At 44.2% G+C, this 115,343-nt stretch carries 105 protein-coding genes, 1 pseudogene, 1 riboswitch and 1 other annotated feature (2 of these 108 cut by a window edge); of the genes and pseudogenes, 86 read left to right on the plus strand and 20 right to left on the minus strand.

The genetic code is table 11. The features are described from left to right. The 3 genes from IGI96_RS09260 to spx all read left to right on the plus strand — a co-directional run. Nucleotides 1-832, plus strand: partial view of a peptidoglycan DD-metalloendopeptidase family protein gene (locus tag IGI96_RS09260; protein ID WP_260668196.1) — the 3' portion only. It extends 632 nt beyond the left edge of the window; only the last 832 of its 1,464 coding nucleotides appear in the window; its start codon lies off the left edge, out of view; it ends in the stop codon at nt 830-832. Nucleotides 833-1,118: 286 nt separating this feature from the next. Further along, on the plus strand, nt 1,119-1,520 hold the full coding sequence (locus IGI96_RS09265; RefSeq protein WP_005227156.1) for an Asp23/Gls24 family envelope stress response protein: 402 nt from the start codon (nt 1,119-1,121) through the stop codon (nt 1,518-1,520). 50 nt (nt 1,521-1,570) lie between these two features. After that, nucleotides 1,571-2,020: a transcriptional regulator Spx gene (gene spx / locus IGI96_RS09270; protein WP_086338968.1), complete on the plus strand. Its 450-nt coding sequence runs from the start codon at nt 1,571-1,573 to the stop codon at nt 2,018-2,020. A gap of 147 nt (nt 2,021-2,167) precedes the next feature. Here spx and rpsD read toward each other — a convergent pair whose 3' ends face one another. Further along, entirely contained in the window at nt 2,168-2,779 is a 612-nt protein-coding gene (rpsD, locus tag IGI96_RS09275; RefSeq protein ID WP_005227158.1) for a 30S ribosomal protein S4, read from the minus strand. A gap of 367 nt (nt 2,780-3,146) precedes the next feature. On the opposite strand from rpsD, the gene IGI96_RS09280 reads away from it, so the two are divergent. The 24 genes from IGI96_RS09280 (at nt 3,147) to IGI96_RS09395 (ending at nt 29,534) form a co-directional block, all read left to right on the plus strand. Further along, the gene (locus tag IGI96_RS09280) at nt 3,147-3,944 is read left to right on the plus strand and encodes a formate/nitrite transporter family protein (protein WP_086338970.1); all 798 of its coding nucleotides are present in this window, start codon (nt 3,147-3,149) and stop codon (nt 3,942-3,944) included. Between the two features lie 217 nt (nt 3,945-4,161). Then, nucleotides 4,162-4,938, plus strand: coding sequence for a Cof-type HAD-IIB family hydrolase (locus tag IGI96_RS09285; protein WP_005227160.1), 777 nt, complete (start codon nt 4,162-4,164; stop codon nt 4,936-4,938). A 118-nt stretch (nt 4,939-5,056) separates the two neighbouring features. Next, nucleotides 5,057-5,479 (plus strand): methylglyoxal synthase, encoded by a 423-nt coding sequence (locus tag IGI96_RS09290; RefSeq protein WP_438785140.1) that lies wholly within the window; start codon nt 5,057-5,059, stop codon nt 5,477-5,479. A gap of 37 nt (nt 5,480-5,516) precedes the next feature. Next, complete coding sequence (gene pepT / locus IGI96_RS09295; RefSeq protein WP_005227162.1) at nt 5,517-6,752, plus strand: peptidase T; 1,236 nt, start codon at nt 5,517-5,519, stop codon at nt 6,750-6,752. Between the two features lie 150 nt (nt 6,753-6,902). Beyond that, entirely contained in the window at nt 6,903-7,700 is a 798-nt protein-coding gene (locus IGI96_RS09300; protein WP_010748642.1) for a TIGR00282 family metallophosphoesterase, read from the plus strand. A 7-nt stretch (nt 7,701-7,707) separates the two neighbouring features. Then, complete coding sequence (locus tag IGI96_RS09305; RefSeq protein WP_086338971.1) at nt 7,708-8,097, plus strand: YlbF family regulator; 390 nt, start codon at nt 7,708-7,710, stop codon at nt 8,095-8,097. Next, on the plus strand, nt 8,081-10,633 hold the full coding sequence (mutS, locus tag IGI96_RS09310) for a DNA mismatch repair protein MutS (protein ID WP_438785061.1): 2,553 nt from the start codon (nt 8,081-8,083) through the stop codon (nt 10,631-10,633). The genes IGI96_RS09305 and mutS overlap by 17 nt, the downstream gene beginning before the upstream one ends. Nucleotides 10,634-10,648: 15 nt before the next feature. Beyond that, entirely contained in the window at nt 10,649-12,757 is a 2,109-nt protein-coding gene (gene mutL, locus IGI96_RS09315; protein WP_086338973.1) for a DNA mismatch repair endonuclease MutL, read from the plus strand. Continuing rightward, nucleotides 12,754-13,314: a Maf family protein gene (locus IGI96_RS09320; protein ID WP_086338974.1), complete on the plus strand. Its 561-nt coding sequence runs from the start codon at nt 12,754-12,756 to the stop codon at nt 13,312-13,314. The genes mutL and IGI96_RS09320 overlap by 4 nt, the downstream gene beginning before the upstream one ends. 2 nt (nt 13,315-13,316) lie before the next feature. Beyond that, on the plus strand, nt 13,317-13,715 hold the full coding sequence (locus IGI96_RS09325) for a GFA family protein (protein ID WP_086338975.1): 399 nt from the start codon (nt 13,317-13,319) through the stop codon (nt 13,713-13,715). Nucleotides 13,716-13,803: 88 nt separating this feature from the next. Then, nucleotides 13,804-14,235: a peptide-methionine (R)-S-oxide reductase MsrB gene (gene msrB, locus IGI96_RS09330; RefSeq protein ID WP_008376288.1), complete on the plus strand. Its 432-nt coding sequence runs from the start codon at nt 13,804-13,806 to the stop codon at nt 14,233-14,235. A 181-nt stretch (nt 14,236-14,416) separates the two neighbouring features. After that, nucleotides 14,417-15,007 (plus strand): Holliday junction branch migration protein RuvA, encoded by a 591-nt coding sequence (gene ruvA / locus IGI96_RS09335; RefSeq protein ID WP_086338976.1) that lies wholly within the window; start codon nt 14,417-14,419, stop codon nt 15,005-15,007. 14 nt (nt 15,008-15,021) lie between these two features. Continuing rightward, nucleotides 15,022-16,023 (plus strand): Holliday junction branch migration DNA helicase RuvB, encoded by a 1,002-nt coding sequence (gene ruvB / locus IGI96_RS09340; protein WP_005227171.1) that lies wholly within the window; start codon nt 15,022-15,024, stop codon nt 16,021-16,023. 352 nt (nt 16,024-16,375) lie between these two features. Beyond that, nucleotides 16,376-17,287, plus strand: a complete 912-nt coding sequence (locus IGI96_RS09345) for an ABC transporter permease (protein WP_005232388.1) — start codon at nt 16,376-16,378, stop codon at nt 17,285-17,287. An 11-nt stretch (nt 17,288-17,298) separates the two neighbouring features. Next, complete coding sequence (locus tag IGI96_RS09350) at nt 17,299-18,180, plus strand: carbohydrate ABC transporter permease (RefSeq protein WP_005227173.1); 882 nt, start codon at nt 17,299-17,301, stop codon at nt 18,178-18,180. Nucleotides 18,181-18,194: 14 nt separating this feature from the next. Then, the gene (locus IGI96_RS09355) at nt 18,195-19,796 is read left to right on the plus strand and encodes a sugar ABC transporter substrate-binding protein (protein WP_005227174.1); all 1,602 of its coding nucleotides are present in this window, start codon (nt 18,195-18,197) and stop codon (nt 19,794-19,796) included. A 298-nt stretch (nt 19,797-20,094) separates the two neighbouring features. Continuing rightward, nucleotides 20,095-20,697: a DUF624 domain-containing protein gene (locus tag IGI96_RS09360; protein ID WP_086338977.1), complete on the plus strand. Its 603-nt coding sequence runs from the start codon at nt 20,095-20,097 to the stop codon at nt 20,695-20,697. After that, the gene (locus IGI96_RS09365) at nt 20,690-21,610 is read left to right on the plus strand and encodes an acetylxylan esterase (protein WP_016609538.1); all 921 of its coding nucleotides are present in this window, start codon (nt 20,690-20,692) and stop codon (nt 21,608-21,610) included. Before IGI96_RS09360 ends, IGI96_RS09365 begins: the two co-directional genes overlap by 8 nt. Further along, the gene (locus tag IGI96_RS09370) at nt 21,601-22,380 is read left to right on the plus strand and encodes an endonuclease/exonuclease/phosphatase family protein (protein WP_081357390.1); all 780 of its coding nucleotides are present in this window, start codon (nt 21,601-21,603) and stop codon (nt 22,378-22,380) included. The genes IGI96_RS09365 and IGI96_RS09370 overlap by 10 nt, the downstream gene beginning before the upstream one ends. 6 nt (nt 22,381-22,386) lie before the next feature. Next, nucleotides 22,387-24,537, plus strand: a complete 2,151-nt coding sequence (locus IGI96_RS09375; RefSeq protein WP_438785064.1) for a glycoside hydrolase family 3 N-terminal domain-containing protein — start codon at nt 22,387-22,389, stop codon at nt 24,535-24,537. Between the two features lie 15 nt (nt 24,538-24,552). After that, the gene (locus IGI96_RS09380) at nt 24,553-27,846 is read left to right on the plus strand and encodes a GH36-type glycosyl hydrolase domain-containing protein (protein WP_086338979.1); all 3,294 of its coding nucleotides are present in this window, start codon (nt 24,553-24,555) and stop codon (nt 27,844-27,846) included. A gap of 13 nt (nt 27,847-27,859) precedes the next feature. Beyond that, on the plus strand, nt 27,860-28,819 hold the full coding sequence (locus IGI96_RS09385; protein WP_015508838.1) for a LacI family DNA-binding transcriptional regulator: 960 nt from the start codon (nt 27,860-27,862) through the stop codon (nt 28,817-28,819). 34 nt (nt 28,820-28,853) lie between these two features. After that, on the plus strand, nt 28,854-29,018 hold the full coding sequence (locus IGI96_RS09390; RefSeq protein WP_164890381.1) for a hypothetical protein: 165 nt from the start codon (nt 28,854-28,856) through the stop codon (nt 29,016-29,018). Nucleotides 29,019-29,276: 258 nt separating this feature from the next. After that, nucleotides 29,277-29,534: a hypothetical protein gene (locus IGI96_RS09395; RefSeq protein WP_008376271.1), complete on the plus strand. Its 258-nt coding sequence runs from the start codon at nt 29,277-29,279 to the stop codon at nt 29,532-29,534. 24 nt (nt 29,535-29,558) lie between these two features. Here IGI96_RS09395 and IGI96_RS09400 read toward each other — a convergent pair whose 3' ends face one another. Then, complete coding sequence (locus IGI96_RS09400; protein ID WP_086338980.1) at nt 29,559-30,452, minus strand: hypothetical protein; 894 nt, start codon at nt 30,450-30,452, stop codon at nt 29,559-29,561. Nucleotides 30,453-30,916: 464 nt separating this feature from the next. Here IGI96_RS09400 and IGI96_RS09405 point away from each other — a divergent pair, with 464 nt between their 5' ends. The 15 genes from IGI96_RS09405 to IGI96_RS09475 all read left to right on the plus strand — a co-directional run bounded on the left by IGI96_RS09405 (nt 30,917) and on the right by IGI96_RS09475 (nt 47,002). Continuing rightward, entirely contained in the window at nt 30,917-31,306 is a 390-nt protein-coding gene (locus tag IGI96_RS09405; protein WP_086338981.1) for a hypothetical protein, read from the plus strand. 1,026 nt (nt 31,307-32,332) lie between these two features. Next, nucleotides 32,333-37,213 carry a hypothetical protein gene (locus tag IGI96_RS09410; protein WP_254907878.1) on the plus strand — a complete coding sequence of 1,627 codons (4,881 nt, stop codon included), beginning with the start codon at nt 32,333-32,335 and terminating at the stop codon, nt 37,211-37,213. 14 nt (nt 37,214-37,227) lie between these two features. Further along, nucleotides 37,228-37,596 carry an LPXTG cell wall anchor domain-containing protein gene (locus tag IGI96_RS09415; protein WP_010748658.1) on the plus strand — a complete coding sequence of 123 codons (369 nt, stop codon included), beginning with the start codon at nt 37,228-37,230 and terminating at the stop codon, nt 37,594-37,596. After that, the gene (locus IGI96_RS09420; RefSeq protein ID WP_016609549.1) at nt 37,529-38,242 is read left to right on the plus strand and encodes a WxL domain-containing protein; all 714 of its coding nucleotides are present in this window, start codon (nt 37,529-37,531) and stop codon (nt 38,240-38,242) included. The genes IGI96_RS09415 and IGI96_RS09420 overlap by 68 nt, the downstream gene beginning before the upstream one ends. A 45-nt stretch (nt 38,243-38,287) precedes the next feature. Next, nucleotides 38,288-39,088 carry a WxL domain-containing protein gene (locus IGI96_RS09425; RefSeq protein ID WP_086338983.1) on the plus strand — a complete coding sequence of 267 codons (801 nt, stop codon included), beginning with the start codon at nt 38,288-38,290 and terminating at the stop codon, nt 39,086-39,088. A gap of 11 nt (nt 39,089-39,099) precedes the next feature. After that, nucleotides 39,100-39,840, plus strand: coding sequence for a WxL domain-containing protein (locus IGI96_RS09430; protein ID WP_086338984.1), 741 nt, complete (start codon nt 39,100-39,102; stop codon nt 39,838-39,840). Nucleotides 39,841-39,907: 67 nt separating this feature from the next. Further along, nucleotides 39,908-40,990 (plus strand): DUF916 and DUF3324 domain-containing protein, encoded by a 1,083-nt coding sequence (locus IGI96_RS09435; RefSeq protein ID WP_016609552.1) that lies wholly within the window; start codon nt 39,908-39,910, stop codon nt 40,988-40,990. Further along, complete coding sequence (locus tag IGI96_RS09440; protein WP_086339160.1) at nt 40,980-41,780, plus strand: class A sortase; 801 nt, start codon at nt 40,980-40,982, stop codon at nt 41,778-41,780. Before IGI96_RS09435 ends, IGI96_RS09440 begins: the two co-directional genes overlap by 11 nt. Nucleotides 41,781-41,824: 44 nt before the next feature. Beyond that, a complete protein-coding gene (locus tag IGI96_RS09445) occupies nt 41,825-42,316 on the plus strand; it encodes a hypothetical protein (RefSeq protein ID WP_015508844.1) in 492 nt (163 codons plus the stop codon). Continuing rightward, entirely contained in the window at nt 42,294-43,754 is a 1,461-nt protein-coding gene (locus tag IGI96_RS09450; RefSeq protein ID WP_010748665.1) for a helix-turn-helix domain-containing protein, read from the plus strand. The genes IGI96_RS09445 and IGI96_RS09450 overlap by 23 nt, the downstream gene beginning before the upstream one ends. A 203-nt stretch (nt 43,755-43,957) precedes the next feature. Then, nucleotides 43,958-44,524, plus strand: coding sequence for a helix-turn-helix domain-containing protein (locus IGI96_RS09455; protein ID WP_015509615.1), 567 nt, complete (start codon nt 43,958-43,960; stop codon nt 44,522-44,524). Beyond that, a complete protein-coding gene (locus tag IGI96_RS09460) occupies nt 44,494-45,369 on the plus strand; it encodes an IS3 family transposase (protein ID WP_234976689.1) in 876 nt (291 codons plus the stop codon). The genes IGI96_RS09455 and IGI96_RS09460 overlap by 31 nt, the downstream gene beginning before the upstream one ends. A gap of 139 nt (nt 45,370-45,508) precedes the next feature. Beyond that, nucleotides 45,509-46,078 (plus strand): TetR/AcrR family transcriptional regulator, encoded by a 570-nt coding sequence (locus IGI96_RS09465; RefSeq protein WP_005227190.1) that lies wholly within the window; start codon nt 45,509-45,511, stop codon nt 46,076-46,078. Nucleotides 46,079-46,081: 3 nt separating this feature from the next. Further along, the gene (locus tag IGI96_RS09470; protein ID WP_074535364.1) at nt 46,082-46,540 is read left to right on the plus strand and encodes a low molecular weight protein-tyrosine-phosphatase; all 459 of its coding nucleotides are present in this window, start codon (nt 46,082-46,084) and stop codon (nt 46,538-46,540) included. A gap of 108 nt (nt 46,541-46,648) precedes the next feature. After that, a complete protein-coding gene (locus IGI96_RS09475; RefSeq protein ID WP_005227192.1) occupies nt 46,649-47,002 on the plus strand; it encodes a hypothetical protein in 354 nt (117 codons plus the stop codon). Between the two features lie 63 nt (nt 47,003-47,065). Here IGI96_RS09475 and IGI96_RS09480 read toward each other — a convergent pair whose 3' ends face one another. The 7 genes from IGI96_RS09480 to IGI96_RS09510 form a co-directional block, all read right to left on the minus strand. Beyond that, entirely contained in the window at nt 47,066-47,425 is a 360-nt protein-coding gene (locus IGI96_RS09480) for an iron chaperone (RefSeq protein ID WP_034868967.1), read from the minus strand. A gap of 360 nt (nt 47,426-47,785) precedes the next feature. Then, nucleotides 47,786-49,291, minus strand: a complete 1,506-nt coding sequence (locus IGI96_RS09485) for a helix-turn-helix domain-containing protein (protein WP_005227194.1) — start codon at nt 49,289-49,291, stop codon at nt 47,786-47,788. A 118-nt stretch (nt 49,292-49,409) separates the two neighbouring features. Further along, the gene (gene brnQ / locus IGI96_RS09490) at nt 49,410-50,762 is read right to left on the minus strand and encodes a branched-chain amino acid transport system II carrier protein (RefSeq protein WP_086338985.1); all 1,353 of its coding nucleotides are present in this window, start codon (nt 50,760-50,762) and stop codon (nt 49,410-49,412) included. 204 nt (nt 50,763-50,966) lie between these two features. Beyond that, nucleotides 50,967-51,701, minus strand: coding sequence for an amino acid ABC transporter ATP-binding protein (locus tag IGI96_RS09495; RefSeq protein WP_005227196.1), 735 nt, complete (start codon nt 51,699-51,701; stop codon nt 50,967-50,969). Nucleotides 51,702-51,712: 11 nt separating this feature from the next. Beyond that, nucleotides 51,713-53,302 carry an ABC transporter permease subunit gene (locus IGI96_RS09500; RefSeq protein WP_086338986.1) on the minus strand — a complete coding sequence of 530 codons (1,590 nt, stop codon included), beginning with the start codon at nt 53,300-53,302 and terminating at the stop codon, nt 51,713-51,715. A 115-nt stretch (nt 53,303-53,417) separates the two neighbouring features. Next, nucleotides 53,418-53,591, minus strand: a riboswitch (Lysine riboswitch). Between the two features lie 147 nt (nt 53,592-53,738). Continuing rightward, nucleotides 53,739-54,041 (minus strand): hypothetical protein, encoded by a 303-nt coding sequence (locus IGI96_RS09505; protein ID WP_005227198.1) that lies wholly within the window; start codon nt 54,039-54,041, stop codon nt 53,739-53,741. A gap of 509 nt (nt 54,042-54,550) precedes the next feature. Beyond that, nucleotides 54,551-55,780 carry an IS110 family transposase gene (locus IGI96_RS09510; protein WP_438785009.1) on the minus strand — a complete coding sequence of 410 codons (1,230 nt, stop codon included), beginning with the start codon at nt 55,778-55,780 and terminating at the stop codon, nt 54,551-54,553. A gap of 277 nt (nt 55,781-56,057) precedes the next feature. On the opposite strand from IGI96_RS09510, the gene IGI96_RS09515 reads away from it, so the two are divergent. Continuing rightward, nucleotides 56,058-56,921 carry an ABC transporter ATP-binding protein gene (locus tag IGI96_RS09515; protein ID WP_438785067.1) on the plus strand — a complete coding sequence of 288 codons (864 nt, stop codon included), beginning with the start codon at nt 56,058-56,060 and terminating at the stop codon, nt 56,919-56,921. Between the two features lies 1 nt (nt 56,922). After that, nucleotides 56,923-57,684, plus strand: a complete 762-nt coding sequence (locus IGI96_RS09520) for an ABC transporter permease (RefSeq protein WP_010748673.1) — start codon at nt 56,923-56,925, stop codon at nt 57,682-57,684. Nucleotides 57,685-57,759: 75 nt separating this feature from the next. On the opposite strand, the gene IGI96_RS09525 is transcribed toward IGI96_RS09520, so the two are convergent. Together IGI96_RS09525 and IGI96_RS09530 are read right to left on the minus strand one after the other, a co-directional pair. Further along, nucleotides 57,760-58,665 carry a sensor histidine kinase gene (locus IGI96_RS09525; protein ID WP_005227201.1) on the minus strand — a complete coding sequence of 302 codons (906 nt, stop codon included), beginning with the start codon at nt 58,663-58,665 and terminating at the stop codon, nt 57,760-57,762. A 14-nt stretch (nt 58,666-58,679) separates the two neighbouring features. Beyond that, entirely contained in the window at nt 58,680-59,348 is a 669-nt protein-coding gene (locus IGI96_RS09530) for a response regulator transcription factor (protein ID WP_086338988.1), read from the minus strand. A gap of 157 nt (nt 59,349-59,505) precedes the next feature. Between IGI96_RS09530 and IGI96_RS09535 the strand changes: the two genes are divergently transcribed. The 7 genes from IGI96_RS09535 to IGI96_RS09565 all read left to right on the plus strand — a co-directional run bounded on the left by IGI96_RS09535 (nt 59,506) and on the right by IGI96_RS09565 (nt 66,218). Then, entirely contained in the window at nt 59,506-60,198 is a 693-nt protein-coding gene (locus tag IGI96_RS09535) for an NAD-dependent protein deacylase (protein ID WP_086338989.1), read from the plus strand. A 13-nt stretch (nt 60,199-60,211) separates the two neighbouring features. Continuing rightward, nucleotides 60,212-61,060: a chorismate mutase gene (locus tag IGI96_RS09540; protein ID WP_438785069.1), complete on the plus strand. Its 849-nt coding sequence runs from the start codon at nt 60,212-60,214 to the stop codon at nt 61,058-61,060. Continuing rightward, nucleotides 61,057-61,581 carry a transcription repressor NadR gene (locus IGI96_RS09545; RefSeq protein ID WP_005227206.1) on the plus strand — a complete coding sequence of 175 codons (525 nt, stop codon included), beginning with the start codon at nt 61,057-61,059 and terminating at the stop codon, nt 61,579-61,581. The genes IGI96_RS09540 and IGI96_RS09545 overlap by 4 nt, the downstream gene beginning before the upstream one ends. 121 nt (nt 61,582-61,702) lie before the next feature. Continuing rightward, nucleotides 61,703-61,941, plus strand: a binding site (T-box leader). A 359-nt stretch (nt 61,942-62,300) separates the two neighbouring features. Beyond that, the gene (locus tag IGI96_RS09550) at nt 62,301-63,377 is read left to right on the plus strand and encodes a methionine ABC transporter ATP-binding protein (protein ID WP_086339049.1); all 1,077 of its coding nucleotides are present in this window, start codon (nt 62,301-62,303) and stop codon (nt 63,375-63,377) included. Beyond that, nucleotides 63,378-64,058: a methionine ABC transporter permease gene (locus IGI96_RS09555; protein WP_010748680.1), complete on the plus strand. Its 681-nt coding sequence runs from the start codon at nt 63,378-63,380 to the stop codon at nt 64,056-64,058. A 52-nt stretch (nt 64,059-64,110) separates the two neighbouring features. After that, nucleotides 64,111-64,950 (plus strand): MetQ/NlpA family ABC transporter substrate-binding protein, encoded by an 840-nt coding sequence (locus tag IGI96_RS09560; RefSeq protein ID WP_086339050.1) that lies wholly within the window; start codon nt 64,111-64,113, stop codon nt 64,948-64,950. A 59-nt stretch (nt 64,951-65,009) separates the two neighbouring features. Next, nucleotides 65,010-66,218, plus strand: a complete 1,209-nt coding sequence (locus IGI96_RS09565) for a M20 family metallopeptidase (protein ID WP_015508853.1) — start codon at nt 65,010-65,012, stop codon at nt 66,216-66,218. Between the two features lie 78 nt (nt 66,219-66,296). On the opposite strand, the gene def is transcribed toward IGI96_RS09565, so the two are convergent. Continuing rightward, on the minus strand, nt 66,297-66,860 hold the full coding sequence (gene def, locus IGI96_RS09570) for a peptide deformylase (RefSeq protein ID WP_005227211.1): 564 nt from the start codon (nt 66,858-66,860) through the stop codon (nt 66,297-66,299). Nucleotides 66,861-67,106: 246 nt separating this feature from the next. On the opposite strand from def, the gene IGI96_RS09575 reads away from it, so the two are divergent. The 25 genes from IGI96_RS09575 to IGI96_RS09695 all read left to right on the plus strand — a co-directional run bounded on the left by IGI96_RS09575 (nt 67,107) and on the right by IGI96_RS09695 (nt 94,142). Then, entirely contained in the window at nt 67,107-68,171 is a 1,065-nt protein-coding gene (locus IGI96_RS09575) for a DUF871 domain-containing protein (RefSeq protein ID WP_438785070.1), read from the plus strand. Further along, on the plus strand, nt 68,164-69,072 hold the full coding sequence (gene murQ / locus IGI96_RS09580; RefSeq protein WP_005227213.1) for an N-acetylmuramic acid 6-phosphate etherase: 909 nt from the start codon (nt 68,164-68,166) through the stop codon (nt 69,070-69,072). The genes IGI96_RS09575 and murQ overlap by 8 nt, the downstream gene beginning before the upstream one ends. Further along, a complete protein-coding gene (locus IGI96_RS09585; protein ID WP_086339051.1) occupies nt 69,072-71,084 on the plus strand; it encodes a glucose PTS transporter subunit IIA in 2,013 nt (670 codons plus the stop codon). The genes murQ and IGI96_RS09585 overlap by 1 nt, the downstream gene beginning before the upstream one ends. 128 nt (nt 71,085-71,212) lie before the next feature. Continuing rightward, nucleotides 71,213-72,244 (plus strand): LPXTG cell wall anchor domain-containing protein, encoded by a 1,032-nt coding sequence (locus IGI96_RS09590; protein ID WP_086339052.1) that lies wholly within the window; start codon nt 71,213-71,215, stop codon nt 72,242-72,244. Nucleotides 72,245-72,510: 266 nt separating this feature from the next. Beyond that, a complete protein-coding gene (locus IGI96_RS09595; RefSeq protein ID WP_005227217.1) occupies nt 72,511-73,179 on the plus strand; it encodes a TetR/AcrR family transcriptional regulator in 669 nt (222 codons plus the stop codon). Beyond that, on the plus strand, nt 73,172-74,899 hold the full coding sequence (locus IGI96_RS09600; RefSeq protein WP_005227218.1) for an ABC transporter ATP-binding protein: 1,728 nt from the start codon (nt 73,172-73,174) through the stop codon (nt 74,897-74,899). Before IGI96_RS09595 ends, IGI96_RS09600 begins: the two co-directional genes overlap by 8 nt. Further along, the gene (locus tag IGI96_RS09605; protein WP_005227219.1) at nt 74,896-76,776 is read left to right on the plus strand and encodes an ABC transporter ATP-binding protein; all 1,881 of its coding nucleotides are present in this window, start codon (nt 74,896-74,898) and stop codon (nt 76,774-76,776) included. Before IGI96_RS09600 ends, IGI96_RS09605 begins: the two co-directional genes overlap by 4 nt. A gap of 204 nt (nt 76,777-76,980) precedes the next feature. After that, nucleotides 76,981-78,126, plus strand: coding sequence for an acetylornithine transaminase (locus tag IGI96_RS09610; protein ID WP_086339053.1), 1,146 nt, complete (start codon nt 76,981-76,983; stop codon nt 78,124-78,126). Between the two features lie 146 nt (nt 78,127-78,272). Beyond that, nucleotides 78,273-79,295, plus strand: a complete 1,023-nt coding sequence (gene argC, locus IGI96_RS09615; protein ID WP_016609579.1) for an N-acetyl-gamma-glutamyl-phosphate reductase — start codon at nt 78,273-78,275, stop codon at nt 79,293-79,295. Nucleotides 79,296-79,373: 78 nt separating this feature from the next. Beyond that, nucleotides 79,374-80,564, plus strand: a complete 1,191-nt coding sequence (gene argJ, locus IGI96_RS09620) for a bifunctional glutamate N-acetyltransferase/amino-acid acetyltransferase ArgJ (RefSeq protein ID WP_034857838.1) — start codon at nt 79,374-79,376, stop codon at nt 80,562-80,564. Between the two features lie 35 nt (nt 80,565-80,599). Then, nucleotides 80,600-81,361 (plus strand): acetylglutamate kinase, encoded by a 762-nt coding sequence (argB, locus tag IGI96_RS09625; protein WP_086339054.1) that lies wholly within the window; start codon nt 80,600-80,602, stop codon nt 81,359-81,361. A gap of 175 nt (nt 81,362-81,536) precedes the next feature. Further along, nucleotides 81,537-82,358, plus strand: a complete 822-nt coding sequence (locus IGI96_RS09630) for a VOC family protein (protein WP_015508862.1) — start codon at nt 81,537-81,539, stop codon at nt 82,356-82,358. Between the two features lie 416 nt (nt 82,359-82,774). Next, nucleotides 82,775-83,689: an ABC transporter permease gene (locus tag IGI96_RS09635; RefSeq protein ID WP_050759610.1), complete on the plus strand. Its 915-nt coding sequence runs from the start codon at nt 82,775-82,777 to the stop codon at nt 83,687-83,689. 22 nt (nt 83,690-83,711) lie between these two features. Beyond that, on the plus strand, nt 83,712-84,605 hold the full coding sequence (locus tag IGI96_RS09640; protein ID WP_005227226.1) for a carbohydrate ABC transporter permease: 894 nt from the start codon (nt 83,712-83,714) through the stop codon (nt 84,603-84,605). Nucleotides 84,606-84,670: 65 nt separating this feature from the next. Next, nucleotides 84,671-86,302: an extracellular solute-binding protein gene (locus tag IGI96_RS09645; RefSeq protein WP_005227227.1), complete on the plus strand. Its 1,632-nt coding sequence runs from the start codon at nt 84,671-84,673 to the stop codon at nt 86,300-86,302. 37 nt (nt 86,303-86,339) lie between these two features. Continuing rightward, the gene (locus IGI96_RS09650) at nt 86,340-87,041 is read left to right on the plus strand and encodes a DUF624 domain-containing protein (RefSeq protein ID WP_086339055.1); all 702 of its coding nucleotides are present in this window, start codon (nt 86,340-86,342) and stop codon (nt 87,039-87,041) included. Nucleotides 87,042-87,160: 119 nt separating this feature from the next. Beyond that, nucleotides 87,161-88,174, plus strand: coding sequence for a serine hydrolase domain-containing protein (locus IGI96_RS09655; RefSeq protein ID WP_438785073.1), 1,014 nt, complete (start codon nt 87,161-87,163; stop codon nt 88,172-88,174). Between the two features lie 45 nt (nt 88,175-88,219). Further along, nucleotides 88,220-89,173 carry a mannose-6-phosphate isomerase, class I gene (manA, locus tag IGI96_RS09660; RefSeq protein WP_170920124.1) on the plus strand — a complete coding sequence of 318 codons (954 nt, stop codon included), beginning with the start codon at nt 88,220-88,222 and terminating at the stop codon, nt 89,171-89,173. Nucleotides 89,174-89,372: 199 nt separating this feature from the next. Then, nucleotides 89,373-90,512: a cysteine desulfurase family protein gene (locus IGI96_RS09665; protein WP_086339057.1), complete on the plus strand. Its 1,140-nt coding sequence runs from the start codon at nt 89,373-89,375 to the stop codon at nt 90,510-90,512. 68 nt (nt 90,513-90,580) lie between these two features. After that, a complete protein-coding gene (locus IGI96_RS09670) occupies nt 90,581-90,922 on the plus strand; it encodes a DUF1831 domain-containing protein (RefSeq protein ID WP_005232263.1) in 342 nt (113 codons plus the stop codon). Nucleotides 90,923-91,099: 177 nt separating this feature from the next. Then, entirely contained in the window at nt 91,100-91,945 is an 846-nt protein-coding gene (locus IGI96_RS09675) for an aldo/keto reductase (protein ID WP_005227233.1), read from the plus strand. Nucleotides 91,946-91,986: 41 nt separating this feature from the next. Then, on the plus strand, nt 91,987-92,592 hold the full coding sequence (locus IGI96_RS09680) for a metallophosphoesterase (protein WP_438785074.1): 606 nt from the start codon (nt 91,987-91,989) through the stop codon (nt 92,590-92,592). Nucleotides 92,593-92,797: 205 nt separating this feature from the next. Then, a complete protein-coding gene (gene amaP, locus IGI96_RS09685) occupies nt 92,798-93,361 on the plus strand; it encodes an alkaline shock response membrane anchor protein AmaP (protein ID WP_060792382.1) in 564 nt (187 codons plus the stop codon). 11 nt (nt 93,362-93,372) lie between these two features. Continuing rightward, nucleotides 93,373-93,567, plus strand: a complete 195-nt coding sequence (locus tag IGI96_RS09690; RefSeq protein ID WP_005227236.1) for a DUF2273 domain-containing protein — start codon at nt 93,373-93,375, stop codon at nt 93,565-93,567. Between the two features lie 56 nt (nt 93,568-93,623). Then, nucleotides 93,624-94,142, plus strand: a complete 519-nt coding sequence (locus IGI96_RS09695) for an Asp23/Gls24 family envelope stress response protein (RefSeq protein ID WP_005227237.1) — start codon at nt 93,624-93,626, stop codon at nt 94,140-94,142. 64 nt (nt 94,143-94,206) lie between these two features. On the opposite strand, the gene IGI96_RS09700 is transcribed toward IGI96_RS09695, so the two are convergent. Beyond that, the gene (locus tag IGI96_RS09700) at nt 94,207-94,920 is read right to left on the minus strand and encodes a C39 family peptidase (RefSeq protein WP_086339058.1); all 714 of its coding nucleotides are present in this window, start codon (nt 94,918-94,920) and stop codon (nt 94,207-94,209) included. 412 nt (nt 94,921-95,332) lie between these two features. On the opposite strand from IGI96_RS09700, the gene mnmA reads away from it, so the two are divergent. Next, complete coding sequence (gene mnmA / locus IGI96_RS09705) at nt 95,333-96,451, plus strand: tRNA 2-thiouridine(34) synthase MnmA (RefSeq protein WP_026008140.1); 1,119 nt, start codon at nt 95,333-95,335, stop codon at nt 96,449-96,451. A gap of 197 nt (nt 96,452-96,648) precedes the next feature. Continuing rightward, nucleotides 96,649-96,939 (plus strand): hypothetical protein, encoded by a 291-nt coding sequence (locus tag IGI96_RS09710; protein WP_438785075.1) that lies wholly within the window; start codon nt 96,649-96,651, stop codon nt 96,937-96,939. A 58-nt stretch (nt 96,940-96,997) separates the two neighbouring features. Here IGI96_RS09710 and IGI96_RS09715 read toward each other — a convergent pair. Beyond that, nucleotides 96,998-97,751, minus strand: a pseudogene (locus tag IGI96_RS09715) (AAA family ATPase). Between the two features lie 311 nt (nt 97,752-98,062). On the opposite strand from IGI96_RS09715, the gene IGI96_RS09720 reads away from it, so the two are divergent. Together IGI96_RS09720 and IGI96_RS09725 are read left to right on the plus strand one after the other, a co-directional pair. Further along, on the plus strand, nt 98,063-98,440 hold the full coding sequence (locus IGI96_RS09720; protein ID WP_005227251.1) for a DUF1033 family protein: 378 nt from the start codon (nt 98,063-98,065) through the stop codon (nt 98,438-98,440). After that, nucleotides 98,373-100,445, plus strand: a complete 2,073-nt coding sequence (locus IGI96_RS09725) for a DNA topoisomerase III (RefSeq protein WP_074934407.1) — start codon at nt 98,373-98,375, stop codon at nt 100,443-100,445. The genes IGI96_RS09720 and IGI96_RS09725 overlap by 68 nt, the downstream gene beginning before the upstream one ends. A 77-nt stretch (nt 100,446-100,522) precedes the next feature. Here the strand turns inward: IGI96_RS09725 and IGI96_RS09730 are convergent, their stop codons facing one another. From IGI96_RS09730 to IGI96_RS09740, 3 genes are read right to left on the minus strand one after another with little or no spacing between them, the layout of a single operon-like run. After that, nucleotides 100,523-102,076: a response regulator gene (locus IGI96_RS09730; protein ID WP_438785076.1), complete on the minus strand. Its 1,554-nt coding sequence runs from the start codon at nt 102,074-102,076 to the stop codon at nt 100,523-100,525. Beyond that, nucleotides 102,054-103,502, minus strand: a complete 1,449-nt coding sequence (locus IGI96_RS09735) for a sensor histidine kinase (protein WP_086339060.1) — start codon at nt 103,500-103,502, stop codon at nt 102,054-102,056. Before IGI96_RS09735 ends, IGI96_RS09730 begins: the two co-directional genes overlap by 23 nt. A 10-nt stretch (nt 103,503-103,512) precedes the next feature. After that, nucleotides 103,513-104,517, minus strand: coding sequence for an ABC transporter substrate-binding protein (locus IGI96_RS09740; protein WP_005227255.1), 1,005 nt, complete (start codon nt 104,515-104,517; stop codon nt 103,513-103,515). A gap of 232 nt (nt 104,518-104,749) precedes the next feature. Here IGI96_RS09740 and chvE point away from each other — a divergent pair, with 232 nt between their 5' ends. The 4 genes from chvE to IGI96_RS09760 all read left to right on the plus strand — a co-directional run bounded on the left by chvE (nt 104,750) and on the right by IGI96_RS09760 (nt 109,073). Next, nucleotides 104,750-105,850, plus strand: coding sequence for a multiple monosaccharide ABC transporter substrate-binding protein (gene chvE / locus IGI96_RS09745; RefSeq protein WP_005231478.1), 1,101 nt, complete (start codon nt 104,750-104,752; stop codon nt 105,848-105,850). 147 nt (nt 105,851-105,997) lie between these two features. Beyond that, a complete protein-coding gene (gene mmsA / locus IGI96_RS09750; protein ID WP_005231476.1) occupies nt 105,998-107,527 on the plus strand; it encodes a multiple monosaccharide ABC transporter ATP-binding protein in 1,530 nt (509 codons plus the stop codon). Nucleotide 107,528: 1 nt separating this feature from the next. After that, nucleotides 107,529-108,725, plus strand: a complete 1,197-nt coding sequence (mmsB, locus tag IGI96_RS09755) for a multiple monosaccharide ABC transporter permease (RefSeq protein WP_005227258.1) — start codon at nt 107,529-107,531, stop codon at nt 108,723-108,725. A gap of 12 nt (nt 108,726-108,737) precedes the next feature. After that, a complete protein-coding gene (locus IGI96_RS09760; protein ID WP_010748708.1) occupies nt 108,738-109,073 on the plus strand; it encodes a PTS sugar transporter subunit IIB in 336 nt (111 codons plus the stop codon). A 512-nt stretch (nt 109,074-109,585) separates the two neighbouring features. Here IGI96_RS09760 and IGI96_RS09765 read toward each other — a convergent pair. The 3 genes from IGI96_RS09765 to IGI96_RS09775 all read right to left on the minus strand — a co-directional run bounded on the left by IGI96_RS09765 (nt 109,586) and on the right by IGI96_RS09775 (nt 112,705). Continuing rightward, nucleotides 109,586-110,695: an ABC transporter ATP-binding protein gene (locus tag IGI96_RS09765; protein WP_005227260.1), complete on the minus strand. Its 1,110-nt coding sequence runs from the start codon at nt 110,693-110,695 to the stop codon at nt 109,586-109,588. Nucleotides 110,696-110,802: 107 nt separating this feature from the next. Next, the gene (locus IGI96_RS09770) at nt 110,803-111,633 is read right to left on the minus strand and encodes a helix-turn-helix domain-containing protein (protein WP_010748709.1); all 831 of its coding nucleotides are present in this window, start codon (nt 111,631-111,633) and stop codon (nt 110,803-110,805) included. A 205-nt stretch (nt 111,634-111,838) separates the two neighbouring features. Next, complete coding sequence (locus IGI96_RS09775) at nt 111,839-112,705, minus strand: SHOCT domain-containing protein (RefSeq protein ID WP_016609601.1); 867 nt, start codon at nt 112,703-112,705, stop codon at nt 111,839-111,841. A gap of 149 nt (nt 112,706-112,854) precedes the next feature. Between IGI96_RS09775 and IGI96_RS09780 the strand changes: the two genes are divergently transcribed. Next, a complete protein-coding gene (locus tag IGI96_RS09780; protein ID WP_016609602.1) occupies nt 112,855-113,961 on the plus strand; it encodes a GntR family transcriptional regulator in 1,107 nt (368 codons plus the stop codon). 4 nt (nt 113,962-113,965) lie between these two features. Next, nucleotides 113,966-115,343, plus strand: the 5' portion of a protein-coding gene (locus IGI96_RS09785) for a xylulokinase (protein WP_086339062.1). It continues 218 nt past the right edge of the window; 1,378 of the gene's 1,596 nt are visible here — the first part of the coding sequence; its start codon is at nt 113,966-113,968; its stop codon lies off the right edge, out of view.

The raw sequence follows: 115,343 nt of genomic DNA on the forward strand, positions 1-115,343 counted from the left end.
ACAAGAAGAAGATCTTTACGCATCGGTCATGATTGCCCAAGCGATTTTAGAGTCTGGCAGCGGAAGAAGCCGTCTGAGCCAGGAGCCTTTTTATAACCTATTTGGTATTAAGGGACTTTATGAAGGGAATGGGATTTCCTTCCAAACGCAAGAAGACGATGGTTCTGGTAATTTATACACAGTTCATGCCACTTTTCGCCAATATGACAGCATCGAATCTTCTTTGAAAGATTATGCGAAATTGTTGAAAGAAGGATTGGACCACAATCCGAATTTTTATAAAGGTGTTTGGAAATCAGAAACGGAATCTTATGAAGACGCCACGGAATATCTGACCGGACGTTATGCATCAGATACACAATACAATGAGAAGCTGAATGCGCTGATCGAAGCGTATGCCCTGACGAGTTATGACAAAGAGAAACCAGAATTACCGACAGGCAGCGAAAAGATGATCTATCCTGTCAGCAATCCAGTTGTCTCCTCTGTCTTTGGTCCACGAGGCAATGGGTTTCATCGTGGAGTGGACTTCGCCGCACCGCAAGGAACGCCAATCATGGCTAGTCTTTCAGGAACGGTGATCCGCTCAGAATATCATTCTTCATGGGGAAATTATGTTGCCATCGAGCACAAAGATGGGTTGACGACATTGTATGCCCACAATCATCGCAATTTAGTGGAAGTCGGTCAAACGGTCGAACAAGGCGAGGTGATTGCTTCCATGGGAAGTACGGGGAACAGTACAGGCCCGCACTTGCATTTTGAAGTCAGTCTTTCACCAAGTTTAGCGCGGCACCAACTGATTGATCCGTTGGAAGTTTTGTCAAAATAACACGAAAAAAAGAGAGCGTTGTAGATGCTTTCTTTTTTTTTGTCAAGAAAAACGAATCATTTCAGGAAAATTATGCTTTGAGATTTTTTTAGCGCATTCATTTTATCTTGCACGATAAATTTATTCCGAAAACAAGTGTTTTTCTTTGTAAAAAAAACAAAAAGAATTTATGCTAGAAAGGTAGGGAAAAAAATTCCCAAGAGGAATGTCCACTTTAGACAAGGTCGTGTATGCGACTTTGCGATGTCTCTAGTATCCTTTCTTATTTAACCAAGGAGTGTGAAAAATGACTGACGATCAGCAAACAACGAATGTGTCTAATGAAGCAGCGCAAGCAAGTCCACTGTCCTTTGAAGAGAAAGTCATTGAAACAATTGTTGGTGTCGCTTTGCAGTCAATTGATGGCTTGATTAGTGTAAATGGCAGATTTCTTTCAGATATGACCGAAAACCTTGAAGAACAGCCGCAAGTCGCTTCTGGCATTGATGTGGAAGTTGGCAAAGAAGAGGTTGCAGTTGATTTGGAAGTAATCGTGGCTTACGGCAAAGATATCCCCAAACTCTTTGCGCAAGTCCAAGAAGTGGTCTTAGAAGAAATTAGCCGCTTGACTTCTTTGAAAGTCAAAGAGATCAATATTCGAATCGCCGATATCGTCAAACAGGAAACGATCGATCAAATCGAAGGTTGAGCACCAAACAAAAAATCGAAGTACATCAAAGAGAAAGGAAGAATGAACAAATGATATCACTATATACAACACCCAGCTGTACGTCATGTCGTAAAGCCCGTGCATGGTTGACCGAAAATGAACTACCATTTAAAGAGAGAAACATTTTTAGCAATCCATTAAATAGTGATGAACTAATGGAGATTCTTTCTTTAACGAAAAATGGAACGGAAGACATTATATCTACTCGTTCGAAAGTGTACCAAAAGCTAGATATTGATTTAGAAGAGTTGAAGCTAGAAGAGTTACTTTCATTGATCGAAAAATACCCGAACTTATTGAAACGACCAATTATCTTAGATGAGAACAAGCTCCAAGTGGGATACAATGAAGAAGACATTCGTAAATTCGTGCCACGAAACTTACGAAAGATCATTTTCAAACGACGCCAAACAGAGCTGCTCATGTTTAATTATCGCCAAAAGCAAGAAGAAGGCGAATCTGTTGCGAACTTTATCTAAAATAGGAACAAAACCGGCAAATGAATACAGCGATGTATCATTGTCGGTTTTTTTGGTATTTTTCAAAGGTCTTCTTAAAGGGATCCGTAAATCCGCTGAGTCCACAAAAAAACACGATTCCCAAAAGGAATCGTGTCGGTTGAAATCTTAAAGTTTTTGGTTGTAGAATTCAACGACTAGTGCTTCGTCAACTTCTGCAGACAATTCATCACGCTCAGGTAAACGAGTTAATGAACCTTCTAATTTTTCGCTGTCAAAGCTTACAAATGACGCGCGGCCAGCTGTTGCTTCAACTGCTTCTTTGATTGTTGAGATGTTTTGTGATTTTTCACGAACGCTGATGACTTGTCCAACTTCAACGTGGTATGAAGGGATATCAACGCGTTTGCCATCAACTAAAACGTGACCGTGGTTTACTAATTGACGTGCTTGACGACGAGTAGTTGCTAAACCTAGACGGTAAACAACGTTATCTAAGCGTTGTTCTAGCAAGATCATGAAGTTAACACCGTGTTTACCTTCTTTGATTTTGCTTGCTTTGATAAACAATGTACGGAATTGACGTTCGTTCATGCCATACATATGACGCAATTTTTGTTTTTCAGTTAATTGCATGCCGTATTCTGATTTTTTGCCACGGCTGTTTGGTCCGTGTTGACCTGGAGCGTAAGGGCGACGTGCCAATTCTTTTCCAGTTTCTGATAAAGAAATTCCTAAACGACGAGAAATTTTCCATGATGGTCCTGTATAACGAGACATAATTTAGTTCCTCCAATAAAATAGTTTGGAGTAAAATAATCCGTTGAAAAACTCACATTCGTGCAGTTCGTTCTTCAATCTTCACCTTTGCAGCCGCGGTTACGCAATTGCACCCGAGGGGCAACGAACTGGTGACGAGCTGTTATTTTCCTGCTGCATTATTTTACACAAGGAATAGTATACGACAAACTAGGGGCAAAAGTCAAGATGGAGCTGGCTTTGGATTTGATGAAAACAAAGCTGGAAATTTTTCATTAATTACTTATATTTTCAAATATCTCTTTACAAATCAGCATTTCGTCATTAGAATATGGAAGTATTGTGCAAATTATAACGAAGTAAAATTTTTCATAAAAGGAGTAGAAAAATGAATCCAGTATCCCCATTATTTGAGAAGATCGATTCATCCATAGAAAAGAAAATCGATTTGATCAAGAGTAGTTATTTGCGTTACGCTGTACGTGCGATGATGGCTTGTTTATTCTTAACCCTCGGAACAGCTATTGCTTTTGCGATCGCTATGAAAGGTGAATCAATGGTTCACGGGTTAGGAAAAATTTTGTATGCATTTATGTTTAGCTGGTCTTTAGTCATGATTCTTTATATGAACGCAGAATTAGGAACATCGAATATGTTGTATATGACTGTTGGGGTTTACCGTAAACGTCTAAGTATTCCTTTGGCATTGAAAATTTTGCTTACGTGTGTCTTATTCAACTTGATCGGCGGGGTGGTCTTCGGCTCGATCGTTGCGCTAACGGGACCTTTTCAAGGGCTGACCGCAGACAACTTTATGCTGACCTCGATCACTGCAAAATTAGAAAAATCCACTATCCAAATTTTAGTGGAAGCGATGTTCGCTAATATCGTGGTAAACACAGCCGTGTTGGTCAGCATGCGGATGAAAGACGATGCTGGAAAAGTCGCAGCAATCATTTTCATCATCTTCATCTTTGCTTTCTTAGGCTTCGAACACGTCATCGCTAACTTCCCAGCGTTTACCTTAGCTTTCTGGGCTTCAGGTGGACACTTGGCAGGCATGACTGTCGGCAGTGTGATCCATAATTTAGTTTTTGCCTTTATCGGTAACTATATCGGCGGTGGCTTGGTCATGGGACTGGGTTACGCGTGGTTGAACAACTCAAAATCGACCTATGTCGACTAATCAGAACCTACAAAAAGAAGCAGCGATGCTTCTTTTTTTCTTTTCTCTAACATTTCTCCAGGAAGAAGCTATCATCCCTTAACGGAGCGTTGAAATCAGCGGTCATTTGTGTTAAGAATAAGTATGTACGGTTTTTCTTGCTGTTTTTTGTAAAAATGACCGCAACCAAGACCAAAATCTTAGTTACTTCTTAATAGAAAGCGAGCCTTAACCTTTTATGAATCGGAAATTCTTTGCCTTTGATATTGATGGAACCTTGCTTGACTCGAACAAACAGCCACTAGATAGTACGCTAAAAGCCCTTGACCTTCTGCGAGATGCTGGCCATTTCGTGACCGTTGCCACTGGGCGCAGTCGTTTTCACGCCCAAGACATTATTCGTTCATTGTCCTTTGATAATTACATTCTATGTAATGGGGCAGCCGCCTTTCTTTCGCATCAGCAGGTGTATAAAAATTTGCTCGATGAAACGCAATTGGCTGCTTTCGTGGCAGAAGCCCAAGAGCTTGGGATCGATACGGCCTTTGTCGGGATGGATACAGCGAAACGAGCGTCTTCGTTGGATATTGCTAAAATGGAAGCAGCGATGCATTCCTTTGGTGCCCAACTTCCTGAGTTGGACATGGACTTTCCTGAAGAAAAAGAAGTCTATCAAGCATTGGCTTTTTACGGAAAAGAGTATGAGCATTTCTTTGACGAGAAATACAGCAAACTGCGTTTTGTACGTTGGCATGAAAACAGTGTGGATGTCGTTCCAAAAGAAGGCTCCAAAGCAGCAACGATCCTGTGCGTCGCGGAACAATTAGGGATAGCACAAGAAGATGTGATCTGTTTTGGTGATGGCCAAAACGATCGTGAGATGCTGACTGCCGCAGGTGTCGGTGTGGCAATGGGCAATGCGGTCCCTGAGATCCAACAAGTCGCAGATATGGTGACTGCTAGCAATGATGAAGATGGCATCTGGTTAGCCTTGAAAGAATTACAACTGATTTAAAAAGGAATCCTTTAGACATAGCACAGTCGATTTGCGGCATCTGTGCTATGTTTTTTTGTTTTTTCTCGGTCGCAAAGAAAATAAATTGGTACAATAGAAAAAAGGGGGAATGCAGCAAATGAAAATCGCATTGATTGCTCATGATCGAAAAAAGGATGTAATGGTAAAATTAGTGACTGCCTATCGAGAAATTTTAGCGCAGCATGAACTTTTCGCAACAGGAACTACGGGGAAGAGGATCGAAGAAGCAACCCAGTTGCCTGTCCACCGCTACAAATCAGGGCCGCTGGGAGGAGACCAGCAAATTGGCGCCATGATTTCGCAAGATGACTTGGACATGGTGATCTTTTTGCGCGATCCTTTAGCCGCACAACCCCATGAACCAGATGTAACGGCATTGATTCGCTTGTCAGACGTGTACGAGATTCCTTTAGCCACCAATATGGGAACGGCAGAGATCTTGCTGCGCGGGTTAGCACCTGGCTTTGCTGATTTTCGACAAGTGATCCACGAAACGGACAATCGTCCCCTGTCGTTATAAAGATAGTAGAAGAATTGAAGAAAAAGGACGTGCAGAATTGAAAGCAATCTTAAAGGATTTTTTGACCTATGCAAAAATGAATACTCGCTCGGATGCCACGAGTCAGACCATCCCAACGACGCAGGGACAAGTTGAGTTGGCTCTTTTATTGAAAGATCAGTTGATCGAGATGGGGTTAGCGGATGTTGCTTACTATGAAAAGAATAGTTTTGTGATCGGACGTCTACCTGGCAATCCTGAAAAAACGGCGATTGGCTTTATTGCCCATGTAGATACGGCAGATTTCGAAGCTGAAAATATTCAACCGCAGATCCATGAAAATTACGATGGCAAGGATGTTTGTTTAAATAAAGAAAAAGCCATTTATATGACAACTGCTGAATTTCCTAATCTCAAAGACTATGTCGGCGAAACGTTGATCACAACGGATGGAACGACCCTGCTGGGTGCAGATGATAAAGCTGGTATCGCAGAGATCATTGATGCGCTGCGGATCTTACAAACGATGGATGCGCATAAGCGTGGCGATGTCTGGGTCGCTTTTGGCCCTGACGAAGAGATCGGGACTGGCGCTGATCGCTTTGATGCGGCGGATTTTCCAGTGGCATTTGCTTACACGATGGACAGTGGTCGCGTGGGGCATATGGAATATGAAACCTTTAATGCGGCTCGTATCGATATAACGATCGACGGTACGAGTGTGCATCCTGGGACTGCCTATGGTCGTTTGGTCAACGCCTTGAAAATCGCGCACCAAATCGACGATGCCCTTCCAGCAGAGGAAGTTCCTGAACGCACCCGCGGGTATGAAGGCTTCTACCTGCTGCACAATTTGACGGGACATATTGGTCGAGCAGAAGTTTCTTATATCATTCGTGATCACGATCATACGCTTTTTGAACAGCGAAAAGCCAACATCGTAGGGATCATTGATGAACTGAACACAGCCTATGGGCAAGAACGTATCACCTATACGCTGTATGATCAATATTACAATATGGGGGATTTGATCAAGAAAGATCCCCGCAGTATCGAAGCTGCCCGAGCAGGGATGCAAGCGATTGGCGTGACGCCGATCGAAGCACCGTTTCGTGGCGGGACCGATGGCTCGAAAATCACCTATAAAGGGATCCCAACACCGAACTTATTTGTCGGCGGTGAAAACTTCCATGGCCAGTATGAATTTATTACCGTGGAAGCGATGGAAAAAGCCCGTGATTTGATCGTGGCGATCGTAGAACATGTAGGACAAGAGGACACCACTGTTTCCTAAGAGAATTGAGCGAAACGCTAGACTGATGCGAAAGAGTCTAGCGTGTTTTTTTGTCCTGCTGCAGGGAAGAACCGCAAGTGAAAGAACCTTTTTTTTCTGGACCAAAACCCTTATAATAGAAAAGAAGCTAAAAGAGAAGAGGAAAAATGTGTGCGGGTATTATTCATTGGAGATGTAGTTGGTTCATTAGGAAGAGAAACGATCACGGAGTACCTTCCAAAATTAAAAAAGGCGTATCGGCCACAGGTGACGATCGCAAACGGCGAGAATGCGGCGGCGGGTCGTGGGATCACTGGTAAAATCTATAAGAAATTTTTGCAAGATGGTGTCGATGTCGTGACATTAGGCAATCATACATGGGACAACCGTGACATTTTTGAATTTATTGGCGATGCGAAGAAAATGATTCGTCCAGCCAATTTTCCAGAGGGAACACCGGGCGTCGGCATGGTATTTGTGAAAGTCAACACCATTGAATTAGCGGTGATCAACATGCAAGCTCGCTCGTTCATGGTAGACCTTGATGATCCGTTTCGCAAAATGGATGAACTGGTTGCGATTGCCCGCAAACGTACACCGTTTATCTTTGTGGATTTTCATGGGGAGACCACCAGCGAAAAACAAGCGATGGGCTGGTATTTGGATGGCCGTGTTTCGGCAGTCGTCGGCACGCATACCCATGTCCAGACCAATGATGCGCGGATTTTGCCCCAAGGAACAGCTTATTTGTCAGATGTCGGCATGACTGGTCCTTATGATGGGATCTTGGGGATGAAACGCGAACCAGTCATTGAAAAATTTTTGACGGCGTTGCCGCAACGGTTTGAAGTGATTGAAAAAGGCCGCAGTATTTTGTCGGCTTGCTTGCTTGAGATTGATGAAGCCACTGGTAAAGCAAAATCGATCCGTCCGATCCAAATCAGTGAAGATCGCCCGTTTACAGAATAGGAGAAGCATGGAAGAGCAATTAGCCAAGGAACCACACGTTGCCCAAGAGCTGGCTGCTTTGCAAAGGCTCTTGTCTGATCATCCGATCGTTCAAGAATTTCAAGAAATTCAAGCACGAGCTTTGCAAAACCAAGGGCTATTGGAGCTGGAAGCAGCGCTGAAGCAAGCGCAAAAAGAGATCGTTCAATTTGAGCATTATGAGAAAACCGAAGCAAAAAAAGCTGCCGAGCAGCGTTATGCGTCATTGACAAACGAATACGAGCAGCATCCTTTAGTGGTTGCTTATCGCCAAGCGTTACTGCAAGCAGATGAATTGCTGCAATATGTCACGACGGAGATCCAAAAGAAAATGAATAAAGCCATCGAGGAGGATGAAACCAATGCCTCAAAAAACTAAAAATACCCCGATGATGGAACAGTATTTAAGCATCAAGGCTCAGTACCAAGATGCTTTTTTATTCTATCGTTTAGGGGATTTCTATGAATTATTTAATGAGGATGCTGTCAAGGCAACACAAATTTTAGAACTGACGTTAACCAGCCGCAACAAAAATGCGGAGGAACCGATCCCTATGTGTGGGGTGCCTTACCACGCTGCCAGCAATTACATCGACACCTTGATCGAGCAAGGCTACAAAGTAGCGATTTGTGAGCAAGTGGAAGATCCAAAAACCACCAAAGGAATGGTCAAACGCGAAGTCGTTCAACTGATCACGCCGGGAACGGTGATGGACAGCAAAGGCCTATCCGCCAAAGAAAACAACTTTTTGACAGCTGTTTTGCAGCAAGGGGAGCGTTTTGGCTTTGCCTATGTCGATCTAAGTACCGGTGAATTAAAAGCAGCGCAATTGGAAGATGAAGAAGCTGTCGTCAATGAGGCCGCCGCTCTGCAAACGAAAGAAGTCGTTTTGTGCAGCGAGATCCCTGAGTCATTGCAAACAACACTGACCAATCGCTTGAATGTCGTGTTTTCTAAGCAAGAAACGTTGGAAGAAAATGCCGAATTTCAATTTTTAACAGAACCTCTCTCCCAAGAGTTAGAAAAAGTAGTCACAGGGAAGTTGCTAAGTTATTTGGCGATCACCCAAAAACGCAGTTTAGCGCATATTCAACAAGCCGTGGAATATCAGCCCGATCATGCCTTGAAAATGGATCATTATTCCAAATTCAACTTAGAATTGACGCAGTCGATTCGAACCGGCAAAAAACAAGGGACTCTTTTGTGGTTGCTGGACGAGACAAAAACCGCAATGGGTGGCCGTTTGTTAAAGCAATGGTTAGACCGTCCCTTGATCCAGCCAAAGAAAATCACTGCCCGCCAAGAAATGGTCCAATCGTTACTGGACAGTTTCTTTGAGCGAGCAGATCTGCAAGAAGCGCTGACGAAAGTCTATGACATGGAACGCTTAGTCGGACGGGTCGCCTTCGGAAATGTCAATGGCCGCGATTTGCTGCAGTTAAAATCTTCTTTGAAGCAAGTGCCTTTGATCGCGCAATTGTTGCAAGGCATCAACCGTGGCGAGTGGAATGACTTGCTGCTGGAATTAACGCCCCTAGATGATTTGGTTGCACTGATCGAAGCGGCGATCGATGAAGATGCCCCGTTGCAGATCACAGAAGGCAACATCATCAAAGACGGGTTCCATCAACAATTAGATGAATACCGTACAGCGATGCGTAACGGCAAGCAATGGCTGGCGGAATTAGAAGCCAACGAACGCCAAGCGACGGGAGTCAAAAACCTGAAAGTTGGGTTCAACCGCGTCTTTGGCTATTACATTGAGATCACGAAAGCCAATCTAGTGAATTTAGATACCTCTCGCTACGAGCGCAAGCAAACGTTAGCCAATGCGGAACGGTTTATTTCACCCGAGTTGAAAAAACTGGAGACTTTGATTTTAGAAGCCGAAGAGAAATCGGTGGATTTGGAATACCGCCTGTTTCTTGACGTCCGTGAAGAAGTGAAAAAGAGTATCACCCGTCTACAAAAGCTAGCCAAAGCCGTCAGTGCGGTCGATGTCTTACAAAGTTTCGCCACAGTTTCGGAACGCTACCAATACGTGCGGCCAACAGTAGCGAAAAAACGAGCGGTATCGATCATCGACGGCCGTCATCCTGTAGTGGAAAAAGTCCTTGGTCACCAAGAGTACATTCCGAATAGTATCGTGATGGATGAAGAAACAGAGATCTTGTTGATCACAGGCCCAAATATGTCTGGGAAAAGTACGTACATGCGGCAGTTTGCCTTGCTAGTCATTATGGCGCAGATCGGCTGTTTCGTACCCGCACAATCTGCAGAGATGCCGATTTTTGATCGGATCTTTACTCGCATCGGTGCCAGCGATGACCTGATCGCCGGTCAAAGCACGTTTATGGTGGAGATGATGGAAGCCAACCAAGCGCTGCGTCATGCAACGCCTAACAGCTTGATTTTGTTTGATGAGTTAGGGCGTGGGACTGCGACCTATGATGGGATGGCATTGGCACAAGCCATCATTGAATATATCCACAAAGAAGTTCATGCCAAAACACTTTTCTCCACCCATTATCATGAGCTGACGGTTTTAGATGAGGAATTGGCGCACTTGCGCAATGTCCATGTTGGTGCCGTTGAAAAAGAAGGCGAAGTCGTCTTCTTGCATAAGATGATGGAAGGTCCCGCAGATAAAAGCTATGGGATCCATGTAGCCAAAATCGCTGGACTGCCAAGTGCACTCTTACAGCGCGCAGCCACGATCTTAAAAGCGCTGGAAGAACATGAACCGACGGTACAACCAAAACCCGTCGTCGAAGAAAGTCAGCAGTTGTCGTTGTTTAGTGAAGTATCTACGGAAGAAATCGGCGTCATCGATCAATTGAAGAAATTGAATCTGTTGGAAATGACCCCGATGGATGCTCTGAATACATTGTACGAGCTGCAAAAACGAATTTAGAAAGAAGGTCAGCAGATGGGAAAGATCCAAGAGTTATCCGAACGTCTGGCGAACCAAATCGCGGCAGGAGAAGTCGTTGAGCGACCGGCTTCTGTCGTCAAAGAATTAGTTGAAAACGCCGTGGATGCCGGCAGTACCCAAATCGATATTTTTATTGAAGAAGCGGGCTTGCGTAAAATCCAAGTCATCGATAATGGCGAAGGAATTGCAGAAGAAGATGTCTTGACTGCCTTTAAACGCCACGCCACCAGTAAAATCCACAATCGGGATGACTTGTTTCGAATACGTACCCTCGGGTTTCGCGGGGAAGCTTTGCCTAGTATCGCTTCGGTTTCGATCCTCTCGATTGAAACGGCAGTCAAAGGCGCCCAACAAGGCTCCTTTGTGCGCTTAAAAGGCGGCGCTGTTGAAGAGCATCTGCCTGCCAACTTGCGGCAAGGAACCAAGATCACTGTGGAAAACCTCTTTTACAATACACCGGCACGTTTGAAATATGTCAAGACGCTGCAAACGGAACTAGCGAACATCGGCGATATCGTCAATCGGATCGCCCTGAGCCATCCAGAAGTGGCTTTTCGTCTCGTTCATGAAGGCAATAAGATGTTGAGCACCACTGGAAGTGGGCAGTTAAAACAAACCATCGCAGGGATCTACGGGGTGGAAACCGCCAAAAAAATGATCGCGATCGATACTGAGGACCTCGACTTTAAAGTCACTGGCTTTGTGTCACTGCCAGAAGTCACCCGAGCCAGCCGCAACTATTTATCCACGATCATCAATGGTCGTTATATTCGCAATTTCGCTTTGAATAAAGCGATCGTTGCTGGTTACGGATCAAAATTGATGGTCGGTCGTTTTCCATTAGCTGTCCTTGAAATCAAAATGGACCCCTTATTAGTCGATGTCAACGTTCATCCGACTAAGCAAGAAGTTCGTTTGTCAAAAGAAGAAGAATTGACCAAGCTAATCAGTAAAGCCATCAATGAGGCGCTGCGGGAAATCAATTTGATTCCTAACGCGGCTGACAATCTGCGTTTCAAGAAAAAAGTGGCCGATCAGCCAAAAGCCCAGCAGCTTGGCTTGGAACTGGAGTCAGCAGGAAATTCGACTTCTGGGTTGTCTTATAATCGCGAAACAGGGAAATTTGAGGTGCAGGGCAACACTTATCAACAGACTGTGGATAACTCTGTGGAAAAACCTGTGGAGGAAGGTGGAAAACTTCCAGAAATGCCACAGGAATCTAGCGAAAACCTGTTGGAAGAAACCGAGGAAACCTTTCGCAGTTTGGAAGAGACGCTGCCAAATAAGCCTGTCCGAAAACCATTTGTGGAAGGCCAGACGGAAACAAAAGCGTCGCTGCCAGAAGCGCCAGTCTTTCTCCCAGATGAGACGCCAGAGCTTACGGCGCAAGATCTGCAAAGTCAAGCGACTCTGCACCCTGAAATGCATGGGGATGACCGCAACTACCTGAAAACGGTCGAACGGTTGCTGGAAGAAGAACCAGCGAAGGAGCGTTTTCCCCAACTGGATTATTTTGGGCAGATGCATGGGACTTATTTGTTTGCCCAAAGCGAGGCGGGTCTATATATCGTCGACCAGCATGCGGCACAAGAACGAATCAAATATGAGTACTACCGCGAAAAAATCGGCGAAGTGACCAATGACCTGCAAGAATTGTTAGTGCCGATCGTTTTGGATTATCCCAACAGCGATGCGCTGCAATTGCAGGACCAAAGTGAAAAGCTGGCAGAAGTCGGGATCCATCTGGAATCTTTTGGGACCAATAGTTTCATCGTCCGGGCGCACCCGACGTGGTACCCTAGCGGTGAAGAAGAAGCCATCATCCGCGAAATGATCGATATGTTATTGACCACAGGAAGTGTCAGTGTCAAAAAGTTTCGTGAAGCAACAGCGATCATGATGAGCTGCAAACGATCCATCAAAGCCAATCACTATTTGAATGAAGCACAAGCCCGGATCTTGTTGCAAGATTTAGCGAAATGCGAGAATCCCTTCAACTGTCCCCATGGTCGCCCGGTGCTGATCCATTTCACCAACAGCGACATGGAGCGGATGTTCAAACGGATTCAAGATCCTCATCGAGCAAGGAGTGGCATGGAATGATTATTTTGGCTTCACAGTCGCCGCGGCGCAAAGAATTATTAGCGGAGTTAGTCTCGGAATTTGCGGTCATACCAGCGGATATCGACGAGTCGGTCCGACCAAACGAAGCGGCGATCCCTTATGTCCAACGGATGGCAGCCGAAAAAGCGGCGGCTATTGCGCAAACCTATCCTGAAGATCTGGTGATCGCGAGCGATACGACGGTCGTGGTGGGTGAAGAGATCTTAGGAAAGCCAGTCGACCGTAAAGATGCTCGGTCGATGTTGCGAAAAATGAGCGGACGGACCCATTGGGTGCATACCGCCGTCGTTTTGCAAAAAGGCAAACAGCAACGCGAAGCAGTGGTTTCGACGGAAGTTGTGTTTCGTCCTTTGACGGATCAAGAGATCGACAAGTATCTTGCCTTAGATGAGTACCAAGACAAAGCGGGCGCCTATGGGATCCAAGGGGGAGCCAAAATATTTGTCTCATCGATAAACGGCGATTTTTATACGATCGTAGGATTTCCTGTCGCTACGGTCTATCAGTTGTTGCAAGAGTTTACGGAGGAGGAATAAGGATGGATGTTTCTGGTAGTTGTCTTTGCGGCAAAGTCACGATCAACTTGACGGGAGTTGCGAAAGAAATCACGGTTTGTCATTGTAGTCTCTGCCAGAAATTTCACGGCGGACCAATGTTTGCTCTTGCGCCATGCGCTGAGGACCAGATGGCTCTTCAAGGAGCGAAGTGGCTGCGACGTTACGATTCTTCTGAGTGGGCACAGCGAGGATTCTGCAGTCAATGCGGCTCGAGCCTGTTCTTTTACCTCAAAGAAGCACACACCTATTTTTTTGCGGCTGGGTTGTTTGGCAACTTGCCAGAAGCTGTCTTAACCGAAGAAATCTATACAAAAGACCAACCGCATTTTTACCACTTTGCGGAACCAACGACTCGTTGGCAAAAGCTGCAAAACCCTTAAGCAATTTGAGCAAGTCATTTTACATTCGCTAAGAAAAAAGGCATGATAGAGCATACAGGATGAGTCTAGAGGAAAAGCAGGTGAAAAAATGACAGATAAAAAAGAATTAAAAGAAAAATTGTCGCCGATCGAATATGCGGTGACCCAAGAAAATGCAACCGAACGCCCCTTTACTGGCGAGTATGATGATTTTTATGAAAAAGGGATCTATGTTGATATCGTCAACGGAGAACCATTGTTTGCTTCTACTGATAAATATGACGCAGGTTGTGGCTGGCCGTCCTTTTCGAAACCGATCAGTCGCCAAGATATTCAAGAAAAAGCCGATTTTTCTCACGGCATGCATCGGGTAGAAGTCCGCAGCAAAGAAGCTGACTCTCATTTAGGACATGTTTTTTCAGACGGTCCTCAGGACAAAGGCGGTTTGCGCTATTGTATCAACTCGGCAGCATTGAAGTTCATCCCTTTAGCAGAAATGGATGAAAAAGGCTATGGCGAATTCAAATCACTCGTTGAGTAAGTATTAGGAACTGTGTGCGAAAAAAAGACGCAGCAGCATGTCTCGTTTGAAAAAATGCGACTGAAACAACGGTTTTTCCTCCGTTTGTTTCCTGCTAAGCCTTTTCCTTCGTTCACAGTCCTTTTTTTGCCCTCTCGTCTGTGCTACAATAAAGGGAACATATGTACAGAAAGGAAAGCACATGTACGAATATATCATAGGAAAAGTAACGGATATCTTACCGGCGTATATCGTCGTTGAGACACATGGCATCGGCTATCAGATCGCTTTTGGCAATCCGTATTCATTTAGCGGCAAGTTGAACCAAGAAGTAAAAATCTATCTGCACCAAGTGATTCGTGAAGATGCTCATAGTCTCTACGGCTTTGCCACGATCGAAGGCAAGCAGTTGTTTTTAAAATTGATCAGTGTCTCAGGTATTGGACCAAAGAGTGCGTTAGCAATCATGGCCAATGAAGACCATACAGGGTTGATCACGGCAGTCGAAAATGGGGACGTCAATTATTTGACTAAGTTCCCAGGTGTCGGTAAAAAGACGGCGCAGCAAATGATCCTAGACTTGAAAGGCAAAGTGGCTGAACTGGTTGGAGAAGAAGCGATCGTTCCTCTAAGCGTAGCAACGACTGCTTTAGATGAAGCGATGGAAGCCTTGAAAGCATTGGGTTATAGCGAAAAAGAAGTCAAGAAAGCCGAAAAACAATTAGCGGCGAATACCACAAAATCGACGGATGAGTACTTGCGGGAAGCTCTCCGATTGATGATGAAAAAGTAAGGAGCAAGTAAACGATGGATGAACGAATTGTTTCGCCAGAAAGCACAGAACAAGAAGAGATCATCGAAAAATCCTTGCGTCCGCAAACCCTTGCCCAATATATCGGACAAGACAAAGTCAAGCAGGAGCTTTCGATTTATATCCAAGCGGCGAAAAATCGAGAAGAAGCGTTGGATCATGTCCTCTTATATGGTCCGCCAGGCTTAGGGAAAACAACGATGGCAATGGTGATCGCCAACGAGATGCAGGTCCAAATCAAGACGACCAGCGGTCCTGCGATCGAAAAACCAGGGGATTTGATTGCAATCTTGAATGAGCTGCAGCCGGGGGATGTTCTGTTTATCGATGAGATCCATCGCTTGCCTCGTGTCGCCGAAGAAATGCTTTATTCGGCAATGGAAGATTTTTATGTGGATATCATGGTGGGGCAAGGGACAACGGCTCACCCAGTTCATTTTCCGCTCCCGCCGTTTACCTTAGTCGGCGCAACGACGCGGGCGGGGATGCTCTCGGCGCCACTACGGGATCGTTTCGGGATCATTTCTCATATGCAATATTATGAAGACCATGATTTAAAAGAGATCGTGCAGCGGACTGCGTCGATCTTTGAAACGGATATCGTGGAAGAAGGGGCGATCGAAATCGCCCGCCGATCCCGAGGCACTCCACGGATCGCCAACCGGTTGCTTAAACGAGTTCGCGATTATGCGCAAGTGCAAGCGGATGGGTTGATCGATCGCACCGTTGCTGACCAGGCATTGGCGCTTTTGGCAGTCGATCATGCTGGCTTGGATTATATCGATCAGAAATTGATCCGCACGATGATCGAATTGTATCAAGGCGGCCCGGTGGGATTAAGTACGATCGCTGTCAATATCGGGGAAGAAACCGAAACAGTGGAAGATATGTACGAACCGTTTTTGATCCAAAAAGGATTTTTGAAACGCACCTCGCGTGGGCGGATCGCAACGCCGTTAGCCTATGACCATTTTGGCTATCCCCAAAGAAGTGAATAGAACGAAGCAGCAATCAGCGATGGTTGCTGCTTTTTTGTGTTCTTGGTGAAACGTTTCTTTTTATTTTTTAATGATTTCTGAGAATTAATCGATGTTGAAAAAATACAATATTTGTGAAATTTGATTAAACGGAAATGTTTGTAAAAATTATTTCTTTTGAAAAAGCTGATATGAAAGCTTTTTTATTTGTGAGGAACCCAACAAAATTTGTGAAAAAAGAAAAGCTGAAAAAAATAATTGGAAAGGCTTGCATTTTCGATTGGCAGCGGATATAATCTTTTTGTAGAAACGTTTCACCAAAATGTGGAGATATAGGTAGTGTTGCGAGGATAGAAAGAAGGAGATTTTGTGTATGAGTAAACTGCAAAAGTTTTATAGTCAACGGCAGCTTCACTGGATGGTTTTTCCCGGCGTGGCATTTATGATCGTATTTAATTATATTCCGATCTACGGAATTATAATCGCTTTCAAAAACTATACGGTGATTGACACGATTTCATCAGCACCATGGGTCGGGTTAGAGAATTTCCGTATCATTATGAATGACAGTTTTTTCTGGGAAGCGGTTAGAAATACGTTAGCCATCAGCTTATTGAAATTAGGTTTAGGTTTTGCGATCCCGATTGTGTTAGCCATTATGATTTTTGAAATGCAAGATGGCCGCTTGAAGAAATTTATTCAAACGGTTTCATACATTCCCCATTTTTTCTCATGGATCGTGCTAGGTGGGATGATGATTTCTTGGCTGTCAACGAACGGCTTTATCAACCAAGTGCTGATGTCTGTAGGATTGATGGACAAAGGGGTCAATCATCTATTGGATCCAAGCAAATATTGGTGGATCGCGGTCCTTTCTGATCTATGGAAAGAAGTCGGCTGGGGAACGATCCTTTACTTGGCAGGTATGTCGCGGATCGATCCAACGTTTTATGAAGCCGCACGAATCGATGGTGCCAGCAAGCTAAGACAGATTCGTTCAATCACATTGCCATTACTGACACCGATCATCTCCTTAAACTTGATTCTGAATGTGAGCGGTATCTTAGGGTCAAACCTAGATCAAACATTAGTTTTAATGAATTCACAGAACCAAAACCGTTCAGAAGTCATCAACTCCTTCGTTTATAAAATGGGGTTGACGCAAGGTGATTTCTCTTATGCAACTGCTGTCGGCTTGGGGATCGCGGTCATTTCTGTCATCTTATTGGTGATCACGGATCGAGTGACCCGCAAGTTGAACAACGGCAATTCAGTTATCTTATAGGAGGAAAAAACATGATCAAAAGAAAAGCAAAAGAAAACACGTGGTTTTACTTCTTCAATACCGTGATCTTGATTTTATTCTCATTGATGATCATCGTACCGATTTGGAATATCTTGGTTTCCTCCGTGTCTTCTAGTTCTGGATTAGCGGGCAACGGCCTCGTGTTATGGCCCAAAGGCTTTACCTGGGAAAACTATCGGAAAGTTTTTTCTGACGCAAGTATCCCCCGTGCCTTCTTGATCTCAGTGTTAAAAACGGTTCTTGGGGCTGCGACCCATACCTTGTTTTGTGCGATCGTGGCTTACGGATTGAGTAAATCACGCTTGGTCGGCCGCAACATCTATACAACGATGGGGGTCATCACCATGTACTTCAGTGGTGGGATGATTCCAACATACTTGCTGATTCGCTCGCTAGGATTACTGGATTCTTTCTGGGTCTACATTATTCCAGCCTTGTTCAGCTACTATGATGTCGTGATTTTAATGAACTTTTTCCGTGAGATTCCGCCTTCACTCGAAGAATCTGCGAAGATCGACGGTGCAAGTGAATTCCAAATCTTCTATAAAATCTTCTTACCATTAACGAAACCGGCCTTGGCAACCATCATCTTGTTCAACGGGGTTGGCCAATGGAACGATTTTATGACGACAAAACTGTATATCACAAAAGAGTATCTCTATCCGCTGCAAATGAAGATTTATGAAATCATCGTCCAATCCAACTTGAGTACGATGACTGAAAGCGGTAGTACCGACTTTATCGTCCAAGCAACGACCCGTGGGGTTCAGTTGGCTACGATCGTCATCACGACAGTGCCAATTTTAATTATATATCCATTGCTTCAAAAACACTTTATCGGCGGTATGATGGCCGGTGCAGTAAAAGAATAGAAAGAGGGATAGACATGAAAAAAGTAGTAGGCGGTTTATTGGCAGCATCAGCATTACTCAGCTTAGCAGCATGTGGCGGCAGCTCAGACAATGCCAGCAGTTCGGATTTTTCTATCAAAGATCGGTATGAGTTAGATGAAAAGACACCAGCATGGAAACTCGATACCAAAGAAGAACCAACCAAGATCACATGGTACATCAATTCAGACTGGACAGCTTTGCCATTTGGTGAAGATGTGACGACAGCCCAAATCAAAAAAGATTTGAACATTGATATTGAATTTATTTCAGGGGATGATTCGAAATTAAATGCTTTGATTTCAAGTGGTGATATGCCTGATATCGTGACGTTGATGGATAAAACCAGCCAAGCAGCCACAAAAGCTGATAGTTGGGCATACTCATTGAACGATTTAGCGGAACAATACGATCCGTATTTGATGAATGTCGTGACCGAAGATACCTTCAAATGGTTTGCTTTAGATGATGGCAAAACTTATGGCTATCCAAACTATTCCAACACAGCAGCAGACTACGAAAGCGGCAATATTCCCGTCAACGACAACTTTGTGATCCGTGAAGATGTCTATGAAGCATTAGGCAAACCAGATGTTTCGACTCCAGAAAACTATGTGAAAGTCATGAAAGAAATCAGCGAGAAATTCCCTGATTTAACACCAATGGGCTTCACAACGATCGGCGAAACAGCAGGACCATTCTTAGATAAATTGCAAGATTTCTTAGGTGTTCCATTAGAAGATGAAGATGGTGCGTTCTACGACCGTAATTTAGATGAAGAATATATCTCATGGTTGAAAACCTTCAATCAAGTGTATCGTGACGGCAACATCAGTGATGACAGCTTTACCGATGACGGTCCAACCTATGATGAAAAAGTAAAACAAGGGGACTATGCAACGATCTTAGTCGCAGGAACGAGCGGACAAGGTGGGAACTTCACTGAATTCATGAAAAACTCTGACACACGCTACATCGCAATCGATGGCCCTGCCAGCACGTCTGGTCGTGAAGCAACCTTGAACCAAACAGGAATCTCTGGCTGGTTGATCAACTACATCACAAAAGATGCGGCGGATCCAGCAAAAGTAACCCAACTCTTCACGTACTTGATCGATGAACCAGGACAAATTTTGACAAAATTCGGTGTTGAAGGCGTGACGTATGAATACAACGATGAAGGCAAAATCGATTACTTGCCAGAAATCAAAGAAATGGAACAAACCGACAACGAAGGCTACAACAAAAAATATGGTATCAGCCGTTTCAACTACTTTAACAATGACCGTGTCAATGCACTGAAAGTCAAAACCGAAAATGCGTTGACTCAAATGCAAGAGTGGGGCGAAGGCAAATTGTATCCACACTTTGTGATCGAAAATACGGATCCAGATGCTGGAACTGCTGAAGCACGTTCAAACACAGCCATCAAAACCAAAATCAACAGCACGATCATCTCATTGATCCGTTCAAAAGATGAAGGAACATTTGACAGCACACTAACCGACTTTGAAAGCTTCTTAGATTCAAACAACTGGGATGCAATCAAAGACATTAAAACTGAAAAAATGGCCGAAAACCGCGAACGACTAAAATAACCCCCATAGGAGAGGAAAGGAAGCCAAAAAAAAGACCTTTCCTCTCCTTTGCTTTGAAACACAGGTTTTGCGCGTACTTTGCGCAAAATCTGATGTTTCAAAGTACTAGGCGACCGCAGGGAGCGTAGTGACCGTACAAAGAATCACTGCGATTGGCTCACGTAGTGAGACATGCAAGCTGCAAGCTGCAACCCAGAAAACTGTACGTTGAGAAACGACCCAAATTCACAAGAAGGCAAGAAACAAGTTTACGTAGCACCCGCAGCACAAATCAGCAAGTTTTGATTGGAGGATCATAATGAATCGACTATTTTCTTATGAAGGATGGTACTATCGGGTCTTTGCTTTTTTAGCAGATATGATCATTGTTAGTTTTCTCTTTATGATTCCAGCGATGACGCTGATTCTCGCAGGACCAGCATTGATCGCGCTGTATCAGACGATCGATCAATTGTACAAGGAACGGGATGTCCCGATTTGGCAGCGATACAAGCAAGCATTCTTAAGCAACCTCAAACGTGGGCTCTTCTTAGAAGGTCTTATTATTGCGTATGTCGCAGTCTTTGCTGGGTTGATCTATTCCTTGATGATGATTACACCTTACTTTGGCGTTTTAGCCGTGATCCTCGTCAGCTTGGCTGCGCTGTATCTCGTCGTGTTCGTTCTCTTGTACAGCTTGTTTGCCCAATCATTGCAAGAAACAGCAAAAGAAACGGCCTATGCGGTTCTTAGCAGTACGGCGAATGCGATCATTTTATTGGTGATCCCCATTCTTGTCTTTGTATTGTGCAGCAAAGTGAACCTATTCTTATTTATTTGTTTAGGGATCTCAGGCTCAGCCTTTGTCCAAGTGTTGTTTTTCAATAAAGTATTAGCGAAGGGGGAAGAGACAAATGACTGAATCCACAGCGACGGATCGATCCTATTTTTGGGCTTCGGTCCAACAAGAACTTGACACCCTTCCGCTAGCCTTTGAAAGAACCAAACAAGCGCCTTTGCTGAAAGGGATTGATTGTTTTACGATTTCTTTTCAAAGTCTTGGTAATGAAACGATCTATGGGCATCTGCTGCTGCCAGAACAAGCGGCAGATTGTCCAATCGTGATTGATTTTTTAGGCTATATGAATCATGTGCAAGAACCGTTCCAATTTGCTCATTGGTTATTGATCGGCTGCGGCTGTCTTGTCATCGACAATCGCGGACAAGGGGGACGCACGCAAGATCAGGTTCCCTATGAAACCACGCAGCATGAAGCACCTTTTGGACGCGGCATCTTGAAAAAAGAAGATTTTTATATGAAGCGATTGGTCGCAGATAGTTTGCGCACACTAGAAGTCCTTCAACAGATACCGGAAATCGATCCGCAGCGCATTATTTTAAGAGGCGGCTCACAAGGAGGCGGCATCGCCTTATTGGTCAACGCATTAACGAACGTCCCGATTTTTGCGACGTTTGCCGATGTGCCAAGCCACTCCAATCTTGTCCATCGGATCGAACAAAAAACAGGAAGTTACCAGGTGATTCAAGAGTATATCGAACAATTTCCAGAAACGCGGGAAACGATCTATCAAGTCATGAGTTATTTTGATTTGAAGTATTTTGCTCATCAGATAACTGGTCCTGTTTATACATCGGTCGGCAGTGCTGATCCCATCTGTCCCATGGAAGATTTCTTCGTTTCCTATAAAAAGATTCCTGGACCGAAAGAATTACGTATTTACTTAAATAAAGGGCATGGCGGCGGCGAAGCGAAACAAATCCGACGTGAGATGCAGCAAATCACAAAATTACTCAAAGGAAATGAATGCAGATGAAAGCAGCAACCTATAATCTACGAGTCGATACCGACTATGACCAAGAATGGCAATGGCACTATCGATCGGAGGCGGTCTGCTCCTTGATCGATTACTACGACTGGGATGTTCTGGCGATCCAAGAAGCTCGTCCCAGCCAATTTGCAGATTTAGCAAAGTTAGCGCAGTATGCTTCCGTCACGGCTGAACGTGACGGTGATGGCTTAGGCGAAGGCATCGGACTGTATTATCAAAAAGAGGCTTTCGAGTTATTAGCTTCAGGTTCGTTTTGGTTGTCATTGACACCGACTGAACCAAGTATTCATCCAGAAGCTGCGTATTCACGCTTATGTGTTTGGGCAGTCTTGCAGGAAAAAAAGAATCCGCCGTTTCTTGCTATCACGACTCATTTAGATAATATTTCAGAAATGGCTCGTTTTGAAGGGATGAAAGTGATCCTTGAGCAGCTGGCAGATCAGATCGAACGCTATCCTGTATTGCTGATGGGCGACTTGAATGCGGAGCCAACGGAGCGGGTGCATCGGTACTTAGAGCAGCATTTTCAAAATGCCAAAGAACATGGACAAAAGCCCCATCATGGGCCAAAAGGCTCCTATCAAAATTTTATTTATACGTTACCATGGCAAGAACTAGAAGAAATTGATTATATCTATACGAAAGGCTTCACGGTGGTCAAAACCGCCTGTCTAACGGATTCTTATGATCGTCGTTTTCCCTCCGATCATTTCCCTTTAGAAGCAGAAGTCCAATTTGAAGAAAGCAAAGGATGAATAAAAATGGAACAGCAGAAATTAACCGAACTACTTTCAGAAATGACCTTAGATGAAAAAATCGATCAGTTGCTGCAACTGGCAACGGCTTTTTATTCAGATAAAGCAGAAGAGAAAACAGGTCCGATGGGCGACTTAGGACTGACACAAGAAAACATCAACAACGCGGGAACAACGCTAGGTGTTTCTGGTGCAAAAGAAGCGATCCGCGTCCAAAAAGAGTATATCGCCAATAACCGCTTGAATATCCCGACGATATTGATGGCGGACATCATTCACGGCTTTCGGACGATTTTCCCGATTCCATTAGGATTAGGTAGTTCATGGGATTTGGCAGCAGCGGAGAAAATGGCGGAAGTATCTGCCAAAGAAGCAGCTGTTTCTGGCTTGCATGTGACCTTTTCACCGATGATGGACTTAGTAAGAGACCCACGCTGGGGCCGTGTCATGGAATCGACGGGGGAAGATCCTTACTTGAACAGTCGTTTCGCTGAAGCCTTTGTCAAAGGCTATCAAGGGGATGATCTGCGAACGGATTTCAACCGCGTGGCTGCTTGTGTCAAACATTTTGCGGCTTACGGTGCGGCTATCGGTGGTCGCGATTACAACACGGTCAATATGTCAGAACGCCAACTGCGAGAAAGTTATTTGCCAGGCTATAAAGCAGCCCTTGATGCTGGTGCCAAGCTGGTGATGACCTCCTTTAATACGGTAGACGGCATTCCAGCAACGGCCAATCGCTGGCTTTTCCGCGATGTTTTGCGAGAAGAATTCGGGTTTGAAGGCGTTGTGATCTCTGACTGGGCAGCAATCAAAGAAGTGATCGCTCATGGCGCAGCGGAGGATGAAAAACATGCCGCTGAACTAGCCATCAAAGCTGGGGTCGATATCGAGATGATGACGACTTGCTACACCGATAACTTGAAAGAGTTGATCGCAGAAGGCACCGTTGAGGAAGCCTTAGTCGATGAAGCGGTGCTAAGAATCTTGACCTTAAAAAATGAGCTAGGGCTATTTGAAAATCCATACCGCGGCGCTGATGAAGCCGCTGAAGCAGCCACTGTTTTGTCTCAAGAACACCGAGAGATCGCCAGCGATATCGCAAAGAAATCAATGGTGTTGTTGAAAAATGAAGGTGTCCTGCCGTTGCAGAAAACCGAAAAAGTCGCGATCGTGGGCCCAGGCGCTCACTCCCGTGATCTATTAGGTGCTTGGTCTTGGCAAGGGAAACAAGAAGAAGTAGTGACTTTAGTGGAGGGTGCCCAAGCCTTGGGTGCGGATCTGTTGATCGGTCAAGAGCCCTTTGATTATTTTGCACCGTCTGAAACGGCGATCCAAGAAGCAATCGAATTAGTGAAGGCAGCCGATAAAGTGGTCTTAGCACTAGGAGAGCAGGAATGGATGAGCGGCGAAGCTGCCAGCCGCAGCGACATTCGTTTGCCGCAAGCCCAATTGTCCTTGGTTGAAACCTTAAAAGAATACAACGAGCAATTGATCGTAACTCTTTATAACGGTCGTCCTCTTGATTTGCAAGGTGTAGATGCAGCCAAAGCGATCGTCGAGGCTTGGTTCCCTGGAACCGAAGGCGGAAACGCACTTGCTCAGATCCTGTGGGGAGAATACAATCCAAGCGGTCGCTTGAGCATGTCATTCCCAGAAACCGTTGGACAAGTTCCTGTGTATTACAACGTTGACAATACCGGTCGTCCTTATGAAAGTGCACCGGATGAAAAATATGTCTCGAAATATTTGGATGTCTCCAATTATGCCAAATATCCATTTGGGTTTGGCTTGAGTTATAGCCCAGTTGCGTATTCTGCGGTGACGTTGGATCAGCCGACTATGACCAAAGATCAAACGGTCACGGCTTCCATCACTGTTACGAACCAAGGAACAGCAGCGGTCTGGGAAACGGTCCAATGCTACATTCGCGATTTAGTCGGTGAAGTGGTTCGCCCAGTGAAAGAACTGAAAGGCTTTAAGAAAATTTGGCTAGAGGCTGGCGAATCAGCAACCGTTCAATTTGAGATCACGGAAGAACTGCTGCGCTATGTCCACAGCAACCAACAATTAAGCAGTGATCCAGGGAAATTCCACATCATGATTGGTGGGAACAGCCGAGACACCCAACAAACAACCCTGCAATTAGTTAGGTAAGATAGGAAGGTTTCTATGACGAAAAAAATAGTGATGAATAACGCAAATACGACCGTGACGTTTTTACCAAACGGTGATTTATATGAGATCCAAAGTCACGGTGTGATGATCAATCAGTTGAACGGAAATGCGCTAGATGGTAGTTTGAATCAAATCTATCTACGTCTGCGTGAGGCGGGGGAGTTGTCCTTTATTCCCTTGATCGGTTCAAATGCTAACAGTGCCTTTGCCTACTCAGAAAAACAGCTGACTTGGACTGGGACGTACCAGTCCATCGATTACCAAGTTGATTTCCAATTGGCACAAGATTGCTGGTTCTGGCGGGTTCAATTGAGTGGTTCTGGGGAAGCGGAACTAGTTTACGGACAAGACCTTGGCAATGCCACCAAAGGTGCTGTTCAATCCAATGAAGCCTATGTTTCGCAATATATCGATCATCATGTTAGCCATGATAAGGATCGCATCGTGCTTTCTTCGCGCCAAAATCAACCACAAAATGGTCAATTTCCATTGGTGGAACAGGGCAGCTTCCAAGCCTTAAAAGGTTTCTCGACGGATGGCTATCAATTTTTCGGTCGCAGCTACAAAGAAACGAATCAACCAGCTGCACTTAGCCAAGAAACGTTAGCCAATGAAGTGTATCAATACGAATTTGCCTATACGGCACTGCAAACGCAATGGTTGACGGTAAGTGAGACGCCTACGGAAATCGTTTTTTACGCAGCGGTCAAAGCCAATCAAGCGACGGCAGTCAATGAACCGCAGTTTGCACTTGAAACGCTAAAAGAAACGTATCAAGCCTTGTCCTTTGACTCGTTGCAAGCAACGGCGCAGCAACGAAAAAACTTCGGTCGACCGCTCACAGGGCTGACATTTTCCACAGAAGAAATCAACGAGCGGTTCCCGCAGCAAGAAGCAGTGGAAATCGTTGACCAACAGCTTTATTCCTTTTTTACCCCTGACTATCACCATGTCGTATTGAAGGAAAAAGAAGCACAGATGGAACGCTCCCATGGGCATATTTTGATGAGCGGACAAGAGTTGATCGTCGATCAACCCATTTTGAGCACGACTGTTTACATGACGGGGATGTTTAACTCCCAAATCGTATTAGGCAATACGAACATGAATAAATTGTTGAGTAATAGCCGCAACTCATTGAATCTGTTCAAACGTTCTGGTCAGCGGATCTATCTGAAAGACGGCGATCAATGGCGGATTTTAACGATGCCATCTGCTTTTGAAATGGGCTTGAATTCGGCGACGTGGTACTACAAAACAGCGGATGATGTCATTCAAGTAACGACCTTCACGAAAGCAAACGGACGCACGATCGCAACCACCATCACCAGTGAAGCAGGACGTGCCTACACCTGGGCCATCACTAATCAATTTGTGATGGGGATCGATGAAGCCGCACCGACTGCTGCTGTTACGCAAGACCAACAATTGCTCACCATCAAAGGAACAGCGGATTCACCGATTGCGGAAACTTATCCAGAATTGACGTATTATCTCCATGCAGCTCAGCCTTTTGAACTGACCGATGAAGCAATATTCAATGTGGCCGCTGCTGATAGCACGACCGTATTGACCTTTGCAGAACAGGCGACGGTTTCCTTCGTGATCCAAGGCACACTGACTGGTGAACCCTTTGTTTCCGAAACGTTAGATCGCCAGCAAGAAGACACTGCCTATACGGCCTTTGTCGATGATTTGTTGAATCAGTTTGAATTGAAACATTCGCAGGCGGACGTTACATCCTTCAATCACTTGGCACGCTGGTACACCCACAATATGCTTGTTCATTACTTGTCTCCTCATGGTCTTGAACAGTACGGTGGTGCTGCTTGGGGGACTCGAGACGTTTCCCAAGGACCGACTGAGTATTTCTTAGCACTTAATCGTCCTGAAATGGTGGCGTCCATCATCGAGCATTTGTTTGAAAATCAATTTGCAGATGACGGCAACTGGCCACAATGGTTTATGTTTGATCGCTATGAGAAACAAAAAGCCGATGAGAGCCACGGAGATGTGATCGTCTGGCCAATGAAAGTCGTTAGTGACTATCTCGAAAAAACCAAAGATTTCACGATTTTGGAAAAAGAACTGCCTTATACGGATCGCGCAACCTTCCTGAAAACCAAGACCAAAGCTTCGTTGTTTGATCATTTGAAAAAAGAAGTGGCGTATATCGAAGCGAACTTCTTGGAAGGAACGTACCTGTCTTGTTATGGCGATGGCGATTGGGATGACACCTTGCAGCCAAATAACAGTAAGTTGAAGAAACAAATGGCCAGCAGCTGGACCGTTGCCTTGACCTATGAAGTATTGAAAAAATTAGCCAGCCAGTTGCAGGCATTTGACCCAGAGTATGCCAAACATTTAACAGAACTGTCTAAGGGCATCAAACACGACTTTGAAAAATACATGTTAGCTGCTGATGGCACTTTGCCAGGATTTGTCTATATGGAAGATAGCGAGCACGTGGAACTGATGGTCCATCCGACTGACAAGAAAACTGGTATCCAATACCGCTTGCTGCCGATGCAACAAAGCATGATCGGTGAGCTGTTATCTCCCGAACAAGCCGATCATCATGTGGCGATCATCAAGGAGCATTTGCAATTTCCAGATGGGGTGCGCTTGATGAATCGTCCAGCGACTTATGCGGGTGGTGTCAGCACCAATTTCAAGCGAGCAGAACAAGCAGCCAACTTTGGACGAGAAATCGGTTTGCAGTACGTTCACGCCCACATCCGCTTTACCGAAGCGATGGCGAAATTAGGTCGAGAAGAAGAGACTTGGCAAGCGCTTGGGGTCATCAATCCGATCCAGATCGCTCAACGGGTCGAAAACGCGGAGATCCGTCAAGCAAACGCGTATTTCAGCAGTTCTGATGGCGATTTCAAAACAAGGGTTGAAGCCCAAGAAAATTTTGGTAAACTTAAGGAGGCAGCAGTCGGCGTCAAAGGCGGCTGGCGCATCTATTCTAGTGGCCCAGGGATCTATATGAATCAGTTGATCAGCAATGTGTTAGGCATACGTACTTTTGTTGATCACGTTGAACTTGATCCCGTCTTGCCAGCGGAGCTAGCAGGGTTGACACTGACGTATCGACTCTTTGATCGGCCGGTCGAAATCGTCTATCATTCGGCAAGTACGCCGAAAGTATTGATCAACGGGGAAGAAATGTCCACTGAGTTTGCGGAAAATCGCTACCGTCAAGGTGCGCTTGTCCTGAAGAAAGCAGCACTTTGCGCCAAATTAAACGAAAACCAAACCAATACGATCGATATTTATCGTTAAGAAAGGAGAAGCCATGGTAGGAATCAAAGATATTGCCCAAAAAGCGGGTGTCTCCATATCCACCGTTTCGTATGCATTGAATGGCAGTCCAAAAGTGACCGAGGAAACCCGCGCGCGGATTCAAGCGATCGCAAACGAATTGAACTATGTTCCGAACATGGCTGCTCGCACACTGAAACGCAGACAAACCAATATCATCGGTGTTTATCTCGCCGATTACGCCGGAAGTTTTTATGGGGAATTGCTAGATGGCATCAAGAAAGGGCTGGAACTTTTCGGCTATGAAATGATCGTCTGCAGCGGCAAGAAATCACACTTGTTTATTCCTGAGCGGATGGTGGACGGTGCCATTATTTTGGATTGGACGTTTCCAGCAAAGGAAATCGAGCAATACGCCCAACGAGGGCATCAAATCGTCGTGTTAGACCGTGTCTTGTCTCATGAAAACATCCATCAAGTCTTGTTAGACAATAAAGGAGGGGCTGCGCTGGCGATCGATCGCTTGATCGCTGGACAAAGCCAAAAAGTCTTCCTCTTAGCAGGGCCAGAAAAAGGCTACGACAGTCGGGAGCGCTTGGAAGCCAGTACGAAAGAATTGACGCGCTTTGGTATTCCTTATGAAGTCATTCCTGGTGACTTCACGGAACCTTCTGGTTATCGAGCGGCAAAACAGCTCTTAGCAAATGATCCCCAGTTTCCCATTGATATCTTTGCCTTCAATGATGAAATGGCGATCGGTGTCTACAAATATGTCCGCGAGACCGACTATCGCATCGGAAAAGAGATCCGCATCATCGGGTTTGATAACACGGAATTAGGCGCTTTTGTGCAGCCGCGCTTAGCGACGATCTCCTATTCGAAACATCGATGGGGCATGGTGGCAGCTGAGAAAATCGTACAATCGATCCAAGGGGATCCAGTGGCGGACGAGCATATTTATACCACTTTTGTGGATGGCGGATCATTTATTTAATTGATCCATTAAAGAAAAAATAGTTGAAAAAGGAATGGTGAAATGGGAAGGATTTTATCTTACAGAACATACCAAAGCAATTGATGGAGAAAGAACTATTGAAAGAAGTAAACCAATTCAAAAGTTCCAGATGGATGTTAATGAGATCGCCGAAACTTTAAATCAGGCAACACTCAAGAACAAATCAGTAGCTATCTAAATTGAAGCGCATGATCGAGATGGGAATTACTTTCCTGATATAGTTGGCCATACTTAGGGGGCATGATGAACTAGAAATATATGTTGGTGGTAATAAGGTTGGCTATGATAAAATTAGGAATATTAAAATAGCCAACATAACCAAGTGGTCGGACAAAAGTAACCTCTTATAAAAAGTACTCACAAATTATTAAATTATATTAGCGATAATTATTTAAAGCTAGCTTTCTGATATAATAGTTTGTAAAGGAGTGCTAAGATGATTAACTTTTTAAAAGGTTTAAAAATAAGAATCCTATATATATATTCAATGATTTCGCTACTTATAGGTGTCTATTTAAGTGTAAATTGGATTCCTGTAAGCGTTGAAGGACTAAGCAAATCCCAAAAACAGGAGCTTTTAAGAGAAGGATCAATCAACTGGGAACTTGGTGTAGTTTTTAAGGTATTAGCCCTGATACTTTTCTTGGGTGCACTAGTAAAATCCATTATATATATCTTAAACAAAAAGAGATAAGCGTAAAGCTCATCTCTTTTTATACTATCTAGAAACTTCGTGGATCACTTCGATTTTATAAGGAATGATAAAGCCTGCTCTTTGCATTGCATAACAATAATTGTTTCCGAATCCCACCTCGAAGTTGCCATCATAACCATTTAGCTCCCATTTGAAATCAAATATATCCGTAACCTTTACTTGAGTCCAATAATTTCCATTGGCTTGTTTCTTATAAGTTACTGTGTAACTAACTCCACGTAACGCTGTGTGAAGTTGGCCGCTTAGAAATGTATAACTTCCTGAGAAAGAACCAGATTTTTTACCTGTAGAAAATGCTTCTTTTTTAAGTCTAGAATAATAAGCGGTCATTAACTCCTCGCCGTCTACAGTCTTTGCCCAGCTATCGTTTTTATTAACATATGTCGAAGGTTTCCATGTTGGATTCCAATAGTAATTCTCAGCAGAAATAATGGCGTGCTTCATATAAGCAGCAGTCTGATTGTGACCTTTTTTCTTAACCATTGATATACCTTTATTGTATGCAGCAATTGCAGCCGCATAAACTGGATTTGCAGGAGTTACCGATGATCTAGCACCTATCTTAGACTTTGGTTCAACATAAAAAGGATCAACTGATTCGGCAACGTCCGCTTTATACTCTTCCAACAATGCATCTTGTTCGGCATCATAGGAATTTAAAACTGTTAAACTCTCATTTAAAGATGCGTTGAACTCTTCAGCACTATCAGAATCTTCAAACATTCTAATTACACCATCAATATACTCTCTATTGGACTCTTCATTGGATATTGCCTCATTAATTAATGATTGATTAGTTTCATCTATTTCAAAACCATTCTCATCTGCATAACCATTTATTTGACCAAAACTTAAAACTGATATACCAAACACTACACTAATTAAAAACTTCTTCATTGTTTTAATCTCCTTTTTCATTAATAATTTACTAACAAAATTAATATAACATACTATAATATATAAAAAGTGTTTTAAGTTATATTTATATCCTAACAATTTTGTAATATGTAGGAAAGGATGTAAAATTGAACAAAGTTGAATACAATAATATGCAAGTAAACCTTCGTTCTTTGCGGCACAAACTTGATTTTCAATGCATAATATTCGTTATACTGTATTATTAAAAAACGAACATAATAGGGTATTTATGAAAAAAGTATAAAAATATTAGGGTTTACTTGTTGGTTATAATTGGATTTGTAGGAGGCTATTTTCTATCTGTAGATCCAGCTAAAGACTTCTATGGTGATTGGTATGGTGTTGCTAACGAGGGGAAGGAGAGTTTTATTTTAGAATAGATAAAGAAAAAAATAATCGATTATGGAAATGATGATTATAATTCACCTGGTTTTCCTTACACAGTGAAAAAGTCTGGAAATGGATTTTATATTGAAGTGTCTGATGATGAGCTAAAAAATATTTTTCCCGAATTAATAAACTTTAAGTATAAAAACAATATGACATTTTTACTGAATGATGATGAAGAATCAATTGAGTACTTTGTGGCTATAGATGGTTTTTTGAATAATGTAAAACTACATAAAACATCCTTTGAAGATTCGTATAACAAAACCGAAGAGTCAACCTCACAAAGTCTAATAGCAAGTGAAACAGAAACTTCTTACAGTTCTTTGCTTAATGAAACTCATTCATCAGAAACGACATCATCAATTGATTCTCCAAAAGTATCAGATCTAAGTGAAAAAATTGATTCATTTATTGCGAATTATACGTCAATTCCACCAGATTAGATTATGGAAAAGGAACTTGATGGAATTACAATAAGAGCAACAAACTTTGCTGCAACAAATGAAGCCGAGGCATCATCTATTCAGTATCATTTGCTAATGGAGAGGCAACATCTTGCAACGATGTATACGCACAAGTCATTGGAGAATAATAGCTATTTTCAATAGAGGCTAATATGCAAAAAGATAAATCTGAGCAGGATGAAACTCATTCTAGCTCAGATTTTTTTGAATATTATTTTCCTTGTTTTGTATTCATATTTGTAGAATCATTCATACCACTTATCGTCCTCTTAGTTTGTTTATTTTGTCGTGATTTAATCATATTAGAGAACGATATTTTTTTTAATACCGAAAATGAAAATGAGGCTGAAGAATCAATTTTGACTCATCAGTCCCATAAATTATAGAGCCTTTCTTGCGGCTTTCTTTTATGGGCTTTTGTCACAGTCTCTTTTTTGCGTTATTTCAAAAATAACTTTACTTATTTTATCAAAATCAGTGATTTATAAAAAAAATAATAATTTTTATTTTGTTATTTTATATGCAATGGAATTTTTAAATAACGTTTTTTATTCATTTTTGATTATAACATTATCATTATCTACAGTCAGAAGATAGGAAGCGTTCTTTTAACTTATTATTTTAGGTCGTTAGAAAAGAGTTTTGTGCCGCTGAATTTTGTCAAATATTATAACTTTTTATTTATTTTTCTCATCTTAATTTAATTATGAGTGTTGATTTATCCCTCGTTTTTTGTATGATTTATGAAAGAGAAAAGCAGTTTTTTTGAAAAGAATCGATGATTCATCCTGATAATTTGCGCTTTTTTTCAATCGATGAGTCACAGATAGCTCTAAGATGTGGAAGTTACAAAAATCAGAATTATGAAAAATAAATTATAATCATAATTTTGAATGGAAGAAAAAAAGAATTATAATTCTCTTTCGCCAACTCGCTAAACTAAGAGTTGTAACACAGGGCGTGCACTGCGCGATACGTTTATTTTTTTAAGATAGGAGGGATAAAGTGAAACGGTTTTTAACAACTTTACTTGTTTTTCTACTAACATCAGGTCCGTGTTTTTCATATGCAATGGTAGTGGCACAAGCCGAAAGTGTTACAAAAACAAGTGAAGAACAAAGTATGTCTTCTTCTGACCCTGTCGTTTCATCGATCGACAGTCTGGAAGAGACGAACGAAACTGAAGTGCAAGCATCTAGTGAACCTGCTTCGACAGATTCGTCTACAGGAGCCACTGACACAGCTTCATCTGAAACAGAAGCTTCATCGGAAGCTGTAGAAGAAGTACAGGTGACCTTTCTGACAGACACGGAGCATCTATTTGCTACCGGGGAAACCCGCACTCAGATCAGCAAAAACAAAGGGGAAGCACTAAAAGAAAGTGAGTTGCCAGTTTTTGAAGATGATACTGCTTTTGAAGGCTGGTCGTTAGATGGCACGGTCTATACAAGTCAAGCGTTGACCGAATTGATTCTCACGGAGAACCAAACCTTAACTGCTGTTTTTAAACCGACGGTTAAGGCAAGAGCGGCGGACATCTCGTTGGCAGAGCAATCGATCAAAGAGATCATTGCAGAAGCCGATAAAACGAAAGTGATCGCTGTACCAAGCCCAGCTGGAGATGGATCAGCATATGCGGAATACACCAATAGTGCTGAAGGCATTCGTCAAGCGTTGTTTGATATGTATCAAAACGGCAATGGCCAAGAATTTGCTTTGTATGTTGGCTCGGGTGGATCGCTATCACTGCCAACGAATCTGACTTCAAAGACGATTCCAGCCACAGTCGATAATACGAACATGACTTTTTATGCGCTACAAGGAAAAGTCAGCCGCTTGATCATCACAGGGCATAGTGATGATCCCATCACAGATGCAACAACGTTGACCACTGGGAGTCGCACGGTTGCACTTGGCACGGACATTTACTTCGGTTCTGATGTAGTGATTCGAAACCTCAACTATAGTGGTACGAGGATGTACATGAATGGGTATAGCCTTTCATTGAACGGTGGGTCCACCGGGAATGGTCTTGCGATTTATGGGGGAAGCAACAATGGCGACCTTTCGGGAAACCCAACAATCACATTGAATGCGACAGGTTCAGGAACTTGGAACATTTATGGGGGGAATCAAAACGGTGGTACGTTGACCGGGAATACAGCGATTGTCGTAAATAATACAGTAGGTAATATCAGTACGATCGCTGGAGGTGCCAATATCGGTACGATTGATGGGAATACCAGTGTCACGATCAATCGTTTGAATGGGACCTTAAGTAATTATTATGGGGGCGGTGTCGGAACCACTACTTCAAATACAGCCAATGTTACTGGTAATGTCGCAACAGTCTTTCAAACAACGAACACCAATTTCCGTTTAGGAACCTACTATGGCGGTGTTCAATACGGCAACATTGGTGGAACAGTCAACAATACTCTCACAGGAGTGGGTGGTTGGACCGGCACAGGATTGAATTATTATGGTGGTTCCAGAGAAGGAAATATTGGACTGACACGAGAGCAAACGGCCATTACGAACCAAGTAGACACTAGCGCCTATTCTACAGGAGCGGCCTATTTTATTGGCGCCAATCGAACCAATGGAACGATTACTGGGAGTATTGAAAATACGATTAAAGCAGGAGACTACAATCAAGGGTCTTTCAATCGTGTCGATGGTGGAGCAGGAATGGACGTGAGTGTTACCAGTCTACAAACTGGATCCGATAGTGTGTATGACGCGATGACACCTGATGATCGTCGGGCTTACGCTGAAACCACAGCTCGCTTTAAGGTATACGGAGATATTACGACGAAAATCCTAGAAGGCTGTGTCAGTTATGGAGGAGACAACTTATCCTATACGCGGGCAGCTGGGTACGGCGGTTTTATTGATGGCAACACAACTGTTGAAGTAGGGGTATTAAATGATTCCCGAACGGTTGGTGGTCCTGGATTTGTCTATAGTTATGGAGGACGGTCCTATAAAAATGGTGTGGCCTATTCAAACAGCTTGAATTCACGTGCGAATGGTGTCGGAACGTTTGATATCGTAGGCGGAGGCGGTACCAATGGTGTACAAGCAACCAATCTTTATATTTATGGGGATACAAAAACAGTCTTAAACAATGTAGTTGCTCGTTGGACCTATGGCGGTGGCTTTTCAGGGATCATCGAAGGAAACACGTCAAACATCTTGAATGGTGGGATCGTTGATACGTTAGAAGGTGCAGGATATACCGGGAAACGTGTATTCGGTGATTCACATGCTGAAGTAAATTACGGTCAAGTTGACTGGTTTCTCAGTGGTGGTGGTTGGGGTGATGCCAAAATTACAGGGGACGTTTCAGTCACTGTTCATGATGGTATCATCAATGCCTCAATGGGTGCCTCGTATGGGTATTTTTCAGGACACACGATCAATGGTAATTCTGATAATCGAATTTACGGCGGAGATTTTTCTGGAACACCTCGGACAGGTCCAAGTGCTTTTTCCGGGGGAATCACGAATGCAGGATCGCTGCTAGGGGATGCACAATTAACAATCGATTTAAGAAACTATGATGGAGAATTCAAGCTTCCTTCTGGAACGAACATCTCAGGCGGTAATCCGTTTAACAGTACAAATATCGTTGGGACCGACAGCTCCAATACGATTACATTGAACATTTACACAAAGCCGGGGTCAGATGCGCTGAATGGGGCAACGATCTATGGTGATGGCGGACGGACTGCTAGCAATACGAGAAGCGGCAAAATTTATATGAATATCCAGGCGGAAGGATCAAGTATCGGGAATTTATACACCACGTATTATTCCAATATTTCTTCCAATCAAATTTTAAGAGATGTCGAGATGCGACTTCAAGGAGCCAAAAGTATCAATGGGATCTCAGGCGGAAACGCGTCAGATAACTTTACGAACACGATCGTAGCCAACAGCAGTAATCAAGTGAAGATGAACTTTGGTGAAAATGTCGATGGGACAGCTTCTTATCAAACTGATCCAATCGCTGTGACGGGTCTGGGGATCGTCAACTTTACCGAATTGAATGTGACAAACGGCATCAAGCTGATGGCCAATGGGGGAGACATCAAAAATGGCCGTTCAGCGACTGCTGCCAATCACGCAACGACCTATCATCAGTTCGGTAACATCCATCTTTCCAAGGATGCTGGTATCGGGATTTCTTCCGCAACGAATTTGATTTCAGGAGCGAAGTTAACGGTAGAAGACAAAGGGACGATCGAGTCGCCGCCGGGAACGGGGCGAATCAATCTCTCGGATTTCGCCACACCAGATACGGATAAAGATCATTTAACGTGGCTGAAAACGACGACCAATGATGCAGGTTCTCGAGTCAACAGTCAAGGAACGTGGTTTGGTGCGGTTAGTGCCTATCAAGTACTGACCATAAATCCAACTGCTGCTAATGCTGCAGCGATCACGCCAATCAATTTCAGCGGGATCGAAAAAGCGACTGGGAAAACCTTCATCGGGGACAACGATGTGACCAATGCAGCCAACGGGTACGGTATTGCGATACCAGGTTCGATCATTAACTACGAAGTCGAAACACCCGGAGTCGCGAATGGGATCGGTGCCATTAGTCACAATGTAACGGCAGTCAAAGAGAACAATACGCCGTTGACTTTGCAAGCATGGGGAACTGAGCAGGCGGGGACACAGGTGCAAAAAGGGCGTTTATTGATTCCCTACACGGTAACGGAATTGCCAACATTGACGTTCACACCAGAAACCCAAACGTCCGGTTCATGGGTCTATGGGGGTCAAATCAAATCCAGCAAGCTGGATAGCACGGATCAGCAGTTGACGGAACAACCAGATTCAGAGCCAGTTGATTGGACGAGTCCTGATGGGGAGTATAGTTACGATATCAGTGTCCGCTACTCAAATAAGGCGGAAGTCCAAGCCCGCAATGTGATTCTTACAGAACAAGAGGCACAATCGCTGACCAAAGAACAAGCTGTGACTTATCTCGAAGCTAGTGGGCGTCCTTTCTTTAAGGATACGCTGACAGATGAGGTCTTAGATTCGATTCAAGAACCGTTAGAAACAGCGGTCTATCGCAAACAAGCGATCACTTTCTCAGTAGGGGAAAACGATCAGAATCAGGCAGAAACTACCGTGAATCTGGTGGTGGTCAAAAATGAAAGTGTCATTTCTGCTGATCGGCAATTTGCCGTCTATGCAAAAGATGTCCGTTTGACCTTACCAGAAGCAACGGCGCTGAGAGATGAAGCCGCTTTGGCAGACTATACCCAAGCAACCACGATTTTTGCAGATAATCGGGCAAATGTACCACCGACTGTCGATCCGCAAGCTTTTGCCGCGATCCAGCAAGCAACGGAAGCTGAGCTGTTGAAAAATGTGTCAACGGCTTACCATTATGAAGCAGGCAGTCAACGGGCAGAAAAAGTCGTCAATGTCGCAGTTGCCGGCGAGCTTATTTTAAGCAGTGTGCCAACAGACTTTGATTTTGGGCAGCAGAAAGTTGCCACAGAAACACAAGATTATTGGCCAACGATCACAGGCGAGCTAGCAGTGAAAGATACGAGAGGGTCCGAACGGAGTCCATGGCGCTTGACGGTCAAAGAGCAACAGCCATTAACGGATGGGACAGATCAATTAACCGATGTCTTCCGCTTTGTGACAAACGGTCAAGAACAGATGATAACCAGTGGGGAAATGATCATCGAGGAAACGGAATTGACAGAAAATGGCACATACGTCGTGAATCAGCACTGGGGCGAAAGTCAGAATGAAGGAATCAAGCTTACCGTTCCAGTCGAACAGCAAAAAGTCGGGGACTATCAAGGAACCTTGAGCTGGCAGCTAGTTTCGGCACCTGGCAACCCATAAAGGCAGGAAAATAAATGAAAAAAATCATGATCGGTATTATTGCTGGCTGTCTATTAATGTTTCCTCAGCTCGTTTCAGCAGCCGAAGCAGGTGCCTATGACAGCAATGGCATTACTTCCTTTTTCGGTGTCTATGAAGAACCAGTTGAGGAGCCAGAAGAGCCCGTAAAAGAACAGCCAGGGAATAAACAAGTAAATCAAAAAGGCAACAACATTCTGCCGGCAACAGGGTCGGATCACTTTAATAGCTATCAAAGCAGTGGTCTTGTCGTTTTGTTGGCAGCAGGAATCATTTTAATCAAAAGGAGAACAAAAAATGAAAAAACTTTTCTTGACGGCAGGCATTCTATTGATGAGCACTGCTCTGTTACCAACAACCGTTAATGCCGCTGAATACACCTCAAATGGAGCAATCACTTTTGAAGCGGACCCGAATCCAACCAATCCAGTTGATCCGACCGATCCAGAAAAACCAGTGGATCCCGTCGATCCAACCGATCCAGATGGACCAAACCCTGGAACAGCTGGACCATTATCGATCGATTTTGCTTCAAGCTTTCAATTTGGCAACCAACTGATCACTTCCGAAACAAAAGATTATTACGCACAGCTGCAAGAGTTCACAGCTGGCGCTGCTGGACCAAACTATGTGCAAGTAACAGATAAACGAGGAACACAAGAAGGCTGGTCATTGAGCGTTGTGCAAAACGGACAATTCAAAACGGCTGATGACGAAGAACTAGTCGGGGCTTCATTATCGATCGCCTCAGGTGCAGCAACTTCGGTCACCGATATGCAGTATGCACCAACGGTTACGGCAAGTCATACCTTTGTACCCGATAGTGAAATCACATTGGTCAACGCACCTGTCGGAAAAGGAATGGGCACTTGGATCTACAAGTTTGGGAACGATGCAACGGAAGGGTCAACGGCAGTAAAATTAAATGTACCAGGCAGTTCCGTAAAATTAGCCAAAGAGTATCGGACGACATTGACTTGGAATTTAAAGAATGTCCCTGAAAGCAATTAAAATCACTGATTTTCAGTAAAACAGATAAAGGAGTGTCAAATAGAAATGAAAAAAACAGCATGGGTCTTTTTAAGTCTTGCCGTATTGGCAGCAGCGAGTGCAGCAACTGAGGTTTCAGCAGCTGAAGCGGCTTCTTACACCTCAAATGGGGCGGTTGATTTTATTCCAAATACCGATCCGACGAACCCAGTCAATCCAGAAAATCCAGATCCAGAAAACCCAGTCAATCCTGTGGATCCAACCGATCCAGATGGACCAAACCCTGGAACGAATGGACCATTATCGATCGATTATGCCTCTAGCTTAGATTTTGGCGTCAATAAAATCTCCAATAAAAACGAAGTCTATTATGCACGAGCACAAGGGTATTTGAATGACGATGACACAGTTTCTACATTAAAAACTGCCAATTATGTCCAAGTAACGGATAATCGCGGTAGTAATGCCGGTTGGCGGTTGTCTGTGAAACAAAATGGGCAGTTCAAAAATGAGTCAACGTTGAATCAAGAATTGACAGGTTCTGTCATCACCTTAACAAATCCTGAGGTTAATTCTAATGCAATTGGCGTTACTAAACCAGTGGCAGAAGCAACGATCACATTGGATGCAGCAGGTGCTGAATCAGTGGTGATGACTGCAGCAAATCAAACGGGGGCTGGAACATGGGTCAATGCTTGGGGAAGCGTTGAGACGGTCACTGAAATAGATAAGGATGGCCAAGAGGTACAAGCAGATGTTACCAAAGCTGTCGCACTTTCTGTACCCGGCAGCACACCAAAAGATGCCGTTAGCTACACGACTACACTAACTTGGGTATTATCAGATACACCAGGAACGGAAGGATAAGGAGTATAGACATGAAAAAAACACTAGCATTTCTCTCAGTATTAGGGCTAAGCTTCGCTGCTCCTGTGCTGGCACAAGCAGCGGACAGCGCAGAATACAATTCAAACGGACAGATCACTTTTGAACCAAATACAGACCCAACCAATCCAATCAGTCCAACAGACCCAGATCCAGAAAATCCGATCAAACCAGTTGACCCAACGGACCCAGATGGACCAAATCCAGGAACCAACGGACCGTTATCGATTGATTTTGCTTCAAGCCTTTACTTTGGTACACAAAAAATCACCTCGAAAACAGAGGTCTATCATGCGGAAACCCAAAAATACGTGGATTCAGCAAATGTGAATCAAGAAGGACCAAATTTTGTCCAAGTGACAGACAATCGGGGAACAGAGAGCGGTTGGACATTGAATGTTCGCCAAAATGGCCAGTTCAAAACAGCGGAAGACCAAGAATTGACTGCTGCGCAAATTCGTTTGACAAAGGGAACTGTGGTAACACCTTCCTTGTCACCAAAACCATCAAATGTGAGCGCAACGATCACATTGAATCCGAATGGTGCCCAATCCTTAGTGATGAGTGCCCAAGATGGTGAAGGAGCAGGAACCTATCTAATGAGTTGGGGCGATAGTTTAGCTGCAGCTATGGATAGCATTGAGTTGGAAGTTCCAGGCTCAACGACAAAATATGCCAGCCAATACAACACCACGTTTACTTGGTTACTGACAGACACACCAACAAACCCATAAGTACCAGCTTTCTCCTTGAACCCTTTCGAGGTTTAAGGAGAATACATAGAAAGAAGGGACATCCATCATGAAAAAAATCAACCAGCTTTTGGCGCTCCTATTCGCAAGTATTTTCTTTTTTGTACCAACGATAGGAACCGCTTCTGAATTTAACTTTGCCGTCAATCCCGTAATTCCAGAAAATCAAATCGATAAAGAAAAAACTTATTTTGATTTGAAAATGGCGCCAGGTACGGTACAAACCGTTGAAGTCCAATTGCGTAATGACACCGATCAAGAGGTCGTCATCGCGCCAGTGATCGCTTCAGCTACCACAAACTTAAACGGAGTCGTGGAATATGGCGAAAACGACATCGAAGCGGACGAAACCTTGCCTTATGATATGGCTGATTTGATTGAAGTGGATGAAGAGATCACGATCCCCAAACAATCCCAAATCACCTTGCCCTTAAAGATCACCATGCCTTCAGAATCCTTTGAAGGGGTCATCGCAGGCGGATTGACCTTAAAAGAGACGACAGAGGAAGCCGATACTGCTGACAGTGAAGAAGAGCAAGGGTTAGCTATCAAGAATGAGTATGCCTATGTCGTTGCGATTTTACTGCGACAAAACACAACAGAAGTTTCACCGGATCTAAAACTGCTAGATGTTGGACCAGGTCAAGTCAACGCCCGAAATACTATCAATGTCACCCTTCAAAATCCTGAAGCAGCTTACTTGAATTCATTACGCCTGATCAATGAAGTGAAGAAAAAAGGTGATAGCGACGTCTTGTATTCTTCGGATACCTCACGAATGCAAATGGCACCTAATTCCAACTTCTCGTACCCAATCTCTTTAGAAGGACAACGTTTAGAAGCAGGGACCTACGTGTTGACTTCCGTTGCCTATGGTGGAAAAAGCGATGAAGGGCAATACAAAATTGAAAATGAAGAAGGCGAAGAAGAAAGCTATCTCTATAAATGGACCTTCGAAAAAGAATTTACAGTGACGGGAGAGGTCGCACGTGATCTTAATAAGAAGGATGTGACGATCGAAACAGATTACACATGGCTTTACTTCTTGATCGGCGGACTGTTGCTACTACTCGCCTTGCTGCTGCTTTTATGGTACCGACGAAAGAAAAAAAATGAAACGGATGAAGCGTGAGCGCCTTGAGAAATGCTTGATCGATGGGTTGATCATCTTAGGTATTCTTTTGCTGGCACTGCCTTTTCTAAAAGAAAGCATCGTCAGTTGGCAATTACGCACCACGCAATTGACGATAGCCACCCAGCTGCCGGCAACGATCCCAGAAGAAGAAACGATCCGAATGCCGGCTCTGTCAGATGTAATGGCGCCTCAGCCGACAACGATCACTGGGTACGGCTTTGTCGCAATCGAGGCGATCGATTTCCAGCAGCCGCTGTTGGTGGGACTAACGAATCAACAGCTGCTGAGAGGCGGCGTCGTGATGTTTCCCGAACGTTCGTTGAAAAATAGCAATTTTGTCGTTTTAGGGCATCATCTTGGCAGACAAAGTTTGTTATTTGGTCAATTGCTAGAAGCACAGGTGGGGATGGAAGTATCAGTGACCTATCTCGAGGAGAGTCAACAGTATATCATCACGGATAAAAAAATCGTAGACGAATCGGACTTGGCGGTGCTAGAGGAAGAACAGACACCAAAATTGACCTTGATCACTTGCCCTACGCCTACTCGAACAGAAGAACGGTACGTGCTGACAGCGATTCCTGTTGAGCAGGCAACTGCCGATCATCCACAAAAACCAGCGGCGACAATCAGCACGACGAAAGCAGCAAAAGTGATGGTTGAAAAACAAGAAACGGTATGGAAACAACAATCAATGAAAAATTGGTTTCTTTTATTTGTTATTTTATTTATAATTAGTGGATGTCTGCTGGGCGCCCATAAGTTGTTGGACCGTTCAGCGTCGTAGAAACATCATCAGAAGATGCGCTGATGATAAGGAGGGTGAATAAAATGAAACGCAGATTTGGCTTTGTCATTGGTGCGTGCATGATTATCGGAATGATCGATCTTGTTACAGAACAAGTCGTTTTTGCGACCATTTATAATCCGCTGGACCCCTCAGAAGAAATCGTCCCGACGGACCCACCAGAAGAAATACCAGAAAAAGTGGAGGAACCGCCAACTGAAATGGAAGAATCCAAAGAACAACCCGCGCCTGAACCAGAAACCGTTCCGAAAAAAGAGCCGGAGCGATCCTCACTGTCAGAAAGCAGTTTTTTGGAGAAGCAAAAACATTTTGCCCAACGAGTCATGCTGGAGGATGTCTTTGCGCCGGATCGTTTGAACGTCGATCTAGCACTGCCAGGAAATAATACAGATGGTGATGGCGATGATAAGCCTTCTTATCTTGCCAGCTTGTGCTACTTATTTTCAGGAAACGTCCTTTATGGCCAAAAAAACAATGGAGGCTTGAAAACGCATGTTTGTGACATTTTTGAATAAGGCGGACAAACGAAAATTGGTGATGCTGCAATATTTGGAAAACGCAGTCGCTCTTTCGGAAACGAAGGAAACATTGATGGATCAATTGACCATGTCGGAATTTTTGATCAACAAAACCGTTCAAGAATTGAATCTTGATTTTTATGAACTCGGATTGAATGAGGAATTTGAGATCGTGACCGATGGGACGGTCATTAAACTGAATGCCTCGGGGCTGGCAACTTCCGATACACTGCTGACCTATTATTTGGATCAAGCGTTGAAATTTTCCATGTTGAAAGAATGTTTTTTTGAGCAATTGTCTTCTTTATACGAATTTGCTACCAATCACTATTTAAGCCATAATCCCGTCTATAAAGAATTTAAACAGTTCAAACTGATCTTGAAAGAATATGATATTGAAGTGACGAAAGAATTTCAGCTGGTTGGGGAGGAAAGTGAGATCAGGGAATTTATTTTTCTCTTTTTTATGAAGGAATACTATCTGAATCATTCGCCTTTTCCAAAAGAAATCCTAGAAAAAGAAAAGACCTTTGATCGTTTTAATGAAAGCACCTGGCTTAAACCAGAACAGTCTGCTCGCATGCGGATTCGCAAGAAACATTATCTAGGAATCGTTTTGGCACGGATGACGAATGGTCATTACCTGCAAAACAGCGTGGAAAATGATTTAGTCTTGCCCAAGCATCTCGTGATCATTGAGGAATTGAAACGCTGGCTGCAGGAGATTTTGACGATCACCGATCAAGAAGTGCTAGAGCGTGAAGCTCGAGATATTTTGCGCTTTTTGATCGTTGAGGGCTGGCTGATCGACAACAATAGCTACATCGATCAAGAACAAACCTATATCCAACAATTAAACGAGCATTTTATTCAAGCCGTCCAACAGCAGTTTTCCTTAACCGCGGACACGTTGGCACTTCTTCATGCTGAAACGACAACGATCCATTATCAGCTCTTGTCGTTTTCCTTTAGTTCTCGCTATGAATACCAATATATGGATGTGACGTATTTTCTTGAAACCTATCCAGAATATGCTGCCTTTTGCCGTAACTATCTGGAAGAAAGCCGCAACCGGCCGATCTTATGGAACAATAAAGAGTTTTTGTTTTTCAGGTACCTGATTCTGTTGATTTCCACGATTCCGCTAAAAGAGATTTTGGTTCCCTTGTATGTCTGCGTGGACTTTTCATTTGGCGATTCCTACAATCAGATGATCCAAAAGAATATCGAAAAAATCCTCGATTTAAATGTCCAATTCCAAAGTTACCCAGATGATCATACGCATCTGATTCTTTCAAACTTACCCTTTTATGGTGCATTGGGGATCGACCATATCTTATGGCTGGCACCACCTAGACCCATCGACTGGGCCAATTTCACTGAAAAAGTCAGTGTGATTCGAAGAGAACAGTTTCAAACCAAAATGGCACAATGAGCAACCTGCCGTTTAACTATCGAAAGCAACGTCTGCCTCAAATGGAGGCAGGCGTTTTTTGTAGAAACCTGTCCTATTTAAAAAGCGCCCAGGAATCTATTGCTCTGATGAAGGTTTCGGGGAAGGTCTGTGAAAAAGGACCATTTGTGAAGCGACCCCCAAAAGTTAGACCAAAAATCTAACTTTTGGGGGTCGCTATTTGTATGGCAAAATATCCTTTTGAATTAAAACTAAAAATCGTTAAAGAATATCTTAGTGGTGTGGGTGGATATCGGCATCTTGCCAATAAATACGGTATTTCAAGCAAGTCTCAAGTAAGTGATTGGGTGAATGCCTATCGTGAATACGGAGAGGAAGGTCTATTGAGAAAGCATCAAAATCAGAAATATTCTGTTCAATTTAAGTTAAATGCGATAGAGTTATATCAAACAAGTGAGATGTCCTATCGAGAAGTTGCCAGCACTTTAGAAATGAACAACCCTGCGCTTATTGCCAATTGGATGCGTAATTTCAGAGAAGCAGGTATTGAGGGGATCTCAAAAGAGAAAGGACGACCACTTACTTTGGCTAGAAAAAAAGAGAACAAAAAAGAAAATACAACAACTGAAGAACGCGATCGTATCAAGGCATTAGAAAAGCAAGTCCGATCCCTTCAAATTGAGAATGCCTTTTTAAAAGAGTTGAGGAAGCTGCGAAAACAGGAAGCCCAGCAAAGACGCAAGAATCAATCGCACGAATCATCGCCAGCCTCCGAGGATCATTCAAACTAGTTGAGCTTCTTGAAACATTGAAATTTCCTAAAGCAACCTATATGTATTGGCAGAAACGGTTTGACAGACCAAACCCAGACCAAGAAATTGAAGAAAAAATGATTGAAATTCGCAAGGAGCATAAAGACTATGGCTGTCTGCGACTAAAAAAAGAATTAGAGAATCAAGGGATTCATGTCAATAAAAAGAAGATTCAACGTCTGATAAAAAAACTAGGTATCGAAGTAAAGTCTTACACTCGAAAATCTCGACGGTACAATTCTTATCGTGGGAAGGTTGGCACTGTCGCCAAAAATCGTATTCATCGTCGGTTTTATACAAATATCTGTCACCAAAAAATTACAACTGATACCACAGAGTTTAAGTATTATGAAGTAGACACCACAGGTGTCGTTCGTCAGAAAAAGCTGTATTTAGATCCTTTCATGGATTTCTACAATAGTGAAATTCTATCTTATCGGATTTCTGAAAAACCAAACGCACTAGCCATAATGGAAGGATTAGAAGAAGCAATCCAGATGACAAATGATTGTCCATTTCGTAGAACCTTCCATTCAGATCAAGGATGGGCCTATCAAATGAATGCTTATAAGAATAAATTGAAGCAGCATAAAATCTTCCAGAGTATGTCTCGTAAAGGGAATTGTTTAGATAACTCACCTATGGAAAACTTCTTTGGTTTATTAAAGCAAGAGATTTTTCATGGAGAAGTCTATCGGAGTTTAGATGAATTGAAAACAAAAATTGACCAATATATCTATTATTACAACCATAAACGCATCAAAAAGAAATTAAATTGGCGAAGTCCAGTTCAGTTTCGAGAAGCTGTAAAAACAGCTGTTTAACAGTTAATTTTATCGTACAAAAAAGGAGTGGATTTCTCCACTCCATAAAAGTCTAACTTTTTGGGGTCACTACATTTGATAGGATTTTTTTTTGCAGGAAAATTTGGTATGATAGAAAGAGAAGAAAAAGAGGTGCCCTATGATGGATGGGAAACAAACGAAGGCTGTGATTGGCCAGACATTGATCACCCTTTGTGAGACCAAAGAAGTGAATAAAATCAGCGTACAGGAGATCGCCGAAAAGGCGCAAGTCAATCGGCAGACGTTTTACTACCATTTTCCTGATAAAAAAGCTTTGATCCAATGGATCTATCGGCAAGATGCCCTGATTTTTTTGACGACAGAAGATGTCTCCCTTGATAACTGGGAAGAAGCCGCCTTGCGCATGCTGAAAGCAATGAAACAAGCGCCGGCCTTTTACCGCAAATCACTGGCTTATGACCGCGAAATCTTAATGAACGGATTTCTACAGATCACAGAACCGCTTTTTCAGCGCTTGTTCTTGGAGGTCGATCAAGAGCAACAATTGACGAAACAAGACATTCTATTTTATAGCCGGTTCTTTTCCTACGGCTGCGGAGGCATTTTGGAAAATTGGATTCACAACGACTTTCCAGAGACCCCTTTAGAGATTGCAACGCAATTGTTTCGTTTGGCGAAGGATGTGGAATTTTTTGGCCACCAAATCTATGAAAAAGAGGAGCAGTGAGCGATGACGAAAGTTTTATTTGTTTGTTTAGGTAATATTTGCCGTTCCCCCATGGCAGAAGCTATTTATAAAGCAGAAATAGCAAAACGCAAATTGGATTGGCAGATCGATTCGGCAGCGACCAGCTCATGGGAAGTCGGACATTCTGCTCATCCCGGAACCAAAAAAAGATTGCGTCAAGCAGGCTTATCCAGCGAGGGACTCATTTCACGGCAGATCACAGAAGCAGACTTTGCCAAATTTGACTGGATCATCGGTATGGATCAAAGCAATGTTGAAACACTTCAAGCGCTGGCACCTGCCGATACCACCGCAAAGATTCGTTCGTATTTGAGTGTTGTTCCTGGCAAAGAAACCGCGGAAGTACCAGATCCTTATTATACAGGAGATTTCGAAGAGACCTATCAACTGCTACAAGAAGGAATTCCTTTTTGGCTAGAGGTTATTTCTTCTGAAAAATAAGGCGTGTTCGCTTGTATTTTACCAAAAATTTGCTAAAATAGAACCATGGAAATGCGAACGTATGTGTGGTTTTTATAAACTGCTGCAACGCGCAGAAAGGAATGTCCAATGGAAAAGAAACCATCGCCCATCAAACAATTGGGCAAACTCATTGTGATGACATCCACAACGTTGCTGGATACCTTTTTCAGTGATGATGCTGACAAGAAGAATCAGTCTGAAAAAGTCAAAGAAATCCAGCGAACGCTGCAAGAGGCAGCCGCTGCCAAGCACCTGGTCGTGCTGCAAGTAAAAACAGAGAAATTGGGTGGTTTTGAAACCGTTACCGGTTGGATCGTCGGCAAAACGGTAGCAAAAGAACAAGTTGTCTTGAAATTACAAAGCGACCGTCAGCAGCTGCGGATTATTCCCCTGCATCATGTGCTGAAAGTTAGCACCTTGAATACAAAACCTGGCTTGTAGACAAGCCTGTGCATAGCAAAAAAACCGCTGCGTCATTAGACACAGCGGTTTTTTTATTGCTGGTTAAGCGTGCTTGTTTTTGACTTCTGCGAGTCGCCAAGCGGTCATCACAGCGATCAGTTCGTAAGGGATCGGCTGTGCAAAAGGAAACTGAACCGCCCCTTTACTGGTTTTGTAGGGTTGTAGGTCTTCTTGGAAGGCCGTGATCGCAGAAGGCGTGGGATAAAAGCCAAGATGCTGTTTGGCGCAGGCAAAATGCACGATAGTTTCTCCCTGATGATAGGTAGGCATTTGATAACTGATTTTTTCAACCGCTTCAGGTAAAACGGCTTTGATGGTTTGACGGACCTTTCTTAAAATCGCTTGTCGTTCTGCTGGAGCTGTTGCAATGTATTGGTCAACTGTCGTAATGGCTTTTGTCATAGGACACCTCCTGGCTTTAGTATACGGCAAACCCCGTAAGAAAAAAAGGAGCCTGTCAGTGGGTAGCTGACAGGCAAGGAGTAAAAATGAAAAGTGTTAGTTAGGGTTGTTTGTTGGGTTATGTATACTATACTGTCCAAATATGAATTTTTTGTGGAGAAAAGATTGGAAAGTGTTTAAGTTTGCTGGCTGCGAAAAGAAGCAAAAAAAGACCCGTCGGTGGGTGGCCGACGGGAAGGAGTTAAAAATGAAAAAGTGTTAGTTAGGGTTGTTTGTTGGTATACATAGAGTATACGAGATAAATATGAATATTTTGTGACAAATCTTTTCGGAAGTTCTTAAGAAACCGTAACGGTTTGATTACAGAGAAAGGTTCTTTTCATCAAAACGGTTTTTCAAGGTACGATACAAATCAATGTATTGCCGATCATCTGCCGCATAATCCCAAATATAACTCATTTTTTCTGGTTTGAGTTTTTTCATCAACTGATTGGAACTAACGATGACATCATAGTTTTCTTGCTGGTTTAGATCATAAGGTTCTGCTGCTACGAAGGTCAAGTCATGTAAGAATTGATTCAATCCTTGAACGACTAAGAAATTGTCTTCTAACGCAACCCCTACCCGTAAACGATTCGAATAACGGATTTGATCATAAAACGGCAGCAGGGCGTGGGTATACATCGTTGCCATCTGCTCTTGGTTTTCATCGTTGATATAGTCCACCGCGGATTCTTCGCGATAACTCGTTAAGAATTCATCGATTTTTTGCTGCAGCTGCTCTTCAGCAGACCCGCGATTGATCGATGGCGTCAGCAAGCGATAGATATTTGGAAACGGCTGACGGAAAACGTAGTTGCCGAAAGTCACATTGATTAAATTACCCACGACCAATGGCTCATCTAACAGGCCAGGTTGTGAAGCAAAGAAGGTTGCTTTCATCTCTGCTAACAAGTCTGCGACTAATGGATAAACTGGGTTTTGTTTGCTTGAAAAGAATTGCAAGGTTTGTTGCAACGCTTCTTCTTCAGGACTCAAATAGAATGGGAAGATTTGCGCCATCAAGTAAATAAACCCTGATTCGCCTTTTAATTGTTTGTCTGTCATTGAAACTTCAGGATCAACGACTTGTGTCAAACGCTCAAAATCGAAATATGGATTATTTTTCATTAGGAAATTATACCGCTTGTCGTATTTGGCAAAATTTCCTTTTTTGATTCGTAAAAGAATCAAGGCGGCGAAATACTTCAACTCTAATCGGCCAAGATAAGAATGAGTCATTGGGAAGTACTCCGTGAATCGATCCACCATTTTTTCTGTCTCACTCTCAGCGATCGCAAATGGCCATTCTATTCCACGAGTACCTAACCAAATGATATTGAATAGGGAGAGCCGCACAAGACGCTCATCGCCCACCAAGTTTGATTCAGTGTACGTAAAGCGAAGCTGAAATTGCTTCAAATGTTTTTTTAGATGTTCAAATTTGCGAGACACCGTTGAACGACTGACATCGTATTTTGCACAAAAATCCGTGATCGTAGGATGGTCTTCATTCAGCATGTAAAGAACATATAAGAACGGAACGCTTTTATTCAATAAATAGAAGCGGTATTCATCGATCGTTACCGCGATATTCTGAGGCTGTAATTTACCGCCACGACCGAGTATCGACATATGATCCGGAGTTAACTCAGTTAGATCTTGGTCGATCTCAGTCAACTCTATAAAAGCTTGTTGGTAGCTTAACTCCATTTCCTTTGCCAATTGTGCGATTGGGTGGCTAGGGTTTTGCAGAGTCAGCATACGCCGGAATATTTTAAATTTAATTAATGTTTGCGGGTCCATCATAAGTTCTTCATAAAACATAGGTATCCTCCTTTGTGGCTCTATTGTATCTTTTTTTTACGAAACTGTCAGTCTTTTTAATCAAAAAAATAGCCTACCCTTTAAAAAAAGGTAGGTTATTTTCATCTTTTTAACTAATTTAGGCTGAAACAGGGTCTTTTTTGAACCACGACCATAGCAAACCGATCAAAAATCCGATCGCAGCCGGTACGACCCACCCCATCCCGATTTGGAAGAAGGGCAGATATTCTGACGCAAAAGACAAGATTCCTTGCACGAAAGCGTTGTTGGTAATCAGTGCAGGACTTGCATTTAAACCGTCGATGATTGCAGCGATCAATGTGAAGTATGTCGTCATTCGATAGACACTGGCACGATGATGAAACAAGGGACTGATGATCGCCAACAAAATCAACGTGATCGCCAGTGGATAGATAAACATCAAGACTGGAATAGAAAACTCGATGATATTGGTCAAGCCGACATTGGCGAAGATTGCTGGCAAGATACTTGTCAAAGCGATAAAGAACCCGTAGCTTTGCTTGGGAAACAATCCAGCAAAGGTTTCGGAAAAAGCCGTGATCAAACCAATGGCAGTTTTTAAACAAGCGGAGATAACGATCAAAGCCAACAGCAGACTGCCGACAGTGCCAAGGTAATGGTTGGCGATTTGTGCTAAAGCGATCCCCCCGTTTTCGCTGATAGGAAATTGCCCTAGACTTTTGGTTCCCATATAAGAAAGTAAGGTATAGATGATCCCCATCAACACGATGCTGACAGAACCAGAAAGGATCGTGTCTTTTGCGACCGTCGTAGGTTTTTCAACCCCCATATTGCGAATCGTCGAGACGATGATGATCCCGAAGGCTAAAGATGCCAGCGCATCAAGGGTATTGTAACCGTTGGTGAAACCAGTAAAGAAAGCATCGCTTTGATAGCTAGGATAGATCGGCGCATCGCTGATGGTTCCTAGAGGTTGCCAAAAAGCAAAAAACAGCAAAACGCCTAGTAAGACCAGAAATAATGGATTCAAAAATTTCCCTACATAATCTAAGATTTTGCTTGGTTTACGAGAAAACCACCAGGCAGCGCCAAAGAAGAGGGCAGAAAACAACGCCAATAACCAAGTTTGCATGTCAGATGAAACATGGGGAGCGATCCCGATCTCATAAGAAGTGGTAGCCAACCGGGGCAAAGCAAAGAACGGCCCGATCACTAAATAAAGCAAAATCGTAAAAATAAGTGCGTAGCGTCGATTGATTCGAGAAGCTAATTCAAAAACACCGCTGCTCTGGGAAACCCCAATGGCGATCACCCCTAAAAACGGTAAGCCGATCCCTGTTACTAAAAAGCCAAGATTGGCCAAGCCGACATTCGCACCGGCTTCTTGTCCCATGTGGACTGGGAAAATCAGATTTCCCGCACCAAAGAAAAGACCAAAAAGCATTGATCCAACATACATATAATCCTTAAACTGTAACTTTTTTTCCATAAATGAAAGCTCCTATAATTCCTTAGTTTTAAAAAAAATAACAAAGTTTCTAACAAATAGCAATGGTTTTTTGTGATTTTTTGATAAATTCTGACAATTGTCGTTTAGAGAATAAAAAAACACTTAGCATTGAATTCTTCCAAGCGTACTTAAAAAGGACGAAAAAGCTCGGAAGAAGACCGCTAAGTGTTTCAAGACAGAAAATTAATTCAACACACGGGAAAGGAATTCTTTGGTGCGCTGTTCTTTTGGATGAATAAAGATATCTTCAGGAGTCCCTTGTTCGGCAATGACACCTTGATCCATAAAGATGACCCGATCAGACACTTCTTTGGCAAAGCCCATTTCGTGGGTAACGATCACCATCGTCAAGCCAGTATGAGCTAACGTATTCATGGTCTTCAACACTTCACCGACCATTTCTGGATCCAGTGCAGAAGTCGGCTCATCAAACAACATGACATCTGGATTCATCGATAAGGCACGGGCAATGGCTACCCGTTGTTTTTGTCCGCCTGAAAGCTGGGAAGGCTTGGCGTTGGCATATTGAGCCATACCGACTTGCTCTAGATTTTCTTTGGCAGTCGCTTCTGCTTCTTTGCGATCACGTTTCAAAACAGTGACTTGTCCCGTCACGCAGTTTTCTAATACATTCATATTGTTGAATAGGTTAAAGGATTGGAAAACCATTCCTAGATGCGTACGGTATTTCGGCAAGTCGTAGCCTTTTTCCAGCACATTTTCACCTAAGTAGATGATTTGCCCACTGGTTGGTTTTTCTAACAAGTTGATGCAGCGAAGAAGTGTGGATTTTCCTGAACCAGAAGAACCGATGATCGTGACAACTTCTCCTTTATTAACAGACAAACTGATGTCTTTTAAGACTTCGTTGTCGCCAAAACTCTTTTTTAAATGGTCAATTTCAATGATTGCTGACATGTTCTTCCTCCTTATTCGTTCGGGTTGATGTCTTCTAATTTGACATACGCACTGGGACCGTCCATTTTGCGTTCAACAAAGCGCAAGATCTGGGTGGCACTGATGGTCAAGACTAAGTAGATCACACCGATGATCGCAAATGTTTGGAAGTATTGGAAGTTCGTTCCAGCAGCTGATGTACCTTGGAAGAAGAGGTCCGCAACACTGATGACACTTAAGACGGCAGTATCTTTGATATTGATAATGATCTCATTTCCGGTAGCCGGTAAAATATTGCGCATTACTTGCGGCAACACGACTTTGATCATGGTTTGCCAATGGGTCATTCCGATGGCTTGAGCTGCTTCAAATTGACCGTCATCTACAGCAAAAATCCCTCCACGAACGATTTCAGACATGTAGGCACCCGTATTGATAGAAACGATCAGCACGGCTGCCAGCGTGCGATTCATGGAGACACCAAAGGCTAGAGCCGTTCCGTAGAAAATAACCATTGCCTGAACCATCATTGGGGTACCGCGGAAAACTTCGATATAGATGGTCAGCAGGCCGTTGACGATTCGTTGGAAGAAACGTCCTACTGGATTTTCTGAAAGCGGCAATGTCCGAAAGATACCGACTAAAAGACCGATGATCAATCCGATGATCGTTGAAAGGATCGCGATGAATAAGGTCAAGCCAGCGCCTCGTAAAAAGAGCATGCCGTAATCATCAATGATTTTTTTGAAATCAGCGATCAGGCCTTGATCCGCCGTTTCTCCGCTGGCATCTGCAGGCTGATCTAAGACTGCTTGATCCATCAGGGAAACCCGATCTTCTTCAGAGATTCCTGCAAGGATCTCATTGACTTTTTCAACATCGGGATCGCCTTTGCGCATCCCGACTGCTACTTGGACGTCTTCTGGATTGGTTTCAAAACCGGCCCCTTCATCGAACTCGACCATCTTCAGATCAGGATTTGCCCCGACGGCAGTGACGCCTTCTGGACGTTCGCTGACGTAACCGTCAATGATGCCCGAAGCTAAAGCAACGCGCATGGAGGAGAAGTCCCGCATGGCTTGTTCTTTTTGGACCTCAGGGATTTGATCAATGACCGTATAATGGAAGGTATTCAGCTGAGCAGTGATTTTTGCCCCCGAAAGATCGGCGAGGCTTTTGGCATCGGCGAATGCCCCATCTTTACGTACTACGACCACCAAGTCGGATTCATAGTAAGGATCGGTAAAATCAATTTGCTCGCGGCGTTCGGCCGTTGGTGACATACCAGCGATGACGGCATCGATAGTCCCCGCCTGTAAAGCTGGCGGCAGACCGTCCCATTGGGTTTTAACGATCACTAATTCCTTGCCTAAACCTTCAGCGATTCGTTTGGCGATCTGGACATCGTAACCGCCGGCAAACGCCGAGCCTTCTTCCCCAGAAATCGGCACGGCACCATTGGCGTCCGTCGTTTGCGTCCAGTTGAAGGGGGCATAGCCTGCCTCCATACCGACACGGAATTGTTCCGCAGGCGTTTGGTCATCCGCTTGCACGGTTAGGGGCAGCTGAATGAGGGTTAGACAGAGGGCGAAGACCGCCCAGATCCAATTATTTTTTTTCATTTTATCTCTTTCCTTTCACGAGTTGGACAAGCAGGTAAGGATGAAAAAGCAAAAAAACAGCCGTACTCCATGATTGGAAAACGGCTGTTGACAGGTCATCGTCGACAAACCTTTCACAAAACATAGCGCAACTTAGACAAGCTAAGACAGTCCGCAAATTGTTCATTTGCGGCCCAACAAAATCGATGCAAGCAAAACCGATCTTGTTTCGGCGATATTCCCTAGCTCTGCTGTAAACGTGTTGCTTCACTCAGCAGGATTAATGAACCTCGCGACCTCTACCTAAATGTTAAAGGGTACTCGTATTTAATTTGATTCTTCTCAGAGTTTAGAAGAAAAGCACCCAAATGTCAATTCTTTTTAACAAAAAAACGACCATTTCCCTATTTTTATCAAAGAGAAAGCGGATCGTTTTTACGAGTGTCTATTGGAACCCTTAAGCGACTTTTGCTTTTGGTTCACGGCCTAAAACAGCTTGGATGACTGTCAAGCCAAGCAATAAGCCAAGTGCTAGATAGATGAGGCTTGAGTATTGTGTAACGCCCCAATCTTGTCCTAAGGTACGGTAAACCACAAGGACGATGGCTTGAATGATTGCTGTGATGACATTTAAAAAGCCGAATGCCCATAAATTGCCATTTTCTTTACGTGCTAAATAGAAGATAGAGAAATATAAGCTGACTGCCAACCAACCGAAACTGATAATGATCATTGCCCAATAAATAATAGCTGCTACCAATGTATTTCACCTCACTTTGATTCGTGACTAGTTTACCACGTTTTTTGTTCCTTGTCATGAAGGAATCTCTTTCTTTGTGAGGCAAAAAACAAAGCGCAAAAGCAGTAATGAAAAGATCGTCTGCTACATTTGCTATTGGTGGGTTTGCTGAAAAAGGGATGATTTTTCTCACTAGGGCTATTTTCAGCTGTGTATAATAGAAATAAGTTGTTTTTTTGCAAAAAACTACGAGTTAAGAATCAATTAATAATTAGTTAATAGCTGATTTAGATCTGCTTGCTAGAATGATCACAGAAGCAAGCAAGGAGGAAGTAGAAATGGAAAATGTTCTTAAAATCAAAGGATTAAACAAGCGTTACGGCAAACAGCTGGCGCTGCATGATGTCGATCTAACGATCGCCAAAGGAGATAAGTTTGAAAAAAATACGGATTAATTCGTTTACTAAGTTACAGAAAAAAGACCGCACAAAAATAAGAGGTTCAACGGTTATTTATCGGTCTATACCAAATTAAACAACTTGAAACCCGTGGCTTTTTGCAAATTGAACTGCTTCTTGAATTGACAGTTTTTTATTTGGAGCGACATATTCTTGATAGTGATAAAGAGCGGGGTTGTATACCTCATCTTTTTTGAGAATATGATAGATTGCCACAAGTAACCGACGAGCAATCGCAATTATTGCTTTCTTGTGCCCTCTACGCTTTTTAAGTTGTAGATATTTGTTTCGATGTTCGGGATTTTTTTCAGATTTCACCACGGCATTCGCTACTTCAACAAGCAAAGGTTTGAGATAGCGACCACCTTTAGATATCCGAGTCGAATACTTTTTACCAGCACTTTCGTTATTGGCAGGAACGACTCCCGCCCAAGAACAAAGATGACCAGCAGTAGGGAATTGGTTCATATCGATACCGATTTCTGAAATGACACGTAGCGCTGTTAACGGGTTTTTAAATCCAGGAACGGATTGAATCAACTCTTGTTGGTGAGAGTATTCTTTACCTAATTCAGTAATCATCTCTTCGAGATCATTTTTGCATAGGGTAATCGCGTCATAGTGAGCTTTGATCACACGCAGTTTTTCTGCTTGTTCCTCAGATAGCTCGCCATCCATCGAGAGTTCTAACTCATCAACAGAGGCTTTCATACGACGATGGATAAGCGAAGCAATATCCGGTTTCTCCTCTGGATTATCCAGTACACTTTGAATGATCTTTTGAGCTGATTTTCCAAATACGTCGGAAACCACACTCGCAATTTGGAGATTTGACCAAGTGAGACTGTTCTGATATCTATTTTTTTCACTGGTTTGAAGGTATGTTAATTTCATTCGATAGCGAAACAAGTCCCGCAGCTGACGAATTTTCGCAGGAGGAATAAAGCTTCCTGCAATTAAGTCATGTTTGTATAAGTCCGCAATCCATTGGGCGTCTTTCTTGTCTGTTTTTTTCCCTCGAATTGCCTTGACGTACTTTGGGTGAGCTAAACAGATGTCCATTTCGTCCTCAAGGACGTTATAGATAGGAATCCAATATTTCCCAGTTGACTCTAAACAAACATGAAAACAAGAGTGGAACTCAAGCCATTTTTTCAGCTCTTTCAACCCGTTCGTAAACGTTGAAAAGCGACGGCGCTTGTATTGAGTAATCCCTTCGCTGTCAGTGATTGCGATCACAGCGATAACGAACTGTTTGTGGACATCGATGCCACAACAATTTGGGTACACGATTTTTAACATCGTGAGAAACTCCCTTCATAGATTTTAGAAGAAGAACTGTATAGGGACTGCGAGGCTCTACACAAACGAGTCGCTTATCCAAAAATAAGTTTACGTGCTCTTTGTCACAGTTAGTTGTGCTTGAAAAGCCAAGCTACACATATATTTATACAAGGTCGAAAAGTGTGTCTTCGCACTTACTCACCTCCCCGTGATTTGTAGTGTATACAGGCTTCTTCAAGAAAAGTTTACTACAAGAGAAATAGGTTCCGCTAGGAACACAACACTTTTTCATTCGGTGTTGTGCCTTGAGCGGAATCGCGAAAGGAATGATTATATTTATGGATTGGTAGGGAGAAATGGTGCTGGGAAGACGACCTTACTAAAAGCGATCGTGCAGTTGATCCAACCCACCAGTGGCAGTCTGCAATTGTTTGGTGTTGAAGGCGGCAAAGCGTACATCCAGATGCTGAAACGGGTCGGTAATGTGATTGAGACTCCAGTCGCTTACGACCAATTGACGGCTGAACAAAATTTGAACTATTATTGCAAAATCAGCGGGGTGGTGGAACCTGATGCCGTTAGTAAGGCACTGGCGTTTGTTGGTTTGACCAATGTCGGCAACAAGAAATACCGTGATTTTTCTTTAGGGATGAAACAAAAACTGGGCTTAGCGATTGCTTTATTGAATCAGCCAGATTTTCTAATTTTAGATGAACCGATCAATGGCTTGGATCCTGTCGCGATCGTTGAATTTCGAGAGTTGTTTTTACGATTGAATCAAGAACGCGGCATGACGATTTTGATCTCCAGCCATATTTTAGAAGAGTTGTACTTAGTGGCTACACGCTTTGGGGTCATTAGTGAGGGGCGTCTGATCAAAGAGATGACCAAACACGAATTCGATCTGATGGCGAAACGGTTTATTCAATTAGAAGTCGATGATGTAGCCACAGCTAGCCGCTTACTGGACAGTCAGCTGATTTCTGAATATAAAGTTGTCAGTGACCACAAGATCCACATCTACCAAGAAAATGTATTGATTCGTGATCTAATCCGTCAATTGGTTTATGAAGGGATCGCTATCGACCAGATTTCTTTTGAAGGGGAAAACCTAGAGTCGTATTTCAAAGAGTTAGTGACAAGTGAAGGGGGAAATTAAGATGTTGAATTTTATTCGGGCAGATTTGTATCGTTTATCTAAAAGTAAAAGTTTTTGGATCACAGAAGGAATTATTTTATTGTTGGTGATTTTAGCGGTTGTTTCAAATGGTGACGTGGGAGTCACCCTGGGAGATAGTACGCAAACCACAGGCAGCCTTGCCGAAATGACGGGCTTTCTTGCGATCCAGACCAGCCTGTCTTCCATGCTATTGTATTATTCACTGCCGTTAGTGATGCAAGTTTTAGGGAGTGAGTACACGAAAGGGACGATGAAGAATATCATTACCGTCGGTGTTTCTAAACCCGCCTATCTCTTTGGAAAATTCTTGGTGTATGCGTTGGTACTTGTCTTGCAAATTTTGGCTATTTGCTTAGTGAGCTTTGTTGCGGGAACGATCATTGGCGGTACCGGCTTTGAAGACATCTCTCAGCTAGAAAACTTAGTGTATTATTTCGCTGGCTTTGTATTGATCTTACTGGCTACCTCATCCTTTGCCTTGTTGGTGTTGTATTTGACCAAAAATACAGCAGTCAGCGTGTTGGCGACGATCTTCATTCCGATGGGCTTTGCGATTGCACGTTTTTCTTTGCCAACCTGGAAATTCTTAGAATACTTGGATTTCCAAGGCGGATTAGAGATGGTGACTATGACCACTTTCAAAACGTGGGAAATGGTTCAACCAATTTTTGTCGGGAGTCTGATCAGTTTGTTGCTTTGTCTTTTGGCTGCACATCTGGTGTTTAAGAGACAAGAATTATAAAGAAAAGAAAAACGTCCAACAGGACCGACCGAAAAAGGTCAGACTGTTGGACGTTTTTGTCCGTGTAGCTAGTGTTTAATGGGACTTAGCAGACTGCTGCCAAGACAAAGTCAAACGAAACGTCTCTTCGGTTGTATCCAGTTGAATCTTCCCCTCTAATGCATGAGTCAATGCCGCAATGATATACAGACCAAGTCCAGCTTGCTGTTTGTGCCGTGAAAGGTCTTCCGTATAAAAGCGGTGAGTCAATTTTTCTGGGTGCTGGATCGGTGTCCTCAGCTGATTTTCCTGTTGGAAAACGATGCGATCTCCTTGTTGTTTCAAGCGGATCGTTCCCGTTTCATTGCCATGTTCCAGCAGATTACCAAGGACATTTTGAAAAATACGCTGCCAACTTTTTTTATCTGAAATGATCATGATATTGGGTTGGATCGCAACCGTCAGTGATAAATGGTTTTCCTCAAAAGAAGGATAGAGCTGGAGCAGTTCCTCCTCCAGCAAACGAGAAAGATCGAATTCTTCTAAGGTCAAAGCCAGTTGATTGTCTTTGAGGCGCTGATAGGTCAATAACTGTTCCAGATGATTTTCGACTTTTTCTAGGTTACTGCTGACTTTTTCCAACAACTGCAGCTGTTGGTTGTTGAGGGTCGTATCGGCTTGCAGCAGTTGTGTGTAGCCGCTGGCGACCGTTAAAGGTGTGCGCAAGTCGTGAGAGATATTTTGAATGGCTTGTTCCAACTGCTGATTTTCTTGCAGCATTTGATAGTGTTGCTGCTTATTTTTTCTAAGTATCTGATTGTTTAACAAGGCGATCGCTTTTAAAGCGGGTACGCGGGTCTGTAAATGGATCTCTTGATTTGTTTCGATTTCGCTGATTCTTGCTAATTGTTGGTGGTACTTTTTCAGATCATACAGTAAGAATAGCCAGTAACCGATCAATAAAGCAACGATCAAGGCAGCGAAAAACTGAAGTATATGCACGGGGTTCCTCCTTTTTAAGCTAACTTGATGCCGATGCCCCAGACAGTATCGATATACGCTTCCTCTGGATCGAGTGTTTTGATTTTGCTGCGTAAATGGCTGATATGGACATTGATCGTGTTTTCTTCACCGTAATAGGGTTCTTGCCAAACAGCTTCATAGAGCATTTCTTTCGTATAAACTTTTTTGGGGTTGGCTAAGAGCAGGGAAAAAATCTCAAACTCCTTTTTCTTCAACTGAACCGTTGCTTCTCCTCGTTGCAGCTGAAACGAGTCAGGCAACAGTTGAATGTTTTTATACGAGAGGCTGCTGGCAACAGGAGAGGCTTGTTTGTTTGTGCGCAACTGAACAATGATACGGGCTTTTAATTCTTCGACATTGAAGGGTTTCGTTAAGTAATCATTGGCACCCGCCAGCAAAAGGGTGGAAACATCGGCTGGTTCATCTAAGGCAGTCAAGATAATGACGGGGACCGTGGAGGTTTGGCGAATCTCTTGCAAGACTTGTGTCCCATCTTTACCAGGGAGCATTCGATCTAGCAAAATCAAGTCGAAAGCATCTTGCTGAAAAAGTAGCAGACCTTCCGTGCCTGAATAGGCTTGCTGGACAGTATAGTCAGCTGCTAAAATAGTAGCCAACATTTCGCTGATCTCATTGTTGTCTTCGATAATCAAAATTTTCATCTGGTTTTCCCATTCTCCTTGCATTTGTTGCATCTATTATAAGCAATTCCGCACGAAAAAGCATTAGTTGCTTTTAAAAAAGAAAATGGCTGATTTTTCGCAAAAACGGTTCTTTTTCGGTTAGAATAAGAGAAAAGCCATAAAGGAAGTTAGAACGATGAAGGTATCTATTGAGCAAGCAATCGCAGCGGTCACCGCCGCATCATCCGTGACCTTTTTGACGGGGGCTGGTGTTTCGACCCCATCGGGTATTCCTGATTACCGTTCCTTAAAAGGGGTCTATCAAGGAGTGGCACAGCCAGAGTATTTGTTAAGCCATGACTGTTTAGAAGACGAACCGGAAACATTTTATCAGTTCGTCAAGCACCTCTACCATCCTCAAGCACAGCCTAATATCATTCATCAAAAAATGGCTGAGCTGCAAGCGAAGAAAACCGTCTGGGTCGTTTCGCAAAACATCGATGGCTTGCATGAAAAAGCAGGCAGTCACCAAAGAATCGATTTTCACGGCTCCTTGTACAACTGTTATTGCCGAAAATGCGGCAATCAGGTACCTTGGCAAGCGTATTTACAAGATTGGCACCATGCAGGGTGCGGTGGTCAGATTCGGCCAGCGATCGTGCTTTACGGGGAAGGATTTACTGATGAAACCATTGAAGGAGCCATTCAAGCCGTTGCTCAAGCCGACCTGACGGTGGTCGTGGGGACTTCGCTGCAAGTCTATCCTTTTGCAGGGCTAGTCGATTACAGCCAGCAGGTGTTGGTCATCAATAAGGAACCATTGGCGATCCCGAATGAATATGGCATGTTGACCGCAGCAGCCGAAACGTTTTTCCAGAAAATTGAATGAAGGAGTTTATGATATGACACAACGTACCGAAAAAGAGAAAATGATTGCTGGCGAATTGTACTTTTCCCCAGATCCAGAATTGGTGGCAGATCGAAAATATGCCCGTGAACAAATGAACCTGATCAACCAAGAAACTGATACAAAAATCAAAGAGCAGTTACTAAAAGAAACTTTCGGCTCTGTGACTGGTCGAATCTATATCGAACCGAATGTCCGCTTTGATTATGGCTACAATATTTCTGTCGGCAAAAACTTCTATGCTAACTACGACTGTGTGCTATTAGATGTTTGTCCAATTACCTTTGGTGACAACTGTATGCTGGCACCCAATGTTCGGTTGTTTACGGCGACTCATCCATTGCATCCGGTCAAACGAAATAGCGGCTTAGAATTAGGGGCACCGATCGTGATTGGCGATAACGCGTGGATCGGTGGTGCGGCCAAGATTTTGCCAGGGGTCCGCTTAGGCAACAATGTCGTGGTAGGCGCTGGCAGTGTCGTTACCAAATCATTCCCCGACAATGTCGTGCTGGCGGGAAATCCAGCACGGGTCATCAAGACGATCGATTTAGAAGAAGAAAACAACCAGCAAGATCCCTTGGCTGTTCAGCGGGCAGCGATCGATGACATTGATTGGCAACTCACGCATCTTTTGGAAAAACGTATGAGCACGGTCAACGAAATCGTACAATTGAAGAAAAGCAGTCAATTGCCAGTATTAGATGAAAATCGTGAAGAGAAAGTGCTGGAAAACATTCGGCAGGCGATTTCTAATCAAGCCTATGAAGAAACGATTTTGGCTATGTTTCAATCAATTATGAACCACTCAAAAACCTATCAAGAGAATCAATTGGAGGAATGAGTATGGATGGAGGAACACGTCGAGAAAACATTTTAGCGGCATTGAAGCAAGCGGACAAAGCGATCAGTGCCAGCAAACTGGCAGAATCCCTCGGAGTCAGCCGTCAAATCATCGTTGGGGACATTGCCTTATTGCGAGCAGCTGGTGAAGCGATTGTGGCTACGGCTCGCGGCTATCGTCTGCAAGCGCTGTTGGATGAGGCAGGGCATGTAAGTAAGCTAGCGGTGCAGCATCGACCTGAACAAACGGAAGAAGAATTGCGCATCTTTGTCGCTTGTGGTGTGGAAGTGGTCGATGTCATCGTTGAGCATGAGATCTATGGAGAGATCACTGGCAATTTGCAGATTCAAACAGACCAAGACGTGACTGATTTCATCAATAAAACCAAACATGCAGAAGCCCGCTTGCTCTCAGATTTAACCAATGGGGTACACTTGCATACGTTGCGCTACACCGATCCTGCGGCTCTGGAAAAAGCCAAACAACAGTTAGCAGAAAAAGGCATGCTCTATCAAAATTGAGGCGTAAACCATTTTGGCAAGGACGCTTTGCGGAAGTCTTGGCAAATCCTCAGATGAAAAAATTGTGATTTTTTGTTGACAAGGCGTTCATTTTCCAGTAAAGTACTCTTCAACAAGAATAATGAATCTGTTGAGAAGGAAAGTAACTGCGGATACTTCAAAGAGAGACTCTGGTTGGTGGAAAGAGTCAAGTCAGAAGCGATGAAAAATGGCCTTGGAGGATTGATTGTCGATAAGTAGGCAATCACGGATGCGCACTACCGTTACAAAGTGCACCAATCTCTAGCACGACTAGACGTTGGGATGAGGGAAGGGAAACCTTCTAAACAAAAGGTGGTAACACGAGTATTCGTCCTTTTACTAGCAAACGCTGGTAAAAGGACTTTTTTTATACCCAAAATCAAATAGCACCACACACGAAGAATTGGTAAGTACAAAAGCACGTTTTTTCAACAGAGAGTTTCGGTAGCTGAAAAGAAGCATCAAACGACTTTTAGAAAATGGCCAAGGAGTGATTCGTTCCGAGCAGTAGTTTGCAAGGCGACGACGGTAGCGACCGTTATCTGGCTAGAGTATGATCGTACTCGAAAAGGAGCTGTATGCGAGTGCAGCTTAAACTGAGGTGGTAACACGCAAAAAGGCGTCCTCAAACAAGTCACAGGTGACTTGTTTGAGGATGCCTTTTTTTATTGAAAAAGACAAGAACTAGGGGGAAGACGATGATTTCATTAAAAGACATATCAGTAACATTCAATCAACCAAAGAAACCCGCGATCCAAGCGGTCAAAAACGTATCGATCGAGATCGACAAAGGGGACGTTTACGGCATCGTGGGCTACTCAGGCGCCGGGAAAAGTACACTCGTCCGTGTGATCAACTTATTGCAGCGCCCAAGTAGCGGCAGCGTCGTCGTCAATGGTACCGAGCTGACCACGCTTTCTGCGAAAGCCCTGCGAGAAAAACGGAAAACGATCGGAATGATCTTTCAGCACTTCAACTTGATGGACAGCCGCAATGTTTTTGATAACGTGGATTTCTCCTTAAAATATGGGGGACGGTCCAAACAGGAACGTCATCAAAAAGTAACCGAGCTGTTAGCATTGGTGGGATTGGAAGAAAAAGCCCAAGCGTTTCCTAGCCAACTATCTGGAGGACAAAAACAGCGGGTCGCGATTGCCAGAGCGTTAGCGAATGATCCAGAGATCTTGCTTTGTGATGAAGCAACCAGCGCCCTTGATCCGAAAACGACCTTACAGATATTGGCTTTGTTGAAAAAATTAAATCGAACCCTCGGCTTGACTATCGTGATCATTACTCATGAGATGCAAGTCGTCAAAGAAATCTGCAACAAAGTGGCAGTGATGGAAGACGGCGAAGTCATCGAGCAAGGTTCAAGCGTTCAGATTTTCAGTCAACCAGAAAAACCATTGACCAAAGATTTCATCCGAACGGCGACGCACATCGACCAGGCCTTAGAAACGATCCTTGGCAGTTCGAAGTTTTCTTCCTTGGCACCAAATGAATGGCTGGTGGAGCTGTCCTACGTTGGCGATCAAACCAATGAACCACTGATCGCCCAATTGTACAGCCGCTACAAAGTGACCACCAATATTCTTTACGGCAACGTGGAGATCTTGCAAGAAGTGCCGATCGGCAGCTTAGTCGTTAGCTTATCTGGCGAATACCATCAGCGTAAACATGCCTTAGAATACTTGAAGGATCAAGGAGTTTACACCAATATTTTAAAAGAAAATCATGCAGAACCATTAAACAATGTGATTAAAGGAGGATTTTAGATGGCTGCCTTATTAGAAAGATATTTTCCCAATGTTGTTGCGATCCAAGATGAATTTGTGACAGCAACGATCCAAACCTTGTATATGGTTTTTTGGACCTCTTTGATTGCGGGCATCTTAGGTATCTTGTTAGGGATCGTCTTGGTAGTAACTCGACCGAATGGGATTTTAGAAAATCGACCGCTCTTTGAATTTCTCGATAAAGTCATCAATGTGGTCCGCTCGATCCCCTTTATTATCTTATTGACGTTACTAGGAACCTTTACCCGATTCCTTGTTGGAACGACCATCGGCGAAACAGCAGCATTGGTTCCTCTGATTGCTGGGATCATCCCCTTCTTTGCTCGGCAGATCGAGATCGCCTTGCTAGAAGTTGACCCCGGTGTCGTAGAAGCAGCTGAAGCGATGGGCACCAGTCCTTTCGGTATCATTTTTCGGGTCTATTTACCAGAAGGCGTGGCGGGAATCATTCGGGTCTCTGCATTGACCGTGATCAATGTGATCGGATTGACCGCCATGGCAGGAGCTGTTGGCGCTGGTGGTTTAGGCAACTTAGCCATCACCCGCGGGTACAACCGATTCCAGACCGATGTCACGATCATGGCGACCTTGATCATCTTGGTATTCGTTTTTATCAGTCAATTTGTCAGCAACCTACTCATTAAACGAGTATCACACTGACCACCACTTACGTACAAATAAAAAATCAAGCAAGTTTATGGAGGAAGCAAAAATGAAAAAAATCGTACAATCAATCGTCTTAGGGGCAGCATTATTATTTATTACAGGATGCGGAAACAATGGCAGTGCCGCAGCCAATGATCAAGAAGAAGTGACGGTGAAATTAGGGGTGATCGGTGCGGACACCGACGTCTGGGACGATGTCAAGGATCGTTTGAAAGACGAAGGCATCAATTTAGAATATGTCCAATTCTCTGATTACAACCAACCCAATGCAGCTTTAGCTGATGGTTCCATCGACCTTAATTCATTCCAACACCAATTTTTCTTGGACAACTATAATGAAGAATTTGGTACTGATCTCGTATCGATCGGCAATACAGTCAATGCGCCATTAGGCATTTATTCCGACAAAGTGACGGATGTCAACGATTTGGCGGAAGGAGCTAAAGTTGCGATCCCTAATGATGTGACCAATGGTGGTCGGGCACTGCTTTTATTACAGTCAGCTGGAATGATCAAAGTGGATGAAGCAGCCGGACAAACACCAACGGTCGCGGATATTACAGAAAACCGTTTGAACTTAGAAATTTCAGAACTGGATGCAGCGCAAACCGCCCGGGCACTTTCGGATGTCGATGTTTCGGTCATCAATAGCGGCATGGCGGTGGATGCAGGATTTGTACCAACCGAAGATGCGATCTTTTTAGAGCCTGTTGATGAAACGGCCCGTCCTTACGTCAACATCATTGCCGCCCGTAAAGAAGAGGAAGACAATGAAGTTTACCAAAAAGTGGTCGCGGCTTACCAAACAGAGGATACGAAAAAAGTCATCGAGGAAACGTCAAAAGGATCAAGCGTTCCTGCTTGGGAAACCTTTGGAGCAAAATAAGCACCATGTAATTTGATAAAAAAACTGAAAAAGCATGTATAAAAAGGAGAGATTTGATTATGACAACAGCAACTATTACGAAAGCAGCCATCAAACCATTTATCCAAGAGCGTTTAGCCGCTTATCAAGCCTTGGCATTAGATATCCACAATCACCCAGAAGTCAGCAACTATGAGTTTTATTCAGCCGATGCCCTGATCGCCCAATTAGAAAAAGAAGGCTTTGCTGTTAAAAAGGATGTGGCAGGCCATCGCACCGGCTTTGATGCCCGCTATGTCAGTGGGAAACCGGGTCCGACGATTGCCTTTTTAGCCGAGTATGATGCGTTACCTGGCATCGGTCATGCCTGCGGACACAATCTCTTCGGGACTTATTCCGTCTTAGCTGCCAGTGCTCTGCAACCTTTCATCGATGAGCTAGGCGGGGAGATTCGAGTCTATGGGACGCCAGGAGAAGAAGGTGGAGAAAATGGTTCCGCTAAAGGCAGTTTTGTCCGTGAAGGGTTCTTCGATGATGTCGATGCCGCTCTTTGTGTCCATCCAGCCCATCGCTATGGCAAAACGACGGCTTCATTAGCCAATGATCCAGTGGATATCAAGTTCTATGGTCGGGCTTCCCATGCGGCAGCTGCACCAGAAAAAGGCATCAACGCGTTAGAAGCATTGCTGCAAGTCTTTAACGGGATCAATGGGTTGCGCCTGCATTTACCAAAAGATGTCAATATTCATGGTGTGATCACCGATGGCGGCGTGGCAGCCAATGTCGTGCCAGAATATGCAGCCGGTCGTTTTTATTTACGAGCTGCCAATCGAGCAACCTTGAATGATGTCTACGAGAAAGTCGAAAACATCGTAAAAGGAGCCGCTTTAGCTACGGGAGCGACCTATGAATTTGGTTTGTTCCAAAACTCCGTCGACGATGTGATCGTGACACCAAGTTTTGATGAGATCTTCTTCGCCCATGCCCAAGAAGCGGGCGTACCTGCCGATGAGATCGATACGGAAGCCAAAACAAGCCTTGGTTCGTCTGATGTCGGCAATGTCAGCCAAGTGATTCCAACGATCCAACCCACTGTTTCGATTTCAGATGATTACATTGCGGGGCATTCGGAAGAATTCAAAGCCGCTGCCAAGAGTGAAAAAGGCTTGCAATCGATCGCCATCGCGGCGGAACTTTTAGCGCTGACGGCATTAGACCTTTTTGAGCAGCCAGCGTTATTAGAAAAAATCAAAGCCGATCATCAAGAAAGCCTAGCGAAAGGCAATTAATGCCAAAACCGTGAAGGAAGATAGTCAATAGTATAGAAAAAAAGTCTCTGCCGCAAAATGTCGGTAGAGACTTTTTAGTTAGTCGATGACTAAAATGCCTTCTTTCAATGAAAAAGGATTTTGTTGATTGATATGATCGTAGAACATGACCCCGTTCAAATGATCGATCTCATGCTGAACGACGATCGCAGGATAGTTTTTCAAACGAACTTTTTTCTTTTTACCGTTGATGTCGTAATAGCTGATCGTGATCCGGGCATGGCGTACCACGTAGCCAGGGACTTCCCGGTCCACGGACAGACAGCCTTCGCCTTCACCCAAACAAGCTTCTTGCACGGAATGACTTAAAATTTTGGGGTTGTATAGAACATCTTTAAAATCAGGTTCTGTTTTTTCTGGGTCGCTGCTAGGAACGAGGACCGCTGTGATTCGTTTTGAAATATCTAATTGAGGAGCTGCTAGACCAACGCCGCCTCTTAATTCAAGTTCTTCTGCCTTGACTGGGTCTTGGCTATTTTCTAAAAAGGTCATCATTTCTTTTCCTAGTGCGATATCTTCTTCGCTCAAAGGAAAAGGTACTTCTTTTGCTACTTCACGCAAGGTTGGATTGCCTTCGCGAATAATATCATCCATTGTAATCATTGATGATGTGATTCCTCCTACTATGTAAAAATGACGAAAGCAAGTTTCGTTCCTAATAAAGTGTACCATAAGTGTAGAAAGAAGGGCATAAGAAAGTTTAAACGGTAAAGCTTTCTTATTAAATGAAACGATATTTCTATATTAATGATTTAATTATGAAATATAGTTGCGAATGGGAAAAGAATCAGTTATAATGCTTTTATAGAAAACGGTATCACGAAAGTGACCCATCAAGGAGGCAAAGAGATGTTCGGCTTTTCTGTATTTATGAACGAAGACTTGACGGTAGCAGAACTTGAGCAGATGACTGCGATGGCATCAGGCTTTAAAGGGATTTTCACCTCCATGCACATACCAGAAGATGATCGCAGTACTTATCGGCAGCGTTTGACGGACTTGGGAGGTTTCGCAAAAGACCATCAGCTGTCTTTAATGGTAGATATTTCTGGAAACGCATTAGCAGAAGCGGGCTTTTCCATCGACAATCTGGCGGAACTAAGGGAGATCGGTGTCACTGGTTTACGAATGGATTATGCGATCGACAATCAGCAAATCGCAGCTTTTTCAAAAGAAATGACCATCAGTTTGAATGCCAGTACATTGACGGAAAAAGACATTCGAGAGCTGCAGGCGTATGGAGCCGATTTTACTCGTTTGGAAGCTTGGCACAATTATTACCCCCGACCAGAAACGGGACTGGATGTTGGCTGGTTTCAGGAGAAGAACCGCTGGTTGAAAGCACAAGGCTTTTTCGTCCAAGCCTTTGTTCCAGGGGATGCCAAGAAACGCGGACCGTTATTTCAAGGATTACCCACACTGGAAAGACACCGCAACTGGTCGCCTTTTGCCGCAGCGATCGACTTATTGGCAACTGGCTCAGTCGATGCTGTTTACATTGGCGATGGCATGGTTTCTGAAAAAAGTGCCCAGCAGTTTGCGACGTATCTGCAAGAAGCGCGGATCGTTTTGAGGGTCAAAGATCTTGGTTCCACTTACTTTGAACACGTCTTAGGGAATCACCAAAATCGTTACGATGAAGCTCGGGATGTCTTGCGCAGCGCCGATGCCCGTTTCAATGCCATTCCAGAAGTCAAACCTGAACTTAGTCAAGAGCGGCCAGTGGGGGCTGTGACGATCGATAACCAAGAGTACTTGCGCTATATGGGAGAGATCCAGGTGTGCAAACGACCTTTGCCGGCAGACCCAAAAGTCAACCTCGCCGCTCAGGTGATACCAGCCGATCTGCCGTTGATCCAACAAATCAAAGCAGGGATGCGATTTAAATTAGAAAGAGATGATTCCGATGAATAAAATCAATTTAGACAAATTAACGACCGAACGACGCAATAGCGAAACGAGCAATTTAGATGAAATGACGATTTTAGAAGCGTGTCAAAAAATGAACCAAGAAGATCAAAAAGTTGCCTATGCGGTGGAAAAAGAAATTCCTAGTATTGAAAAAGTGATTGAACAAACCATCGTCGCTTTTAAAAAGGGCGGACGCTTGATTTATCTTGGCGCTGGGACGAGTGGTCGATTAGGCGTCTTGGATGCGGCCGAATGTGTCCCAACCTTTGGGGTATCACCTGAGATGGTGGTCGGTTTGATCGCCGGTGGCGAAGAAGCGATGACGGTCGCTGTCGAAGGAGCAGAAGACTCCTTAACGCTAGGCAAACAAGACCTTATCGATTTGAAGTTGAACCAAAATGATATGGTGATCGGGATCGCTGCCAGTGGCAGAACCCCTTACGTGATCGGGGCGCTTGACTATGCCAATGAGCTCGGTGCCACAACGGCTACGATCGCTTGTAATAAAGACGCGGAGATCTCTCAGCATGCCAGCTTTCCAATCGAGGTCGATTGTGGACCAGAATTTCTTACAGGTTCGACTCGTTTGAAATCAGGGACTGCCCAAAAATTGATTTTGAATATGATTTCGACGTTATCGATGGTAGGGATCGGCAAAGTCTACAATAATTTGATGGTCGACGTGAAAGCGACCAACGAAAAATTGGTGGAACGCTCAAAACGGATCATCATGCAGGCGACTGAAGCTGATTATGAAACAGCCGCCGCGGCATTTGAAGAAGCAGATCAGAATGTCAAATTGGCGATCGTGATGCTGTTGACTGATAGCACGAAAGACGAAGCACAAGCAAAACTTGCCACGGCACAAGGGTTTGTCAAAACGGCGTTAGGAGGAGAAAAGTAATGGCAAAAGAAACACTAACGGTAGAAGAGTTAGCGGAGAAGATTTTTCAAGAAGCCGGCGGAATGGACAACGTAGAAACAGTCAATCACTGTATGACTCGCGTACGAATGACCGTCCGCGACCACGACAAGGTCGATCAACAAGGGTTAAAAGAGATTCCCGGTGTGATGGGTGTGGTCAATGATGAGCAGCTGCAAGTCATTATCGGACCAGGGAAAGTCAACAAAGTAGCCAATGCAATGGTGGCAAAAGCCGGTGTTGATTTAGGGCAAGAGATCCCACCGCAAAAATCAGGCAAAGAGGCGTTATCAGAAAAAACGGCAGAGATGAAAGCAGCCCAAAAAGCCAAACAAAAATCATCGCCATTAAAGTCGCTGCTGAAAGATATTTCTAATATCTTTGTTCCAATGATTCCAGCCTTCGTTGGTGCAGGACTCGTCGCAGGGATCGCTTCTGTTCTGACCAACATGATCACGGCTGGCCGATTAGATGGAGATACTTGGAATTATTATGTCATGATTTTAAACGTCCTCAGAAATGGGATGTTCACCTATTTAGCGATCTTTACTGGGGTCAATGCAGCGCAGGTCTTTAAAGCCAATCCAACCCTTGGTGGCGTGATCGGTTCGATCATCTTGCTGACAGGTATGAACCCAGAAGCCCCGATCCAAAACTTGTTCACTGGCGAAGCTTTAGCTGCCAACCAAGGAGGGATCATCGGTGTGATCTTCGCAGTATGGCTTTTGGCGAAATTAGAGGCAGTGCTGCATCGAGTGATTCCTGAAGCGATCGATATTATCGTGACCCCGACGTTGTGTTTGCTGATCATCGGTTTGACGGAGATTTTCTTGATCATGCCATTGGCAGGTCTGATCTCTGACAGCTTAGTCGGTTCGATCACTTGGGTCTTGAACGTGGGCGGTGCTTTCTCTGGGTTTGTCTTAGGGGCGGCCTTCCTACCAATGGTCATGTTTGGTTTGCATCAAATTTTGACCCCGATCCACATTCAAATGATCGAAGCAACAGGCAGCACGCAATTATTACCGATCTTAGCCATGGCTGGTGCTGGTCAAGTCGGTGCAGCTTTAGCCTTATGGGTACGACTACGTAAAGACAAAGAGCTTTCTGAAATGATCAAAGGCGCATTGCCAGTTGGGATCTTAGGCATCGGCGAACCATTGATCTACGGAGTGACGTTGCCATTAGGTCGACCATTTATCACTGCTTGTATTGGTGGTGGGATCGGTGGTGCGGTCATTGGCGCTTTGACAAATATCGGCGCAACGGCGATTGGACCATCAGGACTAGCTTTGATCCCCTTGATTGCCAACGGCCGTTGGATGGGCTATATTTTCGGCTTGTTAGCAGGCTATGCTGGCGGCTTCGTTGCCACCTACTTCTTTGGGATTCCGAAGGATCGCTTAGAAGCAGTCAAAGAAAGCGAGGCAGAAGAAGCAAAACCAGCTGCAACCGTTACTGTGCAACCGCAACCAAAACAAACGAGTGAAACGGCTGCAAAGGAAACGACAGCAAATCCATCAAAAGAAACGATCGATACCCCTTTATACGCAGTAGCCACAGGCACGACAAAAGTGATCAGTGCATCAAGTGATCCGGTATTTTCGCAAAAAATGATGGGCGACGGGTATTTCGTCTTGCCAGACAATGGTGCGATCTATGCACCAGCAGCAGGAACCGTCACGACGATTTTTCCCACGAAACATGCATTGGGGATCAAGACTGCCAGCGGGCTAGAGATTCTGCTGCACATGGGTGTTGACACCGTCGAATTGCAAGGAGCACCTTTTGAGATCCTGGTGGAGGAAGGCCAAGCCGTGACACCAGCTACCCAAGTTGCCCAAGTCGATTTGGCACAGTTGACGGCTAAAGGCAAAGCTTCTGAGATGCTCGTGATCATCACCAATATGGAGCAAGTAGCCAATATCGAAGGGTTACCAGGAACAGAAACAAAAGCGGGTCAAGCCGTCATGCATGTGGCAACGATAAAATAATGTTAAAACCTCTATCGGATAAAGATAGAGGTTTTTTTTAAGAAGTTACTAAATAGATTGCGAAAAATTTTCCTTTATGTTACAGTTTCGTTACAAAGGGAGTGATCCCATTCGAGGAGGCAATGAGGATGAAAAAAATAATTTGGTTCGGACTAATGACGCTGGCTTTTTCACCACTGATGGTTCATGCAGATGAAACAGCTACGAGTGAAAATGGCAATCAGGCTACCGTTAGCGAGACGCTTTCATCAGAGGAGCAATCAGGAACGGATCAGACACAAGCTGCTGTCCAAGAAAGTACAGTAGAAAATCAAGAGACGGATCAATCCGCTGCTTCAGAAACTACGACTACCGAGAATCAAGAACCAGTCGATTCCGAAGCTGTTATTGCCTCGATCCAAGCAGAGACGGGGACGCAAAACGTCAATGAGATCAACACGTTAGCCGATGAACCTAGTTCGCTGCGTAGCGCCTTAACCCAAGGGATCACTGAAGGCAGTGTGACCGCATTTACCCAAGAACAGTTGGACCAGTTGACAGATGAAGAATTGACCAATGGCAATCGCCTAGCGCTACGTTATTCTAGTGATGCGATGGGCTTTGATATTGCTTACTTGGCAAAAATCATCGGCGCCTTGTTTGTCGATCAGACGTTATCCTGGGAAGCCATTGAGCCGCAACTGGCTTTTGATGCGAATAGCTACGCCAGTTTTGCTGACTTGATTCCTGTCGTGGATCAGTTGCAGGAATATTTAAGGGTCGTCTATCCAGCAGACGGAGTCTTTTTACATTTGAATCAAGCCGTTTCCAACGAATGGATGATTTCAATTTTGACCAATTTGAATCAGATGGAACAAGAGATGCAAGTCGATCCAGGTGCCTTTGTCCCAGGAAGGATCTCTTATATCATTCAAGCGGCAAATGATTCCATGTATCTGCCTACAGGCACGCAAACGAGTACGACTGAAGAAGCGACGGCAACATCGACGACTGCTCAAGAAACAGCGACAACGACTTCTTCGAAAGAGGCCAACGCTACTGCCGATGGTGAAAAAACATTACCTAAAACCAATGAAGCGCCAAGCTATACCTTACTGATCGCAGGTGTTATCCTGCTGCTGATCGTTTTCTTGATTCTATGGCGCCGCAAGAAAAAATGATCGTTATTTATAATCGGCAGAATGAAAAAATAGCAACCTTCGTTTTCCATCAGGGAAACGAAGGTTTTTTGTTTTCAGAAATTTCATTGGTTATTTCTTTTCAAATAACGTCCTTTATAAAAAGACCAGAATCGATTCCTTCATAAAAAAGTCAAATTTAAATTCTTGCATTCTCTGGTGAGGGGTGTATAATGACACAGTGTCATATGACAACGTGTCATATCGAGAGCTGTGATTTATTTTAAATTAGAAAGGAGTTGCTTGTGATGCCGACCGATACATTTTTTCACTTGCCGCCAGAAAAACAAAAGCGCATCTTAAATGCGGCGAAAAAAGAATTCTCAAGACTGCCGCTGAAAGACGCTTCGATCGCCAACATCATCAAAGATGCCGAGATTCCTCGCGGGAGTTTTTACCAATACTTCGAAAACAAAGAAGATCTTTATTACTATTATTTCCATACGTTGAAAAAAAATAGTCAGCGAGATCTGCTGAAATCGATCCAACATGAAAACGGGGATCTGTTTGCGGGGTTCGAATGGTACTTTTCACGGATGATCGCCGAGGTTTTCAAAGGCAAAAACGCAAACTTTTACCGCAATTTATTTATGAGTATGGATTATCGTTCCTTCCATAAAGTCGTGCCAGAGATGCAGCACAAGATGCATCAAGAAAACAAAGCCGATCGGCAGAAGCAGCAAGCCATCTTTTTGTCAGAGGTCGACAAAGATTTATTGAAAGTCAAAGACGACCATGAGTTGAAAATGCTGATCCAGCTGCTGATGCATACCGTCTTTTCGACGATTGCCGAAGCCTATCGCCAATCAGCGTTTGATCCAGACTATGATCCTGCCGAAGCGATCGCTGATTTCAACAGTAAAGTCCGCTGGTTAAGAGAGGGCGCAAAAAAAGAAAGAGGGGAAACCTATGATTAAGCTGATAAAACGCGTATCCGTCATTTCCATAATCATGGCAGTGGTGTTTATGGTGATCCAAGTCGTTTCTGATTTGTATCTACCGACATTGACTTCCAATATTATCAACAATGGGGTGGCGACAGGCGACATTGATTACATTTGGAAAACCGGCTTTTACATGATCGGCTTTTCATTGATCAGTATCATCGCCGCTTTAGGAAATACGTATTTCGCAACAAGAGAATCACAAAAATTAGGACAAAAACTACGTTCGGACATTTACCAAAAAGTTGAGAATTTTTCTTCTCGATCTTTTGATAAATTTGGGACCGCATCATTGATTACAAGAACCACCAACGACGTCAACCAAATTCAAATGGTGACGCAAATGTTTTTACGTATGATGATCAATGCACCGATCACACTGATTGGGGCGAGTTTCTTGGCCTATCAAAAAGATGCCCAATTAACACGAATCTTTTTAGTCGTTATTCCTATCATGCTAGTATTGGTCGGCGGTATTATGTATTTTGCCGTTCCTTTATTCAAAAGTATGCAAAAGAAAACCGACCGTTTGAACTTAGTCTTTCGTGAAGGCTTGACGGGGGTCCGCGTTATTCGGGCATTTGACAAGACGGATTATGAAGCGAATCGCTTTGATGAAGCCAACAAAGATTACACCCACACCGCGATTAAAGTAAACACCATCGTGGCATTGATGATGCCATTGATGACGTTGATCATGAGTGGGACGAACATTGCCATCACATGGTTTGGGGGTCATTATATTGCCGAAATGACTTTAGAAGTCGGAAACTTGATTGCGTTTATGACCTATGCAATGCAAATTTTGATCAGCTTTATGATGCTGTCCATGATCTTCGTGATGGTGCCAAGAGCCCAAGCATCAGCTGATCGGATCAACGAAGTCTTAAATGAAGAAGATGAAATTCTCGATCCAAAAACACCAGCGACATTGAGCTTACAAGGGGACCAAGCAACCTTGGCCTTTGACCATGTGGCGTATCGCTACCAAGGCGCTGAGAAATTGGCGTTGGAAGATATCGATTTTCAAGCAAAATCTGGTGATTTTGTTGCCATCATCGGTGGGACGGGCTCAGGGAAAACGACCTTAGTCAATCTCTTGCCTCGTTTGTACGATGTGGAGTCTGGTGCAATCAAAATCAATGGGGTCAATATTGCAGAAGTCACCCAGCACAATCTACGAGAAGTCGTGGGCTTTGTTCCGCAAAAAGCGGTACTGTTTTCTGGTACCATTCGTGAAAATATGAAATACGGAAAACCCGATGCATCAGATGAAGAAATCTGGCAAGCCTTAGAGATCGCCCAAGCCAAAGATTTTGTCTCCGAACTGGCAGATGGCTTAGATAGCCGTGTAGAACAAGGCGGCGGCAACTTCTCTGGTGGACAACGTCAACGTTTAGCGATCGCTCGTGCGTTAGTGAAACAAGCAGATGTCTATGTCTTTGATGATTCCTTCTCCGCACTGGACTTCAAAACCGATGCTAACTTACGAGCAGCGCTGAAACGCGACATGCAAGACAGCATTATGGTCGTGGTTGCCCAACGGGTCAGCACCGTCATGGATGCCGATACGATCTTAGTATTGGATGAAGGAAAACTCGTAGGAAAAGGGACCCATGAATCATTAATGGCAGACAATGAAACCTACCAAGAAATCGTTTCTTCACAATTGAGAGAGGAGGATCTTGCATGAGTGAAAAGAAAACAACAACACAACACCGTGGCGGACCAATGGGCGGCGGTCCAGGCCGTAACATCGGTGCCAAAGGACCAAAACCAAAAAACTTTTGGGGGACGGTCAAACGGCTTTTCGGGTACATGTCGAAACGCTCCATCGCTATCATTGCCGTCTTCGTTTTAGCGATCGCAGCCGTGATCTTCCAAATCCAAACACCGAAAATTTTAGGGGAAGCGACCACTGAAATTTTTAAAGGTGTCATGATCGGTGCGCAGCAGATGCAAGCCGGCCAACAGGTAACAGAATTTCCTATCGATTTTGAGAAAGTTGGTCAAATCATTTTGATCGCGATCGGCATGTATGTGATTTCAGCCGTCTTCAACTTTCTACAACAGTTTATTATGACCCGTGTCTCGCAACGGACGGTTTATGAGCTGCGTCGTGACTTAGATGAAAAAATGAACCGCTTGCCGATCTCTTACTATGATACTCACTCAAATGGGGATATCATGTCACGGGCGATCAATGATATGGATAATATCGCAAGTACCCTGCAACAAAACTTGACCCAATTTATTACGAGTGTCGTGACCTTTATCGGGGTTTTGTGGATGATGTTGACGATCAGTTGGCAACTGACTTTGGTTGCTTTAGCAACGGTTCCTTTAAGCTTGATCGTCGTGATGATCGTCGCACCAAAATCGCAAAAATTCTTTGCGGCACAACAAAAAAGTTTAGGATTGCTCAATGACCAAGTCGAAGAAACTTACGGCGGTCATACCGTTGTCAAAACCTTCAACCATGAAGCCGCCGATCAAGTCGTTTTTGAAGAAGAAAATGACCGTCTGTATTCCGCTGGTTGGAAAGCCCAATTTATTTCAGCGATCATTATGCCCTTGATGAACTTCATTAAAAACTTAGGCTATGTCTTCGTGGCTGTCCTTGGTGGGATCAAAGTGGCGAATGGGAACATGACGTTAGGGGATGTGCAAGCATTCTTGCAATACACCAATCAATTCTCTCAACCAATCACTCAAATCGCTAGCTTACTAAACACCATCCAATCAACCGTTGCATCTGCCGAACGGGTCTTTGAAGTCTTGGATGAAGAAGAAATGACTGATGAGCCTTCTGGATTGCCAGTGGAAGACAGTGAATACAAAGTTCGTTTCGATCATGTTCAATTTGGTTATGCGCCAGACAAATTATTGATGACCGATTTTAATCTGGATGTTAAAGCTGGTGAGATGGTGGCTATCGTAGGACCTACCGGCGCTGGGAAAACCACGCTGATCAATCTCTTGGAACGTTTTTATGATGTTTCTGGCGGTAGCATTCGTTACGATGGCAAAGATACCCGAGACTTGACTCGTGATGAGTTGCGTAGTAATATCTCGATGGTGCTGCAAGATACGTGGTTGTTTACTGGTTCCATCTATGACAACATTCATTATGGAAATGAAAAAGCAACCAAAGAGCAAGTGATCGCTGCGGCGAAAGCTGCCCATGTGGATGATTTTGTTCGCAAATTGCCAGAAGGCTATGATACGGTCTTGAATGAAGAAGCCAGCAACATCTCCCAAGGTCAACGTCAGCTGATCACGATCGCCCGCGCCTTCTTAGCGGATCCCGACGTTTTGATTTTGGATGAAGCAACTTCTAGTGTCGATACGCGGACGGAAATCTTGATCCAAAAAGCAATGGGTCGTTTGTTAGAAAATCGGACCAGCTTTGTGGTTGCTCACCGTCTCTCTACGATTCGTGATGCTGACAATATTATCGTGATGAATCACGGGTCCATTGTTGAGACTGGAAATCATGAGGAATTGATGGCACAAAACGGTTTCTATGCAGACCTGTATAACAGTCAATTTTCAGAAGAAGTGGCATGATCCACTGTTTGTAATGAAAGAAATTCTTCCCCAAATGATGATAAACAGACCGCCAAAGGTTGACTGAAAGAAAGCAGTGATTGTCACTGCTTTCTTTTTTTTATGAATTTTTATCGCTTTATTTTAAATATTTATTGCAATTAGCTGGATAAAAATGTATATTAATACATAATTTCGGATAATCCAAGACAAGGAGTGAACCCAATGAGTCATCTTTTTCCTAATTACAGCCGTTTACCCATCGATATCCAGCAAGGCAACGGCAGCTATGTGGTAGATTCGCAAGGCAACCAATATTTAGATTTAACAAGCGGCATCGGGGTCGTTAATCTCGGTTATGGGCATCCCAAAGTGCAAGCCGCGTTGATGACACAAGCAGAGCAGATTTGGCATGTGCCGAATTTGTATGACAGCCAGTTGCAAGAAGAAGTTGCCCAAAAGCTGACCCAAAATCAAAAGAGCGCCTCAGACGAGCCGTATCTGGCTTATTTTTGCAACAGTGGCGCTGAGGCGAACGAAGCTGCTTTAAAGCTGGCTCGCAAAGCGACTGGCCGCAGCAAAGTCATCAGTTTTGAACAATCTTTTCATGGTCGGACCTTTGGGGCGATGTCTTTGACTGGGCAAAGTAGTATCCATGATGGGTTTGGACCGTTAGTACCAGAGATGGTGTATGTACCCTTTAATGACCTTGAGGCATTGCAAGCCGTTTTAGATGAGCAGACAGCAGCCGTGTTTTTAGAATTGATCCAAGGCGAAGGCGGTGTGATCCCTGCTGAGGTGGCGTGGGTCCAAGCGGTGACAGCCCTTTGTCAGGAGTTGGGGGTATTACTGGTGGTGGATGAGATCCAAACCGGGATGGGGCGGACAGGAACACTGTTTGCTTTTGAAGGATATGGCATTGAACCTGATCTTTTTACCGTAGCAAAAGGGCTTGGTAACGGGATCCCTGTCGGAGCGATGCTAGGCAAAAGCCATTTGCAAACGGCTTTTGGACCCGGTAGTCACGGTTCGACCTTTGGTGGCAATAAATTAGCGATGGCCGCTGCTAGTGCCGTTTGCAGTGTGTTGCAAGAAGGGGACATTCAAGTCAATGTTCAATTGCGCCAGCAGCAGTTTCTCGACGGATTGCAAGGACTATCTAAGGTGCAGGCGATTCGTGGGAAAGGATTGATGATCGGTATCGAATTAGCCGATTCGGAAAGCTTGCAATCCGTGTTGACCCAACTGCGGAACCAAGGCCTCCTCGCATTAAAAGCGGGAACCAAGGTTTTGCGCTTGCTGCCGCCTTTAACGATCTCGCAAGAGGAAACGACAGCAGCCTTGGCGATTTTGCAAGCTGTCTTAGCATAATTGCATAAAAATAGATTTTTCGGGCTTTTTTTCTTATAAAAACCGAATAATAGCGAATTTATTTTGAATAGTTTTATAAATAATCATTGACAGAGCGATGGGAGTTTCTTATAATCTTAAGTAAATTCTTTTGAGGAGTGACGTGTTTGAAGGCAGCAATCGTTGGTGTAACAGGGTATACCGGAATTGAATTGATTCGTTTGATCCAGCAACATCCCCAATTGGAGGTGGGCACCTTGCATAGTCATTCTATGCATGAAAATTCATCAGTTTTGTATCCTCATTTAATTGGACTGACAGAGCGGCTGATCGAACCTTTTGATGCAGAAAAAATCCAAAAGGAAAATCAACTCGTGTTTTTTGCGACTCCTGCTGGAATCAGCAAAGAACTCGCAGCGACTCTTGTCGCAAATGACTTTCCAGTGATTGACCTTTCCGGTGATCTGCGATTGAAGGATCGGGATAGCTATCAAAAATGGTATCACCAAGAAGCTGCACCTGCCGAGTTGTTGGCACAAGCGACCTATTCGCTGCCTGAGTTTGCAACGACTCCTGGCAATTTGATCGCCAATCCAGGCTGTTATGCGACTGCTGCCATTTTAGCTGCTGCGCCGTTGGTTCAGCAAAAACTATTCAGCGGTACGTTGATTTTTGATGGCAAGTCGGGTTTGTCGGGTGCTGGTAAGAAATTGACGGACAGCAGTCACTTTGCAACCGCTGCGGATAACATGACGATGTATAAGCCAAATCAGCATCAGCATATTCCTGAGATCATGCAGCAGTTTCAGCAATGGGATCAGGCAATGCCGCCGATCCAATTTTCTACCAGCTTACTGCCTGTCAAAAGAGGGATCTTTATGACGCTTTATGCGCCTATCAAAGACGCGATTTCGCAAGAGGACATCTATGAGCAGTACGTAAAAACGTATCAAGACCATCCGTTTGTCCGAGTGCAACCGTTAGGAAAGCTGCCCGAGCTGCGGCAAGTGACGGGAACGAATTTTTGTGACATTGGCATATGTTTCAATCCGCTGACCCAAGTGTTGACCGTTGTCGCAGTGATCGATAATTTAGGCAAAGGGGCTGCTGGCCAAGCGATCCAAAACTTCAATCGATGGGCAAAGATACCAGAAACGACTGGTCTTATGCAAGCACCGTTATATCCATAAAATAGCCAACAGACGCGTGAGGATACTCGTGTCAGCCAGTGGACAATCCGCAAAAAGGTGGCAGTAGGAGGAAAGAAAATGAAAGAAATCGAAGGAACGATCGCAACCCCCAAAGGTTTTTTTGCCGACGGTCTGCATTGCGGTCTGAAGAAAGAGAAAGTCGATCTTGGTTGGATCGTCTCTGAAGTGCCAGCCAGTGCTGCGGCAGTCTTTACCACCAATCAAGTACAAGCGGCACCCATTCTCGTTACAAAGGAAAAAATGCAAGCAGGCACCTTGCAAGGCGTGATCGTCAATGCGGGCAATGCCAATGCTTGTACCGGGGAGCAAGGTTTAAAAGATGCACAAGAGATGGCCGAATTGGCAGCAGCCCAGCTGCATACGAGTCCCGAAGCCTTTGCGGTAGCCTCCACCGGGATCATTGGTAAGAGCTTACCGATGGAAAAAATCACTGCAGGGATTCAGCAACTAAACAGGCAAGGGGATGCCCACCGATTTCAAAGAGCGATTTTGACGACGGATCTGACTGAAAAAAGCAGTGTCATCCAATCAACGATCGCTGACAAAACGGTGACTGTTGCGGGCTGTGCCAAAGGGTCTGGTATGATCCATCCCAATATGGCTACGATGCTGGCCTTTGTTACGACGGATGCGGCGATCGCTCCAGCACTCTTGCAAGCACTGCTGAAAGAATTAACCGACGTTACCTTCAATCAAATCACGGTCGATGGCGATACATCCACCAATGATATGGTGTTAGTTTTAGCCAACGGGTTAGCCAAAAATCCAACGATTGAAGCTGACACGCCAGCTTATCATGAGTTTAAAGGGATGCTCAAAGCAGTTCTGACCGCACTAGCCAAAGCAGTTGCAAAGGATGGAGAAGGCGCCAGCAAATTGATCGAAGCTCACACGAGTGGAGCTGTGACCGATGAAGCAGCCCGAATGATCAGCAAAACCATCGTTGGTTCGCCACTGGTCAAAACAGCCCTCTTTGGCAAAGACCCGAACTGGGGGCGTATCTTATGTGCAGTGGGCTATAGTGGGCAGCCGATCGATCCAGCAACGGTATCGATTGCATTAGCCGACATTCCCGTCTTTGTCCAAGGGACACCGGTAGCTTTTGACGAAACCATCATGCAAGAACAATTGGCGGAAAATGAAGTCAAAGTCGTTGTCGAGCTGAAAGAAGGGGCAGGTGTTGGCACCGCTTGGGGCTGTGATCTGACGTATGACTATGTGAAAATCAACGCACTATATCATACCTGAAAGAAATCAGGTACTAGACAAAAAGGAGCGAGTAGATGGAAACGATCGTAGTAAAAATCGGCGGTGTCGCCTCAGACAATTTAACCCCGTCATTCTTTGAGACGATAGCAGACTGGCAAGCTGCGGGCAAAAAAGTAGTCATCGTCCATGGCGGTGGTCACTACATCTCAGAAATGATGGAGAAAATGGCGTTGACAGTCACGATCAAAGACGGCCTGAGGGTGACCGACCCCCAGACGCTTGAAGTAACTAGAATGGTCCTTTTGGGACAAGTTCAACCGCTGATCACGACCGCTTTCCAGCAAGCTGGGTTCCACGCCGTAGGACTGAATGCTGGCTGTGATCAACTGATTCAAGGAGAAGTCATTGATGAAGAAAAATTAGGACAGGTGGGGAAGGTTCAACAAATCAACGCTGCTTTCCTGAAGCTCTTGACAGAGAAAAAACATGTCCCGATCCTGGCACCGCTAGGAATTACCCCAGAGGGGCAATGGCTGAACATCAATGCCGATGAAGTAGCGTGTCAGGTTGCTGCCAGTTTACAAGCCGAAAAACTATATTTGTTGACGGATGTCCCTGGGATCAAGCAAGAAAGCCAGTGGTTATCGGCTGTTTCTTTTGAAGAGATCCCCCGTTTGATCACCGAAGAAGTAGTCACAGGCGGCATGCTGCCAAAACTAAAAAGTGCGCAGAAAGCCTTGAAAGCAGGGGTAGCTGCCGTTTGTATCACCGATCGAATCGATCATTTAGGAACCCAGATCCTCGCGGCAAGTCCAGCCGCAGCTGTCTGTAGCTGAAGCCATTAGCAACACCCAAATGCCTCTTCTCTACTCATAAAAATGCAAAATTCTGACTTTTCTGTGCTTTTCTTCTTATTTTCTCTAAAAAAAGAATAAAATAGGTAGGGATTTCATTTGCTAGAATTTCGTTTTATCAGTACAATGAGTACATATGTAAGTAGGGGGAGAAACAATGACAGATTTCTTATTGGGGAGCAGTACGAAGTTGCTGACTGTTGCAATCCGGGTAAAAGACCGCGATCAAGCGATTGCCTTTTATCGGGATGTACTTGGTTTTGAGTTGAAAAGAGAAGAAAATGAATTGGCCATCTTTGGTCTAAAAGGATTAGATAGAGAAGTTTTATGGTTGGAAGAAAGCCCGCGTGCCAACGATCACTTCGGCGAGATCAAAAAAATGCAGCGCATCGTCTTAGCCGTATCCTCATTAGAAGAAGCGGCAACTATCGCGAGCAATGCCCAACAAAAAGCGATTGCTTTCGAAGAAGCTCGTTATGAAGCGAATCAATTAGGCTTTATTATAGCTGATCCAGAAGGGAACAAAATTGAAGTCTTATTTACAGCACCCGCAGGAACTGCGGTACCAAAAGACGAAGCAGAATTGATCAAAGCGGCACCTGCAAAAGCGGCTGGCTTATCAAAAGAAGCTCATTTTGGCAAGCTGTATTTAAACGTCAGTGATCTAGCCAAAGAGCAGCTTTTCTTAGAAGAAAGCTTAGGCTTGAAAACAAAAGAAGCCGAAACGAAGGAATTTATCCTCAATGATGGTGACTTCCAAGTCGGCTTGACTGAAGCACAAGGTGGTACGATCGATTTGCCGACCCATGAGGTGCTTGGCTTAGACTTCTTGAAAATCTCCATCAGTCAAGAAGATATCGATACATTGGAAAAACACTTGTCTGAGAAGAACCAAGAGTTCTTCATCGACAAAAAACGGAAGTTGTTGACGACCTACGATGCGATCGGTATCGAATGGTGGTTTATCGTTAAAAAATAATAGGTTATGAAAGAAAAAGCAGAGAGGCCGATTCTCTGCTTTTTCTTTTTTTTGTCAAAAAAAGAAACTTTTGTTTTTATTTCGCACGAAAGAGTGCAAAAACCTGTTACATCGATTTGAAGACCAATCATTGAAAAAACGGTAGTTTATCTGTATTAGCAGAGCAGGTCCAATCTATTTGACTTTTCTTGTTTTGTTATTTAATAGTTTGGGTGCTTATTTTAAAACTTAATATAATAGCCATTATGATTCAAAAAACCTAAACATTATATTGAATTGTGGTTATTCTTAATTTATAATAAAAAAGAATCGAGATTCGATGGCTCTGGACGCAGAGATTGTTCGTTGTTTATTTTGTATGCGGTTTCTATTGTGGGTGCGACAAGGTGGAATTGGGAAGACAAGGAGTAGATGTGATGGAAAAAAAGTGGATACAGCGATATTTTGCTCAGTGGGATCTGCAGATGATGGTACTGCCTGCGATCTTACTGGTAGGCATTTTTAGTTATATCCCAATGTACGGGATTTTGATGGCGTTTCAACAGTACAATATTTTTGAAGGTATGACAGGCAGTCCATGGATCGGCTTTGATAATTTTCGGCGCTTTTTTAGTGAACCACGTTTTTGGGAAATTTTACGGAATACCATTATGATCAGTGTGCTAAAGATTGCTATTTGTTTTCCAGCACCGATTTTGTTGGCATTGATGCTTAACGAGGTCAAGAACGTTGCCTTCAAGCGTGTGGTGCAGACGATTACTTATCTCCCACACTTTTTATCATGGGTGATCGTGGCGGGATTTACGATGTCGATTTTATCGATGGATAACGGTAGCTTAAATATTGCTTTGGAGAGTTTAAACCTGATCGATGAACCAATCAACTTTTTATCGATCCCTCGCTATTTCTGGACGATCATCGTTACGACAAATCTTTGGAAATCGATTGGCTTTGGCTCGATCGTCTATATGGCAGCCATTGCTGGGATCGATCCGCAACTGTACGAAGCAGCATCACTAGATGGCGCAACGAAATTTCAGCAAGTCTTTTTGATCACTCTGCCTTCGATCGTTCCAATCATTACGATTTTTCTCATTTTGGAGATCGGCAACTTATTGAATGCGGGCTTTGAAGATTTGCTTTTACTGGGGAGCAATCCAGCTCTTAGAAATGTGGCGGATGTCATTGATACCTATGTGTATCGGGTAGGGATCAGCAACTCTCAATATTCATACGCAACAGCTGTTGGTTTGTTCAAAGCAGTCATTAGTGTCACTCTTTTGAGCGGAGCAAACTTTTTCGCACGCAAAGTGGGTCACAGCTTATGGTAATCAGCAGAGGAGGAAATGAACAATGAAGAAAAATTGGGGCGACCAAGCGATGATGATTTTTATTTACCTCTTCTTGATAACGCTTGCATTCTTGACGTTTTATCCCTTCTGGAATTCGCTGGTGATTTCCTTTAATTCTGGACGTGACACGGTGACTGGTGGGATCACGTTTTGGCCAAGAGAATTCACGTTGGAAAACTATCAGATCGTCTTTCAAGATCAGCGCTTGATGAATGCCTTTTTCATCAGTGTCTTACGGACAGTGATCGGGACGTTTTCATCTATCATGCTGACAGCGATGGCAGCATATGGAATGTCAAAAAGAGAACTGATGGGGCGAAAATTTATTACGATTTTTTTCATCCTCACGATGTTCTTCAGCGGCGGCTTGATTCCAACCTTTTTAGTGGTACGTTCACTTGGACTGATGGATTCTTTTTGGGTAATGATCATTCCTGGTCTGATCAGTGTTTGGAATATGATCATCTTCCGTACGTTCTTTCAGCAACTGCCGAAAGGATTGGAGGATTCAGCGAAAATTGATGGGTGTGGGTATTGGGGCACGTTTTTCCGAATCATTTTGCCGTTATCAGGTCCAGTCATTGCCACTTTGTCGCTATTTACCGCCGTTGGGCATTGGAATGATTGGTTTATGCCAAGCATCTACATTACTTCAGATCATCTCATTCCCTTGCAGACCTTTTTGCAACGAGTCTTGAATTCGAATACGGTGAGTTCGCAAATGAGTCAAATCGATTCTGGCTCAGCAGCACGTTTGGCGGAAATGACTGGTGTCACTGGCAAGTCCTTATCAATGGCAATTATGATGGTGGCGACTTTGCCGATCGTAATGGTTTATCCGTTTGTCCAAAAGTATTTTGTAAAAGGTGTATTGATTGGTTCGTTGAAAGATTAGCAGAGCAGGAGGAACTCTCTTGATTAGAGGGGAGAAGGAACGAAACGTTGAAAGGGGATAAAAGAATGAAAGCAAAGGTATTAAAAAGCGTGCTGTCAGTGACTGCGATGAGTCTCTTACTGGCTGCTTGCGGCAGTGAGTCAGGGACAAAAGAAAGTGATGGGGCGGCAGCGAATGACCGTGACAGTTCGGAGGTCTTTGAATTAGGTAGTGAACCGTTGGAGATCACGATGTTTGGTAATTATGATTGGTACACGATGGATCGTTGGGGAGATGATCCAGCAACTGCTGCTATCAAAGAACTGACCAAGGTAGATATTCGCGCAATCGATGGTGGCGGGAATGCAGCACAGCGGCTAAGCACAATGATCGCTGGCGATGATCTACCTGATTTTATTTGGCTTGATCGAGGGTCGGATGTGGAACGGCTGCGAGAAGCGGGTGCCTTAGTGCCATTTGATGATTACTTGGATAAGTATCCAAACTTGAAAGAATGGGCGGGAGAAGACATCCTGAACATGCTTCGTTCAGAAGACGGCAAACTTTATCAGTTTCCCAACTGGTATAGCTCGGAGCCTTTCGGGAATGCCGGTTATGTCGTCAATAAAGAGATCCATGATGCTTTAGGTGCGCCAGAATTGAAAACAACAGAGGATCTTTATGAGTATTTGAAAGAAGTTCAAACAGAGTTTCCTGATGTCATTCCATTTGAAACAGATGTCAGCGGACAAGGGATCAATGTCTTGTACTCCGCATTTGCAGAAGGGCGTTCACCAGCAGATATCCGCATTCGCGCTGTTCCTGAAGGCGACGTATTGACCTCGATCTTTGCCAATGAAAACTACGTAGAATCGATTGAATATGCGTCAAGACTGTACCGTGAGCGCTTGATGACCCAAGATACCTTGACCCAAGATGCAGATATGGTGGCAGAAAAAGTAACCAGTGGTCGTGTAGCTGTCTATGCGGCTGCCAGCCCGTCCAACTATGCTCGCGATGCCCATTACATCTTGCAAGAACAAAATCCAGATGCGGGGTATTTCTATATCGAGCCGATTGCAAAACCAGGACTAGACCCTGACAATATTTTCCCAGGTTCCTATGAAATGCTAGGGTGGAATGTCAGTGTCATTACTAGAAATGCAGAAGACCCAGAAAAAGTCTTTGCCTTCTTAGACTGGTTGACTGGACCGTTGGGCCAATCGATCTTGATGTTTGGTCCAGAAGGCCAGTATTGGGATGGCTTTGACGAAGAAGGCTATACGCAATTTACGGATGCCTATGCAGAAGACAGTGCAGGCGTTTCAGAGATCGAGCAAGCAACATCAAGTTTCCAATGGAACGGCAACTCCGCCTTTTTAGACAATACCAAAACAAAATTTGAGTTAAATCTTCCAGAAGATCAAATGAACTGGGCAACGAAATGGCAGCATGCCATCACTTGGGATACGCAAAAAGACGACACGGAATTTGCGGCGATCAACCCGATGCCAGACTCACCAGAAGGAATTATTCAGCAACGGATCAACGATATTTTTGAAGAAGCCAATGCTTCAGCGATCTTTGCTGACAGCGATGAAGAAGTGCGCGCCATCTTTGCTGAGGCGGAAGCCCAAGCACAAGCAGCTGGCTATCAAGAGTTGCTGGATTATCAAACAGAGAAATGGCAGCAAAATCTACAAAACTTAGCCCGCTAGAGGGTAAATCAGCTGATTAGAGAAAGGAGGCGGACTGATGGGAAATGAACGATGGTATCGTTGGTATGGTGCCAGTCAAGCGATAGCTAGTATGTTGCTTTTGAATGGCTACTGGTTACTGTTCAATCTGCCCGTTCTATTGCTAGCTTTGGGGCTGATTTTCCCCAGCTCTCCTCGTCAGTTTCTTTTCTCTTTGGTTGGTTTGATCATTAGTTTTCCTAGCATTCTTTTGCCAGCGACCTTTGCTTTATTTGGGGTCATGCGGCGTTGGTTGTACTATCAAGAACCACGTCAGGCCATCAGAGGGACCTTTTGGCGGCTCTATCGGGAAAATTATCGGCGCAGTTTTGCCGCAGGCCTCTTTTTCGGTAGTCTCGCTTTGCTGCTGTTAGGCTCTTATCGCCAAATCGATTCCTTTCAGTTGCCCTTATTGGCTGTCGGCTATTTGTTTTTAAGTATCATTTTACTCGTGTGGTTGCTGTATTTTATCTGCGACAGTGTGCATTTGGCGGCACCCCTGCGGCTCGCCTTGATCAAAAGCTTTTTCATCATCTTTTGGGCACCGTTGCAGACACTGATGTTGCTAGGGCTGTTGAGTGGCCTCGCTTTACTGCTCGTCTTGATCCATCCCTTACTCGCGGGATTGATCGTAGGGGGACTAGGTAGCCAATGTGCGTGTTACAGTTATTTGAGAATCATCCAAAAGGCGCAAGCAAAAGCTGCACCAGTCGACGAGTAATCTATGTAATACTGATTAGAAAAAAATCTGAAAACTATCCTTAATGGGTAGTTTTTTTCATTGGCGAAAAGTGCTAAAGTTAGAAGCAAGACAAGCCTGAAAGGAGCAAGTATGGAACGATGACAATGTACCCAAAAACAGTACAGCTCATTCAAGAAAAAATGCCGACCGTTTTCCCAGGAGCGGTGCTGCGTTTTATCGCTGGTGAAACCCAAGAGACCCATGTATTCGGACAGGCAGCGCTTCTTCCGAAAACCGAACCTATGACGAAAGATCATTTGTTTGATTTAGCCTCATTGACGAAAGTCGTTTGTACAACGAGTGTTCTGTTAAAATTGTGGGATCAAGGAAAAATCGAAATGGAGGCGCCGCTTACTCGTTGGCTGCCAGCGTTTAAAGACGATCGGGTAACGATCAAGCACTTGCTGACGCATACGGCAGCCATCAACACGTGGATTCCTTATCGAGACCAGTTGGATGCTGCTGCCTTGCGCAAGGCGTATTTGCAGCTTGAAAGCAGTGATACGATCGGTCAAACGGTCAACTATACGGATACTGGGACGATTTTGCTGGGCTTTTTATTGGAGGAGCTGTATCAAAAACCAGTGACCGAGATTTTTCAAGAAGAAGTCTTGACGCCTTTAGGCATGAAGAACAGCGGCTTTCCGCCTTTTCCTCCCTCACAGCTGCCAATGATCGTGCCTACCCAGCAGCCAGACGGCAGCATCCTTAGAGGAATCACCCACGATCCTAAAGCACGGGTGTTGGGAAACCATGCCGGCAACGCAGGGTTGTTTTCTACCGTGGATGACTTGACGCTTTTCGTTCAACTGTTACTGGCAAATGGTCAGCAGCAAGGGGCGCCGTTTTTCTCAGAAAAAGTCATGCAGGCGCTGGCTCAGCGGCAGACGCCTGAAAGCACAAAGCCCCGCACCTATGGCTGGGACTTATTGGGTGCGCCGTACCAATTATTTCATACAGGCTATACAGGCACGTTTCTCGCAGTAGATATCCCTAACAAAAAAGCGTTTATTTTCTTATCGAATCGGGTCCATCCAGTGGATCATCGAGAAAGCTACTTGGGTCATCGTGACGAAATCCTGCAATGTTACTTAAAAGAATCTGCCGAATAAGCGGATTCATGCTATAATATGCACGAACAACTAGAGAGGGGAACAATTATGGAACCATTGTTTATGAAACCTGTTTTTCAAGAGAAAATTTGGGGCGGCAGTCGCCTGCATTCTGTTTTTGGTTTTGATTTACCGAGCGACAAGATCGGTGAAGATTGGGCGATCAGTGCGCATCCTCATGGGGTGAGCGTCATTGAAAATGGTCCGTTTAAAGGCAAAACATTGGCGGATCTTTGGCAAGACCATCAAGAACTATTTGGTCATTCAGACGAACCAGTCTTTCCATTATTAATTAAAATTTTAGACGCGGAAGATGATCTATCCGTTCAAGTCCATCCTGATGACACGTATGGGTTAGCCCATGAAGGGGAATTAGGGAAAACGGAATGCTGGTACATCATTGATGCCGAACCAGGTGCGGAAATCATTTATGGCCACCATGCACAAACCAAAGAAGAACTTGCGGAAATGATCGAAGCGGGTCGTTGGGATGATTTGTTAACAAAAGTCCCTGTGAAAAAAGGCGATTTCTTCTATGTGCCAAGTGGAACGATCCATGCCATTGGAAAAGGGATCATGATCTTGGAAACCCAGCAGAGTTCGGATACGACTTATCGGGTGTACGACTATGATCGTACCGATGATCAAGGACAAACTCGGGAGCTGCATATCCAACAATCGATCGATGTGACGACGATTCCTGCACGGACGCCAGAATTATCGATCCGTGAGGTTAAACAAGGACAATCAGCAGTTGTTACCTATCTTGAAACGCCATTTTTCAATGTGTATGAGTGGGAAGTACGTGGAAAATTATCGTTGGCACAAAAGGCCGATTATACCTTGATGACCGTGATCGATGGGTATGGGCATTTGATGATCGACGGTCATTCCTATGAACTAAAAATGGGCACGAGTTGCATTTTGCCAAACCCGATCAAGAAATGGGAATTGGTTGGTGAATTGACTGTCATTGCCTCTGAACCTGGAAAAAAATAAAACGATCAGTAAGTGACGTGAGCCGCACAAGCAAAACAGCACACGTTCCTGATTTTTCGTAAGGCTGAACTCGTTCAGCTGCCTGTCATCATTGGCGATTTTTCCGCTTTTGACTGACAGGTTTTTTCGTATGGACACTCACGATAGACGTCTGAGGAAGATTTGTTATAATGGCAGTAATGAAGGATAGGTGAAAAGAATGGTTTACTTAGATCATGCAGCAACGACACCGCTGCATCCAGAAGTGATCAAAGTGATGAGTGAAACGATGCAGACATTTTTTGGCAATCCATCAAGCATTCATCATTATGGTCGAGACGCCCACACCCAATTAGAATTGGCTCGTCAAGCGATCGCTCAGCAGCTAGGAGTCAAAGAACATGAGATCATTTTTAATAGTGGTGGTACCGAAAGTGATAATACAGCAATCATCGGTACAGCCCTTAGCAAACAAGCACAAGGCAAACATATCATTACGACCCAGATCGAACATCCGGCGGTCATTGAGAGTATGCGCTATTTAGAAGGCTTAGGCTTTGAGGTGACCTATTTGCCCGTAGATCAAAAGGGGCAATTGGCCGTCAGTGAAGTTGAGGCTGCCTTACGTCCCGATACGATTTTAGTATCCATAATGACGGCAAACAATGAAACGGGCAATTTGCTGCCGATTGCAGAAATTGGGGCCCTTTTACGGGAGCATCCCGCCGTGTTTCATACCGATGCCGTGCAAGCTTATGGCAAGATCCCGCTTGAAATCAATGAAAACAGTATTGATCTTCTAAGCATTTCTGCTCACAAAATCAACGGACCAAAAGGGATCGGCTTTTTGTATAAACGAGATGGCTTGTCGCTGCCTGCGCTACTCCATGGCGGCGAGCAAGAAGAAAAACGGCGAGCAGGGACGGAAAACTTAGCAGCCATCATGGGAATGGCCAAAGCAGCTTCTTTGCATACCCCCGAAACGCAGCAAGCAGCGGCGGAACAATATCAAACGTTTGCCGATGTGCTGATGGAGACCTTAGCAGCACAAGGCATCGATGTTCAGTTGAATGGTGATCCAGCACACAAATTGCCGCATATTTTGAATCTGCGTTTCCCAGGTGTCAGCAGTGACTTGCTGCTGATGAAATTGGACTTAAAAGGGGCTGCGATCTCGACAGGCAGCGCTTGTACGGCGGGCAATGTGGAGCCCTCCCATGTGCTCGAAGCGATGGTGGGCAAAGAGCATCCAGCTATTCGGGAATCGGTCAGAGTCAGCTTTGGCTATGGCAACACATTGGCGGAAATCGAAGCATTTGCTCAGCTATTAGCAGAAACTGTCTTAGCCACGAAAAAGTAGGAGAACAGCTAGCAATCTCGCTGAAAACTATTTATAATGAAAGAAATGATGTTAAAGAGGTGAAGAACATGGCATTTGAAACAACAGCAACCGTTTTAGGCGCAGCAACCCAATACCGCATTGCTCCTGAAGCAAAAAAATATACGTTGCGGGACAATGGCTTTACAGAAACGAACGGCGGCAACTTCCAATTGATTCGCGGCCTTGAAGCAACACCCCAAAGCAAAGAAGGCTTTAAATTAAAAATCACTGTTGCAAAAGATTTGCAAACCTTCAAGATGTCCATCACGACAGCCAATGGGTTAAAAGCAGTCAATATTTTCAAAGATGAACAGCACAAAATGCTGCAAGAAAAATTTTACTTTTTAATGGATGGTTTTATCAGCCGCGGGTTGTTTGTCAAAGCGTAAGCTTTTGTCAAAAGCAGCTATATCGTTCAAAGGGCAAGAAGTGTGTCACTCCGCCAAGCAGGCATGGGATTGATACACTTCTTTTGTATCTTTGGCGGTTTCTTTTTATACTATAGAAAACAAACCCAAGGTGTTCGCAGGAACAGGATGAGTTAAGACGAGAAAGAGGGAATCAAGATGAAACGAACCTTAAACAAGCAATCAGTGCTAGCCGTCGGCATGGGGACTTGGCATATGGGGGATGACCCAGCCAAGGAAAAAGCCGAGATCGATGCGTTGCAAGCGGGCATCAAAGCTGGAGCGGCTGTCATCGATACCGCAGAAATGTACGGCGAGGGAAACGCAGAAACGCTAGTTGGCAAGGCGATCCAGCCCTTTACACGAGGGGATCTTTATTTGATTTCAAAAGTCTATCCCTGGAATGCCTCCGCAGATGAATTGCCGAAAGCTTTAGACCGCAGCTTAACGCGTTTAGGCACCGACTATCTTGATCTGTATCTGCTCCACTGGCGAGGAGATGTGCCGTTAGCAGAAACAGTTGACGCACTAGAAGCTGCCAAAGCCTCTGGAAAGATTCGTGCATGGGGTGTCTCTAATTTTGACGTGGCAGATATGGAGGAGCTGTTGCGGTTAGAAAACGGCGATCAATGTGCCGCCAACCAAGTACTCTATAATTTAGGTGCCCGGGGGATCGAATACGATCTTTTGCCTTGGCAGGCAGAGGCTGAGATTCCTGTGATTGCCTACTCACCCATTGCTCAAGGCGATCGGCTAGGGCACCACTTCAAAAATGATGAAGTGTTGAAAGAGCTGGCAGAAGCCAAAGGCTGCACGATCTTTCAGCTGCTTTTGGCATGGACCCTTCGACAACCCCACGTCTTAGCGATCCCCCAAACCAGTGACTCGCTGCATATGCTGCAGAACATTGAAGCTTGCAAAATCGTTTTTTCCCAAAGCGAATTGGCAGCAATCGATGCGCGGTTTCCTGCACCGACGAAAAAGCAGCCGCTAGCGATGATTTAAAGACGCTGATCACAGAAAAAGCACCAAGGTAAGGAGCGACTATGAAATTTTTTACGTCTGATACCCACTATTTTCATGCAGCCTTGCTCGGGGACAATGACTTTGCCCCACGCCCCTTTGAGACAGTGACGCAAATGCATGAAACGATGATCGCCAGCTGGAATGAGGTCGTTGCGGATAAAGATGTCGTCTATCATTTAGGGGATGTCGCGATGCACCCTGATTACGAAGCGGGCTTTCCAGAAATTGCTGCGCTGTTAGCACAGCTGCAGGGCAAAATCGTTTTTATCAAAGGCAATCATGATACCCGAGCTTTCTTTGCGTACTTGCGCAAGCATGATCCTGGTTGTTTGGGAGCCGAAAAGTATGCGTTTGAAGATGTCGGTGTCTTGCTGAAGTTTGCTCATCAGCAATTTATACTGACCCATTATCCTATGCTGCTGGGGATCACCAAAAACAGCCGTAATCTGCATGGGCATATTCATCATCACAGTGTACCGATCGCTGAGAATCTCAACGTAGGAGTCGATGCATCAGAATTGGCGTTTCTGCCACAGCCGCGTCCTTTTGGTCGGCCAGTTTCCGAAAATGAACTGGCGGTGTTGTATCATGCAAAACAACAAGAACTTACTAAGCTGGCTCGTTAACAGATAACAAAAAAAGCAAGCGTCCAAACAGATTTGGGCGGCTTGCTTTTTTTGTGATGACTTTGACAGCAAGCTTTGATTAAGGAAATTTTTTTGATAAAAATAAACTTTATATGTAAAAAATAATCGATTCCAAGAGTTATTATTTGATGGATATTTAAGAAATGTGTATGCTTTAAGTAGAAAGCAGTAAAGGAGGTTGCCAATGCGTAAGATTTCTAAAGTGATTTTTATCATCGGATTGCTTTTACTCTTACTTGTCTTTTATTTTGGGATCATCGCCAATCAGCAAGCGGCTTCATTGCCTGTTTACTTGATTCCTTTGGATGAATATCCTTGGGTCGGATCTTCCATGAGTATGCTGCTCTTTTGGTTATCTGTTGGCTTCGCCATTTTTACCGTGATCGCGCTCTTTGTCGTTTTGTTTTATCCAAAACGTTCGGACCGCTTGATCATTTCCCATAAGACAGGCGATTTAGTGATTCAGAAGAAGGCGTTAGAGCATTTTGTGCTTGAACGGGTGAAACAAGCAGATTTCATCCATCAGCCATCCGTAAAAATCAAAATCGTCAAGAATAAAGTATCCGTAAAAATCGATGGAGAAATGAAACAAACAGCAGCCATCCCGCAAAAACAAGAAGCATTGGTTGGTGAGATCAGCAGCAGTCTGCAGCAGCTTTTCGGTATCGAAAGCAATATCCAAACGGAAGTTGTCTTAAAAGATACGCAAGAAACGCCAGCAGCCCATGACCAGCCGCGTGTAGTTTAGGAGGAACAGGTATGAGTGAATGGTTCTACCACTATAAGATCCCGCTTATCTTTGCAGGTTTCGGTTTGATCCTAGCGATCCTGTTTCTAACGATCGGCTTTTTGAAAACCATACTGCTGGTGCTGTTTACGGCACTAGGTATGTATCTGGGATTTTATCTCAAAGAAGTCGGATTCTTTGAACAATTTCAAAGACCGCGCCGTTAACTTTGGTAACATTATTAGTTTAATTTATATCAAGATTATAGTAGGAGGAATGTACGATGGAAAACCAAACAAAACCAACAACAGGTGTTAAAGGAGAATTAACTTACGAAGATAAAGTGATTCAAAAAATCGTAGGCATTGCATTAGAATCTGTAGACGGACTCTTAACAGTCGATGGCGGTTTCTTCTCAAATATTGCAGGTAAATTAGTCAACACCGATGATGTGACTTCAGGGATCAACGTTGAAGTTGGGAAAAAACAAGTGGCAGTCGATCTTGATATCGTTGCAGAATACGGCAGCGACATGACCACGATCTACGACCAAATCAAAGAGGTTGTTTCAACACAAGTCAACAAAATGACGAATTTAGACGTCATCGAAGTAAACGTGAACGTAGCAGATGTCAAAACACGTGAACAATTCGAAAAAGACTCTGAAACAGTTCAAGACAAAGTAAGCAGTGCGGCAGAAACAACTGGCGACTTTGCGTCAAAACAAACACGTAAAGCCAAAGGTGCCTTCAACCGAACAACGACGCGTATTCAAGAAAACAACGAACCACGCGTTCAATAATAGTAAGATAAGCAAAAGACTAGCTTCGGCTAGTCTTTTTTTGTCGCTTCAGCCGATCAGAACATCAAAGCCAAAAGCTCCAATAATGGATTCCTTCTGCTTGAAAGACATCGTTAGGGTAGCTTTTCTCATAATGGGCTTTTTCGGGGGAATCATTAGGATCGAATACTTGAACATTTCCTTCTTTGTTCAAAGCCAATACCATGATATGTCCTGAGGTCGTAAAGGTTCCTGCTTGAACCGAGACCACAACGGGGATACCTTGTGTCATTTTCTCATAGGCAGCCGCAAAGGAACTTCCTAAATCGGCAAATTGGTAACCAAAAGCTTCGGCAAACTGAGGAAAGATTTGCCAACTCGTTCCTTGTTTGGGAAGATAAAATTGATCGCCAGCCCACTTTAATAATTTGTCAGGATTCGACGGATGATCCGTCCAAAAAGAATCGATCATCGCTAAAGAAGCAATAGCGCACCCGTTTGCTGCAAACGTATTTTGCGCTTCTCCATATCCATATGTGTCATTGCCCCAGCGTTGATCGGTTTGTACAATCAACGACAGTTGCTGCGTGTCTGCCATCGCTTGTTGAATCACTTGATTGGCTCGGTGAGTGAACTCTTTTGAGACAAGCGCTGTCTGATCAAACGCAACATCCCTGACCTGATCAATCACGTAATGAATGACAAAAACACCACCGATGAGAAAAAACAGCAGTGCAAGGCTCTTTCTTTTCTTTCCGTCGTTTCTCCTAGTTTTCGATATCCCTGTGTGTGATCTCATGAAATGCCCCTCCTCATAAAGTAGTATCTAAAAGAAGTATAGTCTTTTTCTGATAGCGGCATTTCTGCTTTTCCTGAAGAATTCCATACGATTTTATGACAAACGACCGTTTAAAAGGTAAAATGCGGCTTCTTAGCATTCGCTTATCTAGTTGTCTTTGAACAATGGGAGTCGTTTGGACGGCTATCGATAAGATACACAAAAAGCAGCGCTTCTTCTATTGGGCTGAATGGGGGAAGAACGAACAGCGGGTTTCCTCCAGATGACTTTTCTAAAAAAGGAATTTATAAGAAAAGACAGCAAACAGTGAACTTTTTTGTGTTTTGTTGTATAATGCAAATTACTGAAAAGTTGCGACCTTCAAATCGTAGATGATTTCAGAATCTATAATTGAAATGATGGTGAAACGATCATGTCTAACGAAAACACCCGTGTGGTGGTTGGAATGAGTGGCGGGGTAGACTCGTCAGTAACAGCACTTTTGCTGAAAGAACAAGGGTATGATGTTGTCGGGATCTTTATGAAAAATTGGGATGATACCGATGAAAACGGTGTTTGTACCGCAACAGAAGACTACAAAGACGTAGCCAAAGTGGCTGCGCAAATCGGGATTCCTTATTATTCAGTGAATTTCGAAAAAGAATATTGGGACCGTGTATTTGAATATTTCCTTGCAGAATACCGTGCCGGACGGACACCTAATCCAGATGTCATGTGTAACAAGGAAATCAAGTTCAAAGCCTTTTTGGATTATGCGATGGATCTTGGTGCCGATTATGTAGCAACTGGCCATTATGCGCAAGTGACCGTTGATGAAAACGGCGTGACTCATATGTTGCGAGGCGTGGATAACAACAAAGATCAAACGTATTTCTTAAGCCAATTGTCACAAGAACAATTGAGCAAAACCATGTTCCCCCTAGGCGGCATGGAAAAATCAGAAGTACGAGCGATCGCTGAACGGGCAGGTCTAGCAACAGCCAAGAAAAAAGATTCCACGGGTGTCTGCTTTATCGGAGAAAAGAATTTCAAACAATTTTTGAGTAATTACTTGCCAGCGAAAAAAGGCAATATGGTTACATTAGATGGCGAAGTCAAAGGACAACACGATGGCTTGATGTACTACACCATCGGACAACGTCAAGGCTTAGGCATTGGCGGCGGCGGTGCCACTCAAGAACCATGGTTTGTCGTAGGAAAAGACTTAGCGACCAACACTTTGTATGTGGGACAAGGATTCCATCACCCCGCTTTGTATGCAGATCGCTTGGAAGCAAGCCAAATCCACTTTACTACAGAACAAGACCGCGGCACGGAATTTTCATGCACAGCAAAATTCCGCTACCGTCAACAAGATGTACCGGTAACGGTGCGTCTATTAGATGGAGATCGAGCAGAAGTGATTTTTGACGAACCAGTACGCGCCATCACTCCTGGACAAGCAGTCGTTTTTTATGACGGGATGGAATGCTTGGGCGGCGGTTTGATCGATGCAGCCTACAAAGAAGCCAAAGAATTACAATATGTTTAACCACTAACACAATCTGCCCTAGCTAAGAACACTGAACCAATCAGTTGCACTTAGCTAGGGCTTTTTATAAATCAATTCGAAAAACCGATTAGAGCGAGCGCTTTCCATTTTAAAAAAATAGTCAAATTATGCTATAATTTAGATAGAAAATGAATGTTTTTGATGTATTGGCATTTTTAAAAGAAAGGAGGAGGAGCATGAATCGTACCAAAGCCAATCTCATGAAATGGGGGTTTGTCGTTAGTGTCTTAGGGGTGGTGATGCTTCATCAGACTCAGGTCATTTCAAGCCAAATCAACCATCTTGCCTTAGCCGTACTATTGGGTTTAGCCGGGTATTTGCTTGTTTTTAAAAAGTTCTACTTTTTGTCCTCTCAAATTGCGGGGCATTCCGATCAGTATAATCAAGCAGAAGTCAAGTGGGGCAAAATTGTGGGAGTTGTCGCCTTCTTTATTGCTCTGATCAATTTGATTTTAGTCTTTGTGTGAGTGTGGCGGAAAAAAAAGCCGCCAAAAGAAATCTTTGACGGAAACTGGGTTGCTTGGCTCATGATCGATCATCAAATTCGGCTTGGTGTGCTTGAAAAAAGCGGTAATACTGCTGGACACTAGCTAACTGGGTCCACTTCCGAACATCGACGGGCGTTTGATCCAAATCATAGATTTTGGCTTCCTTTAAAGACAAAACGAAAGGACTATGGGTAGCAATAATGAACTGACACTGTTCATAGCGAACAAAATCTTCCAGTAACTGCACCAGTTCCAGCTGACGCTCAGCAGAAAGAGAATTTTCTGGTTCATCTAATAAGTAAAGGCTGTTGGGACGAATCTTTTCTTGAAAGAAGCGAAAGGCACTTTCACCATTGGAATATTCTCGGACATTGTCGATCAAGTGCTTGCGGGTGAATTTGGACTGTGTGTTGGATCGTGCAAGATTGATTTTCTTCAATTCATGGTAATCGTCAAAACCCGTGAAACGAAAGTCTGCATACTTTGCTTGGTAGTATTCTTGGAATACTTCTTCTCGGCGATGATCGATCCCTTGATTCAAAAAAATTCGAGCGATTATACGCAGCAAAGCGCTGCGCGTAGATCTTTTCGGCAATCACGTTCAATGCGGTGGTTTTGCCAGAACCATTGCCGCCATATAAGATCGTGACCGGTTCAAAATCGATCTGCTGAAAAAGGCGGGCACTGAGAATCTGAAAAGGGTAGTAAGAATCATAAACGGTTCGTTTGATGGAAAGGAAAAAATCAAACTCGGTCTCTTGATCGGGAAAAGTGATTTGTTCGAGATACATGGGGCACCTCCTGGCAATTTCGTGATTGTCATTATTGTAGCATATCCATCGCAGACAAATTTTTTTTACGAGGTTAAAATAAATCTTGTTTGATATTTTTTTAATCTTTTGATGTTATATTCACAACAGGAAACATCTGTGCTAGACTATAGGGGCATAGAAATGATGTAATCTTAAACAACCGATAAATCGTACAAAAAAACGAGGGTTTAATGAATTTTTAAAGCAATGTTTAAATGCTGAAACTTATTCCTTGCAAGTTTAAGTAAAAGTGACTAATATGAGGAAGGAATCGTGAAAGGAGCAATGGAATGTATCAAGTAGTAGTCATGTATGGGGACAATGAACCGTGGTGGTTTTTTGAGGGATGGCAGTCAGATATTCAAGAGGCGTTCACATTTGCAACTTTCAGCGAGGCGCAGTCATTTTATGAACAAAAATGGCAAGAAATCAGAGAAGAGTATTCGTACATAAATGCAAAATCAAACTTTATGACGGCTTTTTGGAATGAAGAAGACGAACGCTGGTGCGAAGAATGCGACGATTACCTCCAACAATATATTGGACTGGCATTGCTCAAAGAATATCAGCAAGTCGTCGATGAAAGCAGGAAAGATTTTTATGAAACAACTAATTCTAGCGGAAAAGCCAAGCGTTGCCAAAGACCTCAGCAAAGTTTTGGGCTGTGAGCAAAAACATAAAAATTATTACGAAGGACCCAAGGCGATCGTTACTTGGGCCCTTGGTCATTTATTGGGCTTGAAAATGCCTGAAGATTTAAACAAAGACTGGGCATCATGGCAGATGGAAACGTTACCGATGATCCCTAAGTCCATCGGGATCAAGCCGTTGCCAAAAACCGGTCATCAACTAAAAGCCATCAAACAGTTGGCTCAAAGAAAAGATGTCGGGGAAGTCGTGATCGCTACCGATGCGGGAAGAGAAGGGGAGCTAGTCGCTCGCTGGATTTTGGAGTGGGTTCGTTTTGACAAACCAGTCAAACGTTTGTGGATTTCTTCGCAAACCCCTAAAGCCATCAAAGAAGGCTTTGCAAAATTGCAGTCAGCCAAGGACTACGACAATCTTTACTACTCCGCCCTTGCGCGGGCAAAAGCCGACTGGCTGGTAGGGTTGAATGTCACCCGGGCGTTGACGGTCAAATATCAAGACAATCTTAGTGCGGGTCGGGTCCAAACCCCTACCTTAGCTTTGGTGCGCAGTCAGGAAATGCAGATCGAGAGTTTCCGTCCGCAAACCTATCATGTGATTACCCTAAACGTAGGCGATGCCAAGGCTCGCCTGCAGCAAAAAAATCCCTATCAACTAAAAGAACGCAGCGACGCCGAAGCATTGGTCAAGCAAATGAGTCAACAAAATGGTCGCGTGACAGCGATCGAAGAAAAGGTCAAAACAGAAAGTGCACCATTGCCTTATGATTTGACCGAGATCCAACGAGAAGCCAATCAGCGTTATGGGTTTTCAGCCAAGAAGACCTTGTCGCTTGTTCAAAGCTTGTATGAAACCCATAAAATCGTCACTTACCCAAGGACGGATTCCAAGTATTTGACCAATGATATGAAGGCAACCATGAAGGAACGCCTGCAGGCAGTTGCGGATTTTGCCCCAGAAGTCAAAGGATACTTGAAAAATGGCGGACAAGTGGTGCAACAAGCTGTCTTCAATGATAAAAAAGTTACCGATCACCATGCCCTATTGCCAACGGAACAGCGGGCACGTTATGAAAAATTAACTACCGATGAACAACGAATCTATCAAATGATCGTTAGTCGTTTCTTGATGCTCTTTGCGAAACCCCATAAAAAGCAGCAGCAGAAAGTGACCGTGACCTTTGGTTCAGAAACCTTTGTATTCAACCGCAATACCGTGTTAGAAGCGGGATGGAAAACGACTTCTGAAGAAGAAACCAGTGACATAGCTTGGCAAAAAGGCAGTACTGTCAAGCCTGAGTTTACCATCCAGAAAGAGTTGACTACACCACCGAAACCGTTGAATGAAGGAACTCTTTTAGGCAAAATGGAAAAACACAGTCTTGGTACGCCGGCAACCCGTGCGGAGATCATTGAAAAGCTGATCAAATCTGAGCTGATGGAGCGGACCCCAAGCGGCTTGCAAGTATCGCCAAAAGGCAAGCAGCTGTTAGTCTTAGTCAATCCATCCTTGGTGACACCAGAATTGACGGAAAAATGGGAGAAGGAACTGGAAGCCATTGCGAAAGGCACCTATTCTGCCCAAACCTTCCTCGCACAAATCGAAGCAGACACAAAACAACTGGTCAAAGAAATCAAGCAAAGCGAAAGCAAGTACCAAGATTTCTCATTGACCCAAAAACGTTGTCCCGAATGCGGCGAACCCTTGCGGGAGAAAAATACCCGTGATGGCAAGATCTATGTTTGCTCCAGTGGGACCTGCAAGTACCGTCGTCGGAAAGACCCGAAAGTTTCAAACCGACGCTGCCCGCAATGCCACCGAAAGATGGAGATCATTGAAGGCAAAAACGGCGCCTATTTCCGCTGTAAATTCGATGGGACCACCGAAAAAATGGCGGATAAAAAGGAACGCAGCAAAAAGCTGTCGAAACACGAAGAACGCCGCTTGATGAACAAAATCAATCAAGAAGAACCGCAAGAAAGCCCATTAGCAGCTGCTTTAAAAGCTGCTATGGAGAAGAAATAACTGCATGAGGTAGAAAATGAAAAAGAGTGAGGACGATTTTGCTGTCCCTCACTCTTTTTTTGCATCCCTTCACTCATTTAGGCATTTTTTTGACGATATTCTTTCGGTGAGATTTTTTCTTTCTTCTTGAACAAAAAGGAAAAATAATTTGGGTCATTGTAGCCAACATCAAAGGCGATCTCAGATAGCCGTAGATTGGTCGTTAACAGCAGTTCCTTAGCTAAGGTCAACCGTTGCTCGGTCAAGTATTCGATAAACGTAGAATCAGTGGCTTGCGAGAAGATGGTGCTGAAATGTGCTGGACTCAAATGAACTTTTTCAGCAACTACATTTAAGGAAATATTGGGATCAGAAAAGTGCTCACTGATAAAGGCTTTGGCTTGATTGATGACGCTTTGATATTTCGCCATTGCAGGATTGATGGGTTGTTGGGTCAATAGCGGCAACAGTTCTGCCAGAGTCGTTTGATAGTTCTCTGGCTCATGGGTCAATGCCGCTAGATAATCTAAGTCATGGGCGTGTTGAACGATCTGGGGCAGCGAATGACTGTCTTTTTTCTTCAACAATGCCAGCAGTTCGACTAAGACGAACAAACGGTACATTTGCGTTCGCTCAACGGTTCCTTGAGGCGCCATCAATTCAGCGATCAGCTCAGGGATCGTCTGTTTCCCAGCATTTGCCAGCCGTGAAGCAAGGTCGGTTTTGAAGGGATTGGTGGGGGACAGTTCCCCTTCGCGAATGTCGTCTTCATAGCTGATGATTTTTTCCTTGCGGATGCTGCCATAGGTTTTTAGCATGTCACGAGCTTTCTGATAAGAAAGAGAGATGCCCGAGAAGCGATCTGCTACCGGTCCGATCGCCACTGCTACTTCTTCCCCAGAACCATGAACGAGGCTTTGAGCGATCTGATAGGCTTTTTCTAAAACTTGTTCTCGGTCATGGTCAAAAAGCAAAAACTTGATGAAGCGGCTAGAAACACTGGAGAACAAGACGGCATCGTCTTGTTCATAGGCTTTGGTCAGCTGCTGGCTAAAGCGAGTGTAGTCAGAAAAGCTTTGATTGAAGGGGGCTTTTGCTAAGAGCACACAAAACTGTTTGCCTGAAAAGCGCCGGCCCAGTTCTTCTGCTTGCAAAAAGGCTTCTGAGATCGTGATCTTTTGTTTAAAGAGGTGATTCAGAAAGTGATTCTTTTTGATTTCCATTTCGAATAAATCGTCTTCTTTGGATAATTGTTGATGAGTGGCTTGTTGTTCATCTAAATGTTGAACGACGGTTTTGATGGCTTGTTCTAATTCTTCGTTTTTGATGGGCTTGAGCAAGTAATCGTCTGCTTGCAGCTGCAGTGCCGTTTTTGCATAGTCAAAATCATCAAAGCCGCTAACGAAAATAATGCGAACTTGCGGCAATAATTTCTTGGCTTCTTTCGCAAAGACCAAGCCGTCCATAAACGGCATTTTGATATCACTGATAATAATATCAGGACGCAGATCAAGGATCGAAGCCAGCGCCAATTCGCCATCTGCGGCTTCATCGCTATAAACGATCGGGTATTGTTTGGCGAGAGTCATGATTTGGTGGCGCAAACTATCGCGAATCAGATGTTCATCTTCAACTATGAACACTTTGTACATGGTTGGATTCCTCCCTTTTTGGTACTGTGACGTTAATCGTGGTGCCTTCTTGGTATTGACTGTGGATCGTCAGTTGCGCTTCGCTGCCGTAGTTCAGCTGGAGACGGCGATAGACGTTATATAGGCCATAGCCGCTCTCAGAGGCGGGATCAGTGGTTTCTTTAAGGTTACGACGAATCTCCTGCAAACGCTCAGGGTCGATCCCAACACCGTTGTCACTGATGGTCATTTGAATCTGGTGAGGCAATTCTGACACTGTGATTCGAATCATGCCGACACGACGGACAAATTTGGTGCCATGATATACGGCGTTTTCAACAAGGGGCTGCAGGACCATTTTCAAAACCTGTAGTTCTGGACTGACGGTTTGATCTTCAATGGTGTAAGACAGCATCCTGCCATAGCGGATCTGCAAAATCTTCAAGTAATCATCCACATGCCGCAATTCTTTTTCCAGCGGAATCCAGTCTTGCCCTTTGCTTAAGGAGATGCGGAAAAAATCTGACAGCGCATAAGTCATTTCGGTTGCTTGCTCAAAACGGGCAGCTTCGATCAAAGAAACGATCGCATCTAAACTATTATAGATGAAATGTGGAGTGATCTGGGCTTGTAAGACCCGCACCTCACTTTGGGCTAAGTGATACTGCTTCAAGGCATTTTCTTCCAAGAGCCGAGTCAAGTCATCTGCCATTCGATTCAAGCTACTCGTCAGAGTCCGCAGTTCTGGGGTTTCGGGCAGTTCTGCTCGGTAGCTCAAATGTCCTTGGGATAGTTCATTGGAAAGGTCTAACAACCGATCCAACGGGTATTGCAGATTGTCACGAACAAAGCGGCGGTTTTTATTGATGATCGCAAAGATGATCAAAAGCAACACGACCTGAAAAAGGATCAGCAGCAACACGGATTGGACCAATTCGTGATTGGTTTGGCTGGCTAAGCTGATCTCTACCCCGACAAACTGCTGCAAAATATCGGATAGCAAATCGATCACCGAATCCACTTGGATCATGACGTATTGGTTTTGTTCCACCGGTTCATCGTTGAGAATATTATCGATCAACTGTTGCTGATAGGTTTCTAAAGAATCGAGCGTCCGAAAGGCGACTGCTAAAATATTGAGCTCTTTGGCAGTGCTGGTATTTTCTTGAATGTGCTGCAGATCGCTCCTTAGTTCATCGATCACATTGGTTTCTTGGACTTGTGCGACGGTTTTTTGACCAAAGACTAAATCCCACATTTCTTCCAAGACAATGGCATCGACTTTTTCCGATAATTGATTGGCTTCTTCAATATTGTTGATGGTGTTTTGGTAAATAAAAATCTGTCGCGAGTAAAAGACACTGCTTACTACGAGGGGGATAAAGGCGACGAGGATCATCAGTTTGTTGGTCTGCTGGAAGATGCCCTTGATACTTTTTGTTTTCATCTTTATCTCCTCAATAATTTCTCGGTGGAATTTGATCAAAGTCCATATCACTGGAAAAAACTGTTTCATGGACATAGATTTCACGAGGAATGGCATCGGCGCCGCGAGCCAAGTAGCGCGAGATGGCATTTTTGACGAACACACCAGCGTCTGGGTTGCATTCAACGACACAATTGACGATCCCTTGCTTCAATTTGTCGATCATTTCTTTTTGGGCATCGATCGATACGATCACCAAATCCTTCCCTGGCTCAATATCGGTTTTTTCGAGGGCTTCAAGAGCGCCAAGAGTCATCTCGTCATTGTGACTGAACAAGACATCGATCTGCTCCATTTTGCCTTCTGCGATGTATTGTTCAATGACTTCTTTGCCTTTGCGGCGAATGAAGTCACCATTTAGCTCATCTTTGACTTGGATCGTTACATTGTTGTGGGCATAATCACGCTTGATGGTTTCTCGGAACCCTTCTGAGCGCAAATACGTCGGAGAAGTAGCATCCAGTCCCGTCAATTCTAAAACATTGATCGTTTCATTTTGATGTTCTTTATAATAATTGCTGACGTAGAGACCTGCACGATTGCCCTCGGCTTTGAAGCTTGGCCCGATATGAGTCAGAAACAAGGAGGGATCGCTGACGTTGACATGACGGTCCACCACGAAAACGGGAATCCCCGCTTGCGCAGCTTCTTCCAAAATCGGTTCCCAATTGTTTTCCTGAATCGGGGTAAAGACGATGGCATCGACTTGATACACGATAAAACTGCGGATATCTTGAATCTGACGTTCTTGATTCATATAGCCGTTACGATAGAGCACTTCATAGCCTTCCTTCTCTAATTCAGTGCGAATCGATTCGGTGTGGCGCTTGCGCCAGCTGCTTTCTGTTCCCGATTGAGAAAAACCGATCACGATACTTTCTTCCGATGTTTCAGCGGTCGTTTCTTTGACTGCTTGGCAACCAGCCAAGAAAGACAAACACAACCAAACGAGTAACCCAATTTTTATATTCCTCATTTTTTTCACCTCTATGGTCTATTCTACTAAAAAATACGGAAGCGCTTTACACAAAATATCAAATCAAATAAAAACCAAGGGAATCTTAAAAAATCCAAGATTACGAAAAGAAATGGGGGCAACTGAGTCGTTTTTTCTCAAGAAATCCAAGAAACCTCGAAAAAATCTAAATGTAAGCGATTCCTTAACTGGCTATACTGAGAATGTAAGAAAAAGACATGGAGGGATCACAATGAAAGGTACTTTTGGTAAATTGGTCGTCCTAGCATCCACCTTATTGGTTGGCGGATTGTTAGCAGCTTGTGGGAATGGATCAGACAGCGGGGCAAACGGTGACGGAGACAAAGGATTTGTTGGGATCGCGATGCCGACCAAATCGGCAGAACGGTGGATCGCAGATGGCGACAACATGGTAGAAGAATTAGAGAAGCTCGGCTATAAAACTGACCTGCAATATGGAGAAGACAAAGTAGAAAACCAAGTGGCACAAATTGAGAATATGATCACCAAAGGCGTTGATACTTTAGTGATCGCCTCTATCGATGGTTCGGCACTGACAGACGTGTTGGAAAAAGCCCATAACGAAGATATCACAGTCATCGCCTATGACCGTTTACTGATGAACTCGGAATACGTCGATTATTATGCCACCTTTGATAATTTTGGAGTCGGCGTGCTGCAAGCGTCTTATATTGAAGACAAATTGGGTCTCAAAGACGGTGAAGGACCATTTAACATTGAATTATTCGGCGGCTCTCCAGATGATAACAATGCACTGATCAATTATAATGGGGTCCTTTCGGTCTTCCAACAATACTTTGACAGCGGACAGCTAGTCGTTCCTTCTGGTCAAACCAACTTCAACCAAATCGCTACTTTGCGTTGGGATGGTTCAACTGCGCAAGCTCGGATGGACAACTTGTTGAGTGCCAACTATACGGATCAAACATTGGATGCCGTTCTTTCACCTTATGATCCAATCAGCCTAGGAATCATTTCATCGCTTAAAGGCGTTGGCTATGGTTCTTCCGATAAACCACTACCTGTGATTACCGGTCAAGATGCGACGGTGGCAGGGGTGAAATCGATCATCGCGGGCGAACAGACCCAAACGATTTTCAAAGATACACGGGTGTTGGCGAAAAACACGATCGAAATGATCGAAGCCATCACCAATGGCGAGGAAGTGCCAGTCAACGATACGGAAACCTATGACAATGGCGTCAAAGTCGTACCAACCTACTTGTCAAATCCCGTTTCTGTGGATAGCGACAACTACAAAGAAGAACTGATCGATACCGATTACTATACAGAAGAAGAGCTAGGCATTTAAGCAAGAAGCGCTGATCCAGCGAGAAAAGATACATGGTTTCCCCGAAAGCAGTAGGGAAGAACGAATCATCCCCACTATTCGTTCTTTCCGCTTTTCTTACAAAGGCAGCGCACCACTTTTACATAAAAAGGAAAAGGGTGAAAGAACATGGCAGATAATATTTTGATGATGAAAGGCATCGTCAAAGAGTTTTCAGGGGTTCGCGCCCTTGATAACGTCAACCTCTCGATCGAGCGAGGAGAGATCCACGCACTGTGTGGAGAAAATGGCGCTGGCAAGTCCACGCTGATGAATGTCTTAAGCGGACTCTATCCTTACGGCAGCTATGACGGAGAGATCTATTATGAAGGGGAGTTATGCAAGTTCAAAGATTTGCGGGACAGTGAGGACAAAGGAATCGTTATTATTCATCAAGAGTTAGCATTAAGTCCTTACCTGTCGATCAAAGAAAATATCTTTCTAGGAAACGAACAAGCCAAACACGGCATCATTGATTGGGATCTGACCGAAAAGAAAACAGACAACCTCTTAAAGATCGTTGGCTTGAAATTAGACCCGAATACGCTGGTTTCACAAATCGGTGTCGGGCATCAACAGCTGGTGGAAATTGCCAAAGCATTTTCAAAATCCGTCCGATTGTTGATTTTAGATGAGCCAACCGCGGCGTTGAATGAAGAAGAAAGTGCCAATCTGTTAGAGCTGATCAAAGAGTTCCGCAACCAAGGGATCACCTCGATCATCATCTCTCACAAGTTGAATGAAATCGTCAATGTGGCGGATCGCATCACGATTTTACGTGACGGGCAAACGATCGAGACGCTGAGTGGTGCCGAAATCTCTGAAGAGCGCATCATTCGCGGCATGGTTGGGCGAGATTTGACCAATCGCTACCCAGAGCGGAACCCCACTATTGGTGAACCGTTTTTTGAAGTCAAAAATTGGACGGTCCATCATCCAATCGACCATACCCGTGTGGTGAATGAGAATTTGAACTTGATGATCCGCAAAGGAGAGATCATCGGCATCGCCGGTTTGATGGGTGCGGGACGGACAGAGTTTGCCATGAGTGTCTTCGGTCATTCCTACGGCAGTTCGATTTCGGGGGAAGTCTATAAAGACGGCCAACCGATTTCTGTCAAAGACGTGCCAACCGCCATCAAAAATGGGTTAGCCTATGTGTCGGAAGATCGAAAAGCGCTGGGCTTGAATCTGCTGATGGATATTCGCGAGAATACCACCATTGCTAGTCTTGCCAAAATCAGCCGCCAAGGGGTCATCGATAAAGAAAAAGAAGTCACGATGGCTGAAGAATTCCGCAAAAAAATGCGGACGAAAACCAATTCGATCTATCAAAACGTCGGCAGCTTGAGCGGCGGGAATCAGCAAAAAGTTGTTTTGGCAAAATGGCTGATGACCACACCAGACATCTTATTTTTAGATGAACCGACCCGTGGGATCGATGTCGGGGCGAAATACGAAATCTATACGATCATCGAAGAGATGGCAGCAGCTGGCAAAGCCATTTGCATCATCTCCTCGGAGCTGCCAGAACTATTAGGCATGTGTGACCGAATCTATACGATGAACGAAGGCCGCTTCACTGGCGAGGTCCTGCGGGAAGAGGCGGACCAAGAACGATTGATGAATCTAATGACATTAGAAGAGAGTGGGGTTTGAGATGGAAACAACCAACAAATTAAAAAAAGAACGCAGCCATTCGCTGAAAGAAAAGGCACTGGAAATCTTTAGCAAATACAGTATGATCATTATCTTAGCAGTGCTGCTGGTGGCCTTTCAGCTCATGACCGACGGGATTTTCTGGCGGCCGCTGAATATCACCAACCTCGTGTTGCAAAACAGTCATATTCTCGTTTTGGCAGCTGGTATGCTCTTGGTCGTCTTGTTAGGACACGTTGATTTATCCGTAGGGTCCGTGATGGCGTTTGTCGGTGCGATTGCAGGCGTCTTAATGGTCAATAACGGCATCAGTCCTTGGCTGGCAGTGCCTCTTTGCTTACTGATGGGCGCAGTGATCGGTGCCTGGCAAGGCTTCTGGGTCGCGTATGTCGGTATCCCAGCATTTATCGTGACCTTGTCTGGTTTACTGATGTTTCGAGGACTGACCCAAGTCGTCTTAGGGGGTCAATCATTGGCGCCGTTTCCCAAGGCATTCCAACAAATTTCTACTGGGTATTTGCCAGATATTGCAGGCGGTCAGATCCATTTACTTTCCATGATTTTAGGTGTAGTGATCACGGGCATCCTGATTTTAGGCCAATGGCGGACCCGTGAGCGTCGCAAAAAAAATCTTTTTGAAGTGGAATCAATGGCAGCCTTTGCCTTTAAAGCCGTCTTTACTGCGGTCGTATTTCTCGGCGCTACCTATATCTTTGCCTCTTATCAAGGGTATCCGATCATTTTGATCGTCTTAGGGGTGATCGTGGCTGCTTATGGCTTTTTGACTAACAAAACCGTTGCTGGTCGTCAAATCTATGCAACCGGCGGCAACAAAAAAGCAGCGGAACTTTCTGGGATCAAGACGAAGAAAATCACCTTCTGGGTCTTCGTGAACATGGGGATGATGGCAGCTTTGGCGGGCTTGGTTTTAGCCGCTCGGTTGAACGCAGCCACCCCGCAAGCAGGAACGTCAATGGAATTAGATGCAATGGCCGCAGTGTATTTCGGCGGTGCTTCCACCTCAGGCGGTATTGGTACTGTGATGGGTGCGATCGTTGGTGGGCTCGTGATGGGTGTCTTAAACAATGGGATGTCGATCTTAGGAGTCGGTGTCGATTGGCAGCAAGCCATCAAAGGGTTGATTTTGCTGCTGGCCGTCGTGTTGGATATCTACAATAAGAAAAAGAAAATATCGTAGGAGGGCCTGTTTATGGAGGAACAAGCACAAAAGACGATTTTATTGATTTGTACCGCAGGTATCACTACGGGTCTCTTAGTGAAAAACATGCAGCGGGCTGCAGATGAAAAAGGATTAGCCGTGCATATCTATTCGGCACCAGCCATCATTGCTGAACAGATCCTGCAGCAGCAGACTGTCGATGCCTTGCTGATCGGTCCGCAGTCGAAGTACGAAGTCAATCGATTGAAAGACTTTCTCATGGTCAAAGCGGTGCCTTATAAATTGATCAAAGAAACAGATTACGAGTTGTTAGATGGCGAAGCTGTCCTTGCAGACAGCCTGACCCTCTTGCAAAACGATCGCTAACCAGCAGCTTGGCAAAAAGCTAGGTGGTCAGCAGTTGAATAGGCTCCCCAGAGTAGTGCTTGTCATCCCCCACAAGCACTACTCTTTTTGTGGTGCTTTTCTGCCTACACTAGCCAAGAAAGCCCCTCTTAAGCAGCAATGCGTGGCAAGCCCGTTGGTTCGTTTTCTCGTGTTTAGGACATCGCATCATAGACAAACAAAAGAGAAGTTGAGGGGGAAGAGGACGAAGCTGACACCACGCGTATGCTGTCTAAAGGCAAGTGATGGGCGAGTGTTTCACGTACTTAAAGCATCGTGGCTGTGGGCGGTAGGAGGGGGGAAATGAGCTGATTACACCGCTTCTGGTTTCTCGTTCGTAACTAAGCGTTTCGTAGGAAACACAACGAAACCCAAAAACAGACAGTCTGCTGACTGTCTGTTTTTAGGGGATACAAATAAGGAATAAAAGTGGATATTAGTTAAATGCGACTGCCTAGGGGGCAAATCCGAGAACAGTGCATGGTAACTACAAATTAAGGAAGTGTGATGACATTTTCTGAATCTTTGTCGAAGAAGTGTGCTTTGTTGATGTTGAAAGCCAAATCAACCGTTTCACCTGGACGGTGGAAGTCACGAGCATCAACTTTCGAGATAAATTCAGTCGCACCTACGCGTGTATAAAGCATCGTTTCTGCACCTAATAATTCAGATACGACTACTTCGGCACGTACAGTTGCTTCAGGAGAAGCTTCCAATGCGATTTGTTCACTGTGAATATCTTCTGGACGAATACCAAAGACTAATTGTTTGCCTTCGTACCCTTTTTCCACAAGAATCTTGTTCTTGCCTTCAGGAATACGTAAGTTCAAGCTTTGTCCATCAGAGATCATACCGTTTTTCAACGTAACATTGAAGAAGTTCATTGCTGGTGAACCGATAAAGCCGGCAACGAAAATGTTTTTCGGTGTGTTGTAGACCTCTTTTGGTGAACCGATTTGTTGAATGAAGCCATCTTTCATGATAACGATCCGGTCAGCCATGGTCATCGCTTCTGTTTGGTCATGGGTTACATAGATCGTCGTTGTTTCTAAACGTTGGTGTAATTTTGCGATTTCCGCACGCATGGCAACCCGCAATTTCGCATCTAAGTTTGACAACGGCTCATCCATCAAGAAGACTTTGGCATCACGGACGATGGCACGGCCTAGGGCAACCCGTTGACGCTGACCACCTGAAAGGGCGGCTGGTTTACGATCTAAGTATTCTGTCAATCCTAAGATCTCAGCGGCATTTTCTACCCGTTTTTTAATTTCTTCTTTGTCGTATTTACGCAATTTCAAACCAAATGCCATGTTGTTGAAAACAGTCATATGGGGATACAATGCGTAGTTCTGGAAAACCATCGCGATGTCGCGGTCTTTTGGTGCCACATCGTTCATTACTTTTCCACCGATGCTCAATTCGCCTTCAGAAATATCTTCTAAACCAGCGATCATTCGAAGCGTTGTTGATTTTCCGCAACCAGAAGGTCCAACGAAAACGATGAATTCGCGATCCGCGATATCTAAATTAAAATCAGTTACCGAATACGCATCATTATTATCATATTTTTTGTGGATATTTTTTAAGGCCATTTCTACCATTGGGATTACCTCTTTCCATTTAGTTTACATGAACATCATAAATGAAAACGCTTCGAAGGTGCAACGGAAACATGCACAAGAAAAAAACGTTTTCTTGTGCATGTTGTTTAATTGCTCTGATGGGTGAACTGATCGATCAATAAATAGCAAAGCAGCAGATCATCCATATTTTTTAAATTTAAGCGCGTCAGTGTTTGAAACTTATCGATCTTATATAGGAGAGAATTCCGATGCATGAACAGTTCTTTGGCTGTGGAGCTTGCATTGCCTTGATTGCGCCACAGGGATTGAATGATCGTTTCGGTCTCTTCTTCAAACCAATCTAGATACAAGGTACGAAACAAGGAAATATACTCGGAAAAGCCGTTGCGAAAAAGAGAGAAGACCACTTTGGGCAGATCCATACTTTTACTGGTGGTTTTCGTTTTTAACTCATTTTTGAACAGGGTAGACTCACTTGCCCATAAGGTAGTGAAATCGTGGCGCGGATGATGGAAGGGACCGACGAACAGCTGAGAATAGCAGTCGAAATCCATATCCAAAGCGACGAATAAGCCGTCGAGATCTTCGATGGGCAAATTGGCACCATCTTGTTTTTCTACGATCACTGCATGGTCTTCGGTGAGGAAAAAAAGATCCACCACGCTAGGGAGCATTTGCTGGATCTCTGCGAGCCATTCGGATTGCAAAGAGTCGATGGTTCGGGTGAAATGAACTTGCAGCAAGCGAATCCACTCTGGCTCTTGAACGGGCTGATGTTCAAATAAAATCGGATACCATGGATGGTTTCGGTTATCGATTTCTGGTTGCAAAGAGCCGTTTCCCAGTTGGATCAGCAATTTTTCACTGTCACTTAATTGGTCAGTTGGCAGCCAAATATATTTTTTGCCGAAGGCGATGGATTCGATATCCTTCGTTGTGGCAACTTTGTCATGCAACGTTGCCTGGGGGAAACGTGCTTTGATGTCATTAAAAGAAAAAATGAGAAAGACCTCCTTTGAGATACTCTACGTATTCTTCAATTAGTATAGCATGTTCTAAAAAAACCGTTCAAAATTTTCCCAGGAAAAAAGCACAGCCCTTCACCGAAAGCTCTGTCTTCTCATGGCAGGAGGGCGGCTTTTTTCTCCGAAGCGATTGCTTCTATAATCCCAACAGTTGTTTTTTCTTGAATGCAAATTCTTCTTCAGTCAAAATTCCTTCGTCGACCAACACTTTTAGTTCGCGTAGTTCAGCAATGAGCGCTTCCGTCGGCTTCGCAGCTGGCGGCGGCGATGGGTTCGTTAACGGGACCGACCGCTCCCGAGGGAAGTTGGTGAGGTAGCGCTGTATGATCCGAGCAATCACCAGGTCTTTTTCGGCAAAGCAAAGGGAGTGATTCGGTTCCATTCGTCTGAAGGAATGGGTTTCTCTGATCGCTCCGCCGCCAATATACAATTCTAAAAAGCCATTGCCTTTCCAAAGACCTGATTCAGCAACTTCTTTCAAATTGACACTGGTGATTTGGGGAATCTGCAGAACCTGTTTCGCTTTCTTCTTATAATCGATGATTGTGAGGGTATCTTCTGAAATGACCCAAGCATCACGATAATGATAGGAAAGTAATTTGATTTTTCCAGCCTCTTCATCCACGTAACTTTTGGCTGATTGCCCACCAAGTGCTGTCAAATGATCTGTTAAAAATTCATAGGCTTTTTGGGCATCGATTCGATTGGTGAAATAGAGCAATTGAGAATTACCTGGTACCTGCAGTCGGAGGTAGTCCACTAAGAGACCTTTGCCTATATGTAATTCCACATCGGCAATTTTTGCCATGGGGATTTTTTCATCTGGGATTTTTGGATGGGTGTTGTTTATCCAGACGCCTTTTTTCGTAATGAGCCAACGACAGCTGGCATCATGTCTGCGATTTTCTCGATATTTTTTTGAATACAAAATAATGGGTTCCTCGTAGGTTTCATTAGGTGTTCTCGTCAAAATACTTACCTCCTTAAACGTAATAAGCAACATTTTATTCAATTATACAACAAATAGTGTTTTGATTCGTTTTATTCTGATGAAAATAAGGGGAATATATCATTTACCTTCTTTTCGTTAGGTTTTTTTAGAAAAAAAGCCATAGCAGCAATTGACACGGAAGCGGTTTCTTGGTATCTTAGATGTACGGACAACTTTTGAAAGATGGGATTAAAATGGCGAATAAGTACGAACAACTTGCGGATATCTTAAGAGAAAAGATCCGCTTAGGCACCTATCAAGAAGGCGATGCGATCCCTTCAGAAGCAACCTTACAGGAAGAATTTCATTATAGCCGTCACACGGTGCGCCAAGCGATCGCTGTTTTGGTCAATGAAGGCTATTTAAGAAAAGAACGGGGCTCAGGCACCTACGTTTCAAAACCTGAGACTGTCAATCATAAAAACCGCAAAACGATTGGGATCATCATGACCTATTTGTCTGATTATATTTTCCCTTCGATCATGCGCGGCGTGGAGCAGACATTGCGGGAGCAAGGCTATTCACTGCTTCTAGGATCAACCAACAATGACCATGAGCAAGAAAGAGCGTGCTTGCAGCAAATGATGGATCAAGGGGTAGACGGGTTGATCGTTGAGCCAACGAAGAGCAGCCAGTACAACCCGAATCTTGCCTATTATGTCGCCCTCCAAGAAGCTGGGATTCCTCTCGTCATGATCAATGCCTATTACGAAGAACTAGACTTGCCGCATATTTGTGTCAACGATACACGTTCTGGTTTTTTAGCAACCAATTATTTATTAGAACAACAGCATCAGCAGTTGATGATGATCACGAAAATCGATGACTTACAAGGGAAATATCGGATGAAAGGGTTTGTCAAAGCATTGACCCAAGCCAAGCGGACGTTTGCAGCAGAAGACGTCTTGACGTATACGACCGAGACGAAAGAAGCCGTTATTGAACAAGCGATCCAGCGCTTGACGGCTGCCGATAATCAAGTCACAGGCATCGTTTGTTACAACGATGAGATCGCGCATCGCTTGATTCAAGCATTGACGGCTGCTGGGAAGAACGTTCCTACTGATTTTTCGATCGTGGGTAACGATGACTCGCCCCTTAGCACCTTGTCCACACCGACGATCACCACACTGACTCACCCGAAAGAAGCGATGGGGGAATTGGCGGCACAATGGATCACTACAGGTAAGGCAACAGAAGCGCAACGCTTTTATTTTGAACCGGAGCTGATCGTTCGCGGTTCAGTCAATAACCAAAAAGGAGAATAAGAAGATGACGCAACAAGTAAGGCAAGCAATTATTGACGGGCGCACGTCTCTTGGGATCGAGCTAGGCTCGACACGGATCAAAGCTGTCTTGATCGATGAGCAGTTTCAGACGATCGCTTCAGGTAGCTTTGAATGGGAAAATCAATTGGAACAAGGGATTTGGACCTACTCACTAGAGGCGATTTGGCAAGGACTGCAAGCCAGCTACCAAGAGTTGGCGCACAACATCCAACAGCAATTCGAGGTACCTTTGACGACGATCGGCAGTATCGGTTTTTCTGCAATGATGCACGGCTATATGGCTTTTGATCAACAAGGCACGCTGTTGGTACCTTTTCGGACATGGCGCAATGCGATCACGGAAGAAGCAGAAAAAGCCTTGACGGCATTGTTCCAATACAACATTCCGCAGCGTTGGAGTATCGCGCATTTGTATCAAGCGATTTTGAATCAAGAAGCCCACGTCCCAGAGGTTGCTTTTTTCACTACCTTAGCCGGCTATGTCCATTGGCAGCTGACAGGGGAAAAAGTTATCGGAATCGGCGATGCATCAGGGATGTTCCCAATCGACAGTACGACAAAAAACTATGATGCGAATATGCTGCAGCAATTTGATGCACAAATCAGCAGTCTGGGGTATCCTTGGCAGATCAAAGACCTTTTGCCACAAGTGTTGACAGCAGGCGAACCAGCCGGCACATTGACGGTAGAAGGCGCAAGAAAACTCGACCCAACCGGTACCTTGCAAGCCGGCATCCCGTTATGTCCGCCAGAAGGCGATGCGGGTACTGGCATGGTTGCCACGAATAGTGTGGCTCAGCGAAGCGGGAATGTTTCAGCCGGGACGTCGGCTTTTGCCATGATCGTTTTAGAAGAACCCTTAACGCAAGTGTATCCAGAGATCGATTTGGTCACGACGCCTTCTGGTGATTTGGTGGGGATGGTCCATACGAATAACTGTACCTCGGAGATCAATGCCTGGGTCAAACTTTTCCGCGAATTTGCCGACGCAGCTGGAATGAAACTCTCCACGGAAGAATTGTTTGCGACCTTGTTCAACGAAGCATTGAAAGGGGATTCAGACTGTGGTGGGATGCTCTCTTATGGCTATTATTCTGGTGAAAATATCACCAAGATCCCTGAAGGACGACCGCTTTTCGTCCGATCGCCAGAGAGTTCTTTTACTTTAGCAAATTTCATGCGCTTACATCTGTTTAGTGCCTTTGGTGCGATGAAGATCGGGATGAAGATTCTGGAAGCCGAAGACGTCGCCATTGATCGAATCGTTGGCCACGGGGGGATCTTCAAGACGCCAGAAGTTGCCCAGCGTGTCTTGGCAGCTGTCATGGAAGCCCCAGTTACGGTCATGGAAACGGCTGGTG

This window comes from Enterococcus sp. DIV0421, assembly GCF_051713745.1.
In the GTDB taxonomy this organism is placed as follows: Bacteria; Bacillota; Bacilli; order Lactobacillales; family Enterococcaceae; genus Enterococcus_D; species Enterococcus_D casseliflavus.

Coding starts and splice junctions, on each gene's coding strand:
- IGI96_RS09380 (WP_086338979.1), top strand. CDS start 24,553: ATGACGAAAAAAATAGTGATGAATAACGCAAATACGACCGTGACGTTT.
- ruvA (WP_086338976.1), top strand. CDS start 14,417: ATGTACGAATATATCATAGGAAAAGTAACGGATATCTTACCGGCGTAT.
- IGI96_RS09645 (WP_005227227.1), top strand. CDS start 84,671: ATGAAAGCAAAGGTATTAAAAAGCGTGCTGTCAGTGACTGCGATGAGT.
- IGI96_RS09575 (WP_438785070.1), top strand. CDS start 67,107: ATGTTCGGCTTTTCTGTATTTATGAACGAAGACTTGACGGTAGCAGAA.
- IGI96_RS09730 (WP_438785076.1), bottom strand. CDS start 102,076: ATGTACAAAGTGTTCATAGTTGAAGATGAACATCTGATTCGCGATAGT.
- IGI96_RS09520 (WP_010748673.1), top strand. CDS start 56,923: ATGTTGAATTTTATTCGGGCAGATTTGTATCGTTTATCTAAAAGTAAA.
- argJ (WP_034857838.1), top strand. CDS start 79,374: ATGAAAGAAATCGAAGGAACGATCGCAACCCCCAAAGGTTTTTTTGCC.
- IGI96_RS09560 (WP_086339050.1), top strand. CDS start 64,111: ATGAAAAAAATCGTACAATCAATCGTCTTAGGGGCAGCATTATTATTT.
- IGI96_RS09585 (WP_086339051.1), top strand. CDS start 69,072: ATGGCAAAAGAAACACTAACGGTAGAAGAGTTAGCGGAGAAGATTTTT.
- IGI96_RS09780 (WP_016609602.1), top strand. CDS start 112,855: ATGTACGGACAACTTTTGAAAGATGGGATTAAAATGGCGAATAAGTAC.
- IGI96_RS09610 (WP_086339053.1), top strand. CDS start 76,981: ATGAGTCATCTTTTTCCTAATTACAGCCGTTTACCCATCGATATCCAG.
- def (WP_005227211.1), bottom strand. CDS start 66,860: ATGATTACAATGGATGATATTATTCGCGAAGGCAATCCAACCTTGCGT.
- IGI96_RS09395 (WP_008376271.1), top strand. CDS start 29,277: ATGATTAACTTTTTAAAAGGTTTAAAAATAAGAATCCTATATATATAT.
- IGI96_RS09375 (WP_438785064.1), top strand. CDS start 22,387: ATGGAACAGCAGAAATTAACCGAACTACTTTCAGAAATGACCTTAGAT.
- IGI96_RS09605 (WP_005227219.1), top strand. CDS start 74,896: ATGAGTGAAAAGAAAACAACAACACAACACCGTGGCGGACCAATGGGC.
- IGI96_RS09675 (WP_005227233.1), top strand. CDS start 91,100: ATGAAACGAACCTTAAACAAGCAATCAGTGCTAGCCGTCGGCATGGGG.
- msrB (WP_008376288.1), top strand. CDS start 13,804: ATGACAGATAAAAAAGAATTAAAAGAAAAATTGTCGCCGATCGAATAT.
- IGI96_RS09655 (WP_438785073.1), top strand. CDS start 87,161: ATGACAATGTACCCAAAAACAGTACAGCTCATTCAAGAAAAAATGCCG.
- IGI96_RS09465 (WP_005227190.1), top strand. CDS start 45,509: ATGATGGATGGGAAACAAACGAAGGCTGTGATTGGCCAGACATTGATC.
- argB (WP_086339054.1), top strand. CDS start 80,600: ATGGAAACGATCGTAGTAAAAATCGGCGGTGTCGCCTCAGACAATTTA.
- IGI96_RS09640 (WP_005227226.1), top strand. CDS start 83,712: ATGAAGAAAAATTGGGGCGACCAAGCGATGATGATTTTTATTTACCTC.
- IGI96_RS09265 (WP_005227156.1), top strand. CDS start 1,119: ATGACTGACGATCAGCAAACAACGAATGTGTCTAATGAAGCAGCGCAA.
- IGI96_RS09535 (WP_086338989.1), top strand. CDS start 59,506: ATGAAGGTATCTATTGAGCAAGCAATCGCAGCGGTCACCGCCGCATCA.
- IGI96_RS09285 (WP_005227160.1), top strand. CDS start 4,162: ATGAATCGGAAATTCTTTGCCTTTGATATTGATGGAACCTTGCTTGAC.
- IGI96_RS09305 (WP_086338971.1), top strand. CDS start 7,708: ATGGAAGAGCAATTAGCCAAGGAACCACACGTTGCCCAAGAGCTGGCT.
- IGI96_RS09420 (WP_016609549.1), top strand. CDS start 37,529: ATGAAAAAACTTTTCTTGACGGCAGGCATTCTATTGATGAGCACTGCT.
- IGI96_RS09635 (WP_050759610.1), top strand. CDS start 82,775: ATGGAAAAAAAGTGGATACAGCGATATTTTGCTCAGTGGGATCTGCAG.
- ruvB (WP_005227171.1), top strand. CDS start 15,022: ATGGATGAACGAATTGTTTCGCCAGAAAGCACAGAACAAGAAGAGATC.
- IGI96_RS09430 (WP_086338984.1), top strand. CDS start 39,100: ATGAAAAAAACACTAGCATTTCTCTCAGTATTAGGGCTAAGCTTCGCT.
- IGI96_RS09765 (WP_005227260.1), bottom strand. CDS start 110,695: ATGGTAGAAATGGCCTTAAAAAATATCCACAAAAAATATGATAATAAT.
- mmsB (WP_005227258.1), top strand. CDS start 107,529: ATGGAAACAACCAACAAATTAAAAAAAGAACGCAGCCATTCGCTGAAA.
- IGI96_RS09435 (WP_016609552.1), top strand. CDS start 39,908: ATGAAAAAAATCAACCAGCTTTTGGCGCTCCTATTCGCAAGTATTTTC.
- IGI96_RS09555 (WP_010748680.1), top strand. CDS start 63,378: ATGGCTGCCTTATTAGAAAGATATTTTCCCAATGTTGTTGCGATCCAA.
- IGI96_RS09665 (WP_086339057.1), top strand. CDS start 89,373: ATGGTTTACTTAGATCATGCAGCAACGACACCGCTGCATCCAGAAGTG.
- IGI96_RS09600 (WP_005227218.1), top strand. CDS start 73,172: ATGATTAAGCTGATAAAACGCGTATCCGTCATTTCCATAATCATGGCA.
- IGI96_RS09550 (WP_086339049.1), top strand. CDS start 62,301: ATGATTTCATTAAAAGACATATCAGTAACATTCAATCAACCAAAGAAA.
- IGI96_RS09690 (WP_005227236.1), top strand. CDS start 93,373: ATGAGTGAATGGTTCTACCACTATAAGATCCCGCTTATCTTTGCAGGT.
- IGI96_RS09390 (WP_164890381.1), top strand. CDS start 28,854: ATGGTGAAATGGGAAGGATTTTATCTTACAGAACATACCAAAGCAATT.
- IGI96_RS09495 (WP_005227196.1), bottom strand. CDS start 51,701: ATGTCAGCAATCATTGAAATTGACCATTTAAAAAAGAGTTTTGGCGAC.
- IGI96_RS09470 (WP_074535364.1), top strand. CDS start 46,082: ATGACGAAAGTTTTATTTGTTTGTTTAGGTAATATTTGCCGTTCCCCC.
- IGI96_RS09500 (WP_086338986.1), bottom strand. CDS start 53,302: ATGAAAAAAAATAATTGGATCTGGGCGGTCTTCGCCCTCTGTCTAACC.
- brnQ (WP_086338985.1), bottom strand. CDS start 50,762: ATGGAAAAAAAGTTACAGTTTAAGGATTATATGTATGTTGGATCAATG.
- IGI96_RS09540 (WP_438785069.1), top strand. CDS start 60,212: ATGACACAACGTACCGAAAAAGAGAAAATGATTGCTGGCGAATTGTAC.
- IGI96_RS09760 (WP_010748708.1), top strand. CDS start 108,738: ATGGAGGAACAAGCACAAAAGACGATTTTATTGATTTGTACCGCAGGT.
- IGI96_RS09735 (WP_086339060.1), bottom strand. CDS start 103,502: ATGAAAACAAAAAGTATCAAGGGCATCTTCCAGCAGACCAACAAACTG.
- IGI96_RS09545 (WP_005227206.1), top strand. CDS start 61,057: ATGAGTATGGATGGAGGAACACGTCGAGAAAACATTTTAGCGGCATTG.
- IGI96_RS09445 (WP_015508844.1), top strand. CDS start 41,825: ATGAAACGCAGATTTGGCTTTGTCATTGGTGCGTGCATGATTATCGGA.
- chvE (WP_005231478.1), top strand. CDS start 104,750: ATGAAAGGTACTTTTGGTAAATTGGTCGTCCTAGCATCCACCTTATTG.
- mnmA (WP_026008140.1), top strand. CDS start 95,333: ATGTCTAACGAAAACACCCGTGTGGTGGTTGGAATGAGTGGCGGGGTA.
- IGI96_RS09710 (WP_438785075.1), top strand. CDS start 96,649: ATGAATCGTACCAAAGCCAATCTCATGAAATGGGGGTTTGTCGTTAGT.
- IGI96_RS09720 (WP_005227251.1), top strand. CDS start 98,063: ATGTATCAAGTAGTAGTCATGTATGGGGACAATGAACCGTGGTGGTTT.
- IGI96_RS09670 (WP_005232263.1), top strand. CDS start 90,581: ATGGCATTTGAAACAACAGCAACCGTTTTAGGCGCAGCAACCCAATAC.
- IGI96_RS09320 (WP_086338974.1), top strand. CDS start 12,754: ATGATTATTTTGGCTTCACAGTCGCCGCGGCGCAAAGAATTATTAGCG.
- IGI96_RS09565 (WP_015508853.1), top strand. CDS start 65,010: ATGACAACAGCAACTATTACGAAAGCAGCCATCAAACCATTTATCCAA.
- IGI96_RS09700 (WP_086339058.1), bottom strand. CDS start 94,920: ATGAGATCACACACAGGGATATCGAAAACTAGGAGAAACGACGGAAAG.
- mmsA (WP_005231476.1), top strand. CDS start 105,998: ATGGCAGATAATATTTTGATGATGAAAGGCATCGTCAAAGAGTTTTCA.
- IGI96_RS09370 (WP_081357390.1), top strand. CDS start 21,601: ATGCAGATGAAAGCAGCAACCTATAATCTACGAGTCGATACCGACTAT.
- IGI96_RS09650 (WP_086339055.1), top strand. CDS start 86,340: ATGGGAAATGAACGATGGTATCGTTGGTATGGTGCCAGTCAAGCGATA.
- IGI96_RS09415 (WP_010748658.1), top strand. CDS start 37,228: ATGAAAAAAATCATGATCGGTATTATTGCTGGCTGTCTATTAATGTTT.
- spx (WP_086338968.1), top strand. CDS start 1,571: ATGATATCACTATATACAACACCCAGCTGTACGTCATGTCGTAAAGCC.
- IGI96_RS09425 (WP_086338983.1), top strand. CDS start 38,288: ATGAAAAAAACAGCATGGGTCTTTTTAAGTCTTGCCGTATTGGCAGCA.
- IGI96_RS09595 (WP_005227217.1), top strand. CDS start 72,511: ATGCCGACCGATACATTTTTTCACTTGCCGCCAGAAAAACAAAAGCGC.
- mutS (WP_438785061.1), top strand. CDS start 8,081: ATGCCTCAAAAAACTAAAAATACCCCGATGATGGAACAGTATTTAAGC.
- murQ (WP_005227213.1), top strand. CDS start 68,164: ATGAATAAAATCAATTTAGACAAATTAACGACCGAACGACGCAATAGC.
- IGI96_RS09325 (WP_086338975.1), top strand. CDS start 13,317: ATGGATGTTTCTGGTAGTTGTCTTTGCGGCAAAGTCACGATCAACTTG.
- IGI96_RS09740 (WP_005227255.1), bottom strand. CDS start 104,517: ATGAGGAATATAAAAATTGGGTTACTCGTTTGGTTGTGTTTGTCTTTC.
- IGI96_RS09480 (WP_034868967.1), bottom strand. CDS start 47,425: ATGACAAAAGCCATTACGACAGTTGACCAATACATTGCAACAGCTCCA.
- IGI96_RS09510 (WP_438785009.1), bottom strand. CDS start 55,780: ATGTTAAAAATCGTGTACCCAAATTGTTGTGGCATCGATGTCCACAAA.
- IGI96_RS09530 (WP_086338988.1), bottom strand. CDS start 59,348: ATGAAAATTTTGATTATCGAAGACAACAATGAGATCAGCGAAATGTTG.
- IGI96_RS09400 (WP_086338980.1), bottom strand. CDS start 30,452: ATGAAGAAGTTTTTAATTAGTGTAGTGTTTGGTATATCAGTTTTAAGT.
- IGI96_RS09350 (WP_005227173.1), top strand. CDS start 17,299: ATGATCAAAAGAAAAGCAAAAGAAAACACGTGGTTTTACTTCTTCAAT.
- IGI96_RS09630 (WP_015508862.1), top strand. CDS start 81,537: ATGACAGATTTCTTATTGGGGAGCAGTACGAAGTTGCTGACTGTTGCA.
- rpsD (WP_005227158.1), bottom strand. CDS start 2,779: ATGTCTCGTTATACAGGACCATCATGGAAAATTTCTCGTCGTTTAGGA.
- mutL (WP_086338973.1), top strand. CDS start 10,649: ATGGGAAAGATCCAAGAGTTATCCGAACGTCTGGCGAACCAAATCGCG.
- IGI96_RS09695 (WP_005227237.1), top strand. CDS start 93,624: ATGGAAAACCAAACAAAACCAACAACAGGTGTTAAAGGAGAATTAACT.
- IGI96_RS09345 (WP_005232388.1), top strand. CDS start 16,376: ATGAGTAAACTGCAAAAGTTTTATAGTCAACGGCAGCTTCACTGGATG.
- IGI96_RS09590 (WP_086339052.1), top strand. CDS start 71,213: ATGAAAAAAATAATTTGGTTCGGACTAATGACGCTGGCTTTTTCACCA.
- IGI96_RS09365 (WP_016609538.1), top strand. CDS start 20,690: ATGACTGAATCCACAGCGACGGATCGATCCTATTTTTGGGCTTCGGTC.
- IGI96_RS09355 (WP_005227174.1), top strand. CDS start 18,195: ATGAAAAAAGTAGTAGGCGGTTTATTGGCAGCATCAGCATTACTCAGC.
- IGI96_RS09775 (WP_016609601.1), bottom strand. CDS start 112,705: ATGTTGCTTATTACGTTTAAGGAGGTAAGTATTTTGACGAGAACACCT.
- IGI96_RS09385 (WP_015508838.1), top strand. CDS start 27,860: ATGGTAGGAATCAAAGATATTGCCCAAAAAGCGGGTGTCTCCATATCC.
- IGI96_RS09475 (WP_005227192.1), top strand. CDS start 46,649: ATGGAAAAGAAACCATCGCCCATCAAACAATTGGGCAAACTCATTGTG.
- IGI96_RS09485 (WP_005227194.1), bottom strand. CDS start 49,291: ATGTTTTATGAAGAACTTATGATGGACCCGCAAACATTAATTAAATTT.
- IGI96_RS09290 (WP_438785140.1), top strand. CDS start 5,057: ATGAAAATCGCATTGATTGCTCATGATCGAAAAAAGGATGTAATGGTA.
- IGI96_RS09455 (WP_015509615.1), top strand. CDS start 43,958: ATGGCAAAATATCCTTTTGAATTAAAACTAAAAATCGTTAAAGAATAT.
- amaP (WP_060792382.1), top strand. CDS start 92,798: ATGCGTAAGATTTCTAAAGTGATTTTTATCATCGGATTGCTTTTACTC.
- IGI96_RS09360 (WP_086338977.1), top strand. CDS start 20,095: ATGAATCGACTATTTTCTTATGAAGGATGGTACTATCGGGTCTTTGCT.
- IGI96_RS09440 (WP_086339160.1), top strand. CDS start 40,980: ATGAAGCGTGAGCGCCTTGAGAAATGCTTGATCGATGGGTTGATCATC.
- IGI96_RS09280 (WP_086338970.1), top strand. CDS start 3,147: ATGAATCCAGTATCCCCATTATTTGAGAAGATCGATTCATCCATAGAA.
- IGI96_RS09680 (WP_438785074.1), top strand. CDS start 91,987: ATGAAATTTTTTACGTCTGATACCCACTATTTTCATGCAGCCTTGCTC.
- IGI96_RS09725 (WP_074934407.1), top strand. CDS start 98,373: ATGAAACAACTAATTCTAGCGGAAAAGCCAAGCGTTGCCAAAGACCTC.
- IGI96_RS09450 (WP_010748665.1), top strand. CDS start 42,294: ATGTTTGTGACATTTTTGAATAAGGCGGACAAACGAAAATTGGTGATG.